This is a genomic window from Cellulosimicrobium sp. Marseille-Q4280 (assembly GCF_943181405.1).
Lineage (GTDB): Bacteria > Actinomycetota > Actinomycetes > Actinomycetales > Cellulomonadaceae > Cellulosimicrobium.
In genome coordinates this window covers 1-104691 of the sequence record NZ_CALPBY010000009.1, presented here as the reverse complement: position 1 = coordinate 104691, position 104691 = coordinate 1, and the positions used below count along the sequence as shown (strand labels likewise).

148 protein-coding genes (1 of these 148 only partly in view) are annotated in these 104691 nt (G+C 74.0%); 138 read left to right on the top strand and 10 right to left on the bottom strand.

Annotation, left to right across the window (positions count from 1 at the left end; all coding sequences use genetic code 11):
* From NFS20_RS20975 to NFS20_RS20705, 55 genes are all read left to right on the top strand, one after another.
* On the top strand, window positions 1-280 hold the final stretch of the coding sequence (locus NFS20_RS20975) for a UvrD-helicase domain-containing protein (RefSeq protein ID WP_251153749.1). The gene continues 1739 nt to the left of window position 1, outside the view; 280 of the gene's 2019 nt are visible here — the last part of the coding sequence; its start codon lies off the left edge, out of view; its stop codon occupies window positions 278-280.
* Complete coding sequence (locus tag NFS20_RS20970; RefSeq protein WP_251153748.1) at window positions 277-579, top strand: hypothetical protein; 303 nt, start codon at window positions 277-279, stop codon at window positions 577-579. Before NFS20_RS20975 ends, NFS20_RS20970 begins: the two co-directional genes overlap by 4 nt.
* A gap of 66 nt (window positions 580-645) precedes the next feature.
* Window positions 646-966: a hypothetical protein gene (locus tag NFS20_RS20965; protein WP_251153747.1), complete on the top strand. Its 321-nt coding sequence runs from the start codon at window positions 646-648 to the stop codon at window positions 964-966.
* 3 nt (window positions 967-969) lie between these two features.
* Window positions 970-1185, top strand: a complete 216-nt coding sequence (locus NFS20_RS20960) for a hypothetical protein (RefSeq protein WP_251153746.1) — start codon at window positions 970-972, stop codon at window positions 1183-1185.
* The gene (locus NFS20_RS20955) at window positions 1179-1379 is read left to right on the top strand and encodes a hypothetical protein (protein WP_251153745.1); all 201 of its coding nucleotides are present in this window, start codon (window positions 1179-1181) and stop codon (window positions 1377-1379) included. The genes NFS20_RS20960 and NFS20_RS20955 overlap by 7 nt, the downstream gene beginning before the upstream one ends.
* Before the next feature lie 59 nt (window positions 1380-1438).
* A complete protein-coding gene (locus NFS20_RS20950) occupies window positions 1439-1999 on the top strand; it encodes a hypothetical protein (RefSeq protein WP_251153744.1) in 561 nt (186 codons plus the stop codon).
* 119 nt (window positions 2000-2118) lie between these two features.
* A complete protein-coding gene (locus NFS20_RS20945) occupies window positions 2119-2712 on the top strand; it encodes a hypothetical protein (protein WP_251153743.1) in 594 nt (197 codons plus the stop codon).
* Window positions 2713-2732: 20 nt separating this feature from the next.
* A complete protein-coding gene (locus tag NFS20_RS20940; RefSeq protein ID WP_251153742.1) occupies window positions 2733-3053 on the top strand; it encodes a hypothetical protein in 321 nt (106 codons plus the stop codon).
* Window positions 3050-3382: a hypothetical protein gene (locus tag NFS20_RS20935; protein ID WP_251153741.1), complete on the top strand. Its 333-nt coding sequence runs from the start codon at window positions 3050-3052 to the stop codon at window positions 3380-3382. Before NFS20_RS20940 ends, NFS20_RS20935 begins: the two co-directional genes overlap by 4 nt.
* Entirely contained in the window at window positions 3379-3753 is a 375-nt protein-coding gene (locus NFS20_RS20930; RefSeq protein ID WP_251153740.1) for a hypothetical protein, read from the top strand. The genes NFS20_RS20935 and NFS20_RS20930 overlap by 4 nt, the downstream gene beginning before the upstream one ends.
* On the top strand, window positions 3750-4151 hold the full coding sequence (locus tag NFS20_RS20925) for a hypothetical protein (RefSeq protein ID WP_251153739.1): 402 nt from the start codon (window positions 3750-3752) through the stop codon (window positions 4149-4151). Before NFS20_RS20930 ends, NFS20_RS20925 begins: the two co-directional genes overlap by 4 nt.
* On the top strand, window positions 4148-4537 hold the full coding sequence (locus NFS20_RS20920) for a hypothetical protein (protein WP_251153738.1): 390 nt from the start codon (window positions 4148-4150) through the stop codon (window positions 4535-4537). The genes NFS20_RS20925 and NFS20_RS20920 overlap by 4 nt, the downstream gene beginning before the upstream one ends.
* A gap of 41 nt (window positions 4538-4578) precedes the next feature.
* Window positions 4579-5136, top strand: a complete 558-nt coding sequence (locus NFS20_RS20915) for a hypothetical protein (RefSeq protein ID WP_251153737.1) — start codon at window positions 4579-4581, stop codon at window positions 5134-5136.
* Window positions 5136-5675: a hypothetical protein gene (locus NFS20_RS20910; protein ID WP_251153736.1), complete on the top strand. Its 540-nt coding sequence runs from the start codon at window positions 5136-5138 to the stop codon at window positions 5673-5675. Before NFS20_RS20915 ends, NFS20_RS20910 begins: the two co-directional genes overlap by 1 nt.
* The gene (locus NFS20_RS20905) at window positions 5672-5902 is read left to right on the top strand and encodes a hypothetical protein (RefSeq protein WP_251153735.1); all 231 of its coding nucleotides are present in this window, start codon (window positions 5672-5674) and stop codon (window positions 5900-5902) included. Before NFS20_RS20910 ends, NFS20_RS20905 begins: the two co-directional genes overlap by 4 nt.
* Window positions 5899-6828 (top strand): hypothetical protein, encoded by a 930-nt coding sequence (locus tag NFS20_RS20900; protein ID WP_251153734.1) that lies wholly within the window; start codon window positions 5899-5901, stop codon window positions 6826-6828. The genes NFS20_RS20905 and NFS20_RS20900 overlap by 4 nt, the downstream gene beginning before the upstream one ends.
* On the top strand, window positions 6825-7340 hold the full coding sequence (locus tag NFS20_RS20895) for a hypothetical protein (RefSeq protein ID WP_251153733.1): 516 nt from the start codon (window positions 6825-6827) through the stop codon (window positions 7338-7340). Before NFS20_RS20900 ends, NFS20_RS20895 begins: the two co-directional genes overlap by 4 nt.
* A 71-nt stretch (window positions 7341-7411) precedes the next feature.
* A complete protein-coding gene (locus tag NFS20_RS20890; protein WP_251153732.1) occupies window positions 7412-7693 on the top strand; it encodes a hypothetical protein in 282 nt (93 codons plus the stop codon).
* The gene (locus NFS20_RS20885) at window positions 7690-8277 is read left to right on the top strand and encodes a hypothetical protein (protein WP_251153731.1); all 588 of its coding nucleotides are present in this window, start codon (window positions 7690-7692) and stop codon (window positions 8275-8277) included. Before NFS20_RS20890 ends, NFS20_RS20885 begins: the two co-directional genes overlap by 4 nt.
* On the top strand, window positions 8274-8639 hold the full coding sequence (locus tag NFS20_RS20880) for a hypothetical protein (protein ID WP_251153730.1): 366 nt from the start codon (window positions 8274-8276) through the stop codon (window positions 8637-8639). Before NFS20_RS20885 ends, NFS20_RS20880 begins: the two co-directional genes overlap by 4 nt.
* Before the next feature lie 33 nt (window positions 8640-8672).
* Window positions 8673-9305, top strand: coding sequence for a hypothetical protein (locus NFS20_RS20875; protein WP_251153729.1), 633 nt, complete (start codon window positions 8673-8675; stop codon window positions 9303-9305).
* Entirely contained in the window at window positions 9302-9817 is a 516-nt protein-coding gene (locus NFS20_RS20870) for a hypothetical protein (protein WP_251153728.1), read from the top strand. Before NFS20_RS20875 ends, NFS20_RS20870 begins: the two co-directional genes overlap by 4 nt.
* Window positions 9814-10005 carry a hypothetical protein gene (locus NFS20_RS20865; protein ID WP_251153727.1) on the top strand — a complete coding sequence of 64 codons (192 nt, stop codon included), beginning with the start codon at window positions 9814-9816 and terminating at the stop codon, window positions 10003-10005. Before NFS20_RS20870 ends, NFS20_RS20865 begins: the two co-directional genes overlap by 4 nt.
* A gap of 32 nt (window positions 10006-10037) precedes the next feature.
* Window positions 10038-10556 (top strand): hypothetical protein, encoded by a 519-nt coding sequence (locus NFS20_RS20860; protein WP_251153726.1) that lies wholly within the window; start codon window positions 10038-10040, stop codon window positions 10554-10556.
* Between the two features lie 41 nt (window positions 10557-10597).
* Window positions 10598-10906, top strand: coding sequence for a hypothetical protein (locus NFS20_RS20855; protein WP_251153725.1), 309 nt, complete (start codon window positions 10598-10600; stop codon window positions 10904-10906).
* Window positions 10903-11454: a hypothetical protein gene (locus NFS20_RS20850; protein WP_251153724.1), complete on the top strand. Its 552-nt coding sequence runs from the start codon at window positions 10903-10905 to the stop codon at window positions 11452-11454. Before NFS20_RS20855 ends, NFS20_RS20850 begins: the two co-directional genes overlap by 4 nt.
* Window positions 11451-12008, top strand: coding sequence for an HD domain-containing protein (locus tag NFS20_RS20845; protein ID WP_251153723.1), 558 nt, complete (start codon window positions 11451-11453; stop codon window positions 12006-12008). Before NFS20_RS20850 ends, NFS20_RS20845 begins: the two co-directional genes overlap by 4 nt.
* A complete protein-coding gene (locus NFS20_RS20840) occupies window positions 12005-12658 on the top strand; it encodes a hypothetical protein (protein WP_251153722.1) in 654 nt (217 codons plus the stop codon). Before NFS20_RS20845 ends, NFS20_RS20840 begins: the two co-directional genes overlap by 4 nt.
* On the top strand, window positions 12655-12909 hold the full coding sequence (locus tag NFS20_RS20835) for a hypothetical protein (RefSeq protein ID WP_251153721.1): 255 nt from the start codon (window positions 12655-12657) through the stop codon (window positions 12907-12909). Before NFS20_RS20840 ends, NFS20_RS20835 begins: the two co-directional genes overlap by 4 nt.
* A gap of 26 nt (window positions 12910-12935) precedes the next feature.
* On the top strand, window positions 12936-13235 hold the full coding sequence (locus NFS20_RS20830) for a hypothetical protein (RefSeq protein WP_251153720.1): 300 nt from the start codon (window positions 12936-12938) through the stop codon (window positions 13233-13235).
* A 23-nt stretch (window positions 13236-13258) separates the two neighbouring features.
* Window positions 13259-13585, top strand: a complete 327-nt coding sequence (locus NFS20_RS20825) for a hypothetical protein (protein ID WP_251153719.1) — start codon at window positions 13259-13261, stop codon at window positions 13583-13585.
* The gene (locus NFS20_RS20820; protein WP_251153718.1) at window positions 13582-13764 is read left to right on the top strand and encodes a hypothetical protein; all 183 of its coding nucleotides are present in this window, start codon (window positions 13582-13584) and stop codon (window positions 13762-13764) included. The genes NFS20_RS20825 and NFS20_RS20820 overlap by 4 nt, the downstream gene beginning before the upstream one ends.
* Window positions 13764-13922, top strand: a complete 159-nt coding sequence (locus tag NFS20_RS20815; RefSeq protein ID WP_251153717.1) for a hypothetical protein — start codon at window positions 13764-13766, stop codon at window positions 13920-13922. Before NFS20_RS20820 ends, NFS20_RS20815 begins: the two co-directional genes overlap by 1 nt.
* A complete protein-coding gene (locus NFS20_RS20810; protein ID WP_251153716.1) occupies window positions 13919-14470 on the top strand; it encodes a hypothetical protein in 552 nt (183 codons plus the stop codon). The genes NFS20_RS20815 and NFS20_RS20810 overlap by 4 nt, the downstream gene beginning before the upstream one ends.
* Window positions 14470-15219: a J domain-containing protein gene (locus tag NFS20_RS20805; protein ID WP_251153715.1), complete on the top strand. Its 750-nt coding sequence runs from the start codon at window positions 14470-14472 to the stop codon at window positions 15217-15219. The genes NFS20_RS20810 and NFS20_RS20805 overlap by 1 nt, the downstream gene beginning before the upstream one ends.
* Before the next feature lie 49 nt (window positions 15220-15268).
* Window positions 15269-16195: an NAD(P)/FAD-dependent oxidoreductase gene (locus NFS20_RS20800; protein WP_251153714.1), complete on the top strand. Its 927-nt coding sequence runs from the start codon at window positions 15269-15271 to the stop codon at window positions 16193-16195.
* Window positions 16192-16434, top strand: coding sequence for a hypothetical protein (locus tag NFS20_RS20795; protein WP_251153713.1), 243 nt, complete (start codon window positions 16192-16194; stop codon window positions 16432-16434). The genes NFS20_RS20800 and NFS20_RS20795 overlap by 4 nt, the downstream gene beginning before the upstream one ends.
* Entirely contained in the window at window positions 16431-16589 is a 159-nt protein-coding gene (locus NFS20_RS20790; RefSeq protein ID WP_251153712.1) for a hypothetical protein, read from the top strand. Before NFS20_RS20795 ends, NFS20_RS20790 begins: the two co-directional genes overlap by 4 nt.
* Before the next feature lie 77 nt (window positions 16590-16666).
* Window positions 16667-17653, top strand: coding sequence for an ATP-dependent DNA ligase (locus NFS20_RS20785; RefSeq protein ID WP_251153711.1), 987 nt, complete (start codon window positions 16667-16669; stop codon window positions 17651-17653).
* A 28-nt stretch (window positions 17654-17681) separates the two neighbouring features.
* The gene (locus tag NFS20_RS20780; protein WP_251153710.1) at window positions 17682-17912 is read left to right on the top strand and encodes a hypothetical protein; all 231 of its coding nucleotides are present in this window, start codon (window positions 17682-17684) and stop codon (window positions 17910-17912) included.
* Window positions 17909-18226: a hypothetical protein gene (locus tag NFS20_RS20775; RefSeq protein WP_251153709.1), complete on the top strand. Its 318-nt coding sequence runs from the start codon at window positions 17909-17911 to the stop codon at window positions 18224-18226. The genes NFS20_RS20780 and NFS20_RS20775 overlap by 4 nt, the downstream gene beginning before the upstream one ends.
* Window positions 18223-18849: a hypothetical protein gene (locus NFS20_RS20770; protein ID WP_251153708.1), complete on the top strand. Its 627-nt coding sequence runs from the start codon at window positions 18223-18225 to the stop codon at window positions 18847-18849. The genes NFS20_RS20775 and NFS20_RS20770 overlap by 4 nt, the downstream gene beginning before the upstream one ends.
* A gap of 66 nt (window positions 18850-18915) precedes the next feature.
* Window positions 18916-19215, top strand: a complete 300-nt coding sequence (locus NFS20_RS20765) for a DUF3039 domain-containing protein (protein WP_251153707.1) — start codon at window positions 18916-18918, stop codon at window positions 19213-19215.
* Window positions 19212-19493: a hypothetical protein gene (locus tag NFS20_RS20760; RefSeq protein ID WP_251153706.1), complete on the top strand. Its 282-nt coding sequence runs from the start codon at window positions 19212-19214 to the stop codon at window positions 19491-19493. The genes NFS20_RS20765 and NFS20_RS20760 overlap by 4 nt, the downstream gene beginning before the upstream one ends.
* A complete protein-coding gene (locus tag NFS20_RS20755) occupies window positions 19490-19747 on the top strand; it encodes a hypothetical protein (protein WP_251153705.1) in 258 nt (85 codons plus the stop codon). Before NFS20_RS20760 ends, NFS20_RS20755 begins: the two co-directional genes overlap by 4 nt.
* A gap of 23 nt (window positions 19748-19770) precedes the next feature.
* Window positions 19771-20352 (top strand): DUF262 domain-containing protein, encoded by a 582-nt coding sequence (locus NFS20_RS20750; RefSeq protein ID WP_251153704.1) that lies wholly within the window; start codon window positions 19771-19773, stop codon window positions 20350-20352.
* 34 nt (window positions 20353-20386) lie between these two features.
* A complete protein-coding gene (locus NFS20_RS20745; RefSeq protein WP_251153703.1) occupies window positions 20387-20860 on the top strand; it encodes a hypothetical protein in 474 nt (157 codons plus the stop codon).
* Complete coding sequence (locus NFS20_RS20740; protein ID WP_251153702.1) at window positions 20857-21096, top strand: hypothetical protein; 240 nt, start codon at window positions 20857-20859, stop codon at window positions 21094-21096. Before NFS20_RS20745 ends, NFS20_RS20740 begins: the two co-directional genes overlap by 4 nt.
* Window positions 21097-21122: 26 nt before the next feature.
* Window positions 21123-21581 (top strand): hypothetical protein, encoded by a 459-nt coding sequence (locus NFS20_RS20735; protein WP_251153701.1) that lies wholly within the window; start codon window positions 21123-21125, stop codon window positions 21579-21581.
* Window positions 21581-21832 carry a hypothetical protein gene (locus tag NFS20_RS20730; RefSeq protein ID WP_251153700.1) on the top strand — a complete coding sequence of 84 codons (252 nt, stop codon included), beginning with the start codon at window positions 21581-21583 and terminating at the stop codon, window positions 21830-21832. The genes NFS20_RS20735 and NFS20_RS20730 overlap by 1 nt, the downstream gene beginning before the upstream one ends.
* Entirely contained in the window at window positions 21829-22128 is a 300-nt protein-coding gene (locus tag NFS20_RS20725; RefSeq protein ID WP_251153699.1) for a hypothetical protein, read from the top strand. The genes NFS20_RS20730 and NFS20_RS20725 overlap by 4 nt, the downstream gene beginning before the upstream one ends.
* Window positions 22129-22149: 21 nt before the next feature.
* Window positions 22150-22728 (top strand): hypothetical protein, encoded by a 579-nt coding sequence (locus NFS20_RS20720; RefSeq protein WP_251153698.1) that lies wholly within the window; start codon window positions 22150-22152, stop codon window positions 22726-22728.
* A 25-nt stretch (window positions 22729-22753) separates the two neighbouring features.
* On the top strand, window positions 22754-23446 hold the full coding sequence (locus NFS20_RS20715) for a hypothetical protein (protein ID WP_251153697.1): 693 nt from the start codon (window positions 22754-22756) through the stop codon (window positions 23444-23446).
* Window positions 23443-23664, top strand: a complete 222-nt coding sequence (locus tag NFS20_RS20710) for a hypothetical protein (protein WP_251153696.1) — start codon at window positions 23443-23445, stop codon at window positions 23662-23664. The genes NFS20_RS20715 and NFS20_RS20710 overlap by 4 nt, the downstream gene beginning before the upstream one ends.
* Before the next feature lie 83 nt (window positions 23665-23747).
* The gene (locus NFS20_RS20705) at window positions 23748-25736 is read left to right on the top strand and encodes a hypothetical protein (protein WP_251153695.1); all 1989 of its coding nucleotides are present in this window, start codon (window positions 23748-23750) and stop codon (window positions 25734-25736) included.
* Between the two features lie 115 nt (window positions 25737-25851).
* Here the strand turns inward: NFS20_RS20705 and NFS20_RS20700 are convergent, their stop codons facing one another.
* Window positions 25852-26436 carry a hypothetical protein gene (locus NFS20_RS20700; RefSeq protein WP_251153694.1) on the bottom strand — a complete coding sequence of 195 codons (585 nt, stop codon included), beginning with the start codon at window positions 26434-26436 and terminating at the stop codon, window positions 25852-25854.
* Window positions 26437-26523: 87 nt separating this feature from the next.
* Here NFS20_RS20700 and NFS20_RS20695 point away from each other — a divergent pair, with 87 nt between their 5' ends.
* The 4 genes from NFS20_RS20695 to NFS20_RS20680 are packed head-to-tail and all read left to right on the top strand — an operon-like array spanning window position 26524 to window position 28125.
* A complete protein-coding gene (locus NFS20_RS20695; RefSeq protein ID WP_251153693.1) occupies window positions 26524-26874 on the top strand; it encodes a hypothetical protein in 351 nt (116 codons plus the stop codon).
* Window positions 26871-27218, top strand: coding sequence for a hypothetical protein (locus NFS20_RS20690; RefSeq protein WP_251153692.1), 348 nt, complete (start codon window positions 26871-26873; stop codon window positions 27216-27218). Before NFS20_RS20695 ends, NFS20_RS20690 begins: the two co-directional genes overlap by 4 nt.
* Window positions 27215-27724 carry a hypothetical protein gene (locus NFS20_RS20685; RefSeq protein WP_251153691.1) on the top strand — a complete coding sequence of 170 codons (510 nt, stop codon included), beginning with the start codon at window positions 27215-27217 and terminating at the stop codon, window positions 27722-27724. Before NFS20_RS20690 ends, NFS20_RS20685 begins: the two co-directional genes overlap by 4 nt.
* 23 nt (window positions 27725-27747) lie before the next feature.
* Window positions 27748-28125 (top strand): hypothetical protein, encoded by a 378-nt coding sequence (locus tag NFS20_RS20680; RefSeq protein ID WP_251153690.1) that lies wholly within the window; start codon window positions 27748-27750, stop codon window positions 28123-28125.
* Between the two features lie 10 nt (window positions 28126-28135).
* Here NFS20_RS20680 and NFS20_RS20675 read toward each other — a convergent pair whose 3' ends face one another.
* The 3 genes from NFS20_RS20675 to NFS20_RS20665 are packed head-to-tail and all read right to left on the bottom strand — an operon-like array spanning window position 28136 to window position 30930.
* A complete protein-coding gene (locus NFS20_RS20675; protein WP_251153689.1) occupies window positions 28136-29266 on the bottom strand; it encodes a MarR family transcriptional regulator in 1131 nt (376 codons plus the stop codon).
* Window positions 29267-29293: 27 nt separating this feature from the next.
* A complete protein-coding gene (locus NFS20_RS20670) occupies window positions 29294-30007 on the bottom strand; it encodes an endonuclease/exonuclease/phosphatase family protein (protein ID WP_251153688.1) in 714 nt (237 codons plus the stop codon).
* Window positions 30004-30930, bottom strand: a complete 927-nt coding sequence (locus NFS20_RS20665; RefSeq protein WP_251153687.1) for a hypothetical protein — start codon at window positions 30928-30930, stop codon at window positions 30004-30006. Before NFS20_RS20665 ends, NFS20_RS20670 begins: the two co-directional genes overlap by 4 nt.
* An 87-nt stretch (window positions 30931-31017) precedes the next feature.
* Here NFS20_RS20665 and NFS20_RS20660 point away from each other — a divergent pair, with 87 nt between their 5' ends.
* The gene (locus NFS20_RS20660; RefSeq protein ID WP_251153686.1) at window positions 31018-32679 is read left to right on the top strand and encodes a hypothetical protein; all 1662 of its coding nucleotides are present in this window, start codon (window positions 31018-31020) and stop codon (window positions 32677-32679) included.
* A gap of 39 nt (window positions 32680-32718) precedes the next feature.
* Entirely contained in the window at window positions 32719-33090 is a 372-nt protein-coding gene (locus NFS20_RS20655) for a hypothetical protein (protein ID WP_251153685.1), read from the top strand.
* Between the two features lie 103 nt (window positions 33091-33193).
* Here the strand turns inward: NFS20_RS20655 and NFS20_RS20650 are convergent, their stop codons facing one another.
* The gene (locus NFS20_RS20650; protein WP_251153684.1) at window positions 33194-34732 is read right to left on the bottom strand and encodes a hypothetical protein; all 1539 of its coding nucleotides are present in this window, start codon (window positions 34730-34732) and stop codon (window positions 33194-33196) included.
* Window positions 34733-34798: 66 nt separating this feature from the next.
* Between NFS20_RS20650 and NFS20_RS20645 the strand changes: the two genes are divergently transcribed.
* The 28 genes from NFS20_RS20645 (at window position 34799) to NFS20_RS20510 (ending at window position 53408) form a co-directional block, all read left to right on the top strand.
* Window positions 34799-35380 (top strand): hypothetical protein, encoded by a 582-nt coding sequence (locus NFS20_RS20645; RefSeq protein ID WP_251153683.1) that lies wholly within the window; start codon window positions 34799-34801, stop codon window positions 35378-35380.
* On the top strand, window positions 35377-35964 hold the full coding sequence (locus tag NFS20_RS20640; protein ID WP_251153682.1) for a hypothetical protein: 588 nt from the start codon (window positions 35377-35379) through the stop codon (window positions 35962-35964). The genes NFS20_RS20645 and NFS20_RS20640 overlap by 4 nt, the downstream gene beginning before the upstream one ends.
* Before the next feature lie 14 nt (window positions 35965-35978).
* Window positions 35979-36158, top strand: coding sequence for a hypothetical protein (locus NFS20_RS20635; protein WP_251153681.1), 180 nt, complete (start codon window positions 35979-35981; stop codon window positions 36156-36158).
* A 34-nt stretch (window positions 36159-36192) separates the two neighbouring features.
* On the top strand, window positions 36193-36375 hold the full coding sequence (locus NFS20_RS20630; protein ID WP_251153680.1) for a hypothetical protein: 183 nt from the start codon (window positions 36193-36195) through the stop codon (window positions 36373-36375).
* Window positions 36376-36467: 92 nt separating this feature from the next.
* A complete protein-coding gene (locus NFS20_RS20625; RefSeq protein ID WP_251153679.1) occupies window positions 36468-37250 on the top strand; it encodes a hypothetical protein in 783 nt (260 codons plus the stop codon).
* Between the two features lie 86 nt (window positions 37251-37336).
* On the top strand, window positions 37337-37699 hold the full coding sequence (locus NFS20_RS20620; protein WP_251153678.1) for a hypothetical protein: 363 nt from the start codon (window positions 37337-37339) through the stop codon (window positions 37697-37699).
* Between the two features lie 28 nt (window positions 37700-37727).
* A complete protein-coding gene (locus NFS20_RS20615) occupies window positions 37728-37973 on the top strand; it encodes a hypothetical protein (RefSeq protein WP_251153677.1) in 246 nt (81 codons plus the stop codon).
* A gap of 54 nt (window positions 37974-38027) precedes the next feature.
* Window positions 38028-38336, top strand: coding sequence for a hypothetical protein (locus tag NFS20_RS20610; protein ID WP_251153676.1), 309 nt, complete (start codon window positions 38028-38030; stop codon window positions 38334-38336).
* Between the two features lies 1 nt (window position 38337).
* Window positions 38338-38541, top strand: a complete 204-nt coding sequence (locus NFS20_RS20605; RefSeq protein ID WP_251153675.1) for a hypothetical protein — start codon at window positions 38338-38340, stop codon at window positions 38539-38541.
* A gap of 23 nt (window positions 38542-38564) precedes the next feature.
* Window positions 38565-38879: a hypothetical protein gene (locus NFS20_RS20600; protein ID WP_251153674.1), complete on the top strand. Its 315-nt coding sequence runs from the start codon at window positions 38565-38567 to the stop codon at window positions 38877-38879.
* A gap of 107 nt (window positions 38880-38986) precedes the next feature.
* Entirely contained in the window at window positions 38987-39346 is a 360-nt protein-coding gene (locus NFS20_RS20595) for a hypothetical protein (protein WP_251153673.1), read from the top strand.
* On the top strand, window positions 39346-39705 hold the full coding sequence (locus NFS20_RS20590) for a hypothetical protein (protein WP_251153672.1): 360 nt from the start codon (window positions 39346-39348) through the stop codon (window positions 39703-39705). The genes NFS20_RS20595 and NFS20_RS20590 overlap by 1 nt, the downstream gene beginning before the upstream one ends.
* Complete coding sequence (locus NFS20_RS20585) at window positions 39702-40037, top strand: hypothetical protein (protein WP_251153671.1); 336 nt, start codon at window positions 39702-39704, stop codon at window positions 40035-40037. The genes NFS20_RS20590 and NFS20_RS20585 overlap by 4 nt, the downstream gene beginning before the upstream one ends.
* A complete protein-coding gene (locus NFS20_RS20580; protein ID WP_251153670.1) occupies window positions 40034-40468 on the top strand; it encodes a hypothetical protein in 435 nt (144 codons plus the stop codon). The genes NFS20_RS20585 and NFS20_RS20580 overlap by 4 nt, the downstream gene beginning before the upstream one ends.
* Window positions 40469-40514: 46 nt before the next feature.
* Window positions 40515-41045, top strand: coding sequence for a nucleotidyltransferase domain-containing protein (locus NFS20_RS20575; protein ID WP_251153669.1), 531 nt, complete (start codon window positions 40515-40517; stop codon window positions 41043-41045).
* A gap of 57 nt (window positions 41046-41102) precedes the next feature.
* Window positions 41103-41576, top strand: a complete 474-nt coding sequence (locus NFS20_RS20570) for a hypothetical protein (RefSeq protein ID WP_251153668.1) — start codon at window positions 41103-41105, stop codon at window positions 41574-41576.
* Entirely contained in the window at window positions 41573-42145 is a 573-nt protein-coding gene (locus tag NFS20_RS20565; protein WP_251153667.1) for a hypothetical protein, read from the top strand. The genes NFS20_RS20570 and NFS20_RS20565 overlap by 4 nt, the downstream gene beginning before the upstream one ends.
* The gene (locus NFS20_RS20560; RefSeq protein WP_251153666.1) at window positions 42142-42849 is read left to right on the top strand and encodes a hypothetical protein; all 708 of its coding nucleotides are present in this window, start codon (window positions 42142-42144) and stop codon (window positions 42847-42849) included. Before NFS20_RS20565 ends, NFS20_RS20560 begins: the two co-directional genes overlap by 4 nt.
* Window positions 42846-43229: a hypothetical protein gene (locus NFS20_RS20555; protein ID WP_251153665.1), complete on the top strand. Its 384-nt coding sequence runs from the start codon at window positions 42846-42848 to the stop codon at window positions 43227-43229. The genes NFS20_RS20560 and NFS20_RS20555 overlap by 4 nt, the downstream gene beginning before the upstream one ends.
* Before the next feature lie 25 nt (window positions 43230-43254).
* Complete coding sequence (locus NFS20_RS20550; protein WP_251153664.1) at window positions 43255-44028, top strand: hypothetical protein; 774 nt, start codon at window positions 43255-43257, stop codon at window positions 44026-44028.
* A gap of 149 nt (window positions 44029-44177) precedes the next feature.
* The gene (locus NFS20_RS20545; protein WP_251153663.1) at window positions 44178-44690 is read left to right on the top strand and encodes a hypothetical protein; all 513 of its coding nucleotides are present in this window, start codon (window positions 44178-44180) and stop codon (window positions 44688-44690) included.
* 145 nt (window positions 44691-44835) lie between these two features.
* The gene (locus tag NFS20_RS20540; RefSeq protein ID WP_251153662.1) at window positions 44836-46041 is read left to right on the top strand and encodes a hypothetical protein; all 1206 of its coding nucleotides are present in this window, start codon (window positions 44836-44838) and stop codon (window positions 46039-46041) included.
* A 63-nt stretch (window positions 46042-46104) separates the two neighbouring features.
* Window positions 46105-46605, top strand: a complete 501-nt coding sequence (locus tag NFS20_RS20535; RefSeq protein ID WP_251153661.1) for a hypothetical protein — start codon at window positions 46105-46107, stop codon at window positions 46603-46605.
* Window positions 46606-46700: 95 nt separating this feature from the next.
* Window positions 46701-47114 carry a hypothetical protein gene (locus NFS20_RS20530; protein ID WP_251153660.1) on the top strand — a complete coding sequence of 138 codons (414 nt, stop codon included), beginning with the start codon at window positions 46701-46703 and terminating at the stop codon, window positions 47112-47114.
* 124 nt (window positions 47115-47238) lie between these two features.
* On the top strand, window positions 47239-47412 hold the full coding sequence (locus NFS20_RS20525; protein ID WP_251153659.1) for a hypothetical protein: 174 nt from the start codon (window positions 47239-47241) through the stop codon (window positions 47410-47412).
* A gap of 1372 nt (window positions 47413-48784) precedes the next feature.
* Entirely contained in the window at window positions 48785-51214 is a 2430-nt protein-coding gene (locus tag NFS20_RS20520; RefSeq protein ID WP_251153658.1) for a type IV secretory system conjugative DNA transfer family protein, read from the top strand.
* Window positions 51208-52962, top strand: coding sequence for a hypothetical protein (locus NFS20_RS20515; protein ID WP_251153657.1), 1755 nt, complete (start codon window positions 51208-51210; stop codon window positions 52960-52962). The genes NFS20_RS20520 and NFS20_RS20515 overlap by 7 nt, the downstream gene beginning before the upstream one ends.
* A gap of 35 nt (window positions 52963-52997) precedes the next feature.
* Entirely contained in the window at window positions 52998-53408 is a 411-nt protein-coding gene (locus NFS20_RS20510; protein ID WP_251153656.1) for a hypothetical protein, read from the top strand.
* Window positions 53409-53421: 13 nt separating this feature from the next.
* Here NFS20_RS20510 and NFS20_RS20505 read toward each other — a convergent pair whose 3' ends face one another.
* Window positions 53422-53799 carry a hypothetical protein gene (locus NFS20_RS20505; protein ID WP_251153655.1) on the bottom strand — a complete coding sequence of 126 codons (378 nt, stop codon included), beginning with the start codon at window positions 53797-53799 and terminating at the stop codon, window positions 53422-53424.
* Window positions 53800-53875: 76 nt separating this feature from the next.
* On the opposite strand from NFS20_RS20505, the gene NFS20_RS20500 reads away from it, so the two are divergent.
* The 22 genes from NFS20_RS20500 to NFS20_RS20400 all read left to right on the top strand — a co-directional run bounded on the left by NFS20_RS20500 (window position 53876) and on the right by NFS20_RS20400 (window position 75377).
* Window positions 53876-54019: a hypothetical protein gene (locus tag NFS20_RS20500; protein WP_251153654.1), complete on the top strand. Its 144-nt coding sequence runs from the start codon at window positions 53876-53878 to the stop codon at window positions 54017-54019.
* The gene (locus NFS20_RS20495; protein WP_251153653.1) at window positions 54016-54654 is read left to right on the top strand and encodes a nuclease-related domain-containing protein; all 639 of its coding nucleotides are present in this window, start codon (window positions 54016-54018) and stop codon (window positions 54652-54654) included. Before NFS20_RS20500 ends, NFS20_RS20495 begins: the two co-directional genes overlap by 4 nt.
* Window positions 54655-54727: 73 nt before the next feature.
* The gene (locus NFS20_RS20490; RefSeq protein WP_251153652.1) at window positions 54728-60946 is read left to right on the top strand and encodes a hypothetical protein; all 6219 of its coding nucleotides are present in this window, start codon (window positions 54728-54730) and stop codon (window positions 60944-60946) included.
* 107 nt (window positions 60947-61053) lie between these two features.
* A complete protein-coding gene (locus tag NFS20_RS20485; RefSeq protein ID WP_251153651.1) occupies window positions 61054-61641 on the top strand; it encodes a hypothetical protein in 588 nt (195 codons plus the stop codon).
* 62 nt (window positions 61642-61703) lie between these two features.
* The gene (locus NFS20_RS20480; protein WP_251153650.1) at window positions 61704-61961 is read left to right on the top strand and encodes a hypothetical protein; all 258 of its coding nucleotides are present in this window, start codon (window positions 61704-61706) and stop codon (window positions 61959-61961) included.
* A gap of 74 nt (window positions 61962-62035) precedes the next feature.
* Window positions 62036-62731 (top strand): signal peptidase I, encoded by a 696-nt coding sequence (locus NFS20_RS20475; protein ID WP_251153649.1) that lies wholly within the window; start codon window positions 62036-62038, stop codon window positions 62729-62731.
* Window positions 62732-62809: 78 nt separating this feature from the next.
* A complete protein-coding gene (locus NFS20_RS20470) occupies window positions 62810-63394 on the top strand; it encodes a TasA family protein (RefSeq protein WP_251153648.1) in 585 nt (194 codons plus the stop codon).
* A 195-nt stretch (window positions 63395-63589) separates the two neighbouring features.
* Window positions 63590-64156 carry a TasA family protein gene (locus NFS20_RS20465; protein ID WP_251153647.1) on the top strand — a complete coding sequence of 189 codons (567 nt, stop codon included), beginning with the start codon at window positions 63590-63592 and terminating at the stop codon, window positions 64154-64156.
* 118 nt (window positions 64157-64274) lie between these two features.
* Window positions 64275-65495: a TasA family protein gene (locus NFS20_RS20460; RefSeq protein ID WP_251153646.1), complete on the top strand. Its 1221-nt coding sequence runs from the start codon at window positions 64275-64277 to the stop codon at window positions 65493-65495.
* Between the two features lie 85 nt (window positions 65496-65580).
* Complete coding sequence (locus NFS20_RS20455) at window positions 65581-66285, top strand: hypothetical protein (protein WP_251153645.1); 705 nt, start codon at window positions 65581-65583, stop codon at window positions 66283-66285.
* A gap of 31 nt (window positions 66286-66316) precedes the next feature.
* Window positions 66317-67255 carry a hypothetical protein gene (locus NFS20_RS20450; RefSeq protein ID WP_251153644.1) on the top strand — a complete coding sequence of 313 codons (939 nt, stop codon included), beginning with the start codon at window positions 66317-66319 and terminating at the stop codon, window positions 67253-67255.
* Complete coding sequence (locus NFS20_RS20445; RefSeq protein WP_251153643.1) at window positions 67252-67800, top strand: hypothetical protein; 549 nt, start codon at window positions 67252-67254, stop codon at window positions 67798-67800. The genes NFS20_RS20450 and NFS20_RS20445 overlap by 4 nt, the downstream gene beginning before the upstream one ends.
* A 31-nt stretch (window positions 67801-67831) precedes the next feature.
* Window positions 67832-68575 carry a hypothetical protein gene (locus NFS20_RS20440; RefSeq protein ID WP_251153642.1) on the top strand — a complete coding sequence of 248 codons (744 nt, stop codon included), beginning with the start codon at window positions 67832-67834 and terminating at the stop codon, window positions 68573-68575.
* Window positions 68572-69291 (top strand): hypothetical protein, encoded by a 720-nt coding sequence (locus NFS20_RS20435; RefSeq protein WP_251153641.1) that lies wholly within the window; start codon window positions 68572-68574, stop codon window positions 69289-69291. Before NFS20_RS20440 ends, NFS20_RS20435 begins: the two co-directional genes overlap by 4 nt.
* Entirely contained in the window at window positions 69288-70181 is an 894-nt protein-coding gene (locus NFS20_RS20430; RefSeq protein WP_251153640.1) for a hypothetical protein, read from the top strand. Before NFS20_RS20435 ends, NFS20_RS20430 begins: the two co-directional genes overlap by 4 nt.
* Before the next feature lie 28 nt (window positions 70182-70209).
* Entirely contained in the window at window positions 70210-71091 is an 882-nt protein-coding gene (locus NFS20_RS20425; protein WP_251153639.1) for a hypothetical protein, read from the top strand.
* On the top strand, window positions 71088-71762 hold the full coding sequence (locus NFS20_RS20420; protein WP_251153638.1) for a hypothetical protein: 675 nt from the start codon (window positions 71088-71090) through the stop codon (window positions 71760-71762). Before NFS20_RS20425 ends, NFS20_RS20420 begins: the two co-directional genes overlap by 4 nt.
* Window positions 71763-72383: 621 nt before the next feature.
* On the top strand, window positions 72384-73214 hold the full coding sequence (locus NFS20_RS20415) for a hypothetical protein (RefSeq protein WP_251153637.1): 831 nt from the start codon (window positions 72384-72386) through the stop codon (window positions 73212-73214).
* Window positions 73214-73462 (top strand): hypothetical protein, encoded by a 249-nt coding sequence (locus NFS20_RS20410; protein ID WP_251153636.1) that lies wholly within the window; start codon window positions 73214-73216, stop codon window positions 73460-73462. Before NFS20_RS20415 ends, NFS20_RS20410 begins: the two co-directional genes overlap by 1 nt.
* Window positions 73463-73488: 26 nt before the next feature.
* On the top strand, window positions 73489-73623 hold the full coding sequence (locus NFS20_RS22200) for a hypothetical protein (protein WP_285821163.1): 135 nt from the start codon (window positions 73489-73491) through the stop codon (window positions 73621-73623).
* A gap of 53 nt (window positions 73624-73676) precedes the next feature.
* Window positions 73677-74603 (top strand): hypothetical protein, encoded by a 927-nt coding sequence (locus NFS20_RS20405; protein WP_251153635.1) that lies wholly within the window; start codon window positions 73677-73679, stop codon window positions 74601-74603.
* A gap of 30 nt (window positions 74604-74633) precedes the next feature.
* Window positions 74634-75377 (top strand): hypothetical protein, encoded by a 744-nt coding sequence (locus NFS20_RS20400; RefSeq protein WP_251153634.1) that lies wholly within the window; start codon window positions 74634-74636, stop codon window positions 75375-75377.
* 67 nt (window positions 75378-75444) lie between these two features.
* Here NFS20_RS20400 and NFS20_RS20395 read toward each other — a convergent pair whose 3' ends face one another.
* Window positions 75445-75705, bottom strand: coding sequence for a hypothetical protein (locus tag NFS20_RS20395; RefSeq protein WP_251153633.1), 261 nt, complete (start codon window positions 75703-75705; stop codon window positions 75445-75447).
* A gap of 87 nt (window positions 75706-75792) precedes the next feature.
* Here NFS20_RS20395 and NFS20_RS20390 point away from each other — a divergent pair, with 87 nt between their 5' ends.
* From NFS20_RS20390 to NFS20_RS20335, 12 genes are all read left to right on the top strand, one after another.
* Window positions 75793-76719 (top strand): hypothetical protein, encoded by a 927-nt coding sequence (locus NFS20_RS20390; RefSeq protein WP_251153632.1) that lies wholly within the window; start codon window positions 75793-75795, stop codon window positions 76717-76719.
* A 155-nt stretch (window positions 76720-76874) separates the two neighbouring features.
* Window positions 76875-77501 (top strand): TasA family protein, encoded by a 627-nt coding sequence (locus NFS20_RS20385; RefSeq protein WP_251153631.1) that lies wholly within the window; start codon window positions 76875-76877, stop codon window positions 77499-77501.
* A 69-nt stretch (window positions 77502-77570) separates the two neighbouring features.
* A complete protein-coding gene (locus NFS20_RS20380) occupies window positions 77571-78452 on the top strand; it encodes a hypothetical protein (protein WP_251153630.1) in 882 nt (293 codons plus the stop codon).
* A gap of 96 nt (window positions 78453-78548) precedes the next feature.
* Entirely contained in the window at window positions 78549-80231 is a 1683-nt protein-coding gene (locus tag NFS20_RS20375) for a TasA family protein (RefSeq protein WP_251153629.1), read from the top strand.
* Between the two features lie 82 nt (window positions 80232-80313).
* Window positions 80314-81243: a hypothetical protein gene (locus NFS20_RS20370; RefSeq protein WP_251153628.1), complete on the top strand. Its 930-nt coding sequence runs from the start codon at window positions 80314-80316 to the stop codon at window positions 81241-81243.
* Between the two features lie 21 nt (window positions 81244-81264).
* Window positions 81265-82950, top strand: coding sequence for a hypothetical protein (locus tag NFS20_RS20365; RefSeq protein WP_251153627.1), 1686 nt, complete (start codon window positions 81265-81267; stop codon window positions 82948-82950).
* A gap of 65 nt (window positions 82951-83015) precedes the next feature.
* Complete coding sequence (locus NFS20_RS20360) at window positions 83016-83822, top strand: hypothetical protein (protein ID WP_251153626.1); 807 nt, start codon at window positions 83016-83018, stop codon at window positions 83820-83822.
* Between the two features lie 25 nt (window positions 83823-83847).
* Window positions 83848-84738: a hypothetical protein gene (locus tag NFS20_RS20355; protein WP_251153625.1), complete on the top strand. Its 891-nt coding sequence runs from the start codon at window positions 83848-83850 to the stop codon at window positions 84736-84738.
* Window positions 84739-84845: 107 nt separating this feature from the next.
* Window positions 84846-87515, top strand: a complete 2670-nt coding sequence (locus tag NFS20_RS20350; protein WP_251153624.1) for a TasA family protein — start codon at window positions 84846-84848, stop codon at window positions 87513-87515.
* 212 nt (window positions 87516-87727) lie between these two features.
* A complete protein-coding gene (phoH2, locus tag NFS20_RS20345) occupies window positions 87728-89056 on the top strand; it encodes an RNA 5'-3' helicase PhoH2 (RefSeq protein ID WP_251153623.1) in 1329 nt (442 codons plus the stop codon).
* Between the two features lie 325 nt (window positions 89057-89381).
* Window positions 89382-90020: a hypothetical protein gene (locus NFS20_RS20340; protein WP_251153622.1), complete on the top strand. Its 639-nt coding sequence runs from the start codon at window positions 89382-89384 to the stop codon at window positions 90018-90020.
* A gap of 18 nt (window positions 90021-90038) precedes the next feature.
* Window positions 90039-90803 carry a hypothetical protein gene (locus NFS20_RS20335; protein ID WP_251153621.1) on the top strand — a complete coding sequence of 255 codons (765 nt, stop codon included), beginning with the start codon at window positions 90039-90041 and terminating at the stop codon, window positions 90801-90803.
* Window positions 90804-90812: 9 nt separating this feature from the next.
* Here NFS20_RS20335 and NFS20_RS20330 read toward each other — a convergent pair whose 3' ends face one another.
* Together NFS20_RS20330 and NFS20_RS20325 are read right to left on the bottom strand one after the other, a co-directional pair.
* On the bottom strand, window positions 90813-91454 hold the full coding sequence (locus NFS20_RS20330) for a Fic family protein (protein ID WP_251153620.1): 642 nt from the start codon (window positions 91452-91454) through the stop codon (window positions 90813-90815).
* Window positions 91451-91630 carry a hypothetical protein gene (locus NFS20_RS20325; RefSeq protein ID WP_251153619.1) on the bottom strand — a complete coding sequence of 60 codons (180 nt, stop codon included), beginning with the start codon at window positions 91628-91630 and terminating at the stop codon, window positions 91451-91453. The genes NFS20_RS20330 and NFS20_RS20325 overlap by 4 nt, the downstream gene beginning before the upstream one ends.
* Before the next feature lie 61 nt (window positions 91631-91691).
* Between NFS20_RS20325 and NFS20_RS20320 the strand changes: the two genes are divergently transcribed.
* From NFS20_RS20320 to NFS20_RS20310, 3 genes are read left to right on the top strand one after another with little or no spacing between them, the layout of a single operon-like run.
* Entirely contained in the window at window positions 91692-93065 is a 1374-nt protein-coding gene (locus NFS20_RS20320; protein ID WP_251153618.1) for a hypothetical protein, read from the top strand.
* Entirely contained in the window at window positions 93062-93598 is a 537-nt protein-coding gene (locus tag NFS20_RS22195) for a type IV pilin protein (protein ID WP_285821162.1), read from the top strand. Before NFS20_RS20320 ends, NFS20_RS22195 begins: the two co-directional genes overlap by 4 nt.
* A gap of 24 nt (window positions 93599-93622) precedes the next feature.
* A complete protein-coding gene (locus NFS20_RS20310; protein WP_251153617.1) occupies window positions 93623-94453 on the top strand; it encodes a hypothetical protein in 831 nt (276 codons plus the stop codon).
* Window positions 94454-94472: 19 nt separating this feature from the next.
* Here NFS20_RS20310 and NFS20_RS20305 read toward each other — a convergent pair whose 3' ends face one another.
* Window positions 94473-95312: a pentapeptide repeat-containing protein gene (locus NFS20_RS20305; RefSeq protein ID WP_251153616.1), complete on the bottom strand. Its 840-nt coding sequence runs from the start codon at window positions 95310-95312 to the stop codon at window positions 94473-94475.
* A gap of 44 nt (window positions 95313-95356) precedes the next feature.
* On the opposite strand from NFS20_RS20305, the gene NFS20_RS20300 reads away from it, so the two are divergent.
* The 12 genes from NFS20_RS20300 to NFS20_RS20245 all read left to right on the top strand — a co-directional run bounded on the left by NFS20_RS20300 (window position 95357) and on the right by NFS20_RS20245 (window position 104307).
* Window positions 95357-95797: a hypothetical protein gene (locus NFS20_RS20300; RefSeq protein ID WP_251153615.1), complete on the top strand. Its 441-nt coding sequence runs from the start codon at window positions 95357-95359 to the stop codon at window positions 95795-95797.
* Window positions 95798-95892: 95 nt separating this feature from the next.
* Window positions 95893-97062, top strand: coding sequence for a TasA family protein (locus NFS20_RS20295; protein ID WP_251153614.1), 1170 nt, complete (start codon window positions 95893-95895; stop codon window positions 97060-97062).
* Between the two features lie 25 nt (window positions 97063-97087).
* Window positions 97088-97888, top strand: a complete 801-nt coding sequence (locus NFS20_RS20290) for a hypothetical protein (RefSeq protein ID WP_251153613.1) — start codon at window positions 97088-97090, stop codon at window positions 97886-97888.
* Entirely contained in the window at window positions 97885-98133 is a 249-nt protein-coding gene (locus NFS20_RS20285) for a hypothetical protein (protein WP_251153612.1), read from the top strand. The genes NFS20_RS20290 and NFS20_RS20285 overlap by 4 nt, the downstream gene beginning before the upstream one ends.
* A 27-nt stretch (window positions 98134-98160) precedes the next feature.
* Window positions 98161-99198: an ArdC-like ssDNA-binding domain-containing protein gene (locus NFS20_RS20280; RefSeq protein WP_251153611.1), complete on the top strand. Its 1038-nt coding sequence runs from the start codon at window positions 98161-98163 to the stop codon at window positions 99196-99198.
* Window positions 99199-99224: 26 nt separating this feature from the next.
* A complete protein-coding gene (locus NFS20_RS20275) occupies window positions 99225-99398 on the top strand; it encodes a hypothetical protein (protein ID WP_251153610.1) in 174 nt (57 codons plus the stop codon).
* A 38-nt stretch (window positions 99399-99436) separates the two neighbouring features.
* Window positions 99437-100063, top strand: a complete 627-nt coding sequence (locus NFS20_RS20270) for an HD domain-containing protein (RefSeq protein ID WP_251153609.1) — start codon at window positions 99437-99439, stop codon at window positions 100061-100063.
* 24 nt (window positions 100064-100087) lie between these two features.
* Window positions 100088-100774, top strand: coding sequence for a hypothetical protein (locus NFS20_RS20265; protein WP_251153608.1), 687 nt, complete (start codon window positions 100088-100090; stop codon window positions 100772-100774).
* On the top strand, window positions 100771-101358 hold the full coding sequence (locus NFS20_RS20260) for a hypothetical protein (RefSeq protein WP_251153607.1): 588 nt from the start codon (window positions 100771-100773) through the stop codon (window positions 101356-101358). The genes NFS20_RS20265 and NFS20_RS20260 overlap by 4 nt, the downstream gene beginning before the upstream one ends.
* Before the next feature lie 25 nt (window positions 101359-101383).
* Window positions 101384-102136: a hypothetical protein gene (locus NFS20_RS20255; RefSeq protein ID WP_251153606.1), complete on the top strand. Its 753-nt coding sequence runs from the start codon at window positions 101384-101386 to the stop codon at window positions 102134-102136.
* A gap of 48 nt (window positions 102137-102184) precedes the next feature.
* Window positions 102185-103468 (top strand): DUF7007 domain-containing protein, encoded by a 1284-nt coding sequence (locus NFS20_RS20250; RefSeq protein ID WP_251153605.1) that lies wholly within the window; start codon window positions 102185-102187, stop codon window positions 103466-103468.
* Window positions 103465-104307, top strand: a complete 843-nt coding sequence (locus NFS20_RS20245) for a hypothetical protein (protein WP_251153604.1) — start codon at window positions 103465-103467, stop codon at window positions 104305-104307. Before NFS20_RS20250 ends, NFS20_RS20245 begins: the two co-directional genes overlap by 4 nt.
* Window positions 104308-104691 lie beyond the last annotated feature (384 nt).

Genomic DNA, 104691 nt, shown 5'->3' with positions numbered 1-104691 from the left:
GCCCGCCCCGGCCGCAGCGCCGGGCACCAGCCCGCAGACTGCCGCCGCCGGCAAGGCCATCGCCGACCTCATCGTCGCCGGAGACCAGGCCGGGGTCGACCTGCGCCTGCTGGTCGCCGCCGCGGCCAAGCACCTGCGCGTGCACGAGCGCACCACGGTCGCCGACGAGCTCGCCGCCTACTCCGAGACGTCCACCACCCCGGGCGTGCGTCTGGCGTCGGCGTTCGTGCGCTCCAGCGCCAAGCGCATCGAGCGCGGCGACGTGGCACTGCTCGCGTGAGCGACCTGGTCGCCGACCCGGGCGTCGAGCAGACCCGGGCCTACACGCTGTACGTGTTCGACTGCCCGTGCGGCAACCGCTCCCTGATCGGCGACGTCGACCCCGACGAGACCGAGGAGTGCGACAGCTGCTTCGAGCAGATCCCGATGGACCCGTCCGTCGACGACGGCGCGCAGCCGTACGAGATCTGGGTGTTCGACTGCCCGGCGTGCACCGGCCAGACCGAGATCGGCGACCGTGACCCGGCCGGCGTCGAGGAGTGCGACGACTGCCACGCGAAGGTGCCCATCGCGCCCTGAGCGCGTGCCGCACATAGCCCTGGTGGGAGGCCGGCGAACGACCGGCCCGGAACGGAGACCTCGGCGATGAGCCGCACCACCCTTGCCGACGTCCTGACTTCCGGCGGGACCGACCTGGAGGCGCTCGCCGCGCTCGAGGCTGCCGCCACCCCCGGGCCCTGGTACCAGGACGTCGACGTCGAGTACGAAGGCACCGGCCAGCTGGCCGCGTCCGGGTCGCCCACCGTCTACGCCACGCCGAGCGGCGAGGGCGCCTGCGTCGACGGGGTGGACCTGTTCACCGCCGCCTCGCCCGAGGACGCCGCGCTGCTGGTGCACCTGCGCAACCTGCTGCCGGACCTGATCGCCGCGGCCCGAGCGGGCGCCGCCGTCGAGCGAGGTGCCTGAGTCGTGGACCTGCTGGACCTGATCCGCACGCTGACCGACCAGCCGTGGTTCCCGTGGCTCGTGCTCCTGACATCGCCTGCCGCGGCACTGACCTTCATGTACGACTACGGGGCGTCCACGCGCCGGTCCGCCAAGGTCGCCTGCGCGGTGATGGCGACCCTCTGCTGGCTCGGCACCCTCATCGCGTTCGCCCAGATCGCGGGGTGGAAGCCGTGGTGACCTGGTCCGACGTCGTCCCCTGCGTGCTGCCCGCGCTGCTCGGCTCGGCGCTGATCGCCACCGGGGCCATCGCCGTCGACAACGCCCGGCGCGGCGCCGTCCGGGTTGGCGCCTGGGTGGCCGGGCTCGCCGGCATCGCGCTGAACGTCACGGTGATCACCGACCTGCTCGCCGTCACGTCCATCTGGACGTGACCTTCGCGCCCGCCGCGGCGCACCACGACCCACGACCCACCACCCACGAGGGAGGCACGATGAGCACGACCGTCCCGCAGTACGCCAGCTCCACCGACCCCGAGGTCATCGCCACGATCGAGCGCAACCGCGCCGGCGTGGCCGACTTCAACCGCAGGGCCATCGAGTTCGCCGCCCGCCACGGCTCGCCGAACGGCGGGTTCTACCCCTCCACCTTCGCCGGCGCGCACGACGTCATGGCGATCGGTGGCGACGCCAAGCCGACCACCGGCCGGTGGAAGAAGGGGTACCGCGGCGCGGGCTGGGTCCCGTTCAAGAACACCGAGCTGGACGCCGAGATGGAGGCGATCCGGTTCGTCGAGGAGCCCCTGCCCGGCATCCCCGACCTGGTGTACGGCCCGCACACCTCGCGCGGCCAGGTCGTCAGCGCCGGCGCGAGGTTCGTCCACGACGGCGTCGCCTACATCGGGTTCGGCCACACCCCGCTGGCCGACCAGCCCGAGCGCGCGAGTGCGACCGGTGACGGCCACTGGGAGGAGATCAAGGCCTCGCAGTTCCACGCCGCGCTGGAGGCGTACAACGAGGCAGCGAAGGCCGACGCCGACGCCGACGCCGCCTGAGCACCGCCGCACCGCAGCGCCGAGCAGGGCCCCGCCAGTCGCACCGGCGGGGCCCTGCCGCACATCCACTGGGGGCAGGCCGCCCCGGGCCCGCGACGTGACCGCCCCAGGAGACGACCATGATCCACCACGCCGGTGGCTGCTCACCCGACCCCGACCGCGACCCGTACATCGGGTGCCGCTGCGGCGCCACGATCGTCGACGCCCGCACCCAGCGCGCCGCCGCGGCCGCCGACGACCTCGAGGCCCTGGCGCACGAGCTCGCCGCATCCGGGCAGGCGTCCGGGCGAGCCCAGGCCGAGCGGATCACCGCCGCGCTCGCGCGCGTGCGCGAGCACCTCGACCCGCCGGCCACGGCCGCGGCCGGTACCAAGGCCTCGCTGGTGAACCGCGAGCAGGCCGAGGCGATCAGCCGGGACCTGACCATCGCCCGCCACGAGTTCAGCGTGGACGCCCCGCACTCGTGGTGGGGCCCGGGGATGGCTCTGCACCTGGCCGAGGAGTCCCGGCCTGGGCGCGGGCACGACATCACCTGGTCCTACGTCGACGGCGACCACGCCGTGACCGGCCACGTCGACGTCTACGGGCACGGCGGCTTCTCGGTCGCCACGGTCGACTTCGTGCACAGCGACGACTTCGAGGACTGCGACTGCCGACGGTGTACGCGGGCGCGGCGCGTGGAGGAGGCGGCCGACGCCGCCCGCAACCGGTAGGTGCCGCACATCTTCTCGCCATGACGAACACCGCCGACGTCCCCGAGGTGAGCCCGGGGCAGGTCTGGGCCGACAACGACCCGCGCTGCGCCGGACGCACCGTGCGCGTGGTGGACCTCGACGTCGACACCCGCGGGCAGCGCGTCGCGAAGGTCGTGACGCTCACCAACGCCGACCGCGACCAGAAGATGCTCGACCGGCACGGCCCCGCTGCCGCCGGCACGCAGGTCGGCCCGGACTGGGTGCCCAACGACCGGCGCGGCAAGACCAGCACCATCCGGGTTGACCGGATGCGCCCCACCTCCACCGGCTTCCGGCTCGTGAAGGGTGCGGCGTCGTGAGCGGCTTGCCGGTCGTCGTGCAGGTCGTCGTGTACGCCGTGATGGTCGCCGGAGTCGTCATGATCACGTGCGCCCGCTCGATGGCCTCCACAGCCGACCACCATTTGGCCGACGCGGTGCGCGAGCTCGCGACGCGGGAGCGCTCGCAGGCCAGGGACGAAGCGGCGGTCGCGGCCCACAACACGTGGACGTCGGCGCGCCAGTCCGCCCGGTCAGTACAGATCAACGGGTGGTGCTGCCTCGCGGCTCCGCTGGCGGTGTGGTTCGTGCCGCTCGCCTTCGCGTTCGTCCAGTCGCAGCTGGTGGCCCTGGTGGGGTGGTTGTCGTGAGCGACGGCGCGCCGAAGGCGTACGAGGCCGACCACACCGCGCTGGTCCACGTGCTGTGGGCCGCGAAGCACCAGGGCCTGTCCCTGGACGACGCGGACGCGCTGGCCAGCTTCGTCCGGTCCAGCGACTACCACGACGCCGCGGGCCGCCAGGCGGTCGCGCAGTTCGCCCGCGGCCTGCTGGGCCCGCGCACCGACGATCTCGTGCTCACCCCGCAGGTCGGCGTCTACCTCGCCGAAGCGGAGAAGGTCGGCGGCCGCTCGACCTGGGCGATGCGGTACGCCGACGAGGCGCACGCGCACGCCGGAGCAGCCCGGCGCCTGGACCGGTTCACTACCGCGCTGCACGACGCAGCCCGGGAGCCGGCGTGAGCCCGGGCATCCAGCCGCCACCGCCGCCGCGGCAGAGGTCGTCAGCGGAGTCGTGGCGCGCCGCCCGTGCCGCCGGGCTGCGCCGTGCGCGAGCCGAGCGGTCGCAGGACCTGATGGCCGACGTGCGCCGCCCGCTGGTGTGGGGCCGCTCGGCCTACCGGTTCGACCCGGAGTACGAGAAGGCCGGCCCGTGGCACGTGACCTCGACCCTGCCGGACGGCACGTCGAACGGCGTGGGCCTGTGCGGGAGCCGCTTCGGGCACAACGAGCGTTCCGCCCTGTTCGTCGCGACCCGGACCGAGCACCCCGTCTGGTCCCAGCGCTGCTGCCCCACCTGCGTGCGCTTGGAGCGCACCATCCCGACCACCCCGACCACCCCGACCGAGGAGACCCGATGACCAAGCCGTACGCCCAGGCCGACACCGACGAGCCGATGACCACCCGCGAGAAGGTCAAGGTCGCAGCCGTGTTCGTCGCCATCGCCGCACTTGGTGTGGCGCTGAGCGTGACCATCTACCGCTCCTGGGTCGACTTCGGCCACGCGCAGGCCGCCAAGTCCACCCTGCAGACCTCGTTCACGGCGCTGCGCACCGAGCAGGCCCTGGACCCTCTGGACCCGACGACGGTCGACGAGATCGAGCAGGTCACCGGGCAGGACCTGTCCGACCTCGGCGTGACGATGCACGAGGTCGACGGAGACGTGTGCTTCCAGACCGGCGACGGGCGGCACACCTTCTCGATGACCGAGCCGGACCTGCAGCTGGTCGAGGACCCCTGCCCCTGACCGCCGCCGGCAGTCCATGCCGTGCCGCACATCAGCAGTGCATGGACCTCACCGACTACACGCCGCCGGCGACCGACATCGAGCCGGGCGAGGCCGCCCGGCTCCTGGAGCTCGCAGCCGCCGAGGGCGACTGGCAGAAGGTTGCCGCGGTGGCGTCCGCGCTGCGCGAGCTCGACGACGCCAGGAGCGACCCGCTGGCCCATGCCCGCCAGCTCGCTGCCGCCCAGGCCGAGCTGCGCGAGCAGGGCGCGGTGTCCGCCCGCCTGGCCGCGGCGAAGGTCGACCCGACCCCGCTGCAGGCCCTCGCCGAGTCGTTCCACGGCGCCACCCTGGTCGACCGGATCGGGATCGACCTGATGCTCGCCTGGGCCAAGGCCGACCCGCGCTCGATCGTCGCCCAGCACCCGACCTCGTTCGTCGCGACGTTCGCCGACATGTCCCGAGCCGTCGTCGACACGCACAACGGGACGCTCACCGGGGTCGCCCGGCTCGTGCACGAGTACATCGAGACCGGTGGGCAGGCCTACGAGATCGTCCGGGCCGACCGCGCCCTGACCGCCCTGTTCCACACCAAGCCGACGAAGCCGGAGGACAAGTGATGCCCACGCCGACCCCCGAGAACCTCCAGGCCGTCGCCGACGCCCTGCACGAGGCCGGCTGGGCCCTGAACGCCGGGCACGCCGCGAAGATGGCCGCCGTGGCGCTCGGCGCGCTGCCCGCACCCGCGCCGCAGTCCGCCGGGGCGTCGTGCGGCGCGCGGTACTGCACCGCCGACGCGCAGGTCGGCCCGCACCGCCACGGCGACGGCGTCATCACCCCGCTCAAGCCCGAGCGCAAGGCACTCGAGGACGCCGCCCGCGACGCGTACACAGCCGCGGTCGACGGCAGGCGCCTGGGCGACGTCTGGTCCGAGGTCGTCGACGCCGTGCTCGCCGCCAACCCCGCCCTGGCCGTCCAGTACGGTGCGCGCCGCGACTTCGACGACAAGGTCGTGTTCTCCGCGCTGGACGTCGCCTCCATCGACCGGTTCATCGCCGACCCGCCGCTGTGGTACCGCGCCCGGACCGAGAACGAGACGTTCACCGTGGTGACCCGACCTGCCCCCGTCGACCCGCCCTGGGCCGTCGCGACGCCATGACCGCAACCACCGACCACGGGAACGTCGACCCGAGGGTCGCCGCGGCGCTGGCCGACATCGCATGCCCCGACTGCGCCGCGGTCGGATCCCTGCAGCTGGTCTGGAAGCTGGAGCCCGCACCGCTGGGCACCTACTCCCTGGCCGGTGTGCAGAACAAGGTCTCCGCCGCCCGGGTGCCATACCTGGAGTGCGCGTGCGGGTTCAGCGAGAGGGGCAAGAACACATGACGAGCACCGACGACGACTACGTCGCGCCCGAGCCGATCACGGTCCACCTGACCCCGGACCACGTCGAGATCGCCGAGTCCGTCGCCATCGACACCCTCGAGAACGACGAGAACGACGGCATGAGCACCTTCGACCTCGGCGTGAAGATCGCCCGCGCCGTGCTGTCGGCCGCCGCCCAGCCGGTCGCCCGCGCCCGCGGCTACTACCAGCCGGACTCCCTGGCCGGGCAGGTCTACGAGCTCGCGAACCGGCTGCGCCAGGACGGGCAGGGCGACCTGGCCGACGAGCTCGACAGGTACGTGGCGGTCCACGGCCGCGCGCCGGCGCCGTCGATGGCCGTCGCGGCGGCGTCCGCCCGGTTCGACAACGACGCCGTGCACGCCTACCGCAACGTGTTCGGCAGCATCACCATCTGGGTTCGCGGGCCCGGCACCGGCGACGAGCCGTGGACCCAGATGGTCCCGGCGCAGTCCGACGTGGACACCGCCCAGGCCACCGACGCCGACGTCGCCGAGTCGATGCTGGGTGCCCTGGCCTACGCCGGCGTGCCGGTGCCCGGGCCCGAGGACACCGCCCGCGCGCTGGCCGCGCCGTGGCGCAAGGTGGACGCACGACCGCTCGGGCACGAGGCCCGACCGGTCGAGGCGGCCGTCGCTGCCGAGCTCGTGCGCTACGGGTTCGTGCCCAAGCAGCTGGACGGGCGCGTGATCGCCAGCGTGCTCGAGGTCGCCGGCCTTCTGGTCGAGGACCTGCCGGCCGAGCGCTCCGTGCCCCAGGGGCTGTGCGCGAACAAGGCCGACCACGCCCCGCACCGCGTCGAGCACGCCCCGGTCGCGGACGGCCCGATGCACTGCCACGGCGACCAGACCCGTCGGATGCCGTGGGCGGCAGAGCAGGCCCAGCGCGCCGCCGGGGTGACGGCGTGAGCGCCCGACTCGCCCGGGAGGCCCGGTGCCTGCTGTCCCGGCACCGGTTCCCTGCCCTGGCCGACGGCTCGACCGGCGCGGTGTGCTCGCGGTGCGGGCGCGCCGAGGCGACCTGGCCGGGGTCCTGGAACCACCGGGTCTACCGGGCGCTGCGGTCGCAGGCCGCCTCGACCGACCGCAGCGGCATGACGACCTTCGGCCCGCCGTTCGTCGCCATGCTCGTGGGGATCCTGGTGGCGGGCGTCGTGATCGGCGTGCACCAAGGTGCCTGGCAGGTCCCGGCGTGGTTCGCCGCGGCGGTGCTGGTCATGTTCGCGCTCGAGGTGCTCTCCCAGCCGAACCGGCGGCGCATGGCGCGCGACGCGGCCGAGAACGCCGAGCTCGCGCGGCAGCTCGCGGCCCGGGGCGACCGGCGCCGCGCGGTCGACTACATCGCGGGGTCCCGGCAGCGGTCGGCGGAGCGCGCGCGCCTGCTGGTCTCGCGCCCGGTCCGCCCGCCCCGGCCCCGCTGAGGACCCGCGGCGGTGCCGCACATACGCCAGAGGGCCGCATGCCGCGGCACTCACCTACCGGACGGAGCACCATGACCAGCGAACGCGGCAACGAGTACGGCGTCATGCCCGCCCCGTGGGGCAAGGGACTGGTGGTGGGGCGGCTGAACAAGGGTCGGACCCGGTTCCTCGACAAGGACGAGTCCGAGGGCGCGACGAGCATGGTCGTCGGCGCGGTCGGGTACTGGGTCGAGCGCCAGTTCGACGGCTCGGCGGTGATCGAGATCGGCGGCAAGCGCGTCACGATCGAGGTCACCGACATCGAGCCTGCCGCGGCCGAGACGGGGCCCGAGACGACGGGCAGCGACCGGTGAGCGCGAGCGTCGTCGAGGCGGCGTACGCCTCGCTGCCCGACTACTCGCTGTCGATGGACCTGGACGACGGGTCCGTGTTCGCCGTCGACATCCACGGCCACGGGTACGACGAGGCCACCATCGAGCTGTTCGTCCAGATGATCGTCGCCAGCGAGAACGAGTACGCCCCGGGCGTCACCGGCTGGGACGTCTCGGAGGTCTGGCGGCGCACCGTGCCGCTGCGCGGGGAATACCAGGGCTCCGGCAAGCACCACTACCAGGGCGCGCCGGGCCCGGGCGCGAAGGCGGTCACCCACCTGCTGCGGGTGCGCGAGACCGAGTTCTGGTGCCACAACCACCCCGACCAGCCCTGGTCGCTCGGCTTCCCCGTCACGTCGCTGGTCGACGGCGAGCAGCAGGCCGCGCGGGCGGTCGCCCGGGCCGAAGCCGAGATCGACCCGCGTCGCACGGTGCAGGTCTCGCGGTGGGAGCACGTGGCCGACGCGATCACGTTCTGCCGCCCGTGCGCCTACGCGATCCGTGACCGGCTGATCGAGGCGCGCCACTTCCCCGTCGCGATCGACGCACCCGAGGGTGAGCGGTGAGCGGCGACGTGCGCGCCGCGGCCGCCGAGCTGACGACCGACCTGACCCCGGGCCCGTTCCAGCCGATGTCCGGCTGGGCGCACGCGGTCCCGGCGGCCAAGCGCGAGGCGATCCTGACCGTGGTCGGTGGCCTCGCCCCGGCCCCGGCCGTCCCGGGCGGCCCACCGGCACCGGGCGAGGCCGTGATCGAGCCGCACGTGCTCACCCACGTCCAGCGGGTCCGTGAGCACCTGGACGCCGAGCACGCCCGCACGGCCCGCGATCGGTTCACCCCGACCGGCGCGTCCCAGGCCCGGGACGTGATCGACACGCTCCTGGTCGCCCTCGCGGACGCCGAGGCGCGCCTGACCTTCCGGGGGTGAACGGCGCGGCGAGGTGCCGCACATACGTTCGCCATGACCGACACCGCGCCTGCGCCGACCATCGACGGCGCCCCCGTGACCTGCCTGTGCGGCGGCACCGCGTTCACGCCGGCGCTGCCCGGCCTGGTGCAGTGCACCGCGTGCCACGAGCTGTTCGATACCTCCGGGTTCGACGCGCCGACCGAGCCGGACCACCGAGTCGCTGACGCGGCGCGCGCCGACGACCCGGTGGTCCGCTCGCTCGAGGAGGCGTTCGAGCAGCTCACGTCGCCCGAGGCTCGCGCGCAGGTCGACCGGCTGATCCGTGATGCCCGCGCCACCCCGGTCGCCCCGGACGAGGAGGCCCGCCTGCTCGGCGTGCCGATCGCCCGCGACGACGACGGGCGCCCCACCGCCCGCTACTTCCCGATCGTGCAGGAGCCCAGCGACCTGCAGCAGGTGCTGGTGCGGTACGAGCGCGAGGACCTCGTGCCCGTCGTCGCGGACGGTGCGCGCGTGGACGGCGAGCGGCGCCTGCACGGTGCGGTGCGCCGCGTCCCGGTCATCTGGGACGCGGGCCCCGCGGGTGAGCTCGCCCGCTGCAAGCACGGGCACGTGCGCGTGTCCGCGGCGCTGTCGTGCGCCCAGATCCTTCTCGACGACCTGGCAGGAGCCCAGACCCGATGACAACCTCCGTGCTCGCTGACGTCGCCGTGCCCGTGGTGCACGGCCAGGGCTTCAACCACGTGTGGACCTACCCCGGCACGTACGTGGCGCTGCTCGCCGCGGCCGCCCTGCTGGTGGCCGGGTTCATCTCGATCGGCCGCGCCGACCCGTTCGACTCCCGCGACGACCGGGACACCAGCGGCGGGTTCCTGGTGTTCTGCGGAGCGCTCGTCGCGATCGGTGCGCTGGTGCTGCCGATGTTCGCCTCGTGGCAGGGCGGCACCGGCAAGCAGGTCGAGCAGGCCCGGGCCGCGTTCCAGGCCGGGTTCGACCTGGCGCTGGTCAACGACCCCGACGCCAGCTCCCTGACCACCGCCGAGCCGAAGCTGCCCGTCGAGGAGGGCACGTCCTCCACGGTGCACGCCGTCAGGGACGGCCAGCACCTGGTCTGCCAGGTGTTCGTCGTCGGCGGCGACTACGTGCCCTCGTGCACGGCCGACGGTGCGCCGTTCGACCTGGACGGTGACCGGTGAGCGGCGCGGACGAGCTCGCGCCTGGCCCCGGCGCCCTGGACATGCTGCTGGCCGGCCCGTGGGCGGCCGCGGCCGCCGTCGCGCTGGCCGTGGCCCTGATCGTGACCGGCATGACGCTGCGTCGCGTCGTCGCCAAGGCCCGCGCCGCCCGTTCCACCCTCAACCCGCCTTCGGAGGCCCGTCTGTGATCTCGTTCCGCCCGACCCCCGCCGAGACCCGCTTGGCACACTCTTTCGCGGCGGCCAGCGCGATGCTGGCCCTGGTTGTCACGGCGCTCGTCGTCGGGGTCCAGCTCCTGGCGCGGCACGCGGCCGGCGGGATGCTCGGGGCCCTGGAGTTCATCCCGGGCTACCAGGCCCCGGCCGTCACGGCCGAGGACGTCTCGCAGGCCACGGCCGCGATCCTGGTGCTCACCGCGCTGGGGTACGGCGTCGGGTTGCTGGCCGGGGTGCCGATCGCTGCGCTCGAGCAGCGGCTGTGGCGCGCGAACGCCCTGGGCGTGGACGACATCGTCGCCGCGCTGGACGGCCCTGCGGCCGAGCCCGCGACGACCACCGCGGAGATCCCGGCCGTAGCGCCCGCCGCCGCCGTCGAGCCGCAGGCCCCGGTGCGCGCCGTCGTGCAGTACGGGCACGTGCCCCTCGCCCCGCGCGCCGGCACGTCAGGTGCCCGCCGCCGCATCGCGGCAACCAGGACCCGGTCCGCCGCCCGCGCCCGCGCCCGGTACCGCACACCCTGACGAGCTCGCCGGATCGGTGCGGTGCCGCACATCTCACGGGCGTGAGGCACCGCACCGACCTGGAGGACCCGATGAACGCCACCGCCACCAACCGCTCGACGTTCGTGCGCGAGCTCGCGCTGTTCGCGGCCCGCGTCGCAACCATCACCCTCGCGGCGTCGCTGGCCCTCGCCCTGGTCACCCTGCCGATGGGCGCCGGCCTTCCCGGCATCCTCACCGGCACCGCCTCGCGGTTCACCGACCTGTCCGCCATCGGGCTCGGCGTCATCCTTGGCGAGACGGTCCTGCGGGTGGCCGGCCACCGCCGAGCAGCGCGCCGCGCCGCCACGACCGCCCGGAGCACCCGATGACCGCCCCCGAACTGCCCGACCCGCGCACCGCGCGCCTGATCCGCCACGTCAAGCACGCGGTGTTCGTCCCCACCATCCTCACCATGTACGCCGCGAGCTGCATGGCCCTGCTCACCCTCGGATTCGGCACGGTCGACGACGCCCTGGTGTCCGCAGGCGTGCGCGCCGAGCACGCGCTCGACCCGAACGGCTTCCTCGAGAGCTGGACGTCGATCGTCCTGGTGCTGTGGGTCCGACTGGTGCTGCTCGGCGTGTGCATCGCCGCGGTCGCATGGGTGCTGCCGGTCAGCGCCCGCGACATCGCCCTGGCCGAGCAGTCGCTGCGCGACGAGCACCGCCAGGCCCTGCGGTCCGCCGCCGCCGACGCCGCCCTGGCCGAGAGGCTGCTGCGCGACGAGCGCCACGCCGCGGCCCGGCGCCGGGACGCGATCTCCGCTTCCCGCGCCCGCTCGGTCGCCCGGTCCACGCTGCGGCCGAGCTCCGCCGACCGGCGCGGCCCCCGCTACGACGTGCCGCCCGTGCCACGTGTCGCCGGGGCCCGCCGATGAGCGCCACCGCGCGCCGCGGCGACTGGACGCAGACGTTCACCGGCCGCCAGTTCTGGCCGCTGGATCCCCGCGCCGAGGACATCGACCCGGTCGACGTCGCCCACGCCCTGTCGCTGCAGTGCCGCTACAACGGCATGGTCCGGACCTTTTACTCGGTGGCCGAGCACTGCGTGCTGATGTCGCTGGCGGTCTCGCCCGAGCACGCCCTGCACGCGCTGCTGCACGACGCGACCGAGGCGTACGTCGGCGACATGGTCCGCCCCCTCAAGAACCACCAGCCCGACTTCCGCGCCGCCGAGGACCTCGTGTGGGCCGCCGTGGCCGCCCGGTTCGACGTCGACCCGACCATCCCGGGCGAGGTGCACGACGCCGACGCGCGCATCGTGCTGGACGAGCGCGCCGCGCTGCTGTCCGCCTCCCCCGCCCCGTGGGCGATCGACCACCTCGAGCCCCTCGGTGTGCGGATCCAGGGCTGGACCCCGCCCCAGGCCGAGAACGCCTACCACGCCCGGCTCGTGCAGCTGCTGGCCGCCGACAAGGACGGAACCCGATGACCCTCGACCTGCCGCTGGGCACCACCGTCACCGTCTCGAACGCCGCCGTGCTGGTGCGCCGACGCCGCGGCGAGGGCCGCACCTGGGAGCGAACCCTGCCGCTCCAGCACGACCGGCTGGGCGCGCGCACCGGCATCATCGTCGGGCACCGCACGCTCGCCAACGGGTCCATGAGCGGCGGCGGGTACGAGTGGGAGTCCGGCATCACCGAGCCGGACCACTGGACGGCCGACGAGCACCTGGACGCCTACCTCGTCGCGACCGGCACGCGCACCGCGCTGGTGCGGGTCCTGCCCGGGGACCTGCAGGTCACCAGCGCCCCCGCTCGCGCCGGCCTGGGCGCCCGGGTGCTGATCGACGCGAACGCCGAGCTGGTCAAGACCGGCACCGACGTGTCCTGGGACACCCCGTTCGACCCGGACGCCCCGGACGAGCGGCGCTGGACCGCGGTCGGCGCCGAGTACGGCCCGCGCCCGATGATCGGGTTCGTCGCTGGCACCCGCACCCTCTACGACACCGACGTGCGACGGCCCAGCCCGTACGCGCCCCCGACGGTCACCCGCCGCGGCACCCACGCCGTCACCCTGGTCGCCGTCCACCCGCGCCTGGCACCTCTGCGCATCCCCACCGACCAGGTGGCCGCCGCATGATGGCCCCCGCACCGTCGCGCGTCGTGCACTGGACCCGCGACTGCCCGACCGGCAAGCGCGGCTACATGGACAAGGGCGACGCGAAGAAGGTCGCCTCCGCGATGCGCCGCGAGGGCACCAAGGTCCGCGCCTACCCGTGCGACCAGTGCAGCGAGTTCCACGTCGGGCACATGCCCAAGGCGGTGCGCGACGGCGAGGTGTCCGCCAGCCAGTTCTACGCCCAGAAGGCCGAAGCGACCGCGCCGGTCTGAGCGCCTGCGCCGCACATCAGCACGCCATGACGACGATCACCCTGACCCGCCGCACCGTCACCCAGTCCGCCAAGGTCACCGGCATCGAGCCCGTCGTCGCCGACGGCGAGCCGCGCCTGATGCTGCCGACCGGCGCGACACTCGTGGTCGCCGGCGGGCGCGCCCAGTCCATCGAGCTCGAGGGCACGCTGCTGCGTGAGGACGGCTCCGCGAGCAGGCGAGCCGCCAGCCGCACCTACCACCGCACCTCGTGGTCGGGGTGGGCTCACGTGCCGGGCGACGTCGCGGACCTCGTCGCCGCTCTGGAGGCCGCGGCCCAGCACTGAGCGGTGCCGCACATACACCGGTCATGGACGAGATCGAGATGACCCTGACCGGGCGGTACGAGCGCCTCACCTACGCCGTGGACGACCTGGCGGACGTGCTCCTGCCCCGCGGTCGCGGCATGGCGGTCCGCCCGCGCGAGGTCGTGGTCGAGGTCGTCGACGGCGCGGCCCGCTCGGTGCTGATCCGCGGCCGCATGGTCGCCTCCGACGGCACCCTGGTGGCCGAGTCCACCCACGCGAACTTCACGCTGCTGGCCGACGGCCGCCGCTGGTCGGCCGGGGCGCCCGGCTACGTGCCCACGATGGCCGCCCGCGCCGAGGCCGACTCCCGCGCCAAGGCGGACGCGTGAAGGGGCGCACCAAGCCCCCGGCGAACCACTCCCCCGTGCCGCGCAAGGCCACCGCCGCCGTGCTGTTCGGGTCGCTGTGGCTGACCGGGCGCACCGCGCGGCGCGCCGCGGCTCACGACCTGCGCAACGGGCGCGAGCCCGCCGCCCGCTACAGCACCGGCAAGGGATGGAACGACTGATGGCCGACCAGCCCGTGCCGATCGCGATCTCCGTGCCGACCGGCACCACCACCGACGGCCAGCCCGACATCACCACCACCGTCTACGAGGTGCCGATGGGCGTCCTCGCCGACGTGCTCGACCAGCTCGCCCCGCACCGGAAGGCCTCCACCCGATGACCGAGACCACCACCGCCCCGGCGCCCGAGCAGCGAGAGGTCGCCGCACCCGAGGCACCGGCGACGCCGACCACGCCGTCGCAGATCGCCCACGCCCTGGCCGGCACCACGTTCACCCTGCTGACCTCCGCCGCGTCCTCCGGCAGCCGGTACGTCGGCAAGGCCAACGTCGTCGGCGGGTACGGCGTCGTGGGCGCCAACGCCCACCACGTGCGCCTGCAGATCCTCGAGGCCACCCCGCGCCTGCTGCGCGAGGTCGTCGACGCCCTCGACGTGCGCCTGCCCCCGCTCGGCGGCGGTGACCGCGGCATGCGTCGGGCGATCATCGCGCTCGGCCAGCTCACCGAGCGCGCCGAGGCCGCCGGGCACACCGAGCTCGCGGACAAGGTGACGCGGTTCCTGACCCGTGCCCGGTCCGCCGCGATGTCGGCGACCGGCGAGGCGCACCTGACCCCCTACCGCTGGCGCGCGCACGCCGACGACCAGACGGCCGACGCCCAGGGCCCCGAGCAGACCGAGGCGCTCGTGGGCGCCGGAGCGGAGGCGTGATGGTGGACCTGACGTACTACGACGTGCTCGGGATCGAGCGCGGAGCCGACGAGCAGACCGTTCGCCGCGCGGTGCGCGCCCAGCAGCGCGCCACCCACCCCGACACCACCGGGGTGAACTCCCACGTCCAGTACGACCTGGTGATGAGGGCCGGGCAGACCCTGACCGACCCCGCGAAGCGGGCCGCGTACGACGCGTCCCTGGACGCGCCTGCCGACCCGTGGGCGACGTCCGCCCCGGCAGCTCCCCAGCCCGCAGCGCCCGCGTGGGGTCCGGGCGCCTACGCCGCCGGGCCGCGACCGGCCGCCCCTGCACCCGAGCCGGAGCCGGAGCCGCAGTGGACGGACCCGGGCGGGCCGAACGCGCGCCGCAACACGACCATCTGGCTCGCCGCCGGCGGCACGCTCGCCCTGGCCGGGGTCCTGGTCGCCTCGATCCTGTACCCGACGATGGCGCCGGTCACCTTGCTCGCGGCGCTCGCGCTGTCCGCGGTGGGCGCCTTCACCTGGCGTCGCGGCGGCTGGACCCTCAAGCCGATGCTCGTGACCAACGCCGCCATCGTCGCCCTGGCCCTGATGCTCGCCGCGACCGACCCGACCGGCGGCCCGCCGCTGGAGCACATGGCGCGCCTGGACGCCTGGGACGGGTCGATCGGCCTGCTGCTCGTCCTGATCGGCATCGACGCGGCCACGGTGCGCCTGACGGTGCGCCGACGCGCGCTCTACGAGTGGACGCCCGTCGAGCAGTAGACCCCGCCCGCACCACCCTGAACCGACCCTGCGAACGAAGGACCACCACGTGACCCTGCCCACCACCACCAGCGACGTCCTGATCGTCGGCGGCGGCCCCGCCGGCTTCACCGCCGCGATCTACGCGGTGCGCGCCGGCCTGAGCGTCACCGCCCTGATCGGCATGTCCCAGCCCGGCGGCGCGCTGACCACCACCACCGACGTCGAGAACTACCCCGGCTTCACCGACGGCATCGCCGGCCCGGAGCTCATGGAGGCGATGCAGGCCCAGGCCGAGCGTCTGGGCGCGAACGTCCTGTGCGAGGACGTGACCACGCTGGCGAGCGTCGGCGGCAGCTGGGCGGCGATCACTGAGGACGCCGAGGTGCACGCAGCGCGCGCCGTCATCGTGGCGACCGGCGCCGCGCACAAGCACCTGGGTGTGCCCGGCGAGACCCTGGCCGGGGTGTCCTACTGCGCCACGTGCGACGGGTCGTTCTTCGCCGGCCAGGACGTCGTGGTCGTCGGCGGCGGGGACACCGCGTGCGAGGAGGCGCTGTACCTGGCCCCGCTCGCGTCCTCGGTCACCCTGCTGGTCCGCTCGGGCGCCATGCGCGCCTCGGTCGCGATGCAGGACAAGGTCACCGGCGACGAGCGCATCACCGTGCGCTACGACTCCCCGGTCGCCGAGATCACCGGCCAGGACAAGGTCACCGGCGTGCAGCTCACCAACGGTGAGGCCCTCGCCGCGACGGGCGTGTTCGTCGCCATCGGCCACGTCCCGCGCTCGGAGCTGGCCGCCAAGGCCGGTGCCGCCACTGACGCCGGCGGGTACCTGGTGACCGCCCGCGGCACCGAGCACGTGACGGCCACGACCGTGCCGGGCCTGTTCGCCGCCGGCGACGTCGCCGACCCGACCTACCGGCAGGCGATCACCGCGGCGGCGTCCGGCTGCCAGGCCGCGATCGACGTGCGCCAGTTCCTGGCGGGCGTGTGAGGGCCCTGGCCCGCCTGGCCCGCCGCGGCGCCCGGCCCCGGCGTGCTCGCGCCCAGGCCGGCGGCGGGTTCGTCGTGCTGTGGTGGCCGTGCGCGGGCGACCCGGTGCCGCAGGCGGCCGGTCCGTACACGGAGCAGGACGCGCGCGCCGTGAGGGATGCGCTGCGCGCTCGCCAGTGCCGCGAGCAGAACATGGCGCAGGCGGTGCCGCTCGCCGGTGGCCTGGTCGTACACCGGTGAGCGCGCCCCGGCCCGCGCGCCACGACGAGGAGCCCGCGGCGATCGGGCGCGCGATCGACCGCATCACCGCCCGCCGGCTCAAGGCCGCCAAGGCCAAGGCGTCCCGGTCCGGCAAGGTCGCCGCGAAGGGCAAGGGCGCCAAGCGCTCGAAGTAGCCCGCCCACCTGGCATCACCGTGCAGGTGCCGTCGGGTCGCCCCACGATGGGGTGACCCGACGGAAGGTGCTGGCTCGTGCCGCGTTCGAGGGCGATGCCGTACGACGTCGCCCTCGCGCGCCCCGCCGAGCAGATCCCCGCGCCGACCGCGCTGCCGGGCGGTTGCAGGTACGACCTCAAGTGGGACGGGTACCGCGTTCTGGGGTCCGTCGACGCCGACGGCGCCCACCTGTGGTCACGGCACGGCACCGACCTGTCCGCCACCTTCCCCGAGATCACCGCGGCGCTCGCCGACCAGGTCACCCCCGGTACGGTGCTCGACGGCGAGCTGGTCGCCTGGCGCGGCGGGCGTCTGGCGTTCGAGGTGCTGCAGCAGCGCATGGGCCGCGGCCCGCGCACCGCCGCCGCGGCCGCCCGCACCGCCCCGGCGTCCCTGGTGCTGTTCGACGTGCTCGAGCTCGGCGGCGCCGACGTGCGCCCCCGGGCGTTCGACGACCGCCGAGCCCTGCTGGTCGAGCTCGCCGCGACGTGGAGCCCGCCGCTGAACCTGTCGCCCGTGACCGACGACGTCGAGGAGGCCACCGACTGGTTCGAGGCGTACGCCCCGGCCGGGATCGAGGGCCTGGTCGTCAAGGGCGGCGCCCAGCCGTACCGGGCCGACCGGATCTGGCTCAAGGTCAAGCGCCGCTCGGTCGTCGACGTCGTGGCCGGCGCGGTGACCGGCACCCTGGCTCAGCCGCGCGAGATCGTCGCGGGCCTGCTGGTCGACGGTGAGCTGCGCATCGTGGGTCGCACCACCGCCCTGAACCCCGCGGCTCGCCGCTCGCTCGCGACCCAGCTGCGACCGCCGGCCGGTGAGCACCCGTGGCCGGCCGCGCTCTCCCCGGGCGCGCTCGGGCGCTGGGGCGGGCGCCGCGACCCGGTGGACGTCACGCTCGTCGAGCCGTTCGTCGTGGAGGTCTCCGCCGACGCCGCCTGGTCCGGCACCTCCTACCGCCACCCGCTGAGGTTCGTGCGCTCGCGCCCCGACGTCCCGATCGACGAGGCCCGCCCGCCCGCGTGAGTCGGCCCGTGCCGCACATCAGCACGGCATGAGCCTGACCATCGACTCGGCGACGGCCGTGCCCGGCCCGACCATGCAGCAGCTGGACGCCGCGACGAACGACCTCGCCGACGCGCTCGCCGAGGCCAGCGACGGGTTCGCCGACGTGCCGCAGTACGTGCTGTCCGCCGCGGTGCGCCTGCTGGCGTTCGGCACCGACGGCGGACGCACGTTCGAGCACCTGCGCGCCGTGCTTGCCACCCCAGGGCGTGCCTCGTGACCCGCAACGACATCGACCAGGAGGACCCCACCATGCAGGACCAGGCCACCAGCACCACGCCGCAGCCCCGCCCGCCCGCCTCGGGCAAACTCTTGAAGCCCGCGCACGACGAGCGGTTCCGCGAGCGGATCAAGACCGCCGCCGCGTGGGAGGCCGACAGCGGCCGGCGCGTGTCGCGCAACGACCCCGACTCGGCCGGGCACGCCATCCTGCGCCAGCACATGCGCCGCGCCGCCAACGGCAAGGGCACGTTCGTCTGGACGCCCGAGCGTGAGGCGTACGCCGACGAGCACTGGCCGGCCTGGCGCGCGTGAGCACCCCGCCGGTGTTGCGCGACCCGCAGCTGCGTGCGCTGCTCGTGGCGCACCTTGGCCCCGACGGGCACCGCAACCGGGTCCGGCACGAGGTCGAGGTGCGCTGGAGCACCCCGGTGCGCATCGACGTGTTGGCCGTCACCGGGGACGACCCGCTGGCGCCCTCCGGGCTGCGCGGCGGGCTGATGCAGGCGTTCGAGATCAAGTCCGACGTCGACTCCGTCGCGCGCCTGGCACGCCAGGTCATCGGGTACGAGCAGGTCGCGCCCCGCTGCTGGCTGGTGACCGGTCCGCGCCACCACGCCAAGGCGGCCGCGATGCTGCCCGCACACTGGGGCGTGCTCGTGCCCGGCCCAGGCGCCGTGCTGGTCGTGGACCGGCCCGCGGGCGACAACCCCGCGTGGAGCGCCCTGGCGGCGATGTCGCTCGTCGTGGACGTCACGGCGCTGCGCGCGCTCGCGAAGGTCGCGGACCCGGGCCTGCGCTCGACGACCGGCATGGGCGTGGACGACCTGCGCGCCCACTTCGTCGACCATGCGCCGGCCGAGTGGGTGGCCGAGGTCGTGCGAGCTCACGCCGTCCCGCGCCCGGTCATGGATCACGGGGCACGTCGGCGACGCTGACCTGCCGCACATCTGCTCGGCGTAGCCCGGCGCGCACCGCGCCGGCACCAGACCCTGGGAGCCCCGATGTCCGCGCTCGACACCTCGTCCGACACCACGACCGACACCGAGATCCTGCCGTTCGAGGACGTCGACGACCCCGAGCACCGCGCGCACTACATCCGCCCGTTCGACAACGTCCACATCACCGGGCCCGACATGGCGATGAGCGCGAAGGACATCTCCGACACCGCCCGCCTGCTCGGCCTCGAGGTCGTGGCGCTGTGCGGGTTCCGGTGGGTGCCCAAGGCTAACCCGACCAAGCACCAGGTGTGCGAGGCGTGCGTCGAGGTCGGCGTGCAGATCCGCCTCGGGAACCGCCAGTGACCCGCCCGGCCGCCGCCGCGACCCCGGTCCTGGACGCGCGGGCGGACCTGGCGATCGCGCCGGGCACCCACCTGCTCGACGGTGCGCTCGCCGTGCGCGAGCCGCAGTGGGACACCGCGGACGGCGAGCAGGCGTGGCGCCTGGTGATCCCGTGCACGGCCGCGCGGTGCTTCCACCCGATCCACGGGTTCGGCAAGCCGCACGGGCGCGCGCACCTGACCTGGCTGCGGCCGGGCGAGACCCAGCCCGCGCCGTTGCGCTCGCAGCCGGTGCGATGAGCGCGACCGAGTGGGCGCTGCACGTCGCGCTGCTGGTCGCCGGGTACCTCGCCGGGCGCTTGCGGCCGGTGCGCGCCCTGGTCGACTGGAACTGGGACCGCACGATCCGCTCGCCGGACGCGAACGGCGCCGACCTGGTGCTGTGGGTCGTGCTGAACCCGATCAAGGCCGCCCGGACGCTGCGGCGACGAGACGAGGTCGAGCAGGTGAACGACCCGCAGGTCGGTGAGCGGTGGCGCACGCCGCGCGACTGAGTCCTGCCGCACATCAGTGGGGCATGGACACGATGCAGACGGCCGCCCCGCTGGCGCACCGCAGCCTGGACGCGAGCAACCGTCACGCACGCGAGCTCGCGCGCCAGGTCGTCGAGGGGCACATGAGCCTGGACGCGCCGTACCAGCGCGGGTCGGTGTGGACCGAGCGTCAGCAGCGCGACCTGGTCCGCTCGTGGATGCTCGGCCTGCCGGTCCCGGCCATCGTGGTCAACCGCCGGTACGCCGTCGACACCTTCGACCACGGAAACGGCGCGGCGTTCGAGCTCGCCGCCATCGACGGCAAGCAGCGCCTGCAGGCCGCGATCGCCTGGTTCTTCGGCGACCTGGCCGTGCCCGCGTCCTGGTTCGCCGCGGACGACGTCGAGGCGACCATCGAGACCAGCGACGGCCCGTACGTGCGGTACCGCGACCTGGCGATCTCGCGCCAGCGGCTCCTGACCAACCGGTGCCTGATCCCCGTCGCCGAGGCGACCCTGGACTCCATCGCGGCCGAGGCCGAGGTGTTCGGGCTGCTCAACGGCGCCGGCGTCGCGCAGACCGAGGCCGACATGGCCCGCGCCGCGGCGATCGCCGCGGGCGAGTGACCGGCGCATCATCGACACCCAGGAGGACCACACGGTGACCGACCCCACCACGACCGACCTCGAGGCGGCTCTGGACCTGGTGCGCGCGTGCGGGTACGTCGCGATCAAGGAGAAGTCGTACCGGGCCGCCGAGACCCGCCACGCCGTGACCAAGGCCCAGCTGGCCGACGCCCGCGAGGACGTCGAGCGCGCCGAGGCGTGGGCACGGCGCGCCCTGGACGGCGAGTCGCGCGCTCGCGACCGCGTCGAGTTCGTCTACGGCGTCGCGCGCCGGTTCGGCGCGACCGTGGAGGAGCTCACCGGCCCGGCCGACGAGGCCGTCTACCGTGAGCGGATCGGCGCGGTCATGGCCGTCGCCGAGTCCGGGCGCAACGGCTACCTGCCCTGCGACGCCGTGATGTCCGCAGCGACCGGCGGCGCGTCGGACTGCACCTGCGAACCCCGTCAGCCCCGAGGTCGGCGCCGGGCACCGGACCCGGCCTGCCCCGTGCACCAGGGCGCCCGGTGAGCGGCCGGCTGCTCGGCCCGGACGAGCCGGTCCTGGTCGTGCCGGAGCTCGTGACCGTGACCGCCGAGGGCACCGTGTGGCTGAACCACCTGCCGAGCGCGGACACCGAGGCGCACTGCACCGGTGACTGCCTCGCGCACGAGACTACGTGCGGCGTGCTGATCGGTGCGCCCGGCGGGCTGACCCCCGCGCACCCGGACACCCTGTGCGCCGAATGCGTGAACGCCGCACCCTGAGCGCCCGTGCCGCACATCTGAACACCATGAGCGACAACGCGGCCGTCCCCGAGGCCATCCACTTCTGCTCCGTGCCGACCTACCAGCTGCCCGCCCTGGTCGAGCACGGCGTCATCGTCGACACCGGGCAGATCGAGTTCGGGCGCCGCATCACCGGTCGCCTGCTCAGCGCCGAGCGCCGCGGCGAGGAGGTCGTCGGCACGCTGGAGATGGACGTGCGCGTGCGCACCCGCTCCCTGCCGTCGTTCGTCGGCGGCGGGTACGAGCACCGCAAGGTCACGACCGGCTTCGCGCTGCGCATCGGCGACCGCGCCGTGGCGCACCTGCGCTCGTCCGTGCTGGCGTCCGTCGAGGGTGCGTACGACATCGAGGACACCTGGGCGCACGAGCGCGCGGACGCCGACGCCCGCCGCGTCCTGTCGGTCATGACCCGCATCCGCGAGGACGCGACCCTGGAGTTCGCCGACCCGCGCCGGAGCGCGTGATGGTCGACCAGCGCCCGGCCCGCACCGCGCGCCCCGGGGTCCGCCCCGTCCCCACCGTCACCGCCTCCCTCGCCGCGGGCGGCCGCTGGCACGTGCGCATGGCTCCTCCTGTGCCTGTCGACCTCGACGAGCCCACGCCCGCTCAGCGCGCCGCGCTGCGCCGCTACGTCGCCGGGAAGTTCGCCGCGTCCGCGGCCCACGCGGTGGGAGACTTCTCGCGCCCCGACCGCACCGCCGAGGAGACCCGATGACCGACGCACCCCGCAGCGCCGCCGAGATGGGCGAGCAGTACAAGGTCGCCGACCTGCGCCGCAAGGCCGAGCGTCTCGCGGCCGACCTCCGCCGGGCCGCCGACCGGATCGACGCCATCGCCGGCTCCGGGATCGACGGCGTCGGCAAGCCCGGGCACTCCTCCTACGCCCAGGTGGTCTACGACATCCACCGCGAGCTCGACGCCACGATGGACAACAGCCCGCTGCGGACCATGATCCTGGACGCCGCCGAGGCCGACGTGTTCCGCTCCCAGGCGGGTACCCAGACGCCCTGACCTGCCGCACATAGGTAGGCCATGACGAACACGCAGGCCCTGGCCGCCATCGGCATCGGCTCCCCCGCCCAACCCCCGCACCGGCTGCTGGTCGGGCGCCCGAGCGTGGGCGTCCTGGACCTGTTCGTCGGCTCGTGGGCCAACGACCGGCGGCCGTGCGAGCCTGCCGACTGGTGCACCGGCCGCGTGCAGATCGAGGTCGACGGCCCGAGCACCGCGTCCCTGGCGGCCCCCGCCGGCCGCAGCCCGCTGGACAGCCTGCTGCGCCGAGGCCCGGCCGCGGGCACCGACGGCCTGCCCGAGACGCTCGTCCTGCCGTCCCCGGACACCACCGACCCCGCCCGGCCCGCGGCGCTCGCCCGGTTCGCCGGCACGACCCCGGCCTCCGACCTGCTGCTGTTCGTCCAGCCCGACCTGCGCACCGACGGCGTGCGGTTCACCCTGTCGCTGCCCGACCAGGCGCGCCTGCTCGCGTTCGCCCGCACCGGCACCGTGCACGACGGCGACCTGCCGCGCGTGACCCGCTCCGTGTTCGCCCTCGCCGGCGTCACCGGCCAGCGCCTGGACCTGCTGAACGCCTGCACCGCCCGGACGAACTGACCTACCCGATCACGGAGCCGCCCCGATGAGCCCTGCCCAGCACCGCACCGACTGGGTCCAGCCGATCCTGGTCGACAAGAACGGCACCCATGAGCACACCGTCGCCGCGGCCGCGCACGCCGCCGCCCAGGCGTACGTCGAGGCGACGCCGCAGACCCTGCCCGCGTTCGACGCGTGGCTGGACGGGCCGTTCACCAAGACGGTGCGCCGCGCGCCCGCAGCGTGGCTCGACCGCGCCCGGACCGAGCTCGGCGGCACCGGCGTCGCCTACGGCGGGTCCGCCGCCGTCGCGCTGCCCCCGGTCCGCATGAGCGAGCTGCCGAAGATCGTCGCCAAGGCCCAGGTCGCCGGCACCGACTTCGAGCGCACCCGCCCCGCGCTGCCGCCCGCCCCGCCGGTCGGGCTCGCCGAGATCGCCGTGCTGAACACCCTCACGACCGGCAAGGCCGCCGCGCAGGCCGCGCACGCCCTGGTCGCCTGGGTGCTCGACGACCGGCGCCCCGAGGCCGGTGCGGACCGGCTCGTGCCCTCGCACGTGTCCCTGGCGATGCTCGCCGACCCCGCGGGCCTCCGGGTGCGGTTCGTGCCCGCCCACGAGCTGCACTCGCTGGAGGTGCCCGCCAACGTCGCGATCCGCGACAACGGCCTGACCGAGGTCGACCCGCACACCCTGACCGCCGTCGCGGTCGTGGAGCCCGGCTACCGGAGGATCCGATGAGCGACCAGCCCGCGAACACCAAGACCACCGTCACCGGCGAGGTCATCGACGTCGCAGCCGTGCCCGAGCTCGAACGCCAGGTCGCCGTGACGATCGCGTTCGGGGCCGTCGGCGCCGGACGGGAGGACTCCGGCTGGTGGAACCACCTGGGCACCGCCCGCGAGGTGATCCGCACCGTACGCCGCCACGACCAGCAGGGCGCCGGCTCGACGTCGTGAACGCCCGCCCCGTCCCCCGTCCGCGCCGCGCGGTGACGGACGGCCCTGGCGCACCACCGCGAGGGCACGGTAGGACTACGCCCATGTCGACCGCGACCGCGCCAACGCAGGCGCCCACCCGAACGTCCGTCGAGCATGGTGCCTACCGCGCCTGGCTGTGCACCGAGGCCGGACCGGACTGGGTGGCGCGCGCCGTCGACCAGCTCGGCGCGTGGCTGCGCCGCAAGGACCGGCGCCTGGACATCGACCTGTCCCGCGACGGCACCTACCCGGTCGCCGGCAAGACCCTGACCGTGCGCCGGCACACCAACGGCGGGCAGGGCGCGTTCCGGTTCTCGATGGTCGAGGGCCTGCCCGGCGCCCAGTTCACCACCACCGCCACGTTCGTCACCGGCCGCACCGGCGGGTGGATGAGCCTGCAGGTCACCAACGACGGCGGACAGTGGGTCGCCACCCCGAAGCTCGCGACCAACCTGCTGGTCAGCCCCGGCGGGTTCACCGACGGCGGCCAGGTCGTCTCCCCCGACCTGTGGCACGTGCGCACGGCCGAGGACCGGGTCGCGCTGCTGGACCTGCTGGTCTCCGACCGGCGCGGTGCGGTGTTCGTCGCCGCGGCCGGGAACCAGGACCCCGACCTCGCCGCGGACTTCGCCCGCAAGATCGAGGAGTGGACCTCCGGGGCCCGCGGCCTGGCGCACCTGGTGTTCCTGGACGCCGACTCCGCCGCGTGGCTGCGCGAGCAGGTCGGCGGGGCGCTCGGGGTCGCGGAGTGGTCGGTGCGCACCTTCCGCCCCGGGATCGACCTGTCCTCCCCGGCGACCCTGCGCATGCACCGCACGATGGGGATGCGCGCCCTGATCGACACCAGCGAGCACCGGCTGCGCCGCCTGTTCTCGATGTTCGCCCGCCAGCTGCTCGACGAGCAGCCCGAGCCTTCCGAGGTGCTCGCGTGGCGGCGCACGTTCGAACGCCTGGACTCCCGCGAGGCGGCCGAGGGCCTGCGCCGGGTCGCCGAGCGCGCGGGCGCCACCCGAGCCAGGGTCGAACACTCGCGCAGCCTGTTCGCCGCGCAGCGCGCCGCGCAGGCTGCCGAGCCGCCCGTGCACGCGCCACCGACAGTCGCCGAACCGGCCGCCCCGGCCCAGGACGCACCCGAGCCGGCCGAGCTCACGCGCCTGCGCACCGAGCACGCCGCCACGGTCACCCAGCGCGACACGCTGCTGGGGACGCTGCGCCGGGTGCAGGACACGCTGATGCTGCCGGACCTGACCGAGGACTCCCTGATGGCGCTGCTCGAGGCGGCCACCGCCGTCGACGACGACCAGGACGCCGCGGCCGCCGGTGCGGCCCGCATCGAGACCCTGGAGGGCCAGGTCGCCGACCTGGAGGCGAAGGTCGCCGAGCACGCCGGCGCCGAGTGGGCAGCCCGCCAGGACGCCACCGACACCCTGGACCAGGTCGCCAACCTCGACGCCGCCGTGGCGGTGCTCTCGCGCCAGGTCGCCGTGATGGCGGCCGGCGGCGACCCGGGCGACGTCGACGCCGCCCCGCAGGACCGCCCCGCCAAGGACCCCGAGTCGTGGCAGGAGCTGGTCGAGCAGTTCGGCGAGTGGGAGCAGTTCGGCATCGTCATCACCGCCGACCCGGACACCGCGGCGGACCTGCACGAGATCGACCAGGAAGGCCGGTGCCTGACGAACACCCTGCGCGGGCTGACCGCGCTGGCCGGGTACGTGCGCGCCAAGCGGGACAAGGTCCACGACGGCGGGTTCAAGACCTACCTCGCGGCCCAGCATCCGGGGTTCCCGCACTACAACCAGGACTGGTTCGCCACCTCCGAGACCAAGGACGCCATGAAGGGCGACCGGGGCAAGGAGCGTGACCTGCCGGTACCGAAGACGATCAGCGCCGACGGGGTGCTGGAGATGCAGCAGCACCTGCGCATCGGGCGGGTGCCGAACCTCGACCCGCGGCTCTACATCCACGACGACACGAACGGGACCGGGGTGGTCGTGGTCGGGTACATCGGCCCGCACCTGACGACCCGGGCGACCGCGAAGCTCAACCGGTAGCCGACATGACGACGAAGGTCACGAACAGGTAACGTGCTGGCCGTGCCCCGGCCCGAGCGCACGGCCGTCATCATCGCCGCGCGCCCAGGCCGGGGCATCCAGCTGCCCGGGCCGGTCAGTCGACGACGCGGGCCAGCCAGGCCTGGACGTCGCCCCACCCGAGGTCGCCGGTCAGGTCCAGGTGCGCGACGTCGGCGCCCTCGACCTTCGGCTCGACGACCAGGTGCCGGCCCTGGCCGTACACGCGGTACTCGGTGCCGGACGGCCCGTACACCGGGGTGCGGCGCTGGTGGTAGCCGGAGAACCGCAGTCCCGCCGCGGTCAGCGCCCGGCCCAGGTCGGCGTACATGTCGTAGCGCTCGCCGGCGGCGGCCAGCAGCTCGTGCGCGTCGCTGCGCGGCAGGTCGAGCGCGGGGGCGAACACCTCGTCGAACTCCGCCATGACGGCGGACGCGGGACGCCGGGCCTGCTCGTCCACGGGCGCGAACCGCGACCACTCGACCGTCGGCAGCCGGTACCGGCCGCCGGGCAGGATGATCACGAGGTAGGCGCGCGGGATCAGGCCCGCCTCGGCGTGCTTGTCGTTGCCCCACCGGAACAGCGACAGCTTCGACCCGTCGGGGCGCACGCCGGACACGACGCCGCGGTCCGGGACGACCTCGTAGCGGTGGGCGGCCAGGATCCGCTCGAAGATGGACATGGGCGCGTCGCCTCCAGGGCGCTCGGGGGTGTGGCGGGTGCCACCGGTAGATGTGCGGACCGGGGGCGTGCCGCACATCAGCAGGGCATGAGCACCACCATCGCTGCCCTGCACGAGGCCTACCGCGAGCAGGTCAAGCACCTGCCCGTCCTGCCGCGCGAGGTCCTCGACGACGCCGACATGGACGTCGAGACCGCCTCGGCCCTGATCGACGCCCGGTCCGCCGAGCGCGCCGCCGTCGCCTCCCGGGTGTTCGGCGGCCGGATGCTCACCCCGCGCGAGATCAACGCCGCCACCGAGGGCCACCCGATCCACGACCACATGGACCGCGCCGCGCTGGTCGACACCTACGGCGCCGACCGCGTCACCCACGTGCCGTGCGTCGGCTGGTTCCTCGACCTGCCCGCCCACCTGCGCGACCAGGCGGCCTGCGCATGAGCGATCAGCCCGTCACCCTGACCCCGGCGCAGGAGCGCACTCTGGTGGCGCTGCGCGAGGCGTGCGACCGGCTGGTCGGCACCGCGCAGGTGCCCGCCCGGTACGCGTCGGCGCGCGAGATCGCCCTGGCCCTGTGGCCGGACTCCCCCGCGTGGCAGCACCGCACGAACCGCGGATCCGGCGGCGGGAACGGCGCCGTCGGCGGGACCATGCCGATGAAGGCCGGCACGCTGCTGTGGAAGCTGTGGAAGGCCGGGTACGCCCGCAACGAGTTCGACTCCATCGGCCCGCCGTGGTCCATCTCGGACAAGGGCCGGGCCTACCTCAAGGAGCGCGGCCTGTGACGTCGTCGCGCATCTACGACCGCGACCCTGAGCACCTGCGCTCCGACCTGGCCGACTCGCTGGAGGCCGCGCTGGGCGACTGGGCGACCCCCGAGCAGCACGACCGCACCGGGGTGATCCTCGCGTCGCTCGCGCAGTCCGGCGACGCCCAGCAGGCGCTGCGTGACGTGCTCGCCGCGTTCGGCCCCCCGGTGTTCGGCGTCGTCGTGCTGTTCCACATCGAGGCCCGCACCTCGCTGATGGGGGACGCGGAGGCGCTGACGTTCGCCCGCCAGCTGGCTCGTCTGGGCCTGACCGTCGCCGACCTGGGCTGGCCGGCCGACGCGCTGAACGAGCAGCACGCCGAGGCCTTCCGGGCCTGGGAGCCGGTCGAGCTGGAGCGGTTCCGGTCACTGGTGCACCGCTTCCGCTCCCAGCACGGCACGGCCGCGTCTGGCGACCTCGTGGGCGACCTCGTGGCGCTCGACCGCGCGCTGGCCGACCAGCGGCAGCCGCCGCAGGCCTGACGCGTGCCGCACATCAGCAGGACGTGAGCAACGAGCAGCCCAGCGCACCGTCCGTCGAGGAGGTCCGCCAGACCCGGGCCGCCGTGCAGTCCGCCGTCGCGCACGCAGATGCCGAGGAGATCTTCGACGCCTTCGGCCAGCTCGCTGCCATCGTGGCCCGATCCGGTCAGGCTCGCCGGGCAGCACGCCGCGACGCGCGCAACGCCGCGGCCCGGGCCCGGTACGCGCGCCGCAAGGCCGCCGGCACCCTGCCACAGCGCGGCAAGGCCCGCGCCGCAGCCGCCGTGCAGGTCGAGCGCGATGACGTCATCGGCGAGCACGAGCACGGGTGCGCGTGCGCCAACCCTGGCGTCGCCGCGCCGTGCTGGCATTGCACCGACTGTCCGGACTGCTGGGGCTAGGTTCCGCCGGTCACCAGGTCTGCGCGGCGAACCAGCGCACGATCTGCGGTGCCCGCTTGCGCCAGTACGCCTCGACGACGCTGCGCTCGACGGGCAGTCCCGGGTCGTCGCTGGCGTCCTCGAGGTACCCCAGTCCGCGCACGATGTGCGACACGGCGCTCTCGGGCGGGGCGGGCTGGTAGCGGTCGACGAACAGCACCAGGCCCTCCTCGACGGTCAGGTCGGTGCGCTGCTCGATCACCATGAGGTCGAAGTGGTCGCGCAGCTCTGCGCGGTCGGCGATGACCTTGACCTTGGTGGCGAGCTGGTCGGGCAGCGAGGCGATGCGCGCGCCGTTGAGCGTCCCGGCGCTCTGGTCGGTCACCGCGAGCCGGCCGCGGTCCTTGAGGATCTCGCCCAGCTGCTGCTCGTCGAACGGTCCGTCGGCGAGGGGGCGTGATGCGCTCGTGACGTTCAGGAGCCACCGGTCACGGGGCGCGAAGCTGCGCGAGGACATCGCCTTCTCCAGGGCCTCGTAGGGCAGCTCGGTCAGCGCCCACGCGGTCGCGGTGGGGTCGGGTGCGGCCAGCAGCCGCGAGGCCACGAACGCGGCGTCGCCGGGCAGCGTGAGCGCGCGCACGTCGACGTTCCAGAACAGGTGGTGGAACCGCGCCGGCACCTTCGTCGCCCGCTCGCGCAGGGGCGGCTGCGGCAGGGCGGCCGCCTTGGTGTCGCCGAGCAGGATCCCCGGCCAGGTCGCCAGGCTTCGCGCAACCCACTCGGTGACCTCGACGGCGCGGCCGGCCGCCACGGTGCGGGTGCGCTGGGTGACCAGTCCGCGGGCCTGCAGCTCGCGCAGGGCCTTCGCGGCCGTGGTCGGGCTCGTGCCCGTGAGCCGTGCCAGAGACCGTGCCGAGCGGATGCCGAGCGGCGCGTGGGCGATCGCCTTGGCGGCCAGGACGGCCTCGCGGGTCAGGCCGCTGCGTCGCTGCGGCACGGTGCCGATCTCGCCCGCGATCGCCTTGACGACGTCAGCGGGCACCTGGCGTGCCTTTCCCGGGCCGGGTGCGGGCGGCACGCCGTGGCGATCGAGCAGCCGGTGGGCGCGCGGCAGGGAGATGCCGGTGGCCGCTGCGACCTGCGGCGCCGAGTAGGTGTCCATATCGTTATGGTGTCGCGTGGTTGGCGGTCACGGCAGGTGCAGCAGGCCGCGCACCGGCACGTGGTCCGACGGGCACTGCAGCGTCGGGACGGCGCGCTCGACCACGAACGGCGACTCGAGCACGTCGAGCTGCGCCCCGCGCGCGCCGAGCACGTCCAACGCCCGGAACTCGCGGCCACCGAACAGCGACGTCGGCTCGGCATAGTCCATCCCGGACACCCCGACGCTGGCCAGCGCGGTGCGGGCCGGACCGCCCGGGGCGTCGTTGAGGTCCCCGCCCAGCACGAGCGGGCCGTTCGGCAGCGCCCGGGCGAGCTCGGTGGCCTGCTGCCCGCCGATGACCCCGAGCGGGGTGTACTCCAGGTGGGTGTTCACCGCCGTCAGCGTCCGACCGTCCGGCGTCACGAGCGTGGCGATCTGCGCCAGGCGCGAGACCTGCCCCGCGTAGTGCAGGGTCCGGCTCTCCCGCACCGACCAGCGCCCGCGGACCAGGATCGCGCACCCGTCGGGCTTGCCGGTCTGCTGCGCGAACTCCACGCGCCAGGCGGTCAGCGAGTCCAGCAGCGCGGGCTCGGCCTCCTGCAGCAGCACGACGTCGGCGTCGAGCCGGTCGAGCACGCCGGCGATCGCGCCGTGGCGCGCGCCCGGGGCGAACAGCGCGGGGTCGACTCCCGGGAACCAGCCGGGGCGTGCGTACGCGTCGGCGAGCACGTTCCAGGACGCGACACGCGCGCTGCTCATCGCGCGTCCTGCACGACGGTCCAGTCGCCGTCGACCTTGTCCCAGTGGGTACCGGCCGGCAGGACGTACAGGCTGGTCGCCGAGCGGCTCGACACCTGCATGCCGACGAACGTCAGCTTGCGCTGGCCGGCGGCGTACTCGCCCAGCAGCGCCTGGAACTCCTCCAAGTCGGGGTCGACCGGGTTCGCCTCGGCGGTCGTCTCGGACACCGCGACGCGCACGCCGGAGTTCTCGCGCTCGTTGACGCGCTGCGCGTGCTCGTCCAGCTCGACCAGGCCGGGCAGCCATCGCAGGGCGATGGGGCGGGCCGGGGTGCCGTCGAGGTCGACGTCGACCGCCACGACGTGCTGGCGACCAGCCTTGACGTTCGCGGCGCGGCGCGCCTGCATCCCGGCGACGGCCAGGTCCTCGTCGTCGTACACGGCGATGACCCGGGGCAGGTACTCCGCTCGCGAGCTGCCACCGGTGTGGTGCGTGGCGTCCTCGACCAGCAGGAACAGCCGGTAGGTGCCGTGGCGCAGCAGGCTCGGGGTCGGCAGGGTCTGGTGCAGCAGGGCTCGGGCGTCGACCTTGACCTGGTCGGGGAACTTGCGGGCCAGCTCGTGGAACCGGGCGGCCTTCTCCGCGGGCCACCGCTCGGGCTTGACCGCGGGCAGCAGGCCGTAGCGGCTGCTGCCCAGCTCGTCGGTCCAGTAGCCGTAGATCTCGTGGGCCAGATCGGGCAGCGACCTCGTCGCGGCCACGACGTCCATGTCGGGGTTGACCGGCACGAGGTACCCGTCGGCGCCGGTGTAGCCGGCCATCCGGGACAGCAGCTCGGCGAACTTGTCGAGGACCAGGGCGACGGACGAGGCGTGCGCGACGCCGCGCCCCTCGGTGCCGTCGGTGTTGGTGTACCCGACGTAGGCGAACCGGACGCTCATGGTGTTCCCTCCCAGGCGGCCGGGTCGTTCCCGGCCTCACCACACTGATGTGCGGCATACATGCGCCGTGCCGCACATCTTCCGGGCATGACCGAACCGATCACCGCGAGCGTGGAGCCCGCCCGGGCGCGCACCGCGATGCCCGGACCCGACGAGCGGTTCCGCCGCTCCGTCATCGCCGCGTCCACCTGGGAGCAGCGCCACGGCTACGCCCGGGCCGGGACGAAGGACGCCACCGAGGCCCAGATCGTCCGGCTGCGCCGCACCCTGCGCGCCGCACGCACCGGTCGCTCCGGCCTGCCCTGGTCGCCCGCCCACCAGGCGTTCGTCGACGCCCACTGGCCCGGCGCGTGGAAGGAGCCGTCCCGCGCGAGCCGGTACGTGCACCGCGACGCCCTCGCCCGTCAGCGCACCGCCGAAGCCGCCGAGGCCACCGCCGCTGCAGCGGCTGCCGCGAAGGCCGCCAGGGCCGCCGCCCGCAAGGCACCGCGCCCGGCGCCGGCCGCCTCCGGTGGCGGATACGTGTCCGCGACGCGAGCCGCCCGCGACGAGCAGACCTTCCGCGCCCGCGTGCAGCGCGCTGCCGCGTGGGAAGCCCAGCACGGACGCCCGGTCGCACGCACCGTCGAGGACGGCGGCATCGAGCACTTCAACTTCCGCTCGCGCCTGCGCGCTGCCGCCGCCGGCACCGGCCGGATGAAGATGACCGCCGACCGCCTCGCCTACCTCGACGAGCACTGGCCCTCGTGGCGCTCCACCACGGCGCGCGCAGCCCGGCCGGCGACCCCGCGCAGCAGCCTCGACCGGTTCACCGACAAGGTCCGGGACGCCGCCGCATGGGAAGCCCAGCACGGGCGACGCGCCGCCTGGTCAGCGAACGTTGACCGCGACGAGCGCGCCGTCGCCCAGCTCGGCACCTACATCCGCTCCGCCGTCCTGAACGGGACGAGCCCACGGTTCGCCTGGAACGAGAACCGCCACCAGATCGTGCGCGACCTGTGGCCCGACGCCCTCGAGCAGCGGATCGGGTCCGTAGTGCGCCGAGGCGTTCCGCTGCGCCAGCGGATCCTGGCCGCCGCGGCGTGGGAGGCGCGCAACGGCGAGGCCCGCGAGGACGCCGAGAGCGTTGACGAGCGCGGCGTCGCGCACCTGCGGGGTCGGCTGCGCCGCGCCTCGGCCGGCGATCCGCAGACCGACTCCACCTGGGCCCTGGGCTGGGACGACGAGCTCGCGCAGTTCGTCGCCGAGCACTGGCCGTCCGCGCTGCGCGACGGGCGCGAGACCTCCGGCGAGGAGGCGTTCCGCGACCAGGTTCTCGCCGCCGCCGCATGGGAGGCCGAGCACGGGCGCGCCGCCACCAACAGCGAGACCGACTCCCACGAGCGCAGCATCTACTTCCTGCGCCGGCGCATCCGTGATGCCCGCGCCGGACGCGTCAACGGCCAGCTCGCCTGGACGGCGCAGCGTGACGAGTTCGTCGCCGAGCACTGGGACTTGCCCGAGAGCCAGCGCCGCGCCCCTGGTGGTGGCCGCCCCGCCGACGAGCAGGTGTTCCAGGACCGGGTGCGTGCCGCCGCCGCGTGGGAGGCCGTGTTCGGGCGCAGCGTGTCGCGCACCGTGCCGGAGGCGCGCCCGTTCCAGATGCTGCGCACCGCGATGCGCCGAGCCGCGGCCGGTCACAGCACGATGGCGTGGTCGCCCGAGCGTGAGGCGTTCGCCGACGAGCACTGGCCGAACTGGCGCGCCTGACCGTCCCCGGCGTGGCCCCGGTCCGCACATCTGCTGGCCATGACCTCCACAGCCGAGCACCGACCCACCCCGACGCCCGACACGAAGCGGATGCGCGCCGCGCTGGCGGGCACGCCCCTGGAAGGCTCGACCGGCCTGGCGGGCGCCCACGTCGAGCGCACCCACTTCGGTCACCCGCGGATCGTGGTGACCCTCGCCTGGGAGGGCCGCAGCCTGGCGATCGAGATCGGCTACCGCTGGCTCGGCAGCCGCGAGCTGCGCATGTTCCGCGGGGACGCCGAGATCCGCTACGCCCTGTGGGACGCGGTGATCGAGGCGGTCGCCGACGGCACCGGGCTGAACCCGCTCATGATCGCCGACGACGACGTCGTGCGCGGCGAGCTGACCACGCTGCTGCGCGCGCTGGACTGACCGGGCACTACTAGCCTGGTCGCAGAACGACGGCGCGGAGCCGACCCACCCGGTGCGATACCGGGCCGGTCAGGCTCCGCGCCGTCGTCGTGCTCGCCGGCGCTCAGCCCTGCTCGCCCGGCGTCAGGCGCCGCTCGAGCTCGTCGGTGACCGCCCGCTGGAGGTCCAGCAGGTCCGCGCTCGACAGGTCGGCCAGGTCCCCGGTCGGGGCGTCCGGCGTCTCGCCGTCGCCCTGGGTCGGCTCGTCGGTGGTGTCGTCGCCGAAGTCCGCGCCCGAGGCGTCCACGCAGCGCAGCTCGGTGCCGTCCAGGTCGGTCAGGCACAACGTGCCGTCCGCGCGGGACTCCACCCGGCGGGTCGCCGCGGTCGCGTTCGCCACCGTCGCCGTCCACACCCCGGCCGACGTCGGCAGCACCTCCTTGACGGTCAGGTCGTTGCCGCGCCAGTTCAGCTCGGGGAACTTCGACTCGACGTCCTGGGCCAGGGCCCGGTTGCCCATGCGGGGCTCGTCGAGCTCGAACAGGTCCACGTCGTTCAGCTGGCCGGCGGACACCTGGTCCGCCCGCACGCTCGCCACGGCGATGACCGAGGACGACGCACCGCGCGGGGTGAGGGCGGTCACGTAGTCCCAGCCGCGGCCGGACGCGCGCGCCAGCAGCAGCTCGGAGGGGTTGGTGGCGTCCGGCTGGGCGGCGACCTCCTCGCCCTCACCGGCGGACTCGTCGACCTCGTCGGCCGTGCCGGTCGTGGTCTCGTACCCGGCGCGGTTTCGGAACTTGGCCCACCAGCCGTCGGCGGCCACCGTGGAGGCGCGCTGCGCCGCGGCCAGCGACATCGGGTAGACCGGGCCGGGCAGGTCTCCCGGCTCGACGTCGGTGAGCAGGCGCGCGCCCTCGTGGTCGAAGATCACCACGCCGGCGGGCACCCGGTGGGACTCGGGGAACCCGGCGTATCGCGTGACGGGCACGACCAGGTGCGCGACGTCATCGGAGTCGCAGTAGGCCCACACGTCGTCGGCCTCGTACGCCACGCCGGCGTCGACGCGGGCGACCGCGCGCATCAGCGAGTACCCGAACATCCCGCCCGGTCGCGGGACCTGGCGCTCGAACTGGCACACCTGCGCCGTCGAGCGGCCCGGGCTCTGGGTGATGACCTGCCCGTACCCGGTGACCATCCCCCGGGCGACCACGGGCGTGGAGTAGGAGTCCTGGCCGGGCAGGTACGTGGTGGTGTCGGTGTCGATGTCACCGACGACGTTGCCCGCGCGCGACAGCGCGGACTTCGCCGCGGTCGACCACGGCTGGCGCCAGTCGTAGGACGGCTGGGTGCCGGACTCCTCGCGGACGGTCGCCTCGTGCTGGACCTGGCGGTGGAAGCCGCCGGCGATCGCCGAGGGGATCAGCGCGACGCCGCCGACCACCGCGAGCACGACCGCTGCGGTGATGGCCCGCTCGGACCCGAGGAAGAAGATCGCGACGCCGACCACGACGGCGACGATCGCCCACTTGAGGGTGGCCGAGGCCCACACCTCACGTCCGAGGAAGGCGATCTGGCCAGGGAAGGCCCAGAACGCCAGGGCGCCGAGCCCCAGGACGAGCACGGTGATCAGGACGCCGGTAGCGGCCGAGCTGCGTGAGTTCATGCCCGGCAGATGTGCGGCATGCCGCACATCACCAGGTGTACCCGCACACGCACCGGAGGACCGATGATGACCCAGCACGACGCCCCGCACCGCGACGACACCGCGGCGCTGGCCGCACTGGCCGAGCTCGTGCGCCTCAAGGACGGCCCGCGCGACGGCGCGTACGAGCGCGACAAGCCGCGCGCATGGGAGCAGGCGCGCGCGGTGCTCGCCGGTCGGTCCCTCGACCCGCAGGCCCTGTACGCCGACGCGGTGAACCTCACCGCCGACCGCTCACCCTTCGGTCACCCGCTGCCCGAGTCCGAGATCCGCGCCGCCTACGCCGGGGTGGACGCCGCCCTCACGGCCGTCCGGGCCGGAGCCTCGCAGCCGCAGCGGATGCACGAGTTCTGGGAGACCACCGACGACGTCGAGGCACTGCGCACCGCGCTGCGCGAGCAAGGCCAGATGGTTCGCGCGCTGAGCGAGCGCAACACCGAGCTGGTGCTGGCCGCCGACCGCCCGCACGACGTCGACCCGGCCGCGCCGGTGTGCGTGTGGTGCGAGTCGCTGGCGTCCGGCACCGCCGAGCACAACGACGGCGTCCGCTACCCGGCGTGCGCCAAGCACGGCCTGCCCGGCACGTACGTCGCCGCAGGTGCCCGGTGAGCGGGGACCGCCCGGTGCGGGTGTCGATCCGTGAGGTCGCGGACGCGCTCACGTGGGGCAACCACGTGTGGGACAACCCCGAGGACGACAGCGAGGACTTCACGGCGACGGCGTCCGGCACGACCGACCGGTTCGACGCCGCCGTGCGCGCGCTGCTCGGCGCCGCGGCGGACGCGAACGTCGTGGTGAAGATGGCCGGCGGCAACAACGGCACGACGTACACCCGCGAGGAGTGGGAGACGTTCACCGTGGCCGCCGGCGACCGGGACCGGGAGTTCGTGTCCATGCCGGACCTGATCGCCGCGCTCGACGTCGCCGAGGCGGGCGGACCCATCGGCGACCGAGCCGGGCAGCTGGTCGGCCAGCGCGTGCTCGCCGACTTCGGCGGCGGCGCCACCTTCCAGGCCGAGGTGGTGCGCGCCACCGCGCACGCCGTCACGCTGCGCGGCCGCCGCGACGCCCGGCCCCGGTACCGCGACGGGCGCTACGGCCACCCGTACCGCGAGGCCGGCGGCACCGGCGTCGAGGGCGACCTGCTCCTGTGGGCCGACCCCCGCCTCGTCGCCCTGACCCCGACCACCTGACACTGGAGTCTGTCATGACCGAAGGCCTCGCCGAGGTGATCGTCGCCGTCATCGTCCTGGTGCTGGTGCTGTTCGGGGCGCCGTTCGCGCACGCCGCCGTGACCGGCAGCCCGATCCCCAAGCGTCAGCGGGTCGAGTACGTCGCCATGCTCGCCGTCGCGGCGATCGCGACCGCGATCCTGCTCGTCATCTGACCCCTGCACTCCGACCGACCACCCTGGAGACACCGTGCTCGATGTCCTGCTCAAGCTGATCGTCGCCCTGACCGTCGCCATCGTCGTCCTCGGCCCCGTGGCGCTCGCGCGCTCCCACGCGCAGGCGCACCCGAACTACAAGCGCATGCGCAACGCGTTCGTCGCGTTCCTGCTCGCCTCGGCCATCGCGCTGCCCGTGCTGCTGTCCACCACCTGAGGGCGGGCACAGCGCGCCCCGCGCCCCCCACCCCCCTGTTCTACGGGTCCAAGGCCCGCCAACCCACGCCCCCGGCCGCACATCTACCCGGCATGCCCAGCACCGACAGCCGCACCCGCCAGCCCGCCGGCATCACCACCGGCGGCCAGTTCGCCACCGAGGCCCGCGCCGAGTCCGACGTCCAGCTCAAGACCTCCGCCCCGCCGCTGGTCACCAGCACCCCCGGCATCGGCTACGTACCGTCGATCCCGATCGCGACCGGCGACGCCCCGCGCGCCTGCCCGGACTGCCGGGGCGACCTCGCCAGCCCGCGCCGCTACCTCGAGGCGACCGGCAAGTGCGTCTACTGCGCCGGCACCGGCACCGACCCGGCTCAGCGCATCCCCTCCGGCGACCCGATCCGCAAGGTCATCGACCAGATTGACGAGGACATCGCCGAGCTCGACGCCGACGTCGCCGCGGGCCGGGACGCCTCCCGCGGCAAGCAGACCTTCAAGCGCGGCACCGACGCGTTCAACGACCTGACCTGGACCTCCCACCACGACGGGCGCCGCGCCGCGCTGCTGGAGACCCGCGAGAAGCTCATCGCCGCGGCCACGCCCCGGTACGCCGTCGTCGACGGTGGCCTGGTGCAGTACACCTCCACCGCGCCGATCGAGGTGTTCGACCTCGACGTGCTCGACACCGAGGACGCCGAGAGCGACGCCGTCGCCGACGAGGTGCGCGACCTGCGCACCCGCGCGCTGGCCGACGCCGAGCGCACTGCGCCGGGCAGCACCGACCGGCAGTCCCTGGACGGGATCGCGGCACGAGCGGAGCAGTGGCTGGTCGACAACTCCTGGCCGATCGAGCACCCCGCCGCCGAGCAGGACTGAGCCCCGACCGCCCGCCGGCCCGACGCCCCGGTCACCCACGCGGTGGCCGGGGCGTCGTGCTGTGACCGTCCGCACATCAGCAGTACATGGACCAGCTCCCCCGCGCCCACCTTCATCCCGGCGCGACCGCCGTCGCCCACGCCACCGCCCAGGGGCTCGACCCCGCCACCGCAGCGCTCGCCGCCGTCGGCATCGCCGCCGAGGTGAGGATCGTGCTCGGGTGGGTCGCCGTCGCGCTGGCCACCGTGCCCGGACGCACCGGCTGCGTCGCGATCACCCGCGAGGACCCCGTACCGGGCTCGCCGCTGGACTGGCAGGTCGTCACCTACCCCGGCGCGACCTGGCACCCCGACGGCACCGGCATCGGCACCGCGGCGACGTCGTGCACCGGTGCGCTCGCGATGGTCACGGCCGTGGCCGCCGCGCTCGCAGACCTGCCCGCCACCTGAACCAGCGACTGCCGCACATCAGTGCGGCATGGACATCGTCATCCGCGTCGTCACCCTCGCCGTCGCCTTCTTCGTCGCCGACCTCGCGCACAGCGCCCTCAAGCGCCGCAAGCTCGACAAGTACGACCGCACGGTCGGCAAGGAGGCGCTGGCGCCGGCCGAGGCCCGCGCGCTCGCGGACGAGGCGATGACCAGCGGTGAGCACCTCGGCCTCCTGCGCCTCGCGATCATGATCGCCCTGGCCACCACGGTCGGTCTGCTGACCGGCATCTGACCGGCACCGGGCCACGACGGCCGCGCACCTGGTCCTGCCGCACATCGGAGGGGCATGGACATCCGACTCACCTCCCAGCAGCAGGACCAGGCGCTGGCGATCGTCGCCGCCTGGCTCGGCCCCAAGCTCGGCCACGACGGCCCGGCCCCGACCGGTCAGGACGCGGCCTACACCGCGCTTGGCCCGATGCTCAACCCGGAGTGGGACTGGCCGTCGGCCGGCCCGACGCCGACGATCCTGCTCGAGGGCGGACCGGCGGACTGGGCGCACGACGCCGGGTTCGAGCTCGCCGACCAGCTGCGCGGCATCGGGGTGTTCGCCGAGCCGTACGCCGCCTACGCCCTGTGCTTGTACCCCGCCTGAGGTGGACGCCACCCCCGCAGCGCCGCCGTGCCGGTCCACATCGCCGGCCGGCACGGCGTGCCGCAAGCCGCGCGGGCACAAGCGCGTCGTCCACGTCGACTCGGGCGAGCGCCAGTGGGACGGCGGCGTACGCACCGTCGCGACCTGGCGCGACGAGCGCGAGCACCTGAGCGAAGCCGACCTGCAGACCTGGGCCCGGTGGTGACCCGTGCCGCACATCGGTAGGCCATGAGCATCGAGACCGCGGCCTTCGCCGCCGACCAGACCCAGACCTACCACGTCGTGCTCGGCGACGGCCGCGACTCCGTCGCCGAGAACGGCCCGCACCCCAGCGCCACCGCGGCGCTGAGCTTCGCGGCGTCCGTCATGGGCAAGACCGTGGACGAGATCCTCGCGCTGCCGGGCAGCGACGAGCTCAACGGTGTCGAGGCGATGGACCGCAGGGTCGTCGGCTACACGATCGAGCGGTACACCGAGACCGACGGCACCGACGGTGGCTGGATGCTCAACGGCGGCATCAAGCCCGCCCTCGTCGCCGCCTGACCCCACGCCCGCCCACGACGGCCCTCCCCCGTGCCCGGGGCGAGGGCCGTCGCCATGCCCCGGGGCGGTGCGCGCCCGAAGCGCGTCGTGCCGCACATCAGTAGTTCATGAGCGAGCAGACGCAGACCCCGGCCCCCTTCGACTACACCGCGGCCGGTGCCACGGCTGCCACCACCCAGGGCCTCGACCCGGTGATCGCCGCGCTCACCGCCGCGGGCATCACCGCCGTCGTCGAGAACACCGGCGGCTGGACGATGGTCGCCACCGTCACCGTGCCCGGCGGCGTCGCCGCGATCATCGAGGACGGCACGGACCTCTACGCCGTCAGCCAGTACCGCGGTGACGCCTGGCGCGAGGGCGAGGAGGAGTACGGCTACCGGGTCGTGACCGGCACCGAGGCGATGGTCGCCGAGGTCCGCCGCGTCACCGCCGAGATCACCGCCGCCCACGCCGCCGAGCCGTCCTGATGACCGGGTGGACTGTCGCAGGCGTCATCGTGGCGCTCGCGGTCCTGATCGTCGCCATGTTCACGTGGTGGAACGCGGTCAAGGACCGGATGACCGAGAACAGGGAGACGCTCGTGCTGTTCGCGATGCTCTCCGTCGGGATCACCGCACCGCTGTGGGCGGCGTTCCTCATCGCCTGGCAGGTTCCCGCGTTCCGAGGCTTCGTCGGTGCGCACATGCTCACCCGGCGCCGCATGACGGTGGCCGACTGGCTGGCCGAGGAGCGCGAGCTTCGGGCGCTAGAGCGCGAGCAGGCCCGAGATCTGGCGGCCTCTCGCGAGCACAGCGCCTTCCTCGTCTGGGCGATGGGCGGCCGATGATGCCGCTGAGCCTGTGGCTGCCCGACGAGCCCGCCGCCGTCGACGTGCTCGACCGGCTCGTCGGCCCCCGCTACGACGTCACCTTCGAGGCCCAGACGGGCACCGGCGCCGACGTGCTCGACGCCCTGGCCGCGCGCCCCGGCGCCGGGCCGTCCCTCGTGATCGACGCGCCCGTGGTGTCCGGACCGGTCGACCTGGTCCACACCGGCACCGGTGCGTACCGCGCGGTGTGCCTCGGCTGCGGGCAGGCGTCCAAGCCCTACCAGCGCAAGGCCACCCCGGTGCGCCAGTGGGCCCACGCCCACCGCTGCCCGACCCCGGCGGCGCCGTGAGCGCGCCGCGGTACGCGTTCACCATCGCCGTGCCCCGGCCCCGCCACGACGACCACACGCCGCCCCGCACGCAGTGGCCGGACCGCGAGCCGCTGCCGAGCTTCATCGCCGGGCTGAGCACCGAGAGCGACTACGTCGCCCAGCGCGACGCCCGCGCGCACGCCGGACGAGTCCACCAGGCCGGGTACATCTCCCGCGCTGTGCTCGACCCGGGCCGCTGCACCTTCACCGACGAGGTCATGGCCATCGCCGGGACGCTCGATACCGACGACCCGGAGGTCGCCCACCTCGAAGCCGTGCACCTGGCGCGGTGGACCCTGCGGACCGTGTACGGACGCGAGGACTTCGCCAGCGTCCCGTACCGGCCACCGACCCCGCTGCACGGCGCCCGCATCGACGTCCGTCCGGTCCGCGCCAGACGCTCGCGCTGAGCACGACCGCGCGCAGCACGGGCGACGTGCCGCACATCTGGTGACCATGACCGGCAACCCGAACGCCCTGCTGCGCACCGTGCACGGCTCGCACCTGTACGGGCTGGCGCATGCCGGCTCCGACCTGGACACCTACACGGTGATCGCCACCGGGCACCGGGCCCGCCAGACCATCAGCGGCGACCAGGACACCCTGGTGATCCCGATCGGTGCGTTCCTGCTCCAAGCGGGATCCGGGGTGCCGCAAGCGCTGGAGGCGATGTTCTCCCCGATCGCCGAACCCGGTCCGCTCGATGCGCTGCGTCACGGGTTCCGGCCCGACACCGCCGCGTCCGCCCACCGCTACCGCCGCACGATCACGTCCTTCGCCGCCGGCACGCTCAAGCAGCGTCGCCACGCGCTGCGCCTGGCGACCAACCTGACCGACCTGCTCACCTACGGATGGTTCAGCCCGCGCCTGTCACCCGCACTCGCCGACGAGCTGACCGCTGCCGCCGCACTGCCCGACGAGGACTACTTCGCCGACCTCGCGGCGCGCTGCCCCGTGCCGCTGGACGCCCTACCGACCGGCGCCTGAGGCCCGGCACGACGGTGGGCGCTTCGAGCTCGCCGACGTGCCGCACATCGGTACAGGGTGACGACCACGACCCTGGCCCACCCGACGCCCGCACTGCTCACCGAGCCCTACGCCGACCGCCTCGCCCGGTGGTTCGCGCTGCACCCCGACGACGCCGAGTCCCGCGTCGTCGACCGCGGCCAGTGCGCCACCTGCGGCACGACGATGACGCGCACCGCGCGCCCCGACCTGACCGACTCGACCTGGTCGGCCGACGACGGCACGCTGCGCGGCGGGGTCGTCCCGGGCGGGCACGGCGACGGGTGGGCCTGGCTCGACTGGGCCGCCGTCCACGACGTCGCCGTCTACTCCGCGGCCAAGGCGCACCACGACCTGACCAGCTCGTGGCCGTGGGAGCACCAGCACGTGCCCGCGCCCCGGACCGCCGACCCCGACGCCCTCGCGGACGCCGCGGCGATGGAGGCCTCCTTCATCCGCACCTACGGCATCCACCCGACCGCGCCGGTCACCTCCCCCGTCCAGCCGCGGTGAGCGTCACCGCCCCCGCCCGCACCCCGGCCGCGTTCGTCGCGGCCGTCCGGGCGCTCGCGGACACCGACGACTGGCTGATGGGCGACGTCGACACGGCCGCGCTGCTCGACGACGCGCTCGCCCAGCTGGCCCGCACCGGCGCGCACGCGCAGCAGATCACCGACCTGGACGCCCGGCGTGCGGCCGCCTCCACCGCGACGCTGACGCTCGAGGCGGTGACCCTGCTGGCCGACGCGCTCGCGCTGCGCACCGCGCTCGGTCGCCGGCCGCTGGCACGGTCGAAGGTCCTGGCCGCCGGTGTGCCCGTCGCCGGGCCGGACGCCACCGACGTGCACCTGGCGCTGCGCGCACCCGTCCCGGGCCACGAGCTGCGCCAGCGCGTCACCGTGCGCCTGGCGCGCGGCGGCGTCCTGCTCCTGGCCGCCGGCCGGCCCCTGATCCTCGCCACCGCGATGGACGCGCTCGACGCGATCGCCGCCGGCACCGGGCTCGCACGTGCCGGTGCGATGGCCGACCTCGTCGCGGTGTCCCACGCACTGGCCGACGTGCCGCACATCAGTACCCCATGAGCAGCAGCGAGAGCACCGACACGACCTACCTCGACGGGCCCGACCCGTTCGCCGACCCGCCGGCCCCGCTCGGTGAGCCGAACCCGCACGACGCCAAGGCGCTCGCGCTGCGCGCCTACGCCATCGCGCACTCCACCCACCCCGACCTGCTCGACGCCCACGACGCCGACCACCCCGAGGTCGTCGAGCTCGTCCGGCTGTTCGAGGACGTCGTCGCGCTCGCGTCCGGCACGGCGTTCGACGAGGGCGTCACGGCGTGCGGCGACGACGACCACGGCTACCACCCGCAGTCCACCGGCACCCACAACCCGTACCCGAGAATGCTGGCGCGCACCCGGGCGCTGCGCCTGGACGAGGGCGCCGTCGTCGTGCACCGGGTGACCAGCCCGGACGACCGGTACGACCGCGGCGCGTCCGGCCTGCTGCTGCCCGGCCACGGCCACGACGCCGAGCTGGTCGCCGAGCTGTTCCACTTCCACGAGCTCGGCTACGCCGGGTACGGCACCGAGCCGGTCGAGACGACCCTGGTGCTCGACACCGACGACGCGCCGCCGATGTCCTGGTCGACGCACGAGGGCGGGTCGTGGCGCGAGCCGCGCGACGGCGAGACGGGCCAGCCCGTCACGCTGCTGTCCCGCGAGCACGAGCGCGCACGCCCCGAGCGCTACGAGCGCCCCATCCGCAGTCGTCTCGGTCCGCTGTGACCCTCGTGCTCTGGTCGGCGGTCGTCCTGGACGTCCTCCACCGGTGTGCGGACCGGGCGCGCCGGCGCGCGGTGCCCGGGACGCTCGCCCGCGCGCAGGCAGCCACCCGGCAGGTGCTGCTCGCGCCCGGACCGATCGGCCTGCCGCTCGCGTGGCTGGTGTTCGTGCTCGGGATCGACGAGCCCGTGGTGCGCGCCGTCGTGATCGCCCTCGGCGGCCCGCTCATGGCGTTCGGTCTGTGGCTCGACGTCCGCGCCCTTCGCCAGGCGTGGGCCGAGTCCCGGTTCCCCGGCGACATGGACCGGCTGCGGACCAAGGTGGCCGCGCTGCGCGGGCGGCTGGCCGCCGCCCCTGGTGGGGTCGTTCCGGCCGGTGCCTGACCGTCAGGCCGCACATCTACCGGCCATGAGCCACCAGACCCCCGCACCCCGAGTCCCGGCCGGCGTCACGACCGGCGGGCAGTTCACCGCGACGGCGCGAGGCGAGTCCGACGTCGAGCTCGCGACTGAGAACCGCGCCGACCGTCAGGCGCGCGTCGCCGCCGCCATGCGCGAGGCGGCCGCCCTGGCCGAGTCCTACGGTGCCGCCGACCTGCGCGGTGTGCAGGTGCGCGCCGCCCTCGCCGTGAACCTCACCGACTACGCGACCGAGGTCCGCACTATCCAGGACACCCAGGCGTGGCAGGACGGCGACGTCGACACCGACGAGCTGCTCACCCGCGGCCTGCTCCTGCTGGAGGAGACCGGCGCGCACGAGGACTTCGTCTCCCGCGTCCGCCGCGTCCGCCGCGACCCGGACCACCTCGACGGTGACGTCATCCCGACCAACCTCGTCGACGAGATGGCCGCCCGCGTCGAGCGGCACCAGCGCCTGGACGACGCCGTGCTGCACTCCCCGCTCGCCGGGTCGACCGAGCTCGCGCTGTCCCGGCTGCACACCACCGGCGACGGCCGCAACCAGCTCGTGCTCAACCACACCGAGTTCGTCGCCGCCGCCGGCGGCAAGCAGAACGTCTGCGCGATCCTCACGCCCGCGGGCACCGTCGAGCTGTGGGCGGGCGGGCAGCGGGTCGTCGGCCTCGGCGAGCACCTGACGCTGTCGAAGGTCGTCAACGGCACCGGCGTGCGCGCGACCGACGCGCCCGACGCGCTCGCAGGGATCCTGCTCGCGACCTGCTGACGTCGCGGACCTGACCGCACGACGACGAGCCCCGCACCGGCCACCGCTGGTGCGGGGCTCTCGCGTTCGCGCGCGCCGTGACGAAACCGTGACCCGAGGTGCCGTCGTCCGCGCCGCGAAACCGTCGAGGTGCCGCACATCAGTAGTCCATGAGCAACGAGCAGACGCCCTGGGGGCGCAAGGACATCCCGGTCGGCACCAAGGTCATCACCTCCGGCGACATCAGCGCGCGGTGGGCCAACCGCATCCTCGTCGTGGAGAAGCAGCCCGCCGGTCGCAACGGCGTGAACTACGTGCTGCGCGACTCCCAGACCCGTGAGGGTGTGCGCGTGAACGCGGGCGCCGTGCGCGTCTACACCGGCGACCGCGAGTACGGCCACGAAGCCCCGAGCGTCACCGCGATCGAGTTCGTCCCGTCGATCCCGGCCGGTGTCGTCGCCCGCGCCCACGGGCTGGACCGGTGGGGCATCCCCGACGGCACGCTCGTGGTCTCCGAGGGGCCGTCCGGTGGCCGTCGCATCAACCAGACGAAGGTCGTGCTGCTCGGCGGCGACCCGCAGCGGCCGGGCTCGTACTGGCCGGGCGTGCCGACCAAGAACCTCACGGTCGTCGACGTGCTCGCCCTCATCGCCGCCGGGGAGGCCGCCACCGCTGCCGCCTGACCCCGCCCACCAACTCCCGGGTCGCGCTCGTCGGACAGCGCGACCCGGGGCCAGACCAGGACGCCGCACCCCACCGCCCCGGGGTGCGGCGTCCTGCTGCACCACCCGACAACCGCCCACCCGCTCACAGATAGGCTCCGCAACCGTGCCGCACCACCACCGCTCCCCCGACGAGTACCGCCGCCCCGACCTCGCCCTTCATCTCGACCGGTACTGCCCGCCGGACCGGGAGGTGTTCGTCGCCGGCACCTGGCACCACCAGGACGCGCTGGCACACACGGCCCCTGGGCAGCGCGTCGCGCTCGAACTCGTCCCCGAGCCGGGCAACCGCTGGGACCGGTGGGCCGTGGCGCTCGACCTCGACGGCGCACGCGTCGGGTACCTGCAGGGCGGGTCGGCCATGATGTGGCACGACGTCGTGCGCGCATGGAACCGCAACGGCTACGCCCTGTACCTGGCCGGGGAGATCAACGGCTGGTCCGACGGCGACAGCGCCCGCCGCGGCGTGACCCTCACCGGCATCGGCTGGTCCGACGTCGTGGCGCTCGCCCGCGCCGCCGGGCTCGACGACGACTTCGACGACCTGCGCCAGCACCTGACCCCCGCCGAGCGCGACGGCCTGACCGACGACCGGGGGTACACGCCGGCGCCGGCGACGCTGCGGCGCCTGCGCGACCTGCGCGAGCAGTTCCCCCAGTTCACGTGGCAGAAGAAGTCGGGCGACCTGAGCGCCGCCGAGCGCGCCCCGTTCTGGATCGGCTGGTTCGTGCGCCACGAGCTCGACGCCCAGCGCCAGCACGCACGCCTGCTCGCGCGGGTGCTGCGCCTGGCGAAGCGGCGGGCCAAGGACCTCGCGCGCGCTGAGCGCGAGCGGGAGCGCACCGCCTACCTCGCGCACGGTCCCCGGGCGGTCGAGATGCACCGTGCCGGGTCGAGCAAGGCGGCGATCGCCCGGGCCTTGAGCATCACCGAGCACCAGGTGCGCAAGCTGCTCGCCGACGAGCAGCCCGAGGGGGCTGCCTCCTCCACCTGGCACGTGGCCGCGCAGCAGGAGCGGATCGCAGCGGCACGCCGCGCCCTGGAGCTGCAGCGCAGCGGCATGACCCGCAAGCAGGTCGCCGAGGCGATGGACCGGTCCGAGCAGTCGGTCAAGGAGCTGCTGTCGGACGCGAAGTTCTACCAGGCGCCGCACGAGAGCCCCGACCGGCTCCGGCTCGCCGAGCAGTGTCGGCAGATGCGCGAGCAGGGCATGGGCAAGGGCGACGTCATGGCTGCCCTCGGCGTCTCGCGTCCGGCCGGGCTGCGCGCGTTCCGTGACGCCGCCGTGCTCGACGCGCTCGACGCCGGCTGACGTCACGCCCCGCGGGCGGCACTCGGACGGGTGACGCCCGCGGGCCCCGCACATTCACTGGTCATGAGCAGCGACAGCACCCAGGCCCGCACCCCCGCCGGAGTCCGCACCGGCGGGCAGTTCGCGACCACGGCTCGCGCCGAGTCGCCCGTGCACCTGCACGTGGGCATCGGCCCGCACGCCGCCCCGCTCGTGGAGGTCATCGGCGACCAGGCCGTCGGCATCGACAAGGTCTACAACGAGGGCGACTCCTGGGACGTGTGGGGCGAGCGCGCGCAGCCGGGCGGCACCCGCCACGTCGTGATCGAGGCGCAGGACGCCGACGCCGCCACCAAGCTCGCCGGTGTGCTCGAGGGCACGGGCGTGCTGCAGCGGGCCGACGACGGCTACGACACGCTGTGGGCGGTGACCGACACGGAGAACTGGAGCTCGGTCGTCGCGACCGACGCCGACACCTCGACCCGCCCCGAGGACCGCGAGATCGGCGCCGGCGCGAAGGACCTGTACGTCGAGGCCAAGGCCCGCCCGCTCGTCGAGGCGCTGTCCCGCCGCTCGCGCGGCTGACCCGCTCGCACCTGACGCCCCGGCACCCGCGACGGTGGACCGGGGCGTCGTGCTGTCCGGCCCGAGACGGACACCGTGCCGCACATCAGCACGCCATGAGCACCCCTGCCCCCGAGAGCGCGCCGCAGCTGACGCTGCGCCAGCGCATCACGCCCACCCTGATCACCGTCGCCGTCGTCGGCGCGCTGCTGATCGCCGGCTTCATCGGATCCGCGATCGGCATGAGGGAGCGAGCCGACGGCGAGGAGCGGCTGCGCGCGGCCTCCGCATCCGCGATCGCCTACGGCGCCGCGCACGACGACACCTGGGCGCCCGACCGCGAGACCCTGATCGAGTGGGTCGCGACCGAGCAGGCCAAGCCGTCGTGGGACCCCTACCTGGCGAGCGCGGCCGACCTCGCCGAGGTCAAGTACGACGTGACGCCCGAGCTTGGCGCGACGATCACCGTCATCACCACGTCGGTGTTCGGCGAGACGGCCCGCACCTGGTCCTCCGTCGACGGGCACTGACCCGCGCGCTCGCCTCCCGACCACGACGCCCCGGCACCCGAGACGGTGACCGGGGCGTCGCGCTGTCCGGCCCCTCGGCCGCAGGGCGCGACACAAGCCCCCTCGCCGGCCCACGGTGTGCACCATGACCTTCCTGATCACCTCCGTCACCGTTCCGATCCTCGTCGCGTTCACGGCTGGCGTCGCCGTCGTCGCCTGGTGCAGCCCGCGCCCACCCCGATGGGTGAAGCTGCTCAGCCCGCGCCACCGCCGCCACGCCGCGGCCGTCCGGCACCTGCACGCCAGCCAGAACTGGTGAGCCGAACGGCGCCCATCTCGCGAGCCGCAGGCGAGCCGGCAGCGGCGGTAGCCGAGCCGGGTGGGCCGGGCGCCGGCGGCGCCCTATGTGCTCCCTCCCCTCCCTCGCTGCGCTCGGTCGGGTCGGTCGCATGCTCGGCGCTTCGCGCCTGCGCGGGTGGCTGGGCGGTGGTCGTTGCGGTGGCTGGTCGGTGGGCGGGTCGGTGGCGGTGCGTGCGCGCCTGCGGCGCGCCGGGGCCGGTGCGGCCACCGGGACGGTGGGCGTGGCGGGGCCGGCGCGCTGGCTGCGGGCCGCTGCGCGGCCCGTGCGCGCACGTCGTGCGGTCGGGGCACCGTGCCCGGCTGCGCCGGGCCGGTCGCGTCGCGGTCGTCGTCGCGGTGCGGCGCGGACCGTGTGCGTCTCGCTGCGCTCCAGCGAGTCCGCTGCGCGGCCTTGCGCTGTTGGCCCGGCCGCTGCGCGTCCGGTCCCGCCGCTGCGGTGTGCGGGCGGTGCATCGGCCGGCGGGGCGGCGTTCGTGGGTGGTCGGGTTCGCGTGAACGGTGCGGTCCGCGTGCGACGAAGCTCGCTGCGCTCGCTCGTGCACTGCTCGGGTCGTGCCGGTGGCCGGTTCGGGAGGCGGATCGTCGGGCCGGGCGATGGGTCATCTGGGTGACGGGTGCCGCTGCGCGGAACCGTGCCCGGGTGGGGCGCACACCGAGCCGGAAACGGAGCGGTCACCGACCCGGTCGACGAGGAGCCGGCCCCGCACATCTACGAGTCGGAAGCCCACCGCTCGCGGCGCACCCAGCATCGTCGGGCGGATTCGATTCGGACGACGGCACGCCCACCGCAGCGGTACCGGAACGCCTGACCTGTCATGGTCGGCAACGCGTCGATGCGCAGCAGCGACACACGACACGAACGACACAGGCGCGCAGCGGCTGTGACGTGCGGGGAGCACCACCCAGGCGGAGCCGGGAAGCGCAGCAAGCCAGACCGGCGACGGTGAGCGCAGCGAACCCGTCACGGTCGGCGACGCGAAGCGACCCGGCGACCCTACGCACCCAACCCAGCCACACCGCGCGCAGCGACGACGCGGCGCAGCCGTGGCGGAAGCGCAGCGGCCGACGCCCCGCGGGCGGCGCACCCGGCACGGGAGACACACGCCCCCAGGCGTGAGGCATCCGAAGGACGCGGACCACAGCGAAGCGAACACAGGCCGACGCCCGTGCAGGGGCGACCCGAAGAATGAGGGGAGCGCCACCGGGCGGGCCGGCGCGGTCGGGCTGGGGGATTCACTCGATCGGGCCTTGAAGGCCGAGATCCCTGATCCGGGGATTCCCCCAGCCTGGTGTTCGCGGCGGCTCGCGGATTCGGCGCATGTTCGAATGTCATGAAGCACCCTGCGACCACGACGTTCCGGCTCACTCCCGCTGGCGGTATCGAGGCCAACCCGACCACGTTCACCTCGCGCGCCTCGGCGTTCGCGTCGGCGTCGGCCGGCCTGGGCGGCGCGACCCTGCTGTCGGTGCGCGACGAGGCCGGCGTCGCCTCGTTCGTGCAGTTCGCGGCCGGTCGCACGTCGGCGGTCGAGACGGCCGCGGACCACCTGGCCGCCGCGGTGGCGGCGAACGCTCAGGTCACCGACGAGCTGCCTGACCTGGGCGAGGCTCGCGCCATCGCGACGCTGCGGGTCGCGCGCGGATCGGCGACCGGACGCGACACCCTCAACGGCGTCGACCTGACCGAGGCCGCCCGCACCCTGGCCCGCTCGATGGAGGTCGGGCAGTGGGTGGCGATCAGCCTGCGCGGGCCGTCCAAGCGCGAGACCAAGCGTCACCGCGGCTGGCTCGAGGACCGCATGGGCGCGAAGAACCCCACGCACCACTCGATGGCCTCGGACGCGATCCTGGTCACGGTGCGTTGTGGCGCCGACACGTCCAGCGAGGCGGCCCAGCTCGCCCGGCAGGTCCGCTCCACGATGCCGGGCTTCGACCAGGACACCCGTGCCCGTGTCGAGCACCCGACCCGCGGCCCGCTGCTGTGGGCAGGTGGCGGCCTGGTCACCTCGGCGGCGATCACGTTCGGCCCGCCGGCCGCCGGTCTGGTCGACGCGCCCGGCATGGGCTGGGGCGTGCTCGGCGGTGCGCTCGGCGCGCTGGTGTCCGGCGTCGGGGCGCTGGTCGCGCTTGACGTGCTGCCCACCCGCGCACGCCAGGTGCACTCCGCCGCCGCGGACGGTGTCATGCCGTTCCCCGCCCGGTCCCCGCTGCTGTGGCGCAAGGCGTCCACGAGCAAGGACGAGGAGGGCAACGTCAAGACGACGGCGGCCGGGTACCCGCTGGACTCCTCGGTGTTCAAGGTCGGCCCGCAGGTCGTGGCCGGGCTGGTCGCCCCGCACGCCGGCGCGCTGTCCGGCTCGATGACCACCGCTACTCGCGCGACCCCGCCGCAGCTGGCCCGGCGCATCGGCCCGCTGGTGGGTCCGGGCGCCGACGGGCAGCCGGTGTACCTGTCGGCGCGCGACATGCGGTTCGGGGTGTGCGCGACCGGCCGCGCCGGGTCGGGCAAGTCCCAGCTGATCCGCACGCTGTTCGGCTGGTCGCTGCTGGAGCGGCTGCGCCCCTCGGGCCTGGCGGACTTCCCCGGCGCGGCGAACACGCTGGTGGCGTTCGAGTCCAAGGGTGACGGCGCGGTCGAGTACGAGAAGTGGGGTCAGGCGCTCGGGCACCCGGTCGTCGTGGTCGACGTGGCCGACCCGGCGACCCCGGCCATCGACCTGTTCGGCGTGCCGGGCACCAACGAGGACCGTGCCGCGTTCGCGGCGAACGCGATGAAGTACGCCTTCGGGGAGGAGGCGATCGGCAACCGGGCGTTCCCGGTGCTGGTGCAGGTGTTCACCGCGGCGTTCGCCGTCACCGACGAGCTCGCGGTGCGCGCGGGCCTGCCCGCCGGCATGTCGCCCATCGCGTACGCCCACGTGCTCACCGGCGGCGAGGGCGACGAGGCGGGCGAGAAGCTGTTCGGCGTCATCAACGAGGAGTCCGTGCGCCTGGAGTCGGCCGGCACGCCGGACGCCGGGCTGTCGGGCGCGCGGCGCGCGCTGGCGAACCTGTTCACCGGTCGCACCCCGGCCAACCGCCGCACGCTGGTCGAGTCCAGCGAGAACAAGCTGTACCAGCTGCGGATGGCCGAGATGTTCTGGGCGCCGGCCCGGCCCAAGAAGGCGTGGGCAAGCATCCTGGCCGACCACGACGTCGTCGTGGTGAACACCGGCACGACCCGTCACGGCCGCGTCGTGGAGACCACGATGAGCGAGCAGGTGTCGGCGATGCTGATGTACGGGCTGCGGCACGCGATCGAGCGGGTCTGCTCCGGCTGGCAGGCGCAGGGCAAGAACGTCTCGCTGTTCGCCGACGAGCTGTCCCTGCTGGCCGGGTCCTCCGAGGAGGTCATCGCCTGGATCCGCAACCAGGGCCGGTCGTTCGGCGTGCGCGCCAACTTCGCCACCCAGTACCTGGACCAGCTCTCCCCGCAGGTGCGCATGGCGGTGCGCTCGTTCTCGACGATGTTCACCTTCCGCCAGGAGGGCGGCCCGATCGCCGACGAGGCCGCGGACGACGCCGCGTCGGACGGTTCGGCCTGGTCGCGCGCGGACGTGGTGGGCCTGCCGCTCTACACCGCGATCCTGCGCACCGACGTCGGTGAGCAGCGCGTGCCGGCGTGCACGGTCGCGATCACCAACTTCGAGGGTGACCGCGCCGGGTTCGCCGCGGCGCAGGGCTACCCGGCGGCGCCGGCCACCCAGGTCAGCCCGTGGTGAGGCGCGGCGAGGCCCAGCGTCACTCCCCCGCCCGGTGGGAGGGCGCGCCGGTGCCGTTCTCCGACCTGGCGGCCCACGGCGGCACGCCGGGCCTGGGCGCGGCCGACCGGCTTGACCCGTACTACGGCGGCATGTGGACGCAGGGCTCCTCGGCGGTGTGGGTGTCGCAGAAGCTCGCGCGCACGCAGGTCGCGGCTGGCCTTGCCCGCATGCCCCGGTCGCTGGACATGAGCGTGGAGCAGGCGCGTGAGTCGCTGGTGTCGACCCGGTCGCTGGGTCCGCGCCTTGCCGCGCTCGGCGTGCTGGACCAGTGGCGTACCTGCTCGGCGGAGCAGCTGGCCGCCTTGACAGGGTTCGACCGGCTCGCCACGACCGACCCGCAGGCGATGGTGGCGCTGTTCGCGCTCGGGGTGATCGACCGCGGCTCGTTCGCCTCTGCGCTGCTGCCCGGTGCCTCGACGTCGCGTTCGGTGCTGTACCGCCCCTCGCGCAGCGACGCCTTCGACAAGGAGGTGTCCCCGCTGCTGTCGTTCGAGCAGCGCACCGCGGTGACCGGCGGGCTGCCGTGGGACTTCCGCCGCCAGTACGACCGGCACAACCTGCTGTCGGTGGAGATGGGGCTGCGGGTCGCGGAGTTCTGCGAGGTCGGCACCGTCCTCGGGGAGAAGCTCTCGACGGTCGACCTGCTGGCCGGCTCGGGCCTGGGCGGCGACCCGGTCACCGAGGCGCGCGGTGCGGACCTGACGATCGTGCGCGCGGACGGCCTGCGGGTCGCGGTCGAGCTGACGGCGTCGGCGGGTGCGGACTTCACCGACAAGGTCCGCCGGTGGGCGCGGCTGCTGGCCGAGCGGCCGCTGGCGACGTCGGGCCTGACGGTGCTGTTCGTGGAGGCGACCCCGCACGAGGGCGAGTACCGGTTCGGGTCGGGCCCGTCGGTGCGCGCCCAGGTCTACAAGGCGGTCGCCCAGGTGGTGCGCGAGTTCCCCGGCACCGGCGCGGACCGGGTCGCCGAGCGGATCGGCGTGGTGTCGTGGTCGCAGTGGTTCCCGGCGGCCGGGCACGCGACGGCGGAGTTCACGCGCCTGGAGGTCGACCGCCCCACCGGGCCGGCGTCCGCCCGGTGGGAGCGCGCGTCGCTGCTGGACGTGATCGACGTGCCGCTGGACGCGGTGCGCCCGGGCGAGCTGACCGCGGTGGTCGACAACGCAGCGATGCTGCTGGGCACCCCGCACTGGCTGCGCCGCCCGGACGCAGCCCCGTCGGTGTGGCCGGCGCTGACCGAGCCGCTGGGATGGGGGCAGCTGCCGTGCCCGCCGCTGGCTCGCCCGTCGCGCGCGACCGCCGTGCGCCCGGTCACCGGCGGTGTGGGGTGCGGGCGCGCGGCCGTGCGGTCCACGATCCGGTGGGCTCACCCGGCCGGGCCGCGCCCGCCGCGGCCCGCCGCGCCGAAGGCCACGGCGGGCGAGATGCCGGCGACGCCGTCTGTGCGCGAGCCGGTGGCGGCGGCTGCGGCGTTCGAGCTGCCGGTCGCGGCCGCCGAGGTCGTAGTGCCCGAGCCGGTCTCCGTGGCCCCGGTGTTCGAGCTGCCGATCCCGCCCCGCGCCCGGGCGCCCGCGCCGGCCCCCGGGGAGCGGGCCCCGGCAGCCGAGGCCGGCGAGCAGGTCGCCGCCGTCGCGCCGCAGCCGCCCGCCCCGGCCGCACCCGAGCCGCCGGTCACCCCGGCACGGCGCGCCGTCCCGCTGTGGTGACCAGGTCGCCATGCCCTGCCGCACATCAGCGGGGCATGGCGACCTACATCAACGACCGCGCCACCGGCGCCCGCCGCGACCAGCGCTGTGACCCGTGCACCACCTTCGACGAGTACGGCCACCCGCTGCCGGTGACCGAGGGCGGCGAGCCGCGCGCCTGGACCCCGTTCGACCTCGAGACCGCCTGCGCCGGGTGCGGCGCGTCGATCAACCGGGCGATCATCAGGACCCAGGAGCCGGACCAGCGGTCCTACTGGGTGTCGGCCGGCGACCTGCGCGCCGGCGACATCGCCGACCTCGACCCGCTCATCCCCTCCACGCTCGTCGACGTGCAGCCGCTGCCCGACTACCACGTCCGGCTCACCTCCAACGAGGGGCACGTGGAGACGGTGCGGCGCCCGGACACCGTGGTGGTCTACCCGCGCGACCCGGGCCGGACGCGCTGACGTCGCGGACCTGTCAGGCGGCGACCGGGCGGGCCAGCTCGGCCGCCTGCTCGCGTACCGCCGCCAGGTCCTCGGCCAGGGCGTCGGCGTGCTCGACCGCGTCGTAGTACCGCTCGGCCTGCCGCCAGCACCGCAGCGTCCACGCCATGTGCGCGGCCGGGTCCTCGGGCGGCTGCTGCTCGCGGCGACGCAGCTCGGCGAGCTCGGCGGCCGCGTGCCGGCGGGCCATGCGCACCGACGCCGCGACGGTGTCGGCGAGCTCGGCCAGCTCGCGCGCACGGACCCGGTCACGGCTGGCGGACCCGCGGTGGGCAGCAGCCAGCACCGCGGCGGGGAGACGTCCGCCGCGGTGCTGTGCAGCGCTGGTGCGCCGCGAGGTGACTGCCATCACCCGTCCAGCGTACGAACGGCTGGACAAGGAGCCAACACGTCGGCTCGCTTCGCCCGCTGCCGCACATCTACGGGGCATGGCACGCAACAACAAGGACCGCTTCGACTTCGCCGGAGCCGAGGACAACGTGGGCTCCTGGCTGGGCAACACCGGACGGGTCGTGATCCCGATCATCCTGGGCGTCGTCGTCCTGTTCGGCATCGTCCTGGAGTTCGTGTGAGCACCCGCGCACCGGGCCAGGTCATCGGCCGCGCCGGCACCGGGCTCGCGGCAGGCAACAACGACTGGGCGGCGAACGCCGACGTCGCGCGCATCGGGCGCGGCGGGGAGATGCGCACCGCGGCGATCCTGAACGAGATCGCCACGCGCCCCGGCGGCCCGAGCGTCCTGCACGACCTGACGATCCCCGGCTCGCGCGCGAACATCGACCACGTCGTGGTCTCCGGGCGCCGCATCACGCTGATCGACACCAAGGTGTGGAAGCCCGGCACGTACTGGCGGGTGTTCGGCATGACGTTCCGCGGAGGCGAGCGGTTCCCGTACGCCGACAAGGACACGATGGCGATGGCCGTCGCCAAGCTGCACGCCTACCTGGCCCACCGCGGCGTCGCGCGCGAGATCGCCGCCCCGCTGACCGTCGTGTGGCCCTCGCGCAACGACGGCTCGGTCCGGATGCTCGCGTACGGCGGCCCGCACGGTCGGCGCCGACTCATCCCGGCCGACGCCCTCGCGCGCTCGGCCCGCCGCCTGGGCTCGCACCCGGCCGACCCGAACGTGGTCGCCGCCCTGGTGCCGCTCGTGGCCGGGGCGCCCACCCCGAAGGCGCCCGCCCCGCGCCCGCTCCGCACCTGGTGACGCTCCCCCGCTCCTGACCCGGAAGGTGTTCATGGTCTCCCGGACCGCACGCCCCCAGCCTGACCTGTCCCGCATGATCCTCACTGCGGGCATTGTGCTGGCGATCGTCGCCCTCGTGCTCGGCCTGCCCGGTGCGCTGCTGGCCGTCGCCGGTGCGTTCACCGCCGCGTTCTTCACCCCGCCGGTGATGTTCACCGGCAAGAAGGACCGCGCCGGGCGCCCGACCGCCGCCCACCAGGGAGAGTCGGACTCCGCGCGCCGCTACCGGCGCATGCGCGACCTGCGCTGGCGGGTGCTGACCCCGAACGCCGACTGGCTGCCGGGCAAGGACGTGCGCGTGTCCTGGGTGATCGGCCTGCTGGCCGCCGTCGCGCTCGCCGCGGTCGGCCTGCCGCGCCTGCCGCTGGACTGGTGGTGGGCGCCGGTCGTCAACGGCGTGCTCGCCGCGCTGGCGATCTGGCAGGTCACCGGGTCCGGTCGCCGGTTCGCCTCGGACTACGACCCGCACCCGGGCATCGGCATCACCTCGCTGGTGCGCGTGAAGGACCTCGAGAAGAAGATGGTCCCGGCCGCGCTGGCCGCAACCGCGGCAGCCGTGATCGTCGCCGCCGTCGGGTCCTGGGTGGAGTGGTCGTCCGGGTACGTGCCGGCCGGTGCGTTCGGGTCCGCCTCGAGCTTCGTGGCTGTCGGCGCGCTGACCGCGCTGGCGGGCCTGGGCACGCTGACCGCGTTCGTGCGCCCGCTGATCACCGCCGAGTGGTCCGAGCTCGTCGCGACCCGCCTGGCGTGGGACCAGCGGTGGCTGAACGTCGGCGTGAAGGACGACGCCCCGTTCCTGGTCGAGCACCGTCGCGTCGGGCCGGTCGCCGTCGACACCTTCGACGCCCCGGCGTCCTCGGGTGCGATGACGTTCACGCAGGCGTCCACCGCCGCCAAGATCACCGTGGCGCTCGGTGCGAACATGCGTGTCTGGACGAAGTCGGAGCCGAACATCGACGGCCAGGGCCAGCCGGTGCCCGGGTCGGTGCACCCGCTGCGGTTCTCGGTCGTGTACGTGCCCGGCGACCAGATGCCGAACGTCACCGACGTGAACCTCGACGAGGCCGCCGCCCAGCTGATCATCGAGGCAGCGATGGGCCCGGCGTGCGACATGGGCGGCGTCTCGCGGTACTCGCTGGCCGCGATCGAGCAGATCGCCCAGCTCTCGCCGTCCGAGCCGGCCCCGTCCGACGACGAGGACGGCGAGGGCGAGCCGCCAGTCGCGGGGTCGCCGTGGCGGATCTGGCGCACGGTGTGGGCCAACGGCGACGGCCTGGGCGGCACCTGGCTGCGCAACGCCGTCAAGGACTACTTCGCCATGCAGCTGTCGGACGGGTCCGTGCCCGTCCAGGTGCTGGTCGACCACCGAGCCGCGAACGGTCAGGGCATCGTCTACATCGGGTACATGACCGAGGCCGAGACCGTGTACGACCCGGCTTCCGGCGTCAGCACGCAGGACATGGTGAACATCGAGCGCGAGGACGCCTGGCGCGGCCGGTGGTCCGACGTGCTCAAGCAGGGCACCAACGCCCCCACCCCCGAGCTGTCGCTGTTCCGCGAGGAGTCGCTGTCCGGAGCGCGCGGGCGCCGCGGCACGGTCGTGCACTCGCAGCCGTTCGTGACGCTGCAGGGCGACGAGCCGCGCGGCTACTTCGGCCTCGAGGACAAGATCAAGGCGACGCTGGCCGGGGCCCCGTTCGTCGCGGTGACCGGCTACCCCGGTCGCGGTGAGCGTCCGGGCGAGCGCCACTCCCAGGCGTTCTGCGTGTACTGGTCCGAGCAGCCGGTCCCCGACGGCCCGCACTCGCTGACCCCGACGACGTCGGACGCCGCGCAGTGGGTGCTGGCCGGGCGCATCAACGAGGCGTTCAAGGCCGCGCGCCTGGCACGCCCCGAGGTCGCCGCGGCCAAGCCGCTGACCAAGCCCACCTCCAACGGGCACATCTGGCGCATCGACCTGCGCCTGTACGACGGCGTGACGCTGGCCGAGGTGCGCGCCAAGCGTCAGCAGCTGCGCGGCGCGCTCGGCTCGGCGTGGCTGCGGGTGGTCGAGGCCGCCGACGGCTGCACCATCTACGCCGGCGCCGACCCGGCCAAGGTGACCCTCGCGCGCGAGGCGGACCGGGCGCTGCTGGTGTCCCTGGACTGGGAGCAGGCGTGGCTGGTCTCCAAGGTCACCGGCGAGGGCGGCACGCTGCCGCGCCTGACCGGCGTGGACCAGCTCCCGCACAACACCAAGGTGCAGGTGCTCGACTTCGCGCTGCCCGCTGGCCTGTCGCCGAGCGAGGTCCGCGCCGGCATCGAGAAGCTCAAGACGGCGACCGGCAACGCGTTCGCCGAGGTCCAGCCCGGAGTGGACGGCGCGTCCTCGGTGCGGCTGCTGGTGTGTGAGGTCAACCCGCTGCCGGAGAAGGCCCCCTACGACTTCGCCGTGGTCGACAAGAGCCAGGGCAAGCTCGTGTTCGCGACCGGTGTCGACGGCGAGCCGATCGCGTTCAACCCGCGCATCGACCCCCACCTGCTCGTGGCGGGGGCTTCGGGCGGCGGGAAGGACCAGGCGCTCGACGCGCGCTTCCCGGTGCCGGTCTCTGAGCGGTTCCCGGGCGGCTGGGCGCGCAACGGTGAGCTCGTCGAGGGCGATCAGGTGTTCGCCGCCGACGGCACGGCGACGACGGTGGTCGGGTTCTCCGACGTCGTGGTCCGTGACACCTACCGGCTGCACCTGTCGGACGGTCAGGTGGTGGAGTCCGGGCCGGAGCACCTGTGGAAGGTCGCGACCGCCGGCGCACGCGCCGCGCACTCGGGCTCCCGCGGCAAGGTGCACCAGGCGTCTGTCGCCGAGCTGACCCGCCGCGCGCAGGAGATGCGAGCACTCGTGGCCGAGGTGGGTGTCGGTACGTCGGCTCCGCTGTCGGACATCGCACGGCTGGCCGGGTACAGCGAGCTGGCACTGCACGGCATGGACCTGCCGATCCGGCACCTGGCCGACGTCGTCGCGCTGCCGTCGAACAAGAAGGCTGCCGTCTACGACATGGGGCCGGTGGCCGACTACCTCGGCGCCACCGCCCAGAAGGCGCACGGCCAGACCACGTTCGCCGGTCGGGTCGTCACCGGCGAGGTCGTGCAGTCGCTGCGTGAGCGCGGGTGGCTGTCGGCCCGGTCGATGTCCGACCACCTGGTCGGCGGCGCGAGCACCCGCAGCGAGCGGGACCTGGCCAAGCAGATCCTGCGGCGGCTGCGCCCGGAGCAGCGCGAGGGCACCACGACGTTCGCCACGAACGTGTACCCGGTGGACGAGGTGCTGACGCTGCTCGCCGAGCGGCTCGAGGCACGGGCGACCGGCAGCGAGCAGGACCTGGAGACCCTGGTCACCGCGCAGGAGATGTACGACCAGCAGCGGTACGTGTCCTCGGACGGCGGCCGCGAGGCGGCGAACTACGCGATCCGTCTCGCCGACGCGATCGACATGCCCGAGGCTGACCTGCCGGTCGACCCCTACGTGCTGGGCGCGTGGCTCGGCGACGGCAACTCGCGAGGCGGCCAGATCTGCGCCGGCTTCTCCGCTGCGTGCACCGACGCCGACGGGGTCACCGACCAGGAGTGGATGCGCCGCCAGCTCGAGCGGCACCACACCGGCGTGCACGCCATCGCGTCCAGCCCGTTCGTGCTGGCCGTGCCGGGCCTCTACCGTGACCTGCGCGTGGCAGGTGTGCTGGGCGACAAGCACATCCCGGCGACCTACCTGCGTGCCTCTCGCTCCCAGCGCCTCGCGCTGCTGCAGGGCCTGATGGACACCGACGGCACCGTCGCGACCGACGGCGGCTGCGAGCTGTCGCTGTGCAACCCGGCACTGTTCACCGACGCCGTCGAGCTGATCCGCTCGCTCGGCATCAAGGCGAGCACCAGCGCCGACCCCGCCACCATCACCGAGGACGACCCCGACGCTCCGGGGTCGAAGCGGCGACGGGTGACGGGCACCCGGTACCGGGTCCGGTTCACCACCGACCAGGTCGTGTTCCGCCTGCCCCGCAAGGCCGCTCGCCTGCCGGAGCCGGGCGCGGTGCGCGAGACCCAGCGGTGGGTCTACGTCGAGAAGGTCACGGTCGGCGAGGCGGCGCCGATGCGCTGCATCAAGGTCGCCCACCCTAAGCACCTGTACCTGACCGACGGGTTCATCCCGACGCACAACTCGGTGACCCTGCAGTCGCTGATCTACGGGTCGATCATCAACGGCTGGGACCTGTTCGTCGCCGACCCGACCAAGGGCGCGGCGGACTTCCAGTTCGCGGCGCCGTACGCCAAGGCGGTCGCGGTCGACCCGATCTCCGCCGCGGCGATGATGCGGGCGATCTACGCCGAGGTCGTGCGTCGCAAGGACCTGAACGCCAAGTACAAGGTCGGCAACTACCGCGACCTGCCCGAGGAGGTCCGCCCGAACCACATCCTGCTGGTGATCGACGAGTTCACCTCCCTGATGGGCACCGACCCGGTGCCCGCGGCGTCCGACGACGCGGAGATGGACGCCGAGCGCGAGGCGATCCTGGCGTCCAACCGCGCCAAGACCGAGGTCGGCGTGTTCGCCGGGAAGATCGCGCGCGAGGCCCGGTCGGCCGGCGTGACCCTGGTGCTGGCGACGCAGAAGCTCGCGGCGAAGCTGCTGGACACCATCCCCGGTGCAGGTGACCTCAAGGTGAACCTGTCGCGCATGCTGCTGGGCAAGGCGACGTTCGGTGACAAGCAGTCCGCGCTGCGCGACCCCACGAACGCCCCCGGGCTCGGCGACGCGATCCCGCCGGGCCGCGGCCTGTGGGAGACCACCGAGGGCCAGGCCAAGATCATGCAGTCCTGGTACGACCCGCGCGAGCAGGCGGTGCTGTCCGAGCGGCTCGCCGAGCGGGTGGCCACCGGCCAGGTGCGCGAGCTGACCGAGGAGGAGCGGCTGGACCTGGCCTCGATCGTCAGCGCGGCGAAGGCGCGCTCGGGCGGCGGCGGCGGGCCGAAGTCGTCGGGCCCGCGCGTGCGCACGATCACCGCTGAGGAGGTCGAGCTGGACGAGATGGTCATGACGTGGGACGACCTCGACGGCCTGGACCTGGGCGGCCCCGAGGAGCAGCCCGAGCCGCAGCCGGTGGCGGCCGAGCCGTCGGGCGACGACGAGCAGGACGACGACGTCGACGAGGTCGAGGACGACGACCTGGACGAGGACGGCGACGGCGGCGAGGACGAGGACGATGACTGGCCGAACGAGGTGCGCGACATCATGCGTGAGCTGACCGACCCGGCGCCCGTGGCGTTCGACGACCCGTTCGACGAGCCGGTGGTCGTGCAGCCCGAGCCGGTCGCCGAGCCGGTCGTGCCCGCCGCGCCGGAGCCCGCCGCCGTGGCGACGCCGTCGCCGGTCGCACCGCCCGCGCCCGCACCGGCGCCGGCTGCGCCCCGCCTGACCGGATGGGACCTGCCGCCCCGCCCGGCCCGGACCCCGCAGCCCATCCCGGCCGCGGCTCCGGCGACAGCCGCGCTGCCGTTCACCGTGCCCGCACCGGCGCCCGCTCCCGTGCCGGCGCCGGTCGCACCGCCCGCGGCCGCCGCACCGAGCGACGTGCTGCTGCTCGACGTCGACGGCGTCATCAGCGCACTCACCCCGGCACCGGACGCCCGCGAGGTGCCCGGCCCCGGCGGGACCATGCACGTCTCGCCCCGGCTCACCGCCGCCATCACGGCACTGGGCGTGCCGACCGCCTGGGCCACCAACCGCAGCGCCACCGAGACCGGCGACCTCGCCGCGGCCACCGGCCTGACCGCCGGGCCCGGGCTCGACCCGGCCGACGGCACCGGCGACCTCGGCTGGTGGAAGGTCGAGGCGCTCGCCACCTGGCTGGTCCGCCACCCCGGCGTGACCCGCCTGGCCTGGGTCGACGACGAGCTCGCCAGCGAGGACATCATCGGGATCCCGTTCCGCGACACCGCGGCCGACATCCTGAACCGCGCCGGCGTGCAGCACCTGCTGCTGTCCCCCGCGCCCGAGCACGGCCTGACCAGCCAGGACCTGGCGGCGCTCGCAGCGTTCTTCGGCGTCGACGCACCGGTCCTGGCCGAGCCCGCACCGGCACCCGCACAGGTGCCCGCGCCGCAGGCGGCACCCGTCGCGCAGCCCGAGCCCGAGCCTGCACCGGTGCCCGCGCCGGTCGCGCCCGCCAAGGCCACCCGCGCCGCCGCGTTCATCCCCGCCGAGTACGCCGACGACTCCTTCTGAGGCGAAGGCGGCGGCGGCCCGGACCACCCCGGGCCGCCGCCGCACATCTACGGGCCATGCACCACCCGGCAGCAGACCAGCCCCGAACCACCGACGGGCGATTCGGCGTGCGAGCCCTCGCCGAGTCCGAGGTCGACCTGACCGACGCCGACGGCGCGCACCTGGACCTGTCCGACCTCGAGGCCGGCGAGTTCGTCGACCTCGCCAACAGCCCGGCCGCCGCCGACCCGTTCGCCGACATCGGCGACCTCATGGCCGAGTACGAGCACGACGCCTACTCCCAGCTGCGCGAGATCGCCGACGACGCCGAGGCGTTCCGCGACACCCTGGACGCCTGGGCGGCCGAACACGACCCCGAGAACGCCGAGGCGTTCGCCAACTTCGCCCTCACCGAGCTCGCCGCCGCCGGCTACTCCACCGACCGCGTCGCCACCCCCGCCCAGCTGCACGAGGCGTTCCTGCTCGAGCGCTCCCGCGCCCGGGCGATCTCCCTGCTCGGCGACGACCTCGACGAGGACCTCGCCCAGGCGCTGCTGTCCGGGCTCGACCGCTCCATGTTCGGCACCGGCCCCGACGGCGCCGCGCGGCGCTCGTCCGCGATGACCGCGATCAAGGCACTGCGCGCCGACGGCATCACCGTCGCCGAGGCCATCGAGCCCGGCCGCGGCACCGTCTGGAGGGTCGCCGCGCAGTGACCGCCGCGCACCTGGACGCGACCGCCACGGCGGGTGAAACAGGCCCCGCACATCTACGGGCCATGACGACCACCAACGCACGCGTGCCGGCAGGAGTGCGAGCCGGCGGACAGTTCGCCGCGACCGCTCGCAGCGAGTCGCAGGTCTCCCTCGCGGGCTGGACCCCGCCGCCGGCGCCCGTGCCCGGCGCGGCCCCCGCGCCGCGCCCCGGGGTCGTCACCCTCGACGCCTCCCGGCTCACCCCGTCGTTCGCGGCGCGTCTGCGTCAGGAGTCCGAGGACCGCGCCACCGGGCGCCTGGGGCCGCTGATCCGCCGCTGAGGATCCGCCGCACATCTATTCGAGATGGAGGCCCCCACCTCCGACTCCGACCCCTCCCCGCACCAGAAGGCCCCATGACCCTGACGCACGACACCGAGACCGACCAGGTCGCCCCTCCCGGCGAGCTCGACCCCGAGCACACCCGGCGCGCCGACCTGCGCGACAAGCGCCCCAGCCGCGTCAGCCGTGCCGCACGCACCGTGCGCAAGGTGACCTCCGCGCTGGTCACCGTCGGCGTCCTGGTCCTGCTCGTCACCAACTTCATCCTGCCGACGCTCGCCCAGAACCGCGGCATGGAGATGTTCTCCGTGCTGTCCGGCTCGATGGAGCCCGGCCTGCACACCCGATCGACCGTCCTGGTCGACACCGACATCAACGCCGAGAACCTGGCCGTCGGCGAGGCGATCACGTTCATGACGGGCCGCAACAAGCCGCCGACCACCCACCGCATCATCGAGGTGTTCACCGACGACGCGGGCAAGACGTTCTACCGCACCCAGGGCGACGCCAACGAGGACCCCGACACCGCGCCGGTCTCCCCCGCGAACGTCATCGGCGTCCTGGACACCGACCTCGACGACGTGTGGACCGCGCCCGGCGACCGCGAGGTCCCGCTGGGCCAGGCCGTCACCTGGACGCGCACCACCGAGGGTCGCATCGCGCTGATCGCCCCGGCCGTCGCCGGGTTCGTCCTCGGCGAGCTCGCCGTCGCCCTCGGCGGGACCTTCATGGACCCGCGTACCTGGTCCAGGCGCCGCAAGGACGCCTGACCCCACAGACCGTCCGCGCCGTCGGCGTGGATGCCGCCCCGCAGCCCCCTGCTGTGGAACGAAAGGAAGCACGATCCCATGAGCACCAGCACCACCACCGCCGCCGAGCAGCCCACGCGTCGCCGCCGGGTCGTCGGCCTCCTCGCCGCCGGCGCGGTCATCGCCTGCGCGGGCGCCGCCGGCACCTCGGCCCTGTTCACCGACCAGGAGGTCGTGAGCGACAACACCTTCGCGGCCGGCACGTTCGACCTCACGGCGAACCAGCCCGACCCGAAGATCGAGCTGCCGAACATGCTCCCCGGCGACTCGGCGGACTTCGACGTCGTGGTCGGCAACGGCGGCACGCTCGAGCTGCGCTACTCGGTCGAGGGCGCGTTCTCGGCCATCACCGAGGGCGGGCAGAACCTCGGCGAGACGCTCGACCTCGAGGTCACCGACGCCGACGGCACGGTCCTGTTCGACGGCACGGCCGCGTCGCTGACGCAGCTGGTCGGCGACAAGGCCGAGGGCCCCCAGGCCGGCGACCGCGTCCTCGGCGCGGCGCAGACCGAGACGCTCAACTTCAAGGTCACCTACCCGGAGGACTCGGACAACACCTTCGCGGGTGCCGACGCGTCCCTGACGCTGACCCTCGACGCGGAGCAGACCGCCAACAACGGCTGACCCGCCTCACCTGCTGCAGCCGCCTCTCCCCTCGCGGGAGGGGCGGCTGCAGTGCACCACCGGGCGTTCCCCGCCCCGCGGCTTCCCCGCTGCTCCTCACCCCCTCGCTCGCGCCGCACCTCACCTGGCCGATCCGGATGACCGACACCCCGCCGACCGGCGGGACGTCGCCAGATCCATCGGAAGGATCACCACGTGAGCATCAACGAGGTCGCCCGCCCGCGCGGCGGCGCGTTCCTGTCCGCCTTCGCCGCGCTCTCCGTCGCGGGGGCCGCCAGCACCAGCGCCCTGTTCACCGACTCCGAGCCCGTCACCGGCAACGACTTCACCGCTGGGTGGATGGACCTGACCGCCGGGACCCAGACCTCCGCGATCAGCGCGAGCGACATGGCGCCCGGAGACGCGATCGCCCGCCCGCTGACCCTCACCAACGGCGGCACCGTCGACCTCACCTGGAGCGCCAGCGTCGGTCTCGCCGACCCCAGCCCGCTGGGTGGGGTCCTGCACGCGATCACCTTCCCCGTCCAGGACTCCGCGCAGTGCGACGACGGGACGGACCTGCTGCCGCTGCTGATGGCCGACCCCACGATCCGGCCGGTGTCGCCCGTGGAGCCCAACGCCACCGCGCCGCGCTCGCTGGCCGCAGGCGAGCAGACCACCGTGTGCCTCGTGGTGCTCATGCAGCGCTCGGTCAGCAGCGAGCACGCCGGCGGCGAGGCCGAGCTGACCTGGACGTTCGACGCCACCCAGGCCACCGCGTAGCGGCCCGCGGCGCCCGGGCATGGGCCGCCGTGCCCGGGCGCCGCACATCTACGGGGCTGATCCACCCCGAGCGCAGCACCGTCGCGCCCGGACCTCTCTACGGAAGGACACGCCCAGCGTGAGCACCAACACCACGCGTCGCCGTCGCGGCGTCGCGCTCCTGGCCGCAGCCGCGGTCACGGCCGTCGCGGTCGGGGCGGGCACCAGCGCCCTGTTCACCGACTCCGAGGTCGTCGCCGACAACACGTTCACCTCCGGCACGCTCGACCTGACCGCCGCGCCCGCCTCGCACGCGTTCGACGTGCGCGACATGGCCCCCGGCGACCGGGTCGCCCAGGCGATCACCCTGACCAACTCCGGCACCGTCCAGCTGAACTGGACCCCGTCGGTGCGCACCACCGCCGGCGAGCTCGCCCGCGTGCTGCAGACGCAGGCGTTCACCGTGCCGGACGCCGCTTCCTGCACGCCCGGGGCCAGCGCCGCAGGCTCGGTGCTGAACACCGCCGGCTGGGGCGACGACCTCGTCCGCACGTTCACCGGCGACGTCGGCGGCGTGCTCGGCGCCGGGGGCGCCTCGGTGCTGTGCCTGACGGTCGAGTTCGACCGAACCGCCGACACCACCTACTCGGGCACCGACGCCACCCTGGAGTGGATCTTCGACGCCGAGCAGGACGACTCGGTCATCGCCGAGCCGGTCGCCACCGGCGTCATGGCGCTGACCTACAACCTCTCCGCGCCCAGCTGCACCACCCAGACGGTCACGCTGCCGGCCGCCGGCGTCCGGGCCGGCACCGTCGACTGGGGCGACGGCGCCACGACCCCGCTGACCAACAACATCAACCACGCCTACGCCGACAAGGGCACCTACACCGTCACGATCGACGGAGCCTTCGACACGTACGGCAGCGGCGAGATGATCCCCAACAGCAGCACCTGCCTCATCTCCGTGGACCGCTGGGACGACGAGACCGGCACGACGAACCTGTCCGGCGCGTTCGTCAACGCCCGGAACATGACGACGGTCGCCGAGATCCCCGCCGGGGTGACCGACCTGTCCTACGCCCTGTCGAGCGCCTCCGCGCTGACCTCCGACCTGTCGGGCTGGGACACCTCCGAGGTCACGAACATGGCCGGGCTGTTCCGGTTCGGGACCCTGAACCCGGTCGGCATCGAGAACTGGGACGTCTCGAAGGTCACCAACATGGATGGTCTGTTCCAGGCGAACGCGGGCGTCAACCGCGACCTGTCCGGATGGGACGTCTCCAGCGTGACCACGCACGAGAACTTCGACGTCTGGACCGACTACTGGGACCTGCCCAAGCCGGCGTTCACCGCCTGACGCGCAGCTTCCACCTCCAGCGCCCGTCTCGCCGCCTCACCGCGGCGGGGCGGGCGCTTCGCGTTGGCCCGCACATCTACTCGCCATGAGCGACCAGCACCAGTCCCGTGTCCCGGCAGGGGTCACCACCGGCGGCCAGTTCTCCACCACGGCACGCGCCGAGGCCCACGTCACCCTGGCTGCGACGCCCGCGCGTGACGAGATCCGCGGGCCCGCGCACAAGGACGAGGACCCCACCTGGGCGTCCGGCACGCTCGCCCCGCGCGACGAGCTCGGCCTGACCCGCCCCGACGCCGTCCCGTTCGACGACGACCCGTCCTCGGTCGAGGACGCGATCGCCTCCGTGCAGACCTCCCATCTCGCCTCCGCCCGCGCCGACCACGCCGCCGCCCGAACCGTCACCGGCTGGCAGGCATGGGCCACCGAGCAGGCCCGCGCGCAGGTGCCCGGGTCGCCCGCCGCCCAGCGCTACGCCGACTTCGAGGCCGGGATCCGCCACGGCGTCATGGCGCTGTACTCCGGCACCGCAGAGGTCCGCGAGGACTACGTCGTGACCCGCCTGCAGCGCGAGCTCGGCGGCGCGCCCGTCAACAGCACGTTCCACACCGTGCGCCGGGAGATGACGTCCAAGCGCACCTCCAAGGCCTCGCGCGCCGAGTGGGCGCAGTCCGTGCGCACCGCCCCGACCGAGGCGATGCGACGCGGCATCCTCACCGCCGGGCTCGCGCTGTCCGGCCAGGACGGCTGGTGGGGCATGCGCGCCGACCCCGAGGCGACCGTCGGGCGCTGACCTGGGGAAGGCCCCGCACATCTACCCGGGCATGAGCACTCAGACCCGTGTCCCGGCCGGCGTCACCACCGGCGGCCAGTTCTCCACCTCCGCCCGCGCCGAGGCGCCGGTCGCCCTCGCGCCGGCGCCGCCCCGGCACTGGACCGACGCGACCGCGATGGACCGCATCGCGCGCCTGCTCGTCGTCGACCACTCCAGCTCCACCGCCGACACCCTGTCCGCGGCCGCCGACCGGATCGCCGACACCGGCCGGCCGCACCCCGGCGACGCCGAGGACACCTACGACGACGAGATGCTCGCGTGGATGGACGCCAACGCCGTCGCCGAGGGCGAGCCCGGGTACGACGACTGGGTCGCGCTCAACGGCCTGGCCCGCACCCTGGCCGCCGAGCCGGACTGGTCGCCCGACCAGGTCGAGACGGTCGCTACCGCCGTGTCGATCAGCGGCCGCCCCGGCGCCGGGGAGTCCACCGCGCGCGACTACGACCGCGAGCTCGCCCGCCACGCCGCCTCGACCGGCGCGATCCCCGACTACCCGCCCACGACCCGGGCGGTCGCCGAGGAGGCCGGGCTGCCGGTCATGCACGACGTGCTCGGCGTGGTCTGGAACCGCGAGGACGTGCCCGCGGACGCCTACGCGGACCTGGACGCCGACGAGGTGGCCGACCTGTACGAGCAGGAGATCGGCCCGGCCGCCGACGTCATGGCCGCCGCGCTGCGCGCCGCCGAGCGCCCCGTGCTCGAGATCAACGAGCCCGACGACGAGGACGTGGCGTTGGCCCACATGGACGCGGCGTGCGAGGAGGCCGGGCTGGAGATCGTCGGCCAGGTGCTCGAGGCCCGTCTGGAGTCCGGCGACCTGGACGCCGGCGACCTGCGCGCCCTGAACGCCGACATGGTCACCGAGCTGTACGCCCAGCACCTGGCCCCGGCGATCGACGTCGTCGAGTCCCGGCTGCTGAGCCGGTGAGCCCGCGCGTGCCCGCCGGGGTGTCCTCCGGCGGGCAGTTCGCGCCCTCGCACCGCGCCGAGTCCCCCGTCGCGCTGCCCCGAGGTGGGCGCGCGCACGCCGTAGCGATGGCCGAGGCCGCCAGCCGCGGTGACGGTCGCGCGCTCGCCGAGGCGATGGCCGCCGCGGTGGGCGACCTGGACGATGCGACCGCCGGCGAGCTGCGCGCCCGCACGTACGCGCCGATGGACGCCGCGCCAGGGTCGAGCGAGCACCAGCGGTACGCCGACGACGAGCGCGCCTGCTCGGCCGCGCTCGGCACCGACCGGATGCTCGCGGCCGCCGGCGTCGCCTCGTGGCGCTCGGCGCGCGTGCTTCGCGACCGGGACCTGCAGATCGTCGCCCAGGTCTCGGCACGTGCCCTGCTCGCCCGCGACGAGGTCGGCCAGGTCGAGGGCTGGGACGCAGGCGCGTACGACCGGATGAGCGCCCCGTGGCGCGAGACCGTCGGCCCGCTGCACCCCGACGACCCGCCGATCGGCGCCGGCAGGACGCAGGAGCGCTGACCTGCAGCTGGCCCCGCACATCTACCAGGACATGAACACCAACACCTCGCGCGTGCCCGCAGGCGTGTCCACCGGCGGCCAGTTCGCCACCTCCTCCCACGGCGAGGCGACGGGCGTCCAGCTGCACTCCAACGTGGAGCGAGAGATCTTGCGCGAGCGGCTGAACGCCGTCCTCGACCGAACCAGCATGCAGGGCACGGCGGGCGTGGACCCGGGCCCCGACGAGGCCGCCGCGCTGCGCGCCGTCGGCGTGGCCGCCGCGGTCCGGATGCACTACCCGAACGCCGCGAGCGTCGAGATCGAGGAGATGTACGACCCGGGCTCGACGGCGATGTCGATCCAGACGGTCCTCGACGCTGACGGTGACGACGTCAGCGAGGGCTGGGCGGAGCTCGGCGACGAGGACGACGCCGTCTCCCAGCTGCTCGTCGACGCGCTGGACTCGATCCCGTACGGGTCGGTCAACGGGCTGGAGATCATCGGCCGGGCCAAGCACGGCCACAAGGCGCGTATCCACATCGACGCGGTGCTCGACGGTGCCCTGCCGGAGAAGAAGCCCGCCCCCGGCGAGGTCGGCGCTCAGACCATCGCGGCGTTCCGTGCCCGCCACGGCGACACCGACGCCGACGAGGTCGGCTCCGCGCGCGACCTGCTGACCGAGCTGCACCACTGGGCCCGCGCCGGTGGCCACGACCTGCAGGCCCTGGTTGCCGCCGCGGGCGAGGTCGCCGACGAGGAGTCCGCGCTGCGCCAGGACGAGGAGACCTCCGCTTGACCCTCACGCTCGACCCCGTGACCGCTCCCGCGGCAGACCCTTCCATCCTCGAAGGGCTGTCGGGGGCAGCGGTGCTGGTCCACCCCGCGAACCTCGCCGACGCCGGCGACCTGGTCTGGGCGCTGGCCTCGGTCACCGGGCTCGGCCACGTGCGCGTGGTCGTCGCCGGTCAGAGCGCGCGCGTGACGTTCGCCGGGGCGCGCACCGTGACGATCTGCCCCACCCCGACCGGCAACGGCTGGCTGCTGTGCACCGAGTCGCCCGCCCGGACATGGTCGGTCGAGCTCGGCGCGCTCGGGGAGGCGCTGACCTGCGCCCGGGAGGTCATGGTCGACGCGGCCGCGACCGTCGAGGCGATCACCGCGGCCACCCGCGCCTACGAGCACGTCACGGCGGTGCCCGTCACCATCGTGCGCGACCGCCCGCGCGGTACGACCGTCGCCACGTTCCGGGTCGAGGGCGAGCGGCTGACGCTCGTGGCTGCGCCCGGGGTCGGGAACCGTCCGCGGTGGCGGGCGTTCTCCTCGCGCGACCCGCTGCCGTGGGCGCTGAGCGAGCGCGCCTCGCGAATCCGCGCCGAGCGCCTGCAGCGCGCCCTGTGCGGCGCCGACCCCGGCCGGGCCGAGTCCTACATGCGCTACCTCGTCGAGGTGTTCACCAAGCGCGTCGCCGAGCACGACGCGCACGACTTCGAGCTGATGGGACGAGACCTGTGACGACCGCCCGAGTTCCCGCCGGTGTGCGCACCGGCGGCCAGTTCACCGCCGGAGCTCGCGCCGAGGCGCCCGTCGACCTCGGTTCCCTGCGCGACGCGCTCGACGCCGAGGACCTGGGCGCGGCGCGCGAGATCCTCGAGAAGGTCATGGGCCGCTTCGAGCACCTGACCGGCCCCGAGCTCGCGGCCGACGACGCGCTGCGCTCGTCCTGGCTGGAGGCCACCGCGCTGGCCAACCGCGTCCGCGAGACGTTCCAGCGCGTCGAGGACACCGCGCGCGCTGCGTCCGCGGCAGCGGCCCTGGTCCGCGGCGGGCAGGTCGCCGACGCCGGCCAGGCGTTCGACGCGCGCCGCGCAGCTGCCGCCGCCACGGAGGACCTGGCCGACATCGAGTCGCTGATGTCCACCACGGTGCTCGGCGTCGCCAAGGCCCGCGCCACGCTGTCCGACCGTGAGCTGCTCGTGCGCGCCCAGGCCGACGACTCCGCGCCGGCCAAGATGCACCAGGCGTCCCTGGCGCTGACCGAGGCCGAGGCCGCCAGCCCCGAGGGGTTCCAGGCCGCCCGCGGGACCCTGGACCGCTCCCACCCGGACTACCACCTGTGGTCCGGGGTCGTGCCGGTCGCCGTGGAGGTCGACGACGTCGACGGGCCCTCGCTGCTGCGGGTGGCGATCATCGAGCCGCGCAACAACACGATGCTCGGCCGGGTGACCCTGCCGGCGCGCCGGGTGCGCGACGCCTCGGGGCGCCTGGACATGGCCGCCGTCGCCGGGACAGTGCGGTGGATGGCCTCGCACGAGAGCCAGATCACCAGCGTCGAGGACTCCTCCCGCGCGGCCGCGTGCGCGCGGCTGCTGGAGGACATGAACCGCACGATCCCGCCGTTCTGAGCGCGCTCACCCCGCACATCTAGGGGGCATGAGCACCTTCGACTCCTCGGCCCACCCCCGCACGTCTGCAGGCGTGTCCACCGGCGGCCAGTTCACGACCAAGACCCGCGAGGAGTCCGGCGTCGAGCTGGCCGCCGCGCCGCGCCCGCGCGTGCACGAGCCCGGGTCGCTGGCCGACCTCGGCGTGCCCGTCGGCCTGCAGCAGGGCATGGGCGAGCGCGACATCGCCGGCCTCAAGCGGCAGATCAACGAGCAGGGCCTGGACCGTGCCGGCGCCCGCGACGCCGCGATCCGCTGGCACCGCTGGTACGCGCTGTCGCGCGCCAGCCACCGCATCTCGCTGTTCGGCGCCCGCGGCGACCGCGACAACGCCGCGACCCAGCTGCGCCGCGCCCTGGAGACCCGCAACGCCCTGACGATGGCCGACGGCGAGGAGGCGATCGGTGAGGCCGAGCGCGACCTGATCAACGCCCACATCCGCTACCGGCTCGCCGACGACGACGTGAAGGTCCTCACCGGCGCCGAGCCGGTGCACCCCTCGGCGCACGAGCGCGTCGCCGACCCGAAGTACGCCGGCCAGCTGGTGCCGTGGCCCGAGGAGAACGTCGTCGGCCGGTGGCAGGCCGCCCCGGAGATGATCGCCGTGCTGCCCGAGGACCTGCGCCTGCCCGAGGCGGAGCCGGGCACCGAGCCGGGCACGTGGCGCGGGCAGACCACCCGCACCGTCCGCCTGGACGAGTCCACCCTGGACCGGCTCGCCGGCGCCCGCGTGGTGCCGGTCGGGTTCCCGGACGCAGGCGAGGCCCGCATCGCGCGTGACGCGAGCGACGCCCCGATGGTCGCGACCGACCACGGCCGCCGGTACACCCCGGACGTGCTGGTCGACGTGCTCGAGGACCCGGCCCGGTGAGGGGCCGGGTGCCGGCCGGGGTGAGCACCGGCGGGCAGTTCGCGCCCGGCACGCGCGCCGAGGCCCGGGTGCTGCTGGTCGGGGACGTCGAGGTCGTCACGGTGCGCCCGGGCACTGCCGGGGAGCTGGCCGAGAAGCTGGACCTGCGCCGCGGCGCGCCGGACGGGTACGAGCGGCGCGTGGTCATCACGGCCCGGGCCGCCTCGGACAGGGTCACCATGCTCGAGGTGCACGGACCGCTGGACGGCTCGGTGCTGCACGTCGAGCACGAGAGCGGGTCGGCTCCGCTGCGGGTGATCTCCGGGCGGGTGCAGGTCGCCGCTGCGGCGCGCCCGTGGTCGACGTCGGTGCGCGTGGAGCGGGGCGCGCAGGTGCGCGTGCTGGCCGCGCCGCGCTCGAAGGTCACCACGCACACGCGCCACGGGGCGAGCACGACCCTGGTGCTGGCCGACGGCGCCCGGGGGTTCCAGCACGTCGAGCGCGGCGGGCTGCTGGAGCTCGAGGGCGACCGCCGGGAGTGCGCGGTGTCGGCGAGCACGGACGTGCGTGACGAGGCCGGTCAGCTGCAGGACGGGCCCGGTGCGGCGCTGTGCCCGCTGTGCGACAGCTCGATGGCGAACGCCGGCTCGGGGTGGTCGCACGTGGGCGGCGAGGTGCGCTGCGCAGGCTGATGCTCGCTCGCGGGGCCTGGCGGGGATCGGGGCCCGTGCCCCGCGGCAGTGCGGGAGGTGGGGCCGCGAATGTGCGGATCGGCACCGGATCAGGGGCCTGCTACGCTCGCCGTCCCTCGCTCCGGTGCCCGCTCGGGCGCGACGAGCGTAGCAGCGCCGGTCAAGCACGCGCAGCACGACACGACGCCCGGTTTGGGTGTTTCGCCCGGTTCCTGCGCGCTGCGGACCGGCAACTCCGCAGCGTCCGCAGACCTCTCCGCAGGCGTTTGCGCAGGTCAGGGCCCGAAAACGGACCTGCGGAGCAACGGAGCCAGATTTCCCCCGTCCCCCCTATAGGGAACGAGAGAATCACTCTCTTGGCCCACCCCTTGGGGGCCCGCCCCTCAGGGGGTAGAGGGGTGTCTGTGTACTCCCCCCTTATACGACTACGATTTCGTCTCCGTTACTCCGTAGTACCCCTAGAGGGACCCCCTAAGAGGGCCCCTGACCAGGGCAAACGGGTCCAGCGGACCAACGGAGAAGCCGACGGAGAGACCCAGATCCAGCTCTGCAGCACTCCGCAGCACCCCGCAGGGCCCGCCGGGCCCGCCACGACCGAGATCGCCCGCACATCTACGGGGCATGACCTCCTTCGACTCCGCGGCTCACCCCCGCACGCCCTCCGGCGTCAGCACCGGCGGCCAGTTCGCGACCAAGGCGCGGGGCGAAGCTTCCGTGCTGATCCAGCGCACCGACGCCGAGCGCGCCGCCGCGTCCCTGCCCGACGTCCAGTACCGGCGCGAGCTGGCCCAGGAGCGCTACCGCGAGGCGCGCGAGGCCGGCACGAGCTCCATCGCCTATGCCGAGGCCGTCGCCGACTGCGAGACGTACGCCATGCACGTGCTCGCCCGCGACGCGCTCGTCCAGCACCCGGACGCCACCCACGTCGTGCTCGGCATCTCCGACCAGGGCGACAACGAGATGTACGCCTCCAAGGTCCTGGACGCCGACGGCAACGACCTGTCCGACCCCGAGTGGGGGTTCGAGGACTCCTACACCGCCACCAGCGACATGCGCCACCCCGACGGCGGCGCCACCTGGACCAAGCACGCGGTGCCCGGCGGCCAGGACGAGATCGGCGACACCTGGAAGCTCGACGTGCGCGCCGTGCTCGCCGCCCGGGTCATCGTGTCCGACTACGAGTCCGCCGCCGCCCGCTCCGCGGTCGACGAGGCCGTGCGCGCCGCCGTGCCCGACGCGGTCGCCTGGGTCGCGAGCACCGAGCGCGAGGACGGCGGCTGGCGCATGACCTACGACGGGAACGCCGACGTGACCCGCGCCGACGGCACCACCACCCGCGTGAGCCTGGCGCGCACCCAGGCGATGGACGAGCTCACCGAGTACGAGGAGCTGCTGGGCGAGGACGCCAGCGCACCCCTGCTGTCCTGGTCCGCGCAGGACGGTGAGCGCTGATGGCCGCCCCGTCCGCCGCCGGCGGCCGGTACGTGCCCGGCTGGAAGGTCGCCACGGTCGGCGACGTCGTCACCTCGCGCTGCACCCCGTGCGGCTGGCCGCACAGCGCCCGCAGCGCCGACCTGGCCACGATCGCTCGGATCGACCACGAGTACGGCCACCGCATCGGCCTCTACCCGCCGACCGCCCCGACCGGCGACCCGGAGCAGGCCCCGGCCGAGCCGGTCGGTGAGCTCGTGGCCGCCTGAGGCCGCCCCCGCACATCTACCCGGGCATGGACACCATCGCACCGCCCGCGCCTGTCACCGTCGCCGAACCTCGGCTCTCCCAGCTCATTCGGGAGCACGCCAACGGTGACCACGCCCCCGACGAGACCGGCAAGCAGGGCGACTGCCCGCACTGCCTGTGAGCCACGCAGCCCCGCCAGCCACGCGCTGGCGGGGCTCCGCACATCTACCGGCCATGAGCACCCTCGCCCCCGCCCGAGTCCCCGCCGGCGTGCGCACCGGCGGCCAGTTCGCCACCTCCGCCCGCGCCGAGGCCAACCTGGTGCTCGAGGCCCGCGGCCGCAACCTGATGCGCCAGGCGAACGAGGGCGTGCGGTACTGGGCCGGCGCCAAGGCCCGAGCCGACGTCGACCCGTTCGAGATCAACGACCACGACGTCGAGGACCTCGCCCAGGACACCGTCGTCGAGGCGCTGCGCGCCACCAACGGCGCCAGCCAGACCTGGGTGAACACCCTGGCCCACAACGCCGTCGTCGGCCTGCGCCGCGGCCAGACGTCCCCCGTCGACCAGCGCGCCCGCAAGCTCCTGGACGACTGGGGCGAGGCCCGCACCCAGCAGCTCGGGCGCGAGCTCACCGGAGCCGAGATCGACGCCGAGGCGCAGCGGCTGCGCGAGACCTGGGCCGACCAGCGCCACCGCCCCACCCGAGGGTTCCAGCACACCCGGTCCACGACCCTGACCGACGACCTCGCGCAGTTCGACGCGACCGTCGTGCCGGCCGCCGACGAGGCCCTGTACGACGCCGACGAGGTCCGCGTCGAGATGGCCTACGGCGCCGGTGCAACTCGCAAGCGCCTGGACGCCGCCTCGGCCCGCCGCCAGGCCTGGACCGCGGTCGCCGTGCTGCGCGACGCGCCCCTGCCCCAGCCGCGCTCGCGCGACGAGCGCACCGACCTGCGCATGCGGATGCTCGCGCTCGGCGGCGTCGAGGCGGCGGTCCGCGACTGGGCGCCCGGCGACTCGGACGAGAACGCCGTCGTGCTGCTCGGCGGGTTCGGCTCGCTGAGCGACGTCGAGCAGGAGCAGGTGGTCGACGCGCTGCGCGCGGCCGGCGCGTACGCCGAGGACCTGTGGACCTCCACCCTGCACGCAGGCGCCTGACCGGCCGGCCCCTCCGCACATCTACTGCCCATGAGCACCTCCACCAACCCGTCCCGCGTCCCGGCCGGCGTCACCACCGGCGGGCAGTTCTCCACCTCTGCGCGCGGGGAGTCCGGCGCCTCGCTCGGCACCGGCCGCCAGCGCGACCACCGGCTCGACGTGCACGCCAAGGTCGCCGTCCCCTCCCCGCTCGACGCGCCGCCGCCGTTCCCGGCCTCGCTCGGCGAGCCGACGCTGTCCTACGCCCGCGACCCCGAGACGAACCAGGTCACGCTGACCGTCTACACCGAGCACACCGACGAGGTGAGCTTCTGGGACGACGGCCACACGTTCGACCACGGCCTGTACCAGGGCGAGGAGGTCTCGACGTCCCAGCGCGACGCCCTGATCGCCTACGGCAAGGCACTGCGCACGAACCTCGACGCCGCCGCCTTCATCGTCGAGGACCGGATCAAGCCCGAGATCGAGGACGAGGTCATCACGGTCGCCCTGGGCGGGGACCCGAGCGCCGAGCGCAACGCCTACAAGGACTCCGGCCACAACGTCGAGGTCGGCGCGCAGAGGGCCGCCGGCGTCCTGCGCGCCTGGGCCGACGAGGTCGAGAAGGAGCCGCAGACCGCGGTCAAGGACGCCCTGACCGACCTGATCCACTACGCCCGCTCGCGCGGCCTGGACCCGCACGACGTGTTCGACCGCGCCGTGGAGCAGGCCGAGGTCGAGCGCGACGAGGACGGCGACCACCGCGCCTACGAGATGGAGGCCAACGAGGTCTGAGCTGCCCGGCGCGAGCACGACGAAGGCCCGGACCCACCACCACGGGGTCCGGGCCTTCGCGCTGGGGTCAGGACGCGATCAGCGCCAGGTCGACCCCGCGACGCGACGCCACGCGGTTCAGCAGCCCCGGGCGCAGCGCCCGCGTGCTGACCCGGGTGACCTTGGCCGTGCCGAACTCGTAGAACGTCGCCATCTGGTCGACCTCCTGCGCGCACTGCCGGCCGAGCTCGACAGCGCTCTCGGCGTCCTCGAGCGTAGGGAACGGGCCCAGCAGCAGGCCGCGGCGAGGACCTGAGCGGACCGAGACGTAGAAGCCGGTGATCTCCATGCTCTACCGATGTGCGGACGCACCCGCCGGCCCGGCCGGCGCCGCACATCTACCGGGCACACCACAGCCTGGGGAGGCGAGCACGGCATGACCGCGTACGGCTGGGAGACTGGCACCATCAAGCTGCCGAGCGCGGAGTTCTCGCGCCTGCGCAAGTCCGTCGAGACAGCCGACCGCAAGGCCAAGGAGGCGTCGTTCGAGCAGGCGCAGGCGTTCTGGAAGGGCCTGACCCGCAAGCAGCAGACCGACCCCGAGGCGTACAACGCCGCGCTCAACGAGCACAGCAGCGCCGCCTACGCCGACCTCACCCGGCGCCAGGAGCGCCTCGGCTGGGGTGCCCCCGCGTCCGAGCGCAACCGGCTCGCCGCCAAGCAGCAGATCCTGAGCGACACGCTCGACAAGCTGCGCCAGGTGGCCGCAGGCAGGTACGACCCGCAGACCCGCGCGTACGCGCCCGGCAAGCCGCGCCGCGTGCAGGTCGCCGACATGGACTACCCGACCAACCGCACCACCAGCTGGCCGGTCGCCAGCGAGGGGTCCATCACCTTCGACCGCGAGACCAGCTCGGTGCACTGGGCCACCGGCCACAACAACCACCAGGTCGAGCGCGCGCACTCCGACCCGCTCGCCCAGACGCTGTTCGCCGAGATCGGCAAGGTCCGCTGGACCCGCGGCACCGGCGGCACCCTCATGGGCAACGACGAGTTCAACGAGGACGCCGGGCGCGAGAACGTCGGCATGGGCGGGTCCTACATCACCTCCGGCTTCGGCCCGGTCGGCGCGGCCGACCCCGAGGCGTACATGCGCACCCAGCCGTACCGGGACTCCACCGGCAAGCTCGTGCGCGCCGAGGACTTCCCCGGCAAGAAGGCCTTCGAGCGCCAGATGCGCGCCACCTACGGCGGCCGGGCGCGCTCGCGCGGCGGGGCCGGGGCCGGGCGCGTCCCGGCGGGCGTGCGCACCGGCGGGCAGTTCACCACCCGCGGGCGCGGGGAGTCCTCCGCCCGGCTGTAGGGCTCGCTCGCACCGGCGTTCGGGGCCGTCGTGACCTGCTCGGGTCGCGCCGGCCCCGTCTCGTTGCGCCCCGGCGCCGCACATCTACCAGGTGTCGCCGCCCCACGGCGCCACTCCCCCGCCGCCCGCCGTCCACCATCTCGAGAGCGAATCCCATGAGCGAAGCAGCATCCGCGCGCCGTCGCGTGCTCGCGCTCGCCGCCGTCACGGCCGGGCTGATCGCCCTGGGCACACCCGGCACCACGGCGCGGTTCCACGAGGTCGAGCAGGTGCAGGCCGGGACGTTCTCCTCCGGCCGTCTGGACCTGACCGCCTCCCCGGCCCACACGGCGTTCCGCGTGCACGACATGGCGCCCGGCGACACCGTCGCCTACCCCGTCGAGCTCACCAACGCCGGCACCGCCGACCTGACCTGGACCCCGTCCGTGCACGTGGCCGACGACGGGGCCCTCGCCGCGGTGCTGAGCACCCAGACGATCCCCGTGACGGACCGGGCCGCCTGCACACCGCAGACCGCACCGGACGCCTCCCTGCTCGCGACGCCCGGCTGGGCCGACCCCGCCGCGACGTTCACTGGCCAGGGCGCCCCCACGGCGCTCGCGCCCGGACAGCTGGCCACCGTGTGCCTGCTCGTCACGCTCGACCGCGACGCGCCCGCCGAGTACGCCGGGGCGAGCGCGACCCTGCAGTGGGTGTTCGACGCCACGCAGACCGCACCGGCCGCGCCGCTGCAGACCCCCGAGGAGTCCGGCCCGCTCGAGGTGTGGGCCAGCTCTCTCTGACGGCCCCGAAGGCACCGCCGGCCGCCGATGCGAGGCGCGAGCGCCCGGTCCCCGCACATCTACTGGAGCATGAGCGCACCGAACCAGGGCCGGGTCCCCGCCGGCGTGTCCACCGGCGGCCAGTTCGCCGCCGGCGTCCGCGGCGAGTCCGCGGTCGACATCGCCGCACCGACCCTGACCGTGCGCCGCACCGTGACCGTCCCGGCCGCCGCGATGCGCGAGCTGCCGCCGCTGCCGGACGGCGTGGCTCCGCCCGACCTCGGCTTCCAGCGCGACGTCGACTCCGACCGGCTGGTCCTGTTCGTCCACATGCCCGCCGGCATGGTCGAGGTCTACCCCGGCGGGTCGACCTGGAACGAGCACTACTTCTGCGAGTCCGGGCTGGACGAGGACCAGACCCGCGGCGTCTACGCGTGGGCTAACGCCGTGCACACCAACCTCGCGTCCGCGCTGCACGCCGTGCAGACCCAGGTGCTCGACCACGAGGCCACCACCGCCGTTCTCGCTTCCGCAGCCCCCGGCGGGGCGCCCCGCGCCCTGCGGCCCAAGAAGCGCGGCCCGGGTGCCGGCACCGACCTGCACCTCAACGCCGCCGTCGAGCTGCGCGAGACCGCCGAGGCCGCCATGCCGCCGTGGCCGCCCACCCTGCCCGCCCCGACGGTGTCGTTCTCCCGGTTCAACGACGACCCGGCCGCCGAGTGGCAGCTGGACGTCGAGGTCCCCGGGTACGACCCGGTGACCATCTACCCCGAGGACGAGCAGGCCTCGAACTCCTTCGACCTCGGCGAGTACGAGGGCCCGGAGTTCGACTTCGAGGACCAGCAGGCGCTGCTCGCCTGGGGCGCCCGGGCCCGGGAGAACGTCGCGGTGAACATGGAGCGCATCGAGCTCCAGGCCCTGACGCCCGGCGACCAGATCACGCTGCTGAACCTCGCCTCCGGCCGGTCGTGACGGGCGTCTCGTCCCCGACATGAGCCGTCCCGCACATCTACTCCACGTCGGGTCCTCCCGACGCTTTCGCATGCCCTCGACCCGGAAGCGAGAACCATGAGCTCCACCCCCACCCGGCGCAGGCGCGCCACAGCGCTGCTGGCCGCCACCGCGGTCGTCGCCGCGGGCGCAGCCGGCACCAGCGCGCTGTTCACCGACCGTGAGGTCGTCGACGCGAACTCCTTCACGTCCGGCTCCCTGGACCTGGTCGCTGCCCCCGCCACGCAGCTGTTCCAGGTGCGCGACATGGCACCGGGCGACGTCGTCGCCAACCCGCTGCACCTGACGAACTCCGGCACCACGCCACTGGCGTGGACGCCGTCCGTACGTGTCGCCGACGCCGGCAAGCTCGCTGAGCGGCTCACGACCCGTACCTTCCCGGTCGCCGACGACGCGTCGTGCGCGCCCGGCGCAGACGCCTCGGGCTCCCTGCTGGCGACCGGCGGCTGGACCGACCTGGGCGAGACGTTCCGCGGCGCCGGTGACGCCTACCTCGCTGCCGGGGACGAGACCGTGGTCTGCCTGGTCGTGGGGTTCGACTACGGCGCCGACCTGTCCTACAGCGGCGCGACAGCGAACCTCGAGTGGATCTTCGACGCCGAGCAGACCGACGAGCGCGCCCCTGTCGACCCGGGCCCGACCGACTCCGGCCGGATCATGCAGGCCACCTACAGCACCGCGCTGCCGGCCTGCTCGGACGGCAACGTCGCCCTGCCCATCAGCGGCGTCGTCGACGGCGCCACCATCGACTGGGGCGACGGCACCGTCGAGCCTCTGGTCGACAGCGCGTCGCACACCTACGCCAGCGCCGGTGAGCACCAGGTCACGATCGACGGCCAGTTCCTCAAGCTCGGCAACGGCGCGAACCCCATGTCCGACCAGCGGTGCCTGACCTCGGTCGAGCGCTGGGACGACGGGACCGGCACGACGAACCTGTCCGGTGCGTTCAACGGCTCCTCGGCAGTGACCCGCATCGCGGAGGTCCCGTCCACCGCCAAGGACCTGTCGCACGTCATGGCGGGCAGCAAGGCCGCCTTCGACAACGACCTGTCCGGCTGGGACGTCGCCCCGACGACCCTGGCGTTCGCGTTCAACAACAACGCGACCTTCGACGGCGACCTGGACCACTGGGACACCTCGGACGTGACCTCGCTGCAGACCACGTTCTTCGGCGCGAGCGCGTTCGACGGTGACGTGAGCACGTGGGACACCTCGAGCGTGACGAACATGTCGCAGACGTTCATGCGGGCCACCGCGTTCGACCAGGACCTGTCCGGGTGGGACGTGTCGAACGTGACGATCATGGCCAACGCGTTCAACGGCGCCACCTCGTTCAACGGTGACGTCAGCACCTGGAAGCCGAGCTCGGCGACGAACCTCGCGGGAGCGTTCAGCGGCGCCACCTCCTTCAACGGCGACATCTCTGGCTGGGACGTGTCCAGCGTGCGGCTGTTCGGCACCATGTTCGCGAGCGCGACGTCGTTCAACCAGGACATCGGCGGGTGGGACACCTCGAGCGCGACCCAGATGTCGTCGATGTTCCGCGACGCCACCGCGTTCAACCAGGACATCTCCGGCTGGAACGTCTCCAACATCACCTCCGGGCTGCCGTCGATGTTCCAGGGCGCCACGTCCTTCAACCAGGACCTGTCCTCGTGGCGACTGCCCGCGAGCGGCAACTGGCTGGACTTCGACACCGGCGCGACGTCCTGGGTGCTGCCGCGCCCGACGCTCGTCTAGCCTCCAGCAGGAGCAGAGCCCGCCGGTGTCACCGCGACGCCGGCGGGCTCTGCCGTGCCCGGGCACCGCACATCTACCTGCCATGAGCGAGCAGACCCGCGTCCCGGCCGGAGTGCGCACCGGCGGCCAGTTCACGACCGGCGCGCGCGGCGAGTCCGCCGCGGACCTCACCGGACCCGTCGCGGCGTCCGCTCACCGCGCCGACGCCGACACCTGGCAGCACCCCGCCGGGGTTGACCGGGCGCTGGCGATCACGTCCTACGACGACCAGGCGGGTTGGGCCGTGATCGGCGAGCACCTGCGCGTGCGCACCCCGCGCACGACCGACAGCGGGTGGGTCGACGCTGCCCGGCCGCTGCTGGGCCAGCTGCACGCCGCCGGGCTGCACGGGGACGCCGTCGCGCAGTCCCCGGCGACCTCGGGGTTCCTGCGCAGCGCCCACGACAGGTTCTCCCTGGCCGTCACCCTCCCCTCTGGCCGCACGCTCGACATCGACTCCACCACCGACGAGCGCCGCTTCGTCGGGGTGTCCTGGCCCGACAACTGGACGAGCCGCAGCGTGTTCGCACCGGGCCGGTACGGCGACGTCGACCAGGGCGAGCTCGACGCGCTGATCGACGACGTCGTCGCCGGACACGACGCCGCGGCGGCGTTCGATCGTGCCGCGGCCGCCGAGGGCCTGCGCTCGACCGTGCGCCGCGTGACGTTCGCCGAGGCATACGACGGCGAGCAGATGCGGCTGCGGATCTTCGCGCCGTCGGTCGTCGGTCCGACCACGACGTTCGCTATCCGCGACGGGCAGGCCCGCATCGTGGCCGTCACCGGCGACGGCACGGTCGAGCACGACGACCGCCAGCTGGCCGACCTGGCCCGTCGGATCGGGCTGCGCGGCGGCAAGCGCGCCCGTGCCGGTGAGCGCGCACAGGCGCTGCTCGACGCGGCCGCTCACGGCGCTCAGCACGGCCCCGACCTGGCGGCGGTGCGCGCTCACCGTGCGCGCCTGCGCGGCTGAGGCCCCGCACATCTACCGCTCATGAGCGCCACCATCATCGCCCCGCAGCCGCGCGTGCCGGCCGGCGTCATCACCGGCGGCCAGTTCGCCACCACGGCGCGCGAGGAGTCGGCCGTCAGCCTCACGGCGCTCGACGCGGGCGACGAGCCCCAGGAGGACACCGGCCTCACCCTGGCGGGCACCTCGAGGGTCTACGACATGCAGCGCCAGTACGGGCTGCGCGAGTCGATCGCTCGCCCGCCGGTGATCGAGGCGGACGACACCGTCGCGACGGCGGTCAAGAAGTGGGGCAAGTACGTCTCCGCGAACGGCGACCTCGACCCCGAGGGCTACGCGGCCGCGCGCGGATGGATCCCGCTGGACGAGGCCGAGGCCGACCGGCTGCGCGCGAAGGCGGGCAAGACGGTCTCCGCCACCGCGACCGCGTGGGACACCTCCGCCGACCCCGACGCCCGGCGCGTCACCTTCCTGGAGACGCGGGCAGCCGCGAAGGAGGGCGCCTGGTGCTCGCGGTACGACCGCGACGACTCCTGGGCCGTGGTGAACCTGGCCAAGCGGCAGGCCGCCGAGTCGATCACCGCCGACCTGCGCACCTTCGTCGCCGACCAGGGCGGGGACCCCGACGACATCAGCGCCAAGCTCGTCGCGCAGTGGCTCGACATGACCGGCCCCGAGGCGGCCAAGGACGGCATGCGCAACGGCCTGGCGGCGATCTCCGCGCTGGGTGACGCCCCGGTGCTCGGCGTGGACCCTCCCAAGGCGATGTCGCACTACGGCACCGACGTCGAGGCGTACAAGACCGCTCGGGCCGCCTACCGGGCCGCCATCGTCCGGCTCTGCGGCGACGAGGCCGCGCTGCGCGAGGCGTTCGGCGCGACCGACCCGACCAAGGACGACGAGCCGTCGATCTACGCCCCGAACGCCTACCCGCGCGAGCACACCTTCGCGAGCGTGCTCAAGCAGGCCCGAGGCACCGCCCGCGTCGCCACCACGCGCCAGGCCGCCGCCGAGATGGTCGTCGCGCGCTTCGGGATGGCCGACGACCTCTACCTGACCCAGCGACGCCGCGACGGGGCGAACAAGCACTCCGCGACCGTGTGGGAGGACAAGAAGAACATCCCGGCCACCCACCTGGAGGCGGCTGCCAGCTCGACGTTCCGTCGCGACGGCATGGGGCACGTCGAGGTGGACGAGTCGGTGGACCTGGACGACTTCCGGTCCGTCGAGAGCGAGTGGGCCGAGCTGTCCCGGCGCGTGCCGCACACCAAGGCGCCGTCGCGCATGGCGTTCCGGCTCACGGGGCGTCACAACGCCGCCGGGGTGTACTCCCCCGACCGGGACGCGATCGCGGTCGACCCCCGTCACCCGTCGTCGATGTGGCACGAGTACGTCCACCACCTGGACCACACCAGCGGCCCGCAGCAGGCGTCGCTGTCGGACGACTTCCGGCCGATCCTGCGCTCCGCGCAGCAGGCCGTGCGCGACGACGACCGGTTCGCGGCGATGGGCAAGAACCTGGACTACTGGCGCACCCCGACCGAGGTGTTCTCCCGCGCCGCGGAGCTCTGGCTGCACTGGCGCGGGGTGAGCACCTCGCTGAACGGGGACGAGGGCAAGTTCGACCCGAACGTCGCCTACTCGAGCCTGTACCCGATGCGCGAGCAGATCATCGCCTACTTCGACGAGACGTTCGGCGACCCGCGCTAGCCGGTCGCCGCCACGGCGGCAGGCCCCATCGCCGGCGCGCCTGAGGACCCGCACATCTACCGGTCATGAGCGCACCGACCCAGGCCCGAGTTCCCGCCGGCGTGTCCACCGGCGGCCAGTTCTCCATGTCCGCCCGGGCGGAGTCCGGCGTCGACCTGAGCGCCCCGGCGCCCGCGGCCGCGCCGCCGAAGCTGACGGCCACCCAGCGCGACGCGCTGCGCGCCCTGGGAGAGACGGACCACCAGTGGCCGGCCGGTCGCGGCCGATACTCGGTCAGCAACGACTCGTCCTCGCGGTACTCGGCCCGCACCCTGGAGGCCCTGGTCGAGGCTGGTGCGGCCCGGTACGTCACCGGTGGGCATGGGGTGATGCCGTTCTACGAGTCGACGCTGACCGCGCAGCACGACGCCGACGCCGCCACGTGGACGGTCACCGCCCCGGACGAGGTCGCCGACGACGCCTACGTCGCCGCGATCATCCACGGCAAGCGCAAGCGCGCAGAGCGCTCGCTGTACTACGAGCCCGAGGCGCTGACGATCACGCGCGGCGAGTCCGCCGGCGGCACCACGACGTTCGACGTCAAGGTCGCCGGGGAGATCCCGAGCAGCCCCGAGGCGCGCTCCGCCCGGCTCGCCGGGTACCAGGCCGCGCTGCCCCACGCCCGCGGCGACCGCCAGACCGGGTGGATCCAGACGATGAGCTCGGGCTACGTCTACGGCCGCGAGTTCGCCCACCCCCACCTGGCCGGCGCCCAGGCCTCGTTCGTCAGCCTCGTGGACCGGCTGCGCGAGGCAGGGGTCGACGTCGTCGAGGAGCCCGCGGGCGCCCGAGGCGGGGTCGGCTGGCGCATCGCCGGCGTCACGGACCGCTGAGCCGGACCCCGCACATCTACCGGCCATGAGCGCACCGACCCAGGCACGAGTCCCCGCCGGCGTCACCACCGGCGGCCAGTTCTCCACGTCCGCGAAGTCCGAGGCCGACGTCATCCTGGCCCGGGACGCCAAGCTTGACCTGCCCGACGGGCACGAGGTCGCCTTCCGCAACCCGCTGTCGGCCCACCCGAAGTGGATGCACGGCGTCATCACCCGCGACGCGCCGCTGAGCCTCGGCCAGCTCGGCGTCACGGTCGGCGAGGGCGAGCAGACCAACACCTACATCCTGGACGCCGGGTCGATCCTGGCATCCATCGAGCCGGCCGAGTACGACGGCGACGACGCCGACACGATGGCCGAGGCCTTCGGCTGGTCGAGCGACGACTGGGGCTACTACTACGACGGCCGCGCCGAACGCGACCAGACCGGCGCGTACCGCAACGGGCTCGACGACGGCCTCGCCCAGGCCGCCGAGGCGCGCACCGACACCGGCGACGTGCTCGCCATCCTCGACGGGCTCAACTCCCGCGGCGAGATCGAGCACAGCGACTACTCCGCCCTGCACGACGCCGTCAGCAACCTCGCCCCCGCCGACGGCGAGCTCACGCACCCGTCCGGCGCCGGCCGGGTGACCACCTACGTCGGCGAGGCCGACGGCGTGCCGGTGTTCCAGATCGACACCGACGCCCCCGGGCGCATCCGCATCAACCTCAACGACGGCACCCCGGTCTACGACGGCGACCCCGAGGGCGCGCCCGAGCGCAACGCCAACCACGTGCTCGACGAGTCCGTGGGCAACCTGCGCGCCGCGCTGAACTCCGGCGGCGACCCGGCCGCACGCCTGGCCCGCCTGGAGGAGCTCGTGGCGAACCTCGAGTCCGCCGGCTGGGGCGGCGACGAGGACGACGAGGGGTAGTCCCGCCCCCACCTGGCACGACACCACGGGCCCGGTCACGGACGCCGCACATCTACCAGATGCGGCCCGTGGCCGGGTCCGCTTCGTCGACCCAGGAGAACCCCTTCATGAGTACCCCCACCAGGCGCCGACGCGCCGGTGCGCTCGTCACCGCGGGCGCCGTCGTGCTCGCAGGCGTCGCCGGCACGTCCGCGCTCTACTCCGACCGCGAGCAGGTCACCGACAACACGTTCACCGCCGGTGCGCTCGACCTCGTCGCGTCCCCGGCCTCCCAGGCGTTCGAGGTGGCCGGCATGGCGCCCGGCGACGTCGAGGTCGCCCCCGTCCAGCTGACCAACTCCGGCACCGTCGACCTCGACTGGACCGCGTCGGTCTCCCGCGCGTCCGGCGCGCTGGCCGCCCAGCTGCGCACCGAGACCGTCCCGGTGCCCGACGCCGCCTCCTGCACGCTCCAGACGCCGGTCGACACCACGCTGCTGTCCACGCCCGGCTGGGCGAGCGGCAACGAGGTGTTCACCGCCGCCACGAGCCCGACCCTGGTCGCAGGCGAGGCCACGTGGCTGTGCCTGGTCGTCGAGCTCGACCGCGGCGCCGACACCTCGTTCGCCGGCACCGCCGCGAACCTCACCTGGACGTTCGACGCCGTCCAGTCCGGCCACCAGCAGCCCGGCGCGACCGCCCCCGAGGGCGGGCTGATGACGCTCACCTACGACACCGCGCGGCTGTCCGCCGGTGACCTCACGGTCGAGCTGCCCATCGCCGGGGCGTACGACGACGGCACCATCGACTGGGGTGACGGCACCGTCACCGAGCTGACCGACGCGCCCACCCACACCTACGCCGACGCCGGCGCGCGCACCATCACGATCGACGGCGCGTTCGACCGGTTCGGCGTCGACGCCGGCACCATCCCCGACGCCCCCGCCCTGACGTCCGTCAGCCGGTGGGACGACGGGACCGGCACCACGAACCTGGCCGGGGCGTTCCGCGGCGCGGCGAACATCACCGAGGTCGCCGAGATCCCCTCGACCACCACGAACCTGCAGCGCGCCCTGTCGGACGCGACCAGCTTCAACGGTGACGTGTCGGCCTGGGAGACCTCGAACGTCGAGAACTTCACGTCCGTGTTCTACAACGCGACGTCGTTCGACCAGCCCGTGAACAGCTGGGACACCTCCAGCGCACAGGTGACGGCCTACACGTTCTACGGCGCCCGGTCGTTCAACCAGCCGCTCGACGCCTGGGACACCAGCGACGTCTACCACATGAACAACATGTTCCAGGGGGCCGCCGCCTTCAACCAGCCGATCGACTCCTGGGACACCAGCAGCGTCACGTCGATGACGTCGATGTTCCAGGGCGCGACCTCGTTCAACCAGCCGCTGAGCTCGTGGGACACCTCGAAGGTCGCCAGCCTGTCGGCCGCCTTCTGGGAGGCCACGGCGTTCAACGGTGACATCTCCGGCTGGGACACCGGCGCGAACACCACGCTGTACGCGGCGTTCTACAACGCGAAGGCGTTCAACCAGCCGATCGGGTCGTGGGACACCTCGAACGTCACCAACCTGGCCTACGCATTCAGCGGGGCGTCCAGCTTCAACCAGGACCTCGACGGCTGGGACACCGCCAAGGTGACCACCCTGCAGGACACCTTCCGCGGCGCCAACGCGTTCGACGGTGACGTCTCCACCTGGGACACCAGCAACGTGACCTCGCTGCTGCGCACCTTCCAGAGCAACTACGTGTTCAACCAGGACCTGTCCGGCTGGGACACGTCCAAGGTCACCACGCTCAACAACACCTTCAACGCCGCGTACGAGTTCACCTCGGACCTGTCGAGCTGGCAGACCGGGAACGTCACCGACCTGACGTCCACGTTCGCCGGCCCGCGCGGGTTCACCTCGGACCTGTCCGGCTGGGACACCTCCAAGGTCACCACGATGGCCCGCACCTTCAACGGCGCGGAGGCCTTCAACGGCGACATCTCCACCTGGGACACCAGCCAGGTCACCACGCTGGTGAACGCCTTCACCGGCGCGAGTTCGTTCGCGGGCGACATCTCGGGCTGGGACACGAGCAACGTGACCTCGCTCGAGGCCACGTTCATGAACGCGACCGCCTTCGACAGCGACCTGTCCGCCTGGGACACCTCCAAGGTCACGACGATGCGCACCGCGTTCATGAACGCGCCCGCGTTCACCTCCGACCTGTCGGGGTGGGACACCGGCCGCGTCACGACGATGGAGATGACCTTCTGGGAGGCCAAGGCGTTCCGCGGGGACATCTCCACCTGGGACACCAGCAACGTCACCTCGATGCGGCAGATGTTCGCAGGGGCGACCGCGATGACCAGCGACCTGTCCCGCTGGGACACCAGCAACGTCACCGACATGAGCTACATGTTCGACACCGGTGAGCGCAACGACGGCACGCCACACCGCAGTGCCTGGAACCCCAACGTCTCCGGCTGGAACGTGTCCAAGGTCCAGAACATGTCCGGGATGTTCATCGGGATGCGCTCGTTCAACCGGCCGCTCAACAGCTGGGACACGTCCTCGGTGACGGTCATGAACAGCATGTTCGCCCACGCCTCGACGTTCAACCAGCCGCTCGACCGCTGGAACACCTCGAAGGTCACGAACATGGAGACGATGTTCTTCTTCGCCGACGCCTACAACCAGGACCTGCGGTCCTGGGACGTCTCGAAGGTCACCAACCACATCGGCTTCACGCTGAACTTCCAGTGGAAGACCACGCCGCCGGGGTTCGGGTCCTGACCCGCTGAGAACCACCACGACGCCCGTCCCGAGCACCAGCCCGGGGCGGGCGTCGTGGCGTACCCCGCTGCCGCACATCTACTCGGCGTGAGCCCCGGAACGCAGCGCCCCGGCACCCGCACCGCGGGCGGCCGGCGAGGGGCGGTGAGCAGAACCCAGACCTGACCGCAACAACTGCCACCACCGCCACCCCGAGAGCCCCGGGAGCACCCATGACCCAGACCGCCACCCGCACGTACGTGATCGACACGTCCGTCCTGCTGTCCGACCCGCACGGCTTCACCAAGTTCGACGAGCACGACGTCGTCCTGCCGATCGTCGTCATCGCCGAGCTCGAGGCCAAGCGCGACCACCCGGAGCTGGGCTACTTCGCCCGCGCGGCGCTGCGCCTGCTGGACGACCTGCGCATCGAGCACGGCTCGCTCGCCACCGCCGTGCCGGCCAACGACGCCGGCGGCACCGTGCGCATCGAGCTCAACCACGTCTCGGACAAGGCGCTGCCGGCCGGGTTCCGCCTCGGCGACAACGACACCCGGATCCTCGCCGTGGCCAAGAACCTCAGCGAGGAGGACAAGGACGTCGTCGTGGTCTCCAAGGACCTGCCGATGCGCGTCAAGGCGTCCGCGCTCGGCATGGCCGCCCAGGAGTACCGCGCGCAGGACGTCGTGGACTCGGGCTGGACCGGCGTGGCCGAGCTCGACGTCGCCGACCAGCAGATCGACACGCTCTACTCGGTCGGCGAGGTGGCGCTGGACGACCTGCTGGTCTCCTGGGACGGCTCCGAGGTCGCCGCGGCCCCGCCGGTGAACACCTCCCTGATCCTGACCGGGGCGGGCAAGTCCGCCCTGGCCCGGGTCGTCGACGAGCGCACCGTGCGCCTGGTGCGCGCCGACCAGGACGCGTTCGGCGCCCACGGCCGCTCCGCGGAGCAGCGCCTGGCGATCGACCTGCTGCTGGACGAGGAGGTCGGCATCGTCTCCCTCGGTGGGCGCGCCGGCACCGGCAAGTCCGCGCTCGCGCTCATGGCGGGCCTGGAGGCCGTCATGGAGCGTCGCCAGCACTCCAAGGTCGTGGTGTTCCGCCCGCTGTACGCGGTCGGCGGCCAGGAGCTGGGGTACCTGCCCGGGTCGGCGGACGAGAAGATGGGCCCGTGGGGCCAGGCGGTCTACGACACGCTCGGCGCGATGGTCTCCTCCGAGGTGGTCGAGGAGGTCGTCGACCGCGGCCTGATCGAGGTGCTGCCGCTGACCCACATCCGCGGCCGGTCGCTGCACGACGCGTACGTGATCGTCGACGAGGCGCAGTCGCTGGAGCGCAACGTCCTGCTGACGGTCCTGACCCGCATCGGGCAGTCCTCGAAGGTCGTGCTGACCCACGACGTCGCCCAGCGCGACAACCTGCGGGTCGGTCGCCACGACGGCGTCGCCGCCGTGGTCGAGCGGCTCAAGGGCCAGCGCCTGTTCGGGCACGTGACCCTGACCCGGTCGGAGCGTTCGGACATCGCCGCGCTCGTGTCGGACCTGCTCGGCGACTTCGCGTAGTGCATCGCCCCAGGCGGCGGTGGCTGTGGCTCGGTGCCGCGGTCACCGCCGTTCTCGTGCTCCTGGCCGTCCCGGGCGCCCCGGAGGCTCTCGCCGCGGCCCTGCGCGCCGTGGCCGCTGTCGGGCTGCTGGCCGCCGTGTGGCGCCCTCGCAGGCCCGATCGGTAGCTTCCGCCCAGCTCCGGAAACCACGAAGCGGCCCCACTGACGTGAGGCCGCTTCGCGTCCGCTGTCTCAACGGTCTGCGACCGGCGGGCGTACCGCCGGAATCCTGGGTTCATCCTACCGTCTCGGTGATCCAGCCTGCGCCCGCACATCTACCGGCCATGAGCCAGACCACGCACCGAGTCCCGGCCGGCGTCAGCACCGGCGGCCAGTTCGCCCCCACCACGCGCGACGAGGCGAGCGTCGACCTGACCCGCGGCGGCGACCGCTACGCCGGGTCCTGGTCGATCGACGACTTCACGCCCGAGCAGCGCCACAAGTTCGACTCGCTCCACCGGCACGCCTACGACTGGGCCGCCCACCGCGTGGGCAACCTCGGCATGGAGAACTCCGACTACGCCGAGGACTACGCCGCCTGGGTCGGGCGCCGCTACGTCGCACTCGACTTCGACGACGACGCCATCGGCGACCACAAGGACCTGCACGCCCGCTGGGACGCCGAGCGCGCCGCGGCCGCCGCCCAGACGGTCGCCGAGGGCATGGACGAGGGCGTGTGGGCTGCCCGGATGTCGAAGGGCTCGATCCTGTCGGGCGCCGACATCCGCAAGAGCGACGCCATGTCGTTCCTGGGCCTCAAGCAGCGCCTGGCCGCCGCCGGCGTGCAGGTCAGCGAGGCGCGCGCGTACGGCGGGCGTCTCGGCTGGAAGATCACGAGCCTGGACGCCGACCGGTTCGGCCGTCAGGTGTGGGTCGGGGACCCGGGCGGCGCGCGCGTCGACCGTGACGACGAGGACTACTGACCCGCACATCTACCGGCCATGAACCACTCCCGCGTGCCCGCAGGCGTCACCACCGGCGGACAGTTCGCCACCGGCGCCCGCTCTGAGTCCACCGCCACCCTGACCCCGCCCACCGGGCCTGACCCGCGCGACGGCGTCGTGAGGATCGACGCCCAGTGGCGTGCCGCCGGCTCCGGCTGGGACGCGCTGCCGGTCTGGCCCGAGGGCGCCGGCCCCACGCCGACGGTCACCTGGGAGCACAACAACGACGTCGTGCAGACGACGTTCTCGTTCAACGACGGCGCCCAGTCGGTCACGTACTGGAAGGGCTCGGACGGCGACACCCACAACACCTACGACGACAACTACGGCAGCGACGGCGATGTGGCGCCGGTGCGCGACGGGGTGTTCGGCGGCGACTCCGACACCGACACCGCCTACGAGATGCGCGACTGGATGTACGAGGTCCACTCCCGCATCGACACCGAGGCGTACGGCGTCACGGTCGCCGCGACCACCGAGGACGTGCGCGCCGCGGTGCTCGCCTCCGCGCTCGGCGAGCCGCAGCCGGTCGTGCCGGCCGACGACGGCCCGGTGCGCATGGAGCACCTGGAGGACGACTGGGCCGACGACCCGGGGCTCAGCGAGGAGCAGGCCGCCGCGCTCATGGGCCTGTCGCGCGAGCAGAAGGCCGACGCGCTCGCCGAGGCGCTGTCCGCCCACGAGAACGAGTGGTTCACGCTGCTGGACTCCGTGCGCGGGCAGGCCACCCGCAACCTGCTGGAGAAGCTCGGCCTCGACTGAGACGGGCGGTCAGTCCTCGTCGTCGTCGATGAACAGGAGGTCGACCAGGTCCGCGAGCTCGCTGGGGTCGCGGACCTGGTCGAACCGTCGCAGGGCCGCGATGTAGGCCAGCTTGTCGACGTCCCAGTCGAACACCGCCGGCGGATCATCGTCGCCTCGGGCCGCGAGCAGCACCAGGTCGGCGAGCAGTCGGGTCGATCGCCCGTTGCCGTCCACGAACGGGTGGATCCGCACGGACTCGGCGTGTGTCGCGATCGCCAGCTGCGCGGCGGTCCAGTCCTCGGTGTGCTGCCAGCGGTACAGCAGGTTCTCGAGCGTCGACCGCAGCTCGACGGCGATCTGCGCCGGGTCGATGCCGATGCTGAGCTCGCGCTGGCGGTACACGCCCGACCACGTCCAGATGTTCTCGTACAGGCGGGCGTGTAGGTCGCGCAGTGTCCAGTCGCTCAGCAGGTCCTCCAGCGGGATGTCGCCGTCGGCCGCCCGCTGGACGAACGCCTCGCGGACCTCGTCCTCGTAGGCCTGCTCCAGCTCATAGACCGCGGCCTTGCTCACCGGGCCGCCGATCGCCTCGGCGACCTCCGGCAGCAGGGCGTCAAGTTCCTCGAAGTCGAGCGGCGTGCCGCCGTAGTCCGGGTCGAGCCCGGTCACTTCGTGCGAGCGGGGCGAGCTGCTACGTAGCGGCCCGTGACCGCGGAGCGCTTCGTGGCCTTCACGACGCGGCCCTCGAGCTTCGCCGAGGCCTTCGTCGAACGGGCGGCCACGCGTGCCGACGCCTTCGCGCTGACTGTGCCCTTCTTGGCCACCCGGCCCACCTCCTTCGCCATCGCCTCAGGATAGCGCTGGCGGCGGGGTGCGACAGCGCGCGGCCCCGCACATCTACCGGGCATGAGCGTCGTCGCTGACCGCAGCCGAGTTCCCGCTGGTGTGCGCACCGGTGGCCAGTTCGCGACCGAGGCGCGCGCCGAGGCCAACCTGACCCTGGCCGCGCCCGACCCCTACCTCGACGCCGCCGACGAGGTCGACGAGCCGGCCCGCCCCGTCTACTCCATCCCCGCGTCCGCAGCGACCGAGGCGCAGGCCCGCATCGAGAAGGCCAACCGCCGCCTGGCCCGCGCCGGGATCGAGGACCGGTTCACGTTCGAGCTCACCGAGCCGTACGTCACCAAGGTCGGCGACCCGCCGCGCGAGATGTTCTACCGCGACCTGACGCTGTCGCACCCGTCGATCTCCTACGGCGGCTGGGAGTTCGTCGCCGCCGTCGACCACCTGGAGGCCGGCGCGCTCGTGCGCTCCAAGCCCGGCGTCGAGCTCAACGGCTGGCGGCCCGAGGTGTCCGAGTGCGAGCACTGCGGCAAGGTCCGCCGCCGCGCGGCCACCTACCTCGTCGAGCACGAGGACGGCACCCGCAAGCAGGTCGGCTCCTCGTGCATGACCGACTTCCTGGGCGTCAAGCCCGCCGGGCTGTGGGCGCTCGGGTTCGACCCGCTGGAGGAGTCCGAGGACGACGGCTGGCTGTCCGGCGGGTCCTACGGCGGCGACGTCGCCACCGAGAACCTCGAGGTCCTCGCCGTGGCGCTCGCGGTCACCGACGGCGGGCGCGAGTACGTCTCGCGCGACGCCTCGATGTGGCGCGGCACGGCGTCCACCTCCGACGCCGTGCGCGACCAGCTGTTCGGCGGCGGCCCGCGCGAGAGCGCCGAGCAGCGCGCGGAGCGTGCCCGCCTCGCCGAGCGGGCCCAGGAGTTCCTGCGCGACGGCACCGCGGAGAAGGTCCTGGCGTACGCACAGCAGATGGAGGGCGAGGGCGACTACGCCACGAACATGCGCGTCCTGGCCGCCGGCGAGCACGTCGACTTCAAGCACACCGCGCTGCTGGCCTCGGCGGTGTCGGGGTGGGCGCGCGACAACGACCGGCGCGCGGTCCGCGAGGCACGCGCCGCGGCGTACACGCCCGGGCACCTGGCCCCGGTCAAGGACAAGGTCACCGGGCACACTGCCGTGGTGGAGAAGGTCGTCCCGCTGGAGGCCTATGTCTACGGCGGCGAGGGCGGCTCGCTGGTCATCATGCGCGCCTCGACCGGCCACACGCTCAAGTGGAAGGCCTCGACCCGCCAGGACCTGTCCGCGGGCGACAAGGTGACGTTCACCGGCGGCACCGTCAAGGCGCACGAGGCGTACAACGGCCAGGACCAGACCGTCTTGACCCGCGTGAAGTTCGACGTCGAGCCGGCCGGTGACGACCAGGATGGGCAGGCATGATCGGGCAGCTGCGACGTGGGCAGGACGGCTTCACGCTGACCGAGCTGCTGGTCGTCATCGTCATCATCGGCGTGCTGGCTGCCGTGGCGATCCCGATGTACCTCAGCCAGCAGCAGAAGTCCCACGACGCCGCGGTCAAGACCGACCTGCGCAACGCCCTCGCCCTGGTCGCCGGGTACGACGGCTCTACCCGGATGCCGACCACCCTGGGCCAGCTCGCCGGCGCGCCCGGCCAGACGCCGATGACCACCGGCGGGACAGCGTACAAGGCGTACTACGTCGCCGACGGACCTGGCGCCGGCATGGTCATCATGGGCGTGCACGAGAAGCACCCGGACCGGGTCTGGGCGGTCTCGTCGTACAACGGCGGAGCCGCGCAGCTGATCGGGGCGTCGACGTGGTCGGGCGGGGTCGTCTCGTCCTGGCCGACCGTCACCGACACGGCGATCGCCGAGCTCGGGGCCGCCGGCGTCACGTGGGACAACGCGAGCGGCATCCGCTGGGGCCTGACGCACTCGGTCGGCCCGGCCTGACCCGCGCCCGCACATCTACCGGCCATGAGCACCCACAGCCGCGTCCCGGCGGGCGTCACCACCGGCGGTCAGTTCTCCACCTCGGCGCGCGGCGAGGCCGACGTCACGCTCGCGTCCGACCCGTACGAGGCGCACGCGACCGCGCTGGGCCAGCGCCTGGCCGCGGCCGTCGGCGCCGACCAGGTCGCCGACGTCGAGCTGAGCCGCGACGTCTCCTGCGGCGCGCCCGAGGGTGCCCGGCACCTCAAGCTCACCGTCGACGTGCCCGGCACGAGCATCGGGGAGCGCGTGGTGGCCGGCGGGTACCTGATGCCCGACGGGTCCGTGCGCGAGCTCACCCTGGAGTCGCAGTGGTTCGACCCCTACGAGGACGACGGCGACGAGCTCCGCGACGGCGTCCAGATGCCGTTCGAACCCCAGCGCACGGGCGAGTACCTGGAGTCCCACGTCGAGACCGCCCGCATGATCGGACGCCACCAGCGCGCCCTGGACGATGCCATCAACCAGCCCCAGCGCCGCCGCCGCGGCCCCCTCAACGGGTACTTCGAGATCCTGCACGCCACCGCCGCGTGCGACAGCCAGGGCCGCCCCGTCGTCGAGGTGGTGAACGGGCGGCGCAAGGGTGCCAGCAAGGTCCTGCTCCGCCTGGACGAGTGCCGCCGCGTCGAGTCGATGGCCGTCGGCACCGACTTCGGCCTGCTCACCGTCGGCGAGGCCGACCGCGACAAGGTCGCCGGCAGCCTGGACCGCGACCTCGCCTACGAGCTCGGCGAGGACCTCGGCACCGACCCGAGCATCTGGGGCGTGGCGTCGCTGTCGCGGCGCATGGCCGGCGCCATCCCGCAGGACGACTGACCGCCCGGCGTGCCGGCTCCTAGTCGGGCCGGCACGCGTCCGGGTTCGACGGCGGTGGCTCGAACCCGGCGGGCCAGACGGTCGTGGAATCCCAGCACGACAGTTTGAAGCCCCAGTCGCCCAGGTTCGTCGTGACGATCAACTCGTCGAGCCCGGTGCGCCCTTCCACCTCCGGTGACAGGTCCGTCGCGAACCGGGTGCCGCGCAGGTCGGCCATCTGGAAGGACGGATCCGCACCGTCGATCCTGATGGTGGCGTACCCGAAGCTGGCCCCTCGCAGGTCGGCGCGGTCGAAGTTGGTACCGGTGATGTCCGCGACGTCGAAGAACGAGCCGCGCAGGTCCGCCATCGAGAAGGACGCCAGCTCGGCGTTGACAGCCTGGAAGCGGGAGCCGCGCAGGTCTGCGCCGACGGCGCTCACCCTGGCCATGCTTGCGTTCACGAACCTCGCGCAGTCGGACGCTCCCGGGACCTCGCACCCCAGCGGCAGGCCGGAGATGTTCGCGTCGGTGAGGTCTAGCCCGTCGAACGGACGTGACACGGTTCCTGGGCGCGACGCCACCTCGCGCACGAACCGTAGGTCGTCGCGCTGCTGCGCAGCCAGCTCCGCCTGCGCGGCGAGGTGCTCGGCGCGCGCCGCGGCGTCGCGGTCAAGCTTCGCCTGCACTGCGATGGTCGCTGTCGAGATCAACGCGCCGACCACGAGTGCCACCAGGAGCTCGCCCCTGAGCCGGCGCCGGTCGCCGTCGGCTCGCCGCAATGCCCGGCGCGCGGCCCTCCGGTCTGCCGCGGTGGGCGGCGGCACGGGCGGCGTCGGAGCTGGTGAGGGGTCGCCCGTCGACGGCTGCGGCGCGGTCATAGCCAGAGGCTACTGGCCAAGGTGCGCCCGCACATCTACCGGCCATGAGCACCCAGACGCGTGTCCCGGCCGGCGTCACGACCGGCGGCCAGTTCGCCGCGACGACGCGCCCCGAGGCGGCCGTCGACCTCGCGGGCACCCCGGCGCGGGTCCACGATGGCGAGGTGGACGCGGCGGAGATGGCCGCCCGGCGCCAGGCGCTCGTCGAGGACTGCCTGTCCGCCGACAGCCAGGGCATCGGGTACCGGTTCGAGGTCGAGGACCTCGCCGAGGGCGTCGCGTACGCCATCGACCCGGACGCTGCCGGCGAGCCGCGCGAGACCCTGCTGGCGGCCGCGCGCGAGACGATCACCGCGGCGGCCGCCGGCGGCCGGGCGTGGGCCTGCGCGGGCGAGCCGGGTCCGCTGCAGCACTGGTCAGACGACGCCGACGCGATCGTCGACGAGGCCCTGGACGCCGCGTGGCGGGTGCACCGAACGCGCTGACCTGCAGCGTCACCGCGCACTGCCGCACATCTACCCGGGGAACGACGCAGCGCTAGCTGCGCCGTCGTCGTGCACTCATCGGGAGATGCCTGCTCATGACCGTTCCCCACCGGCGCCGTCGCGCCGTCGCCGTGCTTGCCGTCACCGCCCTGGCCGCCACGCTGGCCACCGGTGCCGCGTTCGTCGAGACGGAGGTCGTCGACGGCAACGCGTTCACCTCCGGAGTGCTCGACCTGACGATCTCCCCCGCCGAGCACCGGTTCGAGGTGGCCGGCATGGCGCCCGGCGACACGGTCACCGAGCAGATCGGCGTGACGAACTCCGGCACCGTCGACCTGCACTACACGGTCACGGTCGCCCGCGACGAGGACTCCGGACCGCTCGCAGAGGTGCTGACCACCCGGCTCGACGCCGAGGACGGCCAGCCGCTGGTCACCAGCGCCGGGCTGCCCGCCGCCGCACCCGCGGTCAACGGGACGACCGTGCGGACCCTGGGCGCGGGTGACAGCGAGACCCTGACGGCAACCGTCGCACTGCCCCGCGAGACCGGCAACGGCCACATTGGCACCACCGCGAACCTCACCTGGGCGTTCAACGCCGCGCAGGTCTCGCCCGGCACCCCGGTGGCGCTGCCGGACCCGCGCGGCGCGTGGGACCTGGAGGAGGGGCGCGGCATGGTCGTGGCGGACTCCTCGGGCCGTGGCCTGGACGCCACCGTGACGGGCACGATCGACTGGATCGCCGGCGTGGACGGCGGCGCCGTGCGCTTCGACGGGCACACCTCGAGCGCGGGCGTCCCCCACACCCCCGAGCTCGACGTGCGTGACGCGGTGAGCGTCGCCGCGTGGGTGCGCCCCGAGCTCATCCGCACCCAGAACATCGTGAAGAAGTCCGAGAACGGCCTGGCCGACGGGTACGAGCTGTCCATCTCCTCCTCGGGCAAGCCGTTCTTCCGCATCAACCAGTGGACCAACGGCGACACCTACCGCGTCAACGGCCCCGACGTCCTGCCGGTCGACGCCCAGACCTGGGTCCACCTGGCCGGCACGTACGACGGCCAGACGATGCGCCTGTTCATCGACGGCGTCGAGGTGGCTTCGGTGGACGGCCCGACCCACGTCGGGGCCAACGTGCTGCCGCTGACCATCGCCAGTGCCCCGTCCGGGGAGTACCGGTTCCAGGGCGGTGTCGACCAGGTCCGCGTGTACGCCAGCGCCCTGTCGCCCGAGCAGGTCGCCGCCCTGTACGCCTCGGCCCGGCCCTGAGCGGCGCACCGCACATCTACCGGACATGAGCACCCACCCGGGCAAGGCCCGCACACCTGCCGGTGTCCGCGAGGGCGGCCAGTTCGCCACCACGGCGCGCGCCGAGTCCTCGGTGAGCCTGGCCGCGCTGTCGCCGTCGGTCGTCGAGGCCGTGCGCGGGGACCTCATGTCCCGGTACTCCGAGGCCGAGGGTGCCGTGGAGCTCGCCCAGGAGCGCGCTGCCGCCGCGGCGCGAACGGCCGCGGCCGCGCAGTCCGCGCTCGACGAGGCCGTGGCGGCGCGTGACGCCGCGTACCGGGCTCTGGAGGACTCCGGCCTGCTCGTCGACGGCGACCTCCCGCCCGCCCCGCAGGCGCCTGTCGCGGAGGCTGTGCCGGCCGTCCCCGCGCGCCCGCACGACCCCACGCGCGTCGACGAGGTCGTGGAGGTGCCCGGACACGGCCGCTTCACCCGCATCGAGCCCGGCGTGCCCCTGGACTCCGACCTGGGGTACCTGCGCGTGCAGGTCGACCGCGACCTCGACCCCGACGAGGCTCGCCAGCTCGCCGCGCTCGTCGGCTACCGCTGGGCCGCCACCGGCGGCGAGCGGATCGGCTACGACGTGCACCAGGACTCGCCGAACTCGATCATCGTCTACGCCGACGCGACCAAGGGCCGCGCCTACGAGCGCCTGGACGCCTTCATCAGCGAGGTCGGCGACGTCGTGCGCGAGGGCTCGAAGATCCGCACGACAGACCGGGCCGGCGAGGGCACCAAGGGCACGCGTCTGGTCGAGCCGCTGGCCGGCGTGGGAGCGGTCACCCTCTACCAGCAGGCGTACTCGTGAGCGCCGCCACGCCCCGCGTCCCGGCCGGCGTGAGCACTGGCGGCCAGTTCGCCGTGGTCCCGCGCGCCGAGGCGAACGACGTCGACCTGATCGCCGAGCCGGAGGTCTGGGAGCCCAGCGAGGACGTCGTAGTCGGCGGCGACGGGTACGGCTCGCACGGTGACTGCGACCCTGACGACGCGATCCCGGGGTTCTTCCCGGACGACGACAACGACTGCTGGATCTGCGGCGACCCGCTGGACTGACCGGCTCGCCCCGCACATCTACGGGGCATGACGACGCCGACCCCGACCCGCAGCCGTGTCCCGGCCGGTGTGCGCACCGGCGGTCAGTTCGCCGTCGAGGCGCGCGGGGAGGCCGACGTCGACCTCGCGACCGCACCGCCCAACGAGCCGGCCGGCGAGGAGCTCGCCGAGACGGTGTTCACCCGCCGGTACGACTCCGTCGAGGACAAGGTCGCCGCGTTCCACGCCGAGCTGGAGCAGCGCGTCTCCGAGCTCGCGCACGACGAGAACTGGCTGGCCTACCTCGACACGATGGCCAAGTTCCACCGGTACAGCATGCTCAACACGCTGCTGATCGCCGCCCAGCGCCCCGGCGCGACGAAGGTCGCCGGGTTCCGCAAGTGGAAGGACGAGCTCGGCCGCCACGTCCGCAAGGGCGAGAAGGGCATCAGCATCTTCGCGCCCAAGACCCGCCGCGTCCCGGTCACCGACGCCGCCGGCAACCCCGTCAAGGGCGAGAACGGCAAGGCCAAGTACGAGGTCCGCTGCATCGGGTTCACGACCACCACAGTGTTCGACGTCTCCCAGACCGACGGGCCCGAGATGCCCGCCGTCACCCACGACCTGTCCGGCGAGCCGCCGGCCGGGTTCACGCAGGACCTCGAGGCCGCGATCACCGCCCAGGGGTACACCATCGGCTCCGAGGACCTGCCCGGCACGGCCCGCGGCTACACCGACCCGCGCGGCAAGCGCGTCGTCGTCGAGGCCTCGCTGTCGCCCGCGATGCGCGCCAAGGTGCTCGCCCACGAACTCGGGCACATCGCCTGCGGGCACACCGAGCGCCTGGAGGAGTACCACTCCGGGCACCGCGGCGGCCGCGGCCAGATGGAGGTCGAGGCCGAGTCCGTCGCCTACGCCCTGTGCCGCGCGAACGGCATGAGCACGCAGGTCGGCGACGTCTCGGGCACCTACGTCGCCGGGTGGGCCGGGCCCGCCGGCTCCGAGGCGGTCAAGGCGTCCGCGAACGCCGTCGCCAAGGCCACCAGGACCGTCCTGGAGTCCCAGCCGTGGCGCAACGTCGAGTGACGTCGCGCACCCGAGAGGAAACGCCCATGCCCCAGCCCGCCGACGAGATCGTCGTCGTGGACGAGACCGACCGCACCGCGTACGTGTTCGCGACCGACGACGACGTCACGGCCTGGTCCGCCACCGGCGCCGCCACGTGGACGCAGATGCGCGAGGCCACCGACGACGAGCTCGACGCGGCCCAGGGCGCGACCCTGTGACCCCGACGCCCTCGCAAGCCGCGGCGACGATGACGGCGATGCTCGACTGCCCCGGCTGCCGCCTGGACGGCGCGTGGTGCACGGTGCACCCGATGTCGATGCCGGTGCTCGCCTGCCTGATCCTGGCCGCACAGCCGCTGCACACGGACCGCCTCGCGCACAGCCGCGGCGTCGGCGAGGCGATGCGCTCCCTGGTCGTGCCCGCCGAGAACGCCGGCCTGCTCACGTCATCCACAGCCGACCTGTGGATGGCCGCTGCGCTGCTGCACGACGTCGGCTACGCCCGCCCCGGGTCCGGGCACCACGCCGTCGACGGCGCCCGCTACCTGCGCGCGCTCGGCGCCCCCGCCCCGCTCGTGGCGATGGTCGCCTGGCACTCCACCGCGCCGTACGAGGTCGCCGCGCGCGGCCTGGAGGTGGACCTGGCCGCCGAGTTCGGGCGCCCGAGCCCGCTCGGGGCCGCGGCGCTGTGGGTCGCGGACTTCACCACCTCCCCGCACGGGCGCCAGATCAGCGTCGAGGAGCGGCTGGCCGAGATCCGGTGCCGCTACCCGGCCGACTCCCCCGTGCTGGCCGCGCTCGACGCGTCCCAGGGCGACCTGGCCGCCTCCTTCGCGCTCGTGGCCGCCCAGCTGTCCCCAGCGTCGTCCACAGCCGCCGCCTGAGCGCCCACCGCACATCTACCGGTCATGAGCACCCAGTCCCGCGTCCCGGCAGGCGTCACCACCGGCGGCCAGTTCTCCACCTCCGCGCGCGGAGAGTCGCCCGCGTCCCTGACTGCGCCCGGCGCGCGCGAGGAGCGCTACACCTCAGCCGCCACAGCCCGCCAGGGTGACTGGCTGCTCGGGCGCGACGGTGAGGTCCTCGCCGTCGTCCGCGAGGTCGTGCCGCACGCGTCCAAGCCCGGGTTCGTCACCTGGCGCTACGAGGACGGGACCAGCTCGGCGCCGATGCGCGGCGCGAACGAGACCATCCGCATCTCGCGGGCGACCGCCCCCGACCCGGCGCTGGTCGCCAAGCAGGAGGCGATCGACGCCGCGGCCGAGCGCGCCGGGCTGACCGGCTCGCGCCTGGTCGCCACGCCGGAGGGCGCGGACCTCGAGCACGACGGGACGCGGTACACGCTGTCGACGGACTCGAACGGCAACGACCTGTTCGTCTACGCCCAGGACGAGCACGGCAAGGCGACCGGCCCGTCGATCGACGCTCGCGTGCTGGCCTCGGTCGGCCGGGCCGAGGGGTACGGCGTCCCCACGGCGTCCCGGCACGGCGGTGAGCCGGACCACGACTCGGAGATGGACGCCTACTTCGGCGCCCGCACGACGCTGCGGCGGGTCGCGCGCGACGCGGGCATGGCGATCTCGGACCTGCCGTGAGCGCGCTCGCCCGGATGCCGGCCGGGGTCACCACCGGCGGCCAGTTCACCACCGGCGCCCGGACCGAGGCCCCGGTGGAGCTCGCCGGTCCCGGCGGAACCTGGGGCGGGCGGCGTGACGGCGAGGTCGGCGAGCTGCCCATCACCGCGCTGATCACCACGGCGTCCGCCATGACCGAGGTGCTCACCTCCGGGCGGCGCAGCGAGTCCCCCGACGACCCCGTCCTCGTGCGCGCCCGCGAGGACGACCCGGCCCGCTGGGAGGTCGCCGACGGCCACCACCGCCTCGCCGACGCGATCCGCGCCGGGCGCACCACCGTGGCCGTCGAGTTCGACACCTGCTTCGACGACGAGCCGTACGAGGGCGAGCTGTACGACTTCGCCCAGCACCTGCCCGACGTCGCCGCGACCTGCGAGTTCTGCCCCGCAGCGGCGGCCACCCAGATCCAGGCGCACACCTCGCGCGGCCCGGTCGGTGAGCCGCGGTACGCGTGCGCCGAGCACGACGGCGCCCCGACGTTCACCTCGTTCGGTGGCGGCTGGACCGAGCGCTCCCCCATCGCCCCGACACCCCCGAGCGCCTGACCTGCAGCCCGCACATCTACCGGCCATGAGCACCAGCGCGCGTTCCCGTGTCCCCGCCGGCGTCACCACCGGCGGCCAGTTCGCCACCGAGGCGCGGTCCGAGTCCGACGTCGACCTCGCACCCGCCCCGGCTCCCGAGCGCGACGACTCGGCTCTGCCCGGCCTGCTCGACGCCGCCGAGAAGCGCCTGGACGCCCTGTACGCCCAGGGGCTCGGTGACCGTCACGGGTACCTGCGCCTGGCCGCCACGGCGGCGTGCGTGCGGCTGGCCGACCCCGAGGCGATCGGGTTCGAGCTCGACGGGTGGGACGACGCCGACGCCATGTACGTCTCCCGCGTCATCTGGGCCGGCGAGGACGAGGGCGAGGAGGTGGGCGACCACTTCGACTTCGAGGACGCCGACCTGGACCGCCGCGCCAGCGGCGTCGCGGTCAGCTCCAGCATGGACAAGGACCTGCTCGACGACTCCGGCGACAACCGGTTCATGATCGACGAGGTCATCTCCGGGCTCGAGGAGCCGGAGCCCGCGCAGCCCGGCGCGGCCGGGGCCGAAGCGGTTGAGCGGTTCCGTGCCGAGCACCTGCCCCTGGGAACGAGCGACGCGGACGCGGTGCGTGCGCTGATCGCCGACCTGGACGCGTGGGCGAAGGCGAACGACGTCGACCTGGCCCGGCAGTTCTCGGACGCGACCGACATCCCGCTCGCCGACGACCTGGACGAGCTCTGCGAGGGCTGCGGGCGCACGATGACGAACGGCGAGTGCCCCGTGCACGGCTGACACCGTCGTGCGGGGCCGGGCCGTCCTGGCCCCGCACATCTACCGGGCATGACGACGCTCGCTGATCGCTCCCGTGTCCCCGCTGGTGTGCGCACCGGCGGGCAGTTCGCCACCGAGGCCCGCACCGAGTCCGACGTGCACCTGGACGAGATCGAGGAGCCGACCCGTGACTGGGGCGCGCTGACCCTCGCCGAGGGCTCGCGCACCCCGTGGGGACCGGCCCAGAACGTCTACGACATCGCGCCCGGCATCGCGGAGGTGTCCTGCGCCGGGCACGGCGGCATCAAGCTGTCCAAGGAGCGCAACCGCGAGGTCCCGCCCGCGCTGCGCAACGCCTCGGGCTGGTACGAGGAGGACTGCGAGGCCGCGATCCCCATGTGGGCGTTCCACGAGGAGTACGCCGCCCACCGCCAGAGCGCCGACCACGGCGCCAGCGACATGGGCGACCCCGGGTACGTCCTGATGACCTCCGCGGCCCGGGTTCGCGAGTGGTTCCCCGACGCGTGGACCAAGGCGACCGGCCAGACCGTCACCGCCGAGCAGTCCCGCATCGTCGCCGAGCGCGAGTTCGCCGCAGCGCACGCCGGCGACCACATCACGCTCTCGGCCAGCCGCGACGCCGACCACCCCGGCATGGTGCGCGTGACGGCAACACCCGGTGGCGAGCGACCCACGATGGGGCGCAGCTGGGCAGACGTCGGCGCCCGGGAGTTCCTGGTGCCCGAGGACGAGTACGAGACCCGCGGCCGGTTCGGGTTCGTCGTCGACCCGGCCCGGCACGCCGACGTCACCCCGCCGCCGCCCCCGCCGAAGCCGAAGGCCAAGCGCCACCACCCCGACGTCACCGCCGTGCGCGCCCGCGCCGCCGAGATGACCCCGGCCGCCGAGAACCGCGTCGCCCGCGACCTCGCCCAGCGGTGGCGGCTCGCCGACGGCAGCGTGACGTCCCTGGCCCAGATGCTCGCGACCGAGGGTGTCACCGGCCGGTCCGCCACGATGTTCTCCGGCGACACCTCGGTGACGTACTACCTGCAGCAGCACGAGCACGAGGGCGACCGCAGCGGGACGGTCCTGCGGGTGTCCAAGGCCACCTGGGACGCGGTGGCCGACCAGGTCCCCGACTCGCGCACCGCCGGTGACATCGCCAGCCTCGAGGTCCACCGCGCCCAGGCCGCCGTCGAGAAGGCCCAGGCCAACCCCGACCTGGGAGCGTTCTACGGTGACACCAGGCTCAAGGCCCGCGCGGCGCTCGAGAAGGCCAAGGCCCGCCTGGAGAAGGCCACGGCGGAGCGCGCCCGCGTCCGCGACGAGGAGAAGGAGGGCCAGGCGTGAGCACCAACCCCAACCGCGTCCCGGCCGGCGTGAGCACCGGCGGCCAGTTCGCCACCGGCGCCCGCGCCGAGTCCGAGGCGTCCCTGACCGCCGCCGAGCAGACCCCGGCCCGGCTGCGCGACCGGTACCCGGTCGTCACCGGCGGCCTCCACGTCACCGTGGCCGACCCCGACGACCCCCAGGGTATGCCCGCCTACGACGGGGACGCCGAGGTGGCGAACGAGCGCCTGGCGCCCGGCTACTACGTCGCGAACACCGAGGACGGCCAGACCGTCACCCTGCACGTGCCGGCGCCTGACGACCAGATCGAGTGGGACAACATCGTCGACGCTGACGGGGCGCCGACGATGTTCGCCGAGGTCGACGGCATGCCCGTGCACGTGACCTTCCTGCCCGGCACCTTCGACGGCGCGGACGTGCGCGTCGGCGGCCAGCTCGTCGGCGAGGCGTTCGAGGACTCCGAGACAGGCAAGTGGCACACCCGCTCCACCGCCACCAGCCTCAGCGGCTACCTGGACGACCTGGACGCCGCGGCCCGCTGGCACGTCGAGCGCGCCACCCCGATCACCTGGGAGACCACCGAGAACGGCCCGCTCGGCGCCCTGACCGGCACCGTCCACGGCACGCCCGTGCGCGGCGTGTACGAGACCGACTCCGGGCAGGAGTTCCGCATCGACCTGTTCTCCGGCAAGGACCAGCTCGGCCAGGTCTACTACGAGCAGTCCGAGGGCGGCTGGCGGGCGTTCGTCGCCGGCGAGGGCGTCAAGCCCGCCGCGACCGGGCTCGCGAGCCGCGACGTCGCGATCCGCCACGTCGTGGACGGCCGCCAGGCGACCTGACCACGCCCCTTGCACCGGCGACGGCGGGCCCCGCACACCGCGGGCGCCCGCCGTCGTGCTGTCCGGCCCCGCCACCCAGGCGTATTCGGCGCATGTTGAACAGCTGAGGACCCACCCCCCCCGAGGAGCCCTCCCATGACCACCAGCACCAGTGTCCCGGCGTCCGGCCGCCCCCCCGCGGGCCCCAACCCCGGGGGGGGCCTCCCCCGGGGGGAAAAACCCCCCGGGGCCGGCCGGGCCGCACGGCTCCAACTCGGGGACCCCCGCCACGGACGCGGGCACGAACCGCTGGCTCTACCAGTACCAGAAGGGCAACGACGAGCAGAACCGCCCGTCGATCCAGGCGTTCTCGCTCAGCCACGAGCCGAGCCCGTGGATGGGCGA

What these genes read in the sequence shown, in the direction of transcription:
- NFS20_RS20310 (WP_251153617.1), top strand. Translation starts at nt 93,623, where the DNA reads ATGAGCACCCACAGCCGCGTCCCGGCGGGCGTCACCACCGGCGGTCAG.
- NFS20_RS20665 (WP_251153687.1), bottom strand. Translation starts at nt 30,930, where the DNA reads ATGAGCGTCCGGTTCGCCTACGTCGGGTACACCAACACCGACGGCACC.
- NFS20_RS20705 (WP_251153695.1), top strand. Translation starts at nt 23,748, where the DNA reads ATGTCGACCGCGACCGCGCCAACGCAGGCGCCCACCCGAACGTCCGTC.
- NFS20_RS20480 (WP_251153650.1), top strand. Translation starts at nt 61,704, where the DNA reads ATGACGACCACCAACGCACGCGTGCCGGCAGGAGTGCGAGCCGGCGGA.
- NFS20_RS20440 (WP_251153642.1), top strand. Translation starts at nt 67,832, where the DNA reads ATGAACACCAACACCTCGCGCGTGCCCGCAGGCGTGTCCACCGGCGGC.
- NFS20_RS20550 (WP_251153664.1), top strand. Translation starts at nt 43,255, where the DNA reads ATGAGCCACCAGACCCCCGCACCCCGAGTCCCGGCCGGCGTCACGACC.
- NFS20_RS20575 (WP_251153669.1), top strand. Translation starts at nt 40,515, where the DNA reads ATGACCGGCAACCCGAACGCCCTGCTGCGCACCGTGCACGGCTCGCAC.
- NFS20_RS20850 (WP_251153724.1), top strand. Translation starts at nt 10,903, where the DNA reads ATGACCGCCCCCGAACTGCCCGACCCGCGCACCGCGCGCCTGATCCGC.
- NFS20_RS20390 (WP_251153632.1), top strand. Translation starts at nt 75,793, where the DNA reads ATGACCGCGTACGGCTGGGAGACTGGCACCATCAAGCTGCCGAGCGCG.
- NFS20_RS20945 (WP_251153743.1), top strand. Translation starts at nt 2,119, where the DNA reads ATGATCCACCACGCCGGTGGCTGCTCACCCGACCCCGACCGCGACCCG.
- NFS20_RS20255 (WP_251153606.1), top strand. Translation starts at nt 101,384, where the DNA reads ATGAGCACCAGCGCGCGTTCCCGTGTCCCCGCCGGCGTCACCACCGGC.
- NFS20_RS20275 (WP_251153610.1), top strand. Translation starts at nt 99,225, where the DNA reads ATGCCCCAGCCCGCCGACGAGATCGTCGTCGTGGACGAGACCGACCGC.
- NFS20_RS20530 (WP_251153660.1), top strand. Translation starts at nt 46,701, where the DNA reads ATGAGCACCCCTGCCCCCGAGAGCGCGCCGCAGCTGACGCTGCGCCAG.
- NFS20_RS20690 (WP_251153692.1), top strand. Translation starts at nt 26,871, where the DNA reads ATGAGCGATCAGCCCGTCACCCTGACCCCGGCGCAGGAGCGCACTCTG.
- NFS20_RS20595 (WP_251153673.1), top strand. Translation starts at nt 38,987, where the DNA reads ATGAGCGAGCAGACGCAGACCCCGGCCCCCTTCGACTACACCGCGGCC.
- NFS20_RS20365 (WP_251153627.1), top strand. Translation starts at nt 81,265, where the DNA reads ATGAGCGCCACCATCATCGCCCCGCAGCCGCGCGTGCCGGCCGGCGTC.
- NFS20_RS20940 (WP_251153742.1), top strand. Translation starts at nt 2,733, where the DNA reads ATGACGAACACCGCCGACGTCCCCGAGGTGAGCCCGGGGCAGGTCTGG.
- NFS20_RS20500 (WP_251153654.1), top strand. Translation starts at nt 53,876, where the DNA reads ATGGCACGCAACAACAAGGACCGCTTCGACTTCGCCGGAGCCGAGGAC.
- NFS20_RS20900 (WP_251153734.1), top strand. Translation starts at nt 5,899, where the DNA reads ATGACGAGCACCGACGACGACTACGTCGCGCCCGAGCCGATCACGGTC.
- NFS20_RS20755 (WP_251153705.1), top strand. Translation starts at nt 19,490, where the DNA reads ATGAGCGCGACCGAGTGGGCGCTGCACGTCGCGCTGCTGGTCGCCGGG.
- NFS20_RS20610 (WP_251153676.1), top strand. Translation starts at nt 38,028, where the DNA reads ATGGACATCCGACTCACCTCCCAGCAGCAGGACCAGGCGCTGGCGATC.
- NFS20_RS20450 (WP_251153644.1), top strand. Translation starts at nt 66,317, where the DNA reads ATGAGCACTCAGACCCGTGTCCCGGCCGGCGTCACCACCGGCGGCCAG.
- NFS20_RS20395 (WP_251153633.1), bottom strand. Translation starts at nt 75,705, where the DNA reads ATGGAGATCACCGGCTTCTACGTCTCGGTCCGCTCAGGTCCTCGCCGC.
- NFS20_RS20410 (WP_251153636.1), top strand. Translation starts at nt 73,214, where the DNA reads ATGGCCGCCCCGTCCGCCGCCGGCGGCCGGTACGTGCCCGGCTGGAAG.
- NFS20_RS20780 (WP_251153710.1), top strand. Translation starts at nt 17,682, where the DNA reads ATGAGCCTGACCATCGACTCGGCGACGGCCGTGCCCGGCCCGACCATG.
- NFS20_RS20660 (WP_251153686.1), top strand. Translation starts at nt 31,018, where the DNA reads ATGACCGAACCGATCACCGCGAGCGTGGAGCCCGCCCGGGCGCGCACC.
- NFS20_RS20845 (WP_251153723.1), top strand. Translation starts at nt 11,451, where the DNA reads ATGAGCGCCACCGCGCGCCGCGGCGACTGGACGCAGACGTTCACCGGC.
- NFS20_RS20965 (WP_251153747.1), top strand. Translation starts at nt 646, where the DNA reads ATGAGCCGCACCACCCTTGCCGACGTCCTGACTTCCGGCGGGACCGAC.
- NFS20_RS20700 (WP_251153694.1), bottom strand. Translation starts at nt 26,436, where the DNA reads ATGTCCATCTTCGAGCGGATCCTGGCCGCCCACCGCTACGAGGTCGTC.
- NFS20_RS20490 (WP_251153652.1), top strand. Translation starts at nt 54,728, where the DNA reads ATGATCCTCACTGCGGGCATTGTGCTGGCGATCGTCGCCCTCGTGCTC.
- NFS20_RS20585 (WP_251153671.1), top strand. Translation starts at nt 39,702, where the DNA reads ATGATGCCGCTGAGCCTGTGGCTGCCCGACGAGCCCGCCGCCGTCGAC.
- NFS20_RS20695 (WP_251153693.1), top strand. Translation starts at nt 26,524, where the DNA reads ATGAGCACCACCATCGCTGCCCTGCACGAGGCCTACCGCGAGCAGGTC.
- NFS20_RS20875 (WP_251153729.1), top strand. Translation starts at nt 8,673, where the DNA reads ATGACCGACACCGCGCCTGCGCCGACCATCGACGGCGCCCCCGTGACC.
- NFS20_RS20355 (WP_251153625.1), top strand. Translation starts at nt 83,848, where the DNA reads ATGAGCGCACCGACCCAGGCACGAGTCCCCGCCGGCGTCACCACCGGC.
- NFS20_RS20370 (WP_251153628.1), top strand. Translation starts at nt 80,314, where the DNA reads ATGAGCGAGCAGACCCGCGTCCCGGCCGGAGTGCGCACCGGCGGCCAG.
- NFS20_RS20950 (WP_251153744.1), top strand. Translation starts at nt 1,439, where the DNA reads ATGAGCACGACCGTCCCGCAGTACGCCAGCTCCACCGACCCCGAGGTC.
- NFS20_RS20710 (WP_251153696.1), top strand. Translation starts at nt 23,443, where the DNA reads ATGAGCGACCAGCCCGCGAACACCAAGACCACCGTCACCGGCGAGGTC.
- NFS20_RS20835 (WP_251153721.1), top strand. Translation starts at nt 12,655, where the DNA reads ATGATGGCCCCCGCACCGTCGCGCGTCGTGCACTGGACCCGCGACTGC.
- NFS20_RS20910 (WP_251153736.1), top strand. Translation starts at nt 5,136, where the DNA reads ATGCCCACGCCGACCCCCGAGAACCTCCAGGCCGTCGCCGACGCCCTG.
- NFS20_RS20840 (WP_251153722.1), top strand. Translation starts at nt 12,005, where the DNA reads ATGACCCTCGACCTGCCGCTGGGCACCACCGTCACCGTCTCGAACGCC.
- NFS20_RS20890 (WP_251153732.1), top strand. Translation starts at nt 7,412, where the DNA reads ATGACCAGCGAACGCGGCAACGAGTACGGCGTCATGCCCGCCCCGTGG.
- NFS20_RS20425 (WP_251153639.1), top strand. Translation starts at nt 70,210, where the DNA reads ATGAGCACCTTCGACTCCTCGGCCCACCCCCGCACGTCTGCAGGCGTG.
- NFS20_RS20560 (WP_251153666.1), top strand. Translation starts at nt 42,142, where the DNA reads ATGAGCAGCAGCGAGAGCACCGACACGACCTACCTCGACGGGCCCGAC.
- NFS20_RS20545 (WP_251153663.1), top strand. Translation starts at nt 44,178, where the DNA reads ATGAGCAACGAGCAGACGCCCTGGGGGCGCAAGGACATCCCGGTCGGC.
- NFS20_RS20720 (WP_251153698.1), top strand. Translation starts at nt 22,150, where the DNA reads ATGACGAACACGCAGGCCCTGGCCGCCATCGGCATCGGCTCCCCCGCC.
- NFS20_RS20615 (WP_251153677.1), top strand. Translation starts at nt 37,728, where the DNA reads ATGGACATCGTCATCCGCGTCGTCACCCTCGCCGTCGCCTTCTTCGTC.
- NFS20_RS20620 (WP_251153678.1), top strand. Translation starts at nt 37,337, where the DNA reads ATGGACCAGCTCCCCCGCGCCCACCTTCATCCCGGCGCGACCGCCGTC.
- NFS20_RS20385 (WP_251153631.1), top strand. Translation starts at nt 76,875, where the DNA reads ATGAGCGAAGCAGCATCCGCGCGCCGTCGCGTGCTCGCGCTCGCCGCC.
- NFS20_RS20590 (WP_251153672.1), top strand. Translation starts at nt 39,346, where the DNA reads ATGACCGGGTGGACTGTCGCAGGCGTCATCGTGGCGCTCGCGGTCCTG.
- NFS20_RS22195 (WP_285821162.1), top strand. Translation starts at nt 93,062, where the DNA reads ATGATCGGGCAGCTGCGACGTGGGCAGGACGGCTTCACGCTGACCGAG.
- NFS20_RS20915 (WP_251153737.1), top strand. Translation starts at nt 4,579, where the DNA reads ATGGACCTCACCGACTACACGCCGCCGGCGACCGACATCGAGCCGGGC.
- NFS20_RS20600 (WP_251153674.1), top strand. Translation starts at nt 38,565, where the DNA reads ATGAGCATCGAGACCGCGGCCTTCGCCGCCGACCAGACCCAGACCTAC.
- NFS20_RS20735 (WP_251153701.1), top strand. Translation starts at nt 21,123, where the DNA reads ATGAGCGACAACGCGGCCGTCCCCGAGGCCATCCACTTCTGCTCCGTG.
- NFS20_RS22200 (WP_285821163.1), top strand. Translation starts at nt 73,489, where the DNA reads ATGGACACCATCGCACCGCCCGCGCCTGTCACCGTCGCCGAACCTCGG.
- NFS20_RS20405 (WP_251153635.1), top strand. Translation starts at nt 73,677, where the DNA reads ATGAGCACCCTCGCCCCCGCCCGAGTCCCCGCCGGCGTGCGCACCGGC.
- NFS20_RS20290 (WP_251153613.1), top strand. Translation starts at nt 97,088, where the DNA reads ATGAGCACCCACCCGGGCAAGGCCCGCACACCTGCCGGTGTCCGCGAG.
- NFS20_RS20360 (WP_251153626.1), top strand. Translation starts at nt 83,016, where the DNA reads ATGAGCGCACCGACCCAGGCCCGAGTTCCCGCCGGCGTGTCCACCGGC.
- NFS20_RS20670 (WP_251153688.1), bottom strand. Translation starts at nt 30,007, where the DNA reads ATGAGCAGCGCGCGTGTCGCGTCCTGGAACGTGCTCGCCGACGCGTAC.
- NFS20_RS20270 (WP_251153609.1), top strand. Translation starts at nt 99,437, where the DNA reads ATGCTCGACTGCCCCGGCTGCCGCCTGGACGGCGCGTGGTGCACGGTG.
- NFS20_RS20725 (WP_251153699.1), top strand. Translation starts at nt 21,829, where the DNA reads ATGACCGACGCACCCCGCAGCGCCGCCGAGATGGGCGAGCAGTACAAG.
- NFS20_RS20380 (WP_251153630.1), top strand. Translation starts at nt 77,571, where the DNA reads ATGAGCGCACCGAACCAGGGCCGGGTCCCCGCCGGCGTGTCCACCGGC.
- NFS20_RS20675 (WP_251153689.1), bottom strand. Translation starts at nt 29,266, where the DNA reads ATGGACACCTACTCGGCGCCGCAGGTCGCAGCGGCCACCGGCATCTCC.
- NFS20_RS20295 (WP_251153614.1), top strand. Translation starts at nt 95,893, where the DNA reads ATGACCGTTCCCCACCGGCGCCGTCGCGCCGTCGCCGTGCTTGCCGTC.
- NFS20_RS20475 (WP_251153649.1), top strand. Translation starts at nt 62,036, where the DNA reads ATGACCCTGACGCACGACACCGAGACCGACCAGGTCGCCCCTCCCGGC.
- NFS20_RS20625 (WP_251153679.1), top strand. Translation starts at nt 36,468, where the DNA reads ATGCCCAGCACCGACAGCCGCACCCGCCAGCCCGCCGGCATCACCACC.
- NFS20_RS20655 (WP_251153685.1), top strand. Translation starts at nt 32,719, where the DNA reads ATGACCTCCACAGCCGAGCACCGACCCACCCCGACGCCCGACACGAAG.
- NFS20_RS20830 (WP_251153720.1), top strand. Translation starts at nt 12,936, where the DNA reads ATGACGACGATCACCCTGACCCGCCGCACCGTCACCCAGTCCGCCAAG.
- NFS20_RS20535 (WP_251153661.1), top strand. Translation starts at nt 46,105, where the DNA reads ATGAGCAGCGACAGCACCCAGGCCCGCACCCCCGCCGGAGTCCGCACC.
- NFS20_RS20335 (WP_251153621.1), top strand. Translation starts at nt 90,039, where the DNA reads ATGAACCACTCCCGCGTGCCCGCAGGCGTCACCACCGGCGGACAGTTC.
- NFS20_RS20455 (WP_251153645.1), top strand. Translation starts at nt 65,581, where the DNA reads ATGAGCGACCAGCACCAGTCCCGTGTCCCGGCAGGGGTCACCACCGGC.
- phoH2 (WP_251153623.1), top strand. Translation starts at nt 87,728, where the DNA reads ATGACCCAGACCGCCACCCGCACGTACGTGATCGACACGTCCGTCCTG.
- NFS20_RS20815 (WP_251153717.1), top strand. Translation starts at nt 13,764, where the DNA reads ATGGCCGACCAGCCCGTGCCGATCGCGATCTCCGTGCCGACCGGCACC.
- NFS20_RS20650 (WP_251153684.1), bottom strand. Translation starts at nt 34,732, where the DNA reads ATGAACTCACGCAGCTCGGCCGCTACCGGCGTCCTGATCACCGTGCTC.
- NFS20_RS20805 (WP_251153715.1), top strand. Translation starts at nt 14,470, where the DNA reads ATGGTGGACCTGACGTACTACGACGTGCTCGGGATCGAGCGCGGAGCC.
- NFS20_RS20905 (WP_251153735.1), top strand. Translation starts at nt 5,672, where the DNA reads ATGACCGCAACCACCGACCACGGGAACGTCGACCCGAGGGTCGCCGCG.
- NFS20_RS20645 (WP_251153683.1), top strand. Translation starts at nt 34,799, where the DNA reads ATGACCCAGCACGACGCCCCGCACCGCGACGACACCGCGGCGCTGGCC.
- NFS20_RS20870 (WP_251153728.1), top strand. Translation starts at nt 9,302, where the DNA reads ATGACAACCTCCGTGCTCGCTGACGTCGCCGTGCCCGTGGTGCACGGC.
- NFS20_RS20520 (WP_251153658.1), top strand. Translation starts at nt 48,785, where the DNA reads ATGAAGCACCCTGCGACCACGACGTTCCGGCTCACTCCCGCTGGCGGT.
- NFS20_RS20635 (WP_251153681.1), top strand. Translation starts at nt 35,979, where the DNA reads ATGACCGAAGGCCTCGCCGAGGTGATCGTCGCCGTCATCGTCCTGGTG.
- NFS20_RS20350 (WP_251153624.1), top strand. Translation starts at nt 84,846, where the DNA reads ATGAGTACCCCCACCAGGCGCCGACGCGCCGGTGCGCTCGTCACCGCG.
- NFS20_RS20525 (WP_251153659.1), top strand. Translation starts at nt 47,239, where the DNA reads ATGACCTTCCTGATCACCTCCGTCACCGTTCCGATCCTCGTCGCGTTC.
- NFS20_RS20300 (WP_251153615.1), top strand. Translation starts at nt 95,357, where the DNA reads ATGAGCACCCAGACGCGTGTCCCGGCCGGCGTCACGACCGGCGGCCAG.
- NFS20_RS20265 (WP_251153608.1), top strand. Translation starts at nt 100,088, where the DNA reads ATGAGCACCCAGTCCCGCGTCCCGGCAGGCGTCACCACCGGCGGCCAG.
- NFS20_RS20510 (WP_251153656.1), top strand. Translation starts at nt 52,998, where the DNA reads ATGGCGACCTACATCAACGACCGCGCCACCGGCGCCCGCCGCGACCAG.
- NFS20_RS20810 (WP_251153716.1), top strand. Translation starts at nt 13,919, where the DNA reads ATGACCGAGACCACCACCGCCCCGGCGCCCGAGCAGCGAGAGGTCGCC.
- NFS20_RS20730 (WP_251153700.1), top strand. Translation starts at nt 21,581, where the DNA reads ATGGTCGACCAGCGCCCGGCCCGCACCGCGCGCCCCGGGGTCCGCCCC.
- NFS20_RS20715 (WP_251153697.1), top strand. Translation starts at nt 22,754, where the DNA reads ATGAGCCCTGCCCAGCACCGCACCGACTGGGTCCAGCCGATCCTGGTC.
- NFS20_RS20340 (WP_251153622.1), top strand. Translation starts at nt 89,382, where the DNA reads ATGAGCCAGACCACGCACCGAGTCCCGGCCGGCGTCAGCACCGGCGGC.
- NFS20_RS20305 (WP_251153616.1), bottom strand. Translation starts at nt 95,312, where the DNA reads ATGACCGCGCCGCAGCCGTCGACGGGCGACCCCTCACCAGCTCCGACG.
- NFS20_RS20825 (WP_251153719.1), top strand. Translation starts at nt 13,259, where the DNA reads ATGGACGAGATCGAGATGACCCTGACCGGGCGGTACGAGCGCCTCACC.
- NFS20_RS20375 (WP_251153629.1), top strand. Translation starts at nt 78,549, where the DNA reads ATGAGCTCCACCCCCACCCGGCGCAGGCGCGCCACAGCGCTGCTGGCC.
- NFS20_RS20750 (WP_251153704.1), top strand. Translation starts at nt 19,771, where the DNA reads ATGGACACGATGCAGACGGCCGCCCCGCTGGCGCACCGCAGCCTGGAC.
- NFS20_RS20765 (WP_251153707.1), top strand. Translation starts at nt 18,916, where the DNA reads ATGTCCGCGCTCGACACCTCGTCCGACACCACGACCGACACCGAGATC.
- NFS20_RS20400 (WP_251153634.1), top strand. Translation starts at nt 74,634, where the DNA reads ATGAGCACCTCCACCAACCCGTCCCGCGTCCCGGCCGGCGTCACCACC.
- NFS20_RS20470 (WP_251153648.1), top strand. Translation starts at nt 62,810, where the DNA reads ATGAGCACCAGCACCACCACCGCCGCCGAGCAGCCCACGCGTCGCCGC.
- NFS20_RS20325 (WP_251153619.1), bottom strand. Translation starts at nt 91,630, where the DNA reads ATGGCGAAGGAGGTGGGCCGGGTGGCCAAGAAGGGCACAGTCAGCGCG.
- NFS20_RS20250 (WP_251153605.1), top strand. Translation starts at nt 102,185, where the DNA reads ATGACGACGCTCGCTGATCGCTCCCGTGTCCCCGCTGGTGTGCGCACC.
- NFS20_RS20320 (WP_251153618.1), top strand. Translation starts at nt 91,692, where the DNA reads ATGAGCGTCGTCGCTGACCGCAGCCGAGTTCCCGCTGGTGTGCGCACC.
- NFS20_RS20920 (WP_251153738.1), top strand. Translation starts at nt 4,148, where the DNA reads ATGACCAAGCCGTACGCCCAGGCCGACACCGACGAGCCGATGACCACC.
- NFS20_RS20415 (WP_251153637.1), top strand. Translation starts at nt 72,384, where the DNA reads ATGACCTCCTTCGACTCCGCGGCTCACCCCCGCACGCCCTCCGGCGTC.
- NFS20_RS20280 (WP_251153611.1), top strand. Translation starts at nt 98,161, where the DNA reads ATGACGACGCCGACCCCGACCCGCAGCCGTGTCCCGGCCGGTGTGCGC.